Raw genomic sequence first — 86,971 nt, 5'->3', positions numbered from 1 at the left:
GCGCGCAGCTGCCTGGCCGTGGCGGCGCCGATGCCCGTTCCGCCGCCCGTGACGATGACAACACGGCTCTCTGTCATGCCTGTTCAGCCTCCGAACGCAGTCGTGAGCACATGGCCGCGATCATACGTAGGCCGCTCACGACCGCGTTCGGACGGGCTGCCGGACGGCCCGTCGCGGGCCGTCGGCGGCTACTCGTCGATCGCCGCGCCGAACGCCGCGCCCTTGCCGGGCGCGCCCAGCGATTCCGCGCCGTACGTCCAGGAGCCCGACGCGGTGACGCCGCCGGTTCCCGCGGACAGGACCCACACCACTCCGTCACCGAGGTTCTCGCCGGGCGCGGCGGCCAGGAGACCGAAGCGGCCGTCGCGGTTCGGGTCCGTCAGGCGCACCTGGGCGCCCCACTTGTCGCCCTTCTCGGCCACGCCGGGGATGTCCGCGGAGTTCTGGTCCCAGGACTTGGCGCCGCTCGCCGTGAGGCCGGCGTCCGAGCCGCGCAGCACCCAGGCCGCTCCGGCGTCCGCGACCGTGCCGATGTCCTCGCCCGGTGCGCCGATCGCGACGTCCGCGTAGCCGTCGCCGTCCGTGTCCGCCACGGACAGATCGGCGCCCCAGCCGTCGCCGCGCTCGGCGGTGCCGGGTACGCCCGCGGTGTCCTGCGTCCACCACTTGACGTCCTGCGAGGGTCCGTCCTCGCCGCCGTAGCGGACGCCCACCAGGCCGCCGGTCTGCGTCTCGCCCCCGTCGTCGGGGGAGTTGGGCTCGCCGGTCACCAGGTCGTCGTAGCCGTCGTGGTTGATGTCGCCGGACGCCGCCGCGGGCCCGCCGCGCAGATCGCGCTCGTACGCGAGGCCGTCGGCGTTCCCCGAGAAGTACGCGGACCAGCCGTGCCCCGGCTCGTCGCCCACAGACACGCCGGACACGACGAGATCGGCGTATCCGTTGTCGTCGTAGTCGCCGGTGGTCAGCGACTTCGGCAGGATGTCGCGCCCCTCGGCCGCCGCGGAGAGCCGCTCGGTCGCCTGCCGCCGCAGCGGGGCCTGCCCGTCTGCCTGCGGTGCGGCGTCGTACGCGAAGAGCTCCAGGTCGTCACGGTCCAGTACGGCGAGCACGTCGCCCGGCGTCTCGCCGGTCAGGTGCGCCGCGGCCAGGCTCAGGCCGAACTGCTCGCCCTTGGTGGGTTCCTGGGTCTCGAGCCAGTCGCTGGCCGCGCCGCTGAGGCCCTCCTTCGAGCCCCACAGGATCGCGACACCACCGGCGTCCGCCGTGTCGCCGATGTCCTCGCCGGGGATGCCGACGATCGCGTCGTCGTAGCCGTCCCCGTCCAGGTCACCGGTGGCGACGGCCGTCCCGAAGCCGTCTCCCGCCTCCGCGGCGCCGGCGACCCCGGCCGTCGACTGGCTGAACCGGTCGACGGAGGTGGTGCCCATGCCTCTGGAGGAGCCGTACTGGGCGGTGACGAGACCGGCGCCCTTCTGGCCGCTGACCGTCGCCCCGGGGGCTCCGACCAGTACGTCCTCGTATCCGTCGCCGTTGAAGTCACTGTTGCGGTCGTTGGCGTGCGTACCCCCGGGGGTGCCTGCCACAGCGGAGGGGGCAGCGGCGATGCAGGCCCCGGTGAGAAGGAGGAATGAGGCCGCGGTGAGGGCGGCCGAACGGTTCTTGCGCACGAGCGGCTCCTGTTAAGGAAGTGGCCGGGCAGGTGCGAGGGTGTCCGGAAAGGGCCCGTTCCTTGTCCGGCGCCCTGTTCGACACCGGATGGGGCACAAGGGTTGTACGCGGCCTTCGGTTCCATGGTTTCGCCCCCGCGGCGCCGATCGGCACGCAACAGCTCCGTGGGTCACCGGCCGGACGGTGCCAGGTGGGCGCGCTGCCCCTGCGCGCCGAACAGGGCGAGCAGCTCCGCGGGCCGGCTGTCGGCGCTGCCGATCCAGTGCGGTGTGCCCGTGTCGAACTCCGCGGCCTCGCCGACGCCGAGCCGGAACTCCCGCTCGCCGAGCAGGAACCTGACGCTTCCGTCGAGGACGTAGAACCACTCGTATCCCTCGTGGGTCTGCAGGTTCAAGGTGGATGCCCGGCCGGCGGGCGGATAGATCACCTTGTAGGCCTGGATGCCGCCCGCCCGTGTGGTCAGGGGCACCATCACCAGGCCGGCTCGCCGCACCGGCCGCAGGTGGACGCGCGGGTCGCCGGTGGGCGGCGCCGCGACGAGATCGTCGAGCGGGACTCCGTGCGCGCGGGCCAGCGGCAGCAACTGCTCCAGTGTCGGGCGGAGCTTGCCGTTCTCAAGGCGGGACAGGGTACTCGCCGTGAGGCCGGTCTCGTCTGCCAGCGCCGCAAGCGTGGCGCTCCGCGCCCGGCGCAGGGCACGCAGACGCGGCCCGACTCCGGCCAAGACGTCTTCTGCGGGGTTGTCCATGGCCCGATGATGCGGATCCGCAACTTTTCTTGCAAGGGTGAAACGTCGGTGCCGATGCTGTCGGTACATCACCGGCGCCGAAGGTGCGTATCGGATTTCGGGTCACACTCGGCGCGAGTGCGTACCGGATTTCGGATCACGCTCGGCGCGCCGGCCGACGAAGGGCACCTCAGATGGATTCCACCCGACGCCGACGACCCACCACCGACGCCACGAACCATCAGGTCGCGGCGGACGCGGATGCCGAGCAGTTCTGGGAGCGGCACTACCGCACCCGGCCCACCGGAGGCGCACGCGTCAACCCGCTGCTCGCCGAGACCGCCGCGCCGCTGCGCCCCGGCACCGCCCTTGACCTGGGCTGCGGCGCGGGCGGCGACACGATCTGGCTCGCCGGGCAGGGCTGGCACATCACCGCCGTGGACATCTCCACGACCGCCGTCGAACGAGTGCGGGCACGTGCCCGCGAGCTCGGCGTCGCGGACCGCGTCGCCACCGAACAGCACGATCTGGCCGGAAGCTTCCCGGCAGGCCGGTTCGATCTCGTCTCCACCCAGTACTTCCAGACCCCGCTCCCCTTGCCCCGCGGCCGAGTCCTGCGCACCGCCGCACGGGCCCTGCGACCCGGCGGACTGCTGCTGATCGTCGACCACGGCTCCACCGCGCCCTGGTCGTGGGACCAGGACCCCGACATCCACTACCCCACACCCACCGAGATCGCCGCCGAACTCGATCTCGACCCCGCGTACTGGTCCGTCCTGCGCGCCGACATGCCCCGTCGCTCGGCCACCGGGCCATCCGGCGAGACCGCCACCGTCATCGACAACGTCCTGCTCTTCCAACTCACCGCGGACAAAGGCCGGATGAGCACCGATGACTGACCGACCGGACCACACCGACGAGAAGGCCACGCTGCGGGGCTTCCTCGACCAGCTGCGGAACTCGGTCGCGGGCAAGGTCGTGGGCGTGCCGGAACCACAGGTCCGCACGGGCCAAGTGCCCTCGGGTACCAGCCTTCTCGGGCTGCTCAGGCATCTGGCGTACGTCGAACGGTTCTACTTCCTCGGTGAGGATGCCGACGACTGGCCCGCGACCATGCGGCCGTCCGCGGAGGACACCGTCGACGGCGTGCTCACCGACTACCGGAAGACCGTCGAGCGAGCGAACCAGGTCATCGACGCCTGCCCGGATCTGGCACTTCCCGCCCCGCGGCCCCCGCGCCGAGGAGCGGCGCCCTCGATGCGATGGGTCCTGGTGCACATGATCGAAGAGACCGGTCGGCACGCGGGCCACGCCGACATCCTCCGCGAGCAGATCGACGGATCCACCGGCCGCTGACGGCGCCACGGTCACCAGCCGGTGTGCCGGAGGTCAGCTAGGTCAGCCCAGGGGCCCCGGGGCCGGGAGCGAGGACGCCGCCCGCTGCTTGCCGGGGGCCGCCTGGCACGTCACGTCGGCAGCCGGGAGTTTGCCGGTGGCCAGATAGGAGTTGGCAGCGGAGTCCGCGCACGGGTTCGTGGTGTAGACGCCGTGGCCCTCACCCTCGTCGACCGTCACCATCCGCGAGCCCTTCATCTGCCGGTGCAGGGCGCGTGCGGTGACCAGTGGGGTCTGCGAGTCCCACTCGTTCTGCACGATCAGCGCCGGGACCTTGTTGTTGACCTCGGTGGTGGCCTCAACGGGCCTGTCCCAGAAGGCACACGGCATGACGCCGGCGGCGAAGTCCCCGTACAGCGGGTAGCGGTCCGCGTCACGGATCGAGTCCCTGCGGTACGTCTCGGGGTCGCGCGGCCAGGAAGAATCGCCGCACACCACGGTCACGGTGGCCGAGATGTCGGGCTCCGGCGGGGGCTCACGAAGATCCAGGCCCTGCGCCGCCCTCCCCCCGGCGGCCTCCTTCAGCTTCACGACCCGCTCGGCCGCGTCGCGGACGGTGAAGAACTCCCTTCGCACCAGCTCCCGCACCCCGGCGCCGTCGAGCGGGGCCCCGTCGACGACGATGGGATCGCGGTCGGCCCTCGCGACCACATCCCAGAAGCTCTTGCCGACCGCGGCCGGTGTGGCACCGAGTCGGTACGTCGCGTCACGCGCGGCGGTCCACTTCGTCCACCGCTGGAACGCCCGCTCGGCCTCCGGGGCCCAGATCCGGAACATCCCGCGCCACATCCGCTTCGGGTCGACGGCGCTGTCGAGGACGAACCGGTCGGCGCGCCGGGGGAACATCTGCGTGTAGACGGCGCCGAGGGCGGTGCCGTACGACACCCCGTAGTACGAGATCTTCCGCTCGCCCAGGACCGCCCGCAGGACGTCCATGTCGCGTGCCGTGTTGCGGGTGTTGATGTGGACAAGCGTGTCCCCCGCCTTCGTACGGCACTTGTCGGCCACCGACTTGGCCCAGGCGACGTTCTTGTCGAACGTCCTCAGCGGTCGCAGCAGCGTGTTCTCCTCGGGGCTGAGCCCGCACTGGACGGGTGTGCTCCGGCCGACTCCGCGCGGGTCGAACCCGATGAGGTCGTACCGGTCCTTCACCTGCTGGGGCAGCTGGGCGTCCAGCTCGAGCGGCATCTCGAGACCGGGGCCGCCCGGGCCGCCCGGGTTCGAGAGCAGCACGCCGTGGCGTTTGCCGGGGGCGCTGGTCTTGAGCCGGGATATCGCGATGTCGATCTTCTTGCCGCCGGGGTGCCGGTAGTCCAGCGGAACCTTCAGCGTCGCGCACCGCAGGGCGGCGGGAGTATCGGCACCGCACCGCTTCCAGACCGGCTTCTGCTGGGTGTACGGGCGCAGCGCATCCGCTGAGGCCACGTCAGGTGACGAGCGTGTCAAGGGACTTGCTGTGGCGGAGGTAGCGGCAAGGCCAGGAGCCAGAGCCGCCATCACGCTCACCGCGAGCAGCGGGACGAGCGGGCGTCTTTGCATGTGGACGGTCCTTCCGATCGGCATCAACGGGCAAGAAGGATCATTCCTTGCCGAGCGGGCCGTGCGACTCATCCCACGAGCCGGAGTTTCTCCAACTCACGTGTCATACACAGGAGTTGGGCGTACTCCCGTGGGAGGAGCCGACACACGGTGACCCCGGACCGGGGTCCGGGTGCACCTTCGCGCCAGTCACCCCCGTGGTGCGACGACTCAGAACTCGTCGGCGCCGTTGCGCAGTTCGGGCGTCCAGTAGCCGGTCTTCGCGACCGCGTCGTCAACCGCGATGCCGCCCTTGGGCGCGGTGACGGCCTTGCTGCCCTCGGCGGGGCCGTCGGCGGCGAAGAGGTTCACGTGGAAAGAGGTGACGGCGCGATTCGTCTCGTCGACGCCGCCGTTGTTGATCCGCACGGCCGCGTAGGCCGGGGCGCCTGCGTTCAGCACGACCGGGGTGCTCGGCTTGCTCTTGGCCACGGCCGGAACGTCCTTGGCGGTCTGGATGTCGCCGAAGGCGATCAGCGGGTACTGCAGCAGCGTGCAGGCGTGGCCCGAGACGTTCGTGGCGGTGAGTGTGATGTGCGTGGTGGGTGCGCCGTCCTGCTTGGCCGCGGAGATCTTCACGTCGTCGGCGGCACAGACCGGAGCCTTGGTACCGGGCTTCTTCTTGGCGCCGGTCTGCGCGGCGGAGCCTGCTGTGTCCGAACCGGCTATGTCCGCACCGGCCGCATCCGTGCCCGCGCCTCCCTTCGTGTCCTCGCCGCCGTCGGCCGCGTCCTCCTTGCCGGAGCCGGAGCCGGAGCCGGTGCCCGTTCCGGTACCGGTGGACTGCGAGGCCGAGGCGGCTCCCTCGTCCTTCACGCCGTCGCCGCCGCCACAGGCGGTGAGCGTCAGACCGAGCGCGGCGAAGGCGGTTGCGGCGAGTACGGCAGGGCGGCGGGTGGAGGTACGCATGTGGGGGCTCCCCGGATGATGTGGTCGATGCCATGTGCAGCAACTGGTCTGCTCACAGCTTCGGTCCCCGCGCTGGCGTCCCGCTCACGTCTCACTGATGCCTCGCTGACGCTCTTCGACGCAACGCGATCACGGCCGCCGCCGCACGCCGTCCACGCCCAAAACCGCCTCCCGGAACGGCATGCTCCCAACCGCTCGAGAAGCCTCCGCGGGCAGTTGATATGCAGCTGATATGCAGCGCGGCGCCTGGCTGTTACCGCGTTCGGGTGTCTTGGCCCGCCCGGTGCAACCAGATGGCCGCCCGCCCGCTTCCTGTCCGACACAGGCATTGCCCGCCCGTCGTGAGGAAGCCGCCATGACTTCACCTGCCACCATCCTGCCGACCGTCAACTGGGACGCGGAGGCCGACTTCCTGCTGCCTCCGCCCGACCCGACGCAGCGTCTGGACATGGCGCCCCCGGCCGTGCTGACGCCCCGTGACCGGCACCGCCTGAGCCTGCACGCCACGCTCACCAGGGCCGGGATCCCTCCCCACCCCGACGACGCCAAGGCCATCGACGAGCTCAGCACACTCGACGACACGGTCGCCCTCGCGATCTGCCGTTGGCTCAGCACCCACGCCCATCCCACGACCCCGCTCACGTGACGCCACGCGGATGCTCACCGAGCACTCGCCCGCCGCGGCACTCGCAGCCGGTCAGCCTCAGCCTCTCCTCAGCCTCTGTGGAACAGGTCCTGCGGATCGACGCGCTCCCAGCGCGAGCGCGGTGCGGGCGCCCGCGGCACTTCCCGGCCCTCGGCACGCCACTCACGCACCAGCGCGTCGTAGATGGGGGATTGCGAAGGAGCTTCCCCGCCACCGGCCCTTGTCCCGGCGCGGGGCGGCCGCGGCGAAGGAACCCTGTTCCCCGCATCGCTCATGCCCGGTACAACGATCCTTTCCGCTCCCGGCAACGCCGCCCTCGCGCCGGTCGTTTCCGTCGAGAGACAGTCGAGCAATGGGCTCGCTCTTGAAACCGTGACGCTCAGGTGCCGACGTACGCCGAGAGGTGTTCGCCGGTGAGAGTGGAGCGGTCGGCGATGAGATCGGCGGGTGTGCCCTCGAAGACGATCTTGCCGCCGTCGTGGCCGGCGCCGGGGCCGAGGTCGATGATCCAGTCGGCGTGCGCCATGACCGCCTGGTGGTGCTCGATGACAATGACCGACTTGCCGGACTCGACGAGCCGGTCGAGCAGTCCGAGCAACTGCTCGACGTCGGCGAGGTGCAGTCCTGTGGTCGGCTCGTCGAGGATGTAGACGCCGCCCTTCTCTGCCATGTGGGTGGCCAGCTTGAGCCGCTGCCGCTCGCCGCCGGACAGCGTGGTGAGGGGCTGGCCGAGGCTGATGTAGCCGAGCCCGACATCGGCGAGCCGGTCGAGGATCTTGTGCGCGGTCGGCGTGTGCGCCTCGCCCGCGCCGAAGAACTGCTCGGCTTCGGTCACCGACATCGCGAGCACCTCGCTGATGTCACGGCCGCCGAAGGTGTATTCGAGGACCGACGGCTGGAACCGCTTCCCCTCGCAGTCCTCACAGATGGATTCGACGCCGGCCATCATCCCCAGGTCGGTGTAGATGACACCGGCGCCGTTGCAATTGGGGCAGGCGCCCTCGGAGTTGGCGCTGAACAGCGCCGGCTTCACGTCGTTGGCCTTGGCGAACGCCTTGCGGATCGGTTCGAGCAGTCCGGTGTACGTCGCCGGGTTGCTGCGCCGTGAACCCTTGATCGGCGACTGGTCGACCGAGACCACGCCCGCGGAGGCAGGGACGGAGCCGTGGATCAGTGAGCTCTTGCCGGAGCCGGCGACACCGGTGACGACGCACAGCACGCCCAGCGGAATGTCGACGTCGACCCCCCGCAGGTTGTGGCGGGTGGCGCCGCGGATCTCCAGCGTGCCGGTGGGCTCGCGCACCGTCTCCTTGAGCGTGGCCCGGTCGTCGAGGTGGCGGCCGGTGACGGTGTCGCTGGCCCGCAGCCCGTCGACGGTGCCCTCGAAACAGACGGCGCCACCCGCCGTACCGGCGCCGGGCCCCAGGTCGACGACGTGGTCGGCGATCGCGATGGCCTCGGGCTTGTGCTCGACGACAAGGACCGTGTTGCCCTTGTCCCGCAGCCGCAGCAGCAGGTTGTTCATCCGCTCGATGTCGTGGGGGTGCAGGCCGATGGTGGGCTCGTCGAAGACGTACGTGACGTCGGTGAGCGAGGAGCCGAGGTGGCGGATCATCTTGACGCGCTGTGCCTCGCCGCCCGACAGCGTGCCCGCAGGACGGTCGAGCGAGAGGTAGCCGAGACCGATCTCCACGAAAGAGTCGAGGGTCTGCTGCAGGGCGGTGAGCAGCGGCGCCACCGACGGTTCCTTGAGGCCGCGCACCCATTCGGCCAGGTCACGGATCTCCATCCTGCAGGCGTCGGCGATGCTGATCCGCTTGATCTTCGAGGAGCGGGCGCCCTCGGTGAGCCTGGTGCCGTCGCATTCGGGGCAGACCGTGAAGGTGACCGCACGCTCCACGAACGCGCGGATGTGCGGCTGCATCGCCTCCTTGTCCTTGGACAGGAGCGTCTTCTGGATCTTGGGGATGACCCCCTCATAGGTGAGGTTGACGCCGTTGACCTTGACCTTGAACGGCTCCCCGTAGAGGAAGTCCTGCAATTCCTTCTTGGTGTATTTGCGGATCGGCTTGTCCGGGTCGACGAGGCCGGACTGGGCATAGACCTGCACGGTCCATTGGCTGTCCGACTTCCAGCCGGGGATGGTGAACGCGCCCTCGGCGAGCGACTTCGAGTCGTCGTAGAGCTGGGTGAGATCGATGTCGGAGACCGAGCCCCGGCCCTCGCAGCGTGTGCACATGCCGCCGGTGCGGTTGAAGGTCGCCTTCTGCGCCTTGGTCTTGTTGCCGCGCTCGACGGTGATCGCGCCGCTCGCCCGGACCGACGCGGTGTTGAAGGAGTACGCGCTCGGCGGGCCGATGTGCGGCTTGCCGAGCCGGCTGAAGAGGATGCGCAGCATCGCGTTGGCGTCGGTGGCGGTGCCGACCGTGGAGCGGGGGTCGGCGCCCATCCGCTGCTGGTCGACGATGATCGCGGTCGTGAGCCCGTCGAGTACGTCGACTTCGGGGCGCGCAAGGGTCGGCATGAAGCCCTGCAGGAAGGCGCTGTAGGTTTCGTTGATCATCCGCTGCGACTCCGCGGCGATCGTGCTGAACACCAGCGAGCTCTTGCCCGAGCCGGAGACTCCGGTGAACACCGTCAGGCGGCGCTTGGGGATCTCGATGGTGACGTCCTTGAGATTGTTCACGCGCGCGCCGTGCACACGGATCAAGTCGTGACTGTCGGCGGCGTGGAGCGCAGGCGACTGCGTGTTCCTTCTCTTGGCGGGGCTCATGGTGCGTGTCTCCATCTGTCGGGCGGAGCCGCCTGCGCGGTCTCCGTCGTGCCGCCTGGCTCGATCTGATCATCGTCGAGCAGTACGTCAGGTTCTACGTCGTCGGCGTGCTTGCGGCAATGGTTCGCCGTCTGTCTGATCTACGGTGCCGAAAGTGGGGGGCGCCCGTCCGGATCAGCGCAGCTCCTGGATGCGGAGCATGTTGCCCGCGGGATCGCGGACGGCGCAGTCACGGACGCCGTAGGGCTGCTCGGTCGGCTTCTGGACAATCTCGGCGCCCTTGGCCCGCAGCCGCGCGAAGGCGCCGTCGAGGTCGGCCGTGGCCAGGAGGATGCCCGCGTAGGTGCCCTTGGCCATCATCTCGGCGATGGTGCGGCGCTCGGGATCGGTGATGCCCGGGTCGGTGGCAGGCGGCTGCAGGACGATGGATGTGCCGGGCTGGTCGGTGGGGCCGACGGTGATCCAGCGCATCCCGTCGTACCCGACGTCGTGGCGGATCTCGAAGCCGAGGGCGTCGCGGTAGAAGGCCAGGGAGGCGTCCGGGTCGTTGTGCGGGAGGAAGCTCGCGTGAATGGTGACGTCCATGGCCATCACGCTAGATCTGGCTCAGGGGCGGCGCTTCTCGATTCCTGACCGGTTCGGTCCGCGCGGTGCGGTGCTCCCGGGAAATGCCTCGGGGGCGGCACCACAAGGTGCCGCCCCCGATCGCCGCGCCCGCCGTCAGGACTGGGGGCGGCTGCCGTGGTTCGCGCCGTTCTTGCGGCGGGCCTTCTTCTTGCGACGTCGCTTCGAGGACATGGATACCTCCGTGGTTCCCGTGGTGCTTCCCGGGCTCGAGCCCAGGCGATCACGCCGCTCCTACCCAGGTCGACGCCTCGTCATTACGTGGCCTACGTCACCACGCCCGGGCTCAGGCAGGGATCGCGTCGACGGTGGGGACGACGGTGCCGAACAGGTCGGTGATGGTGGTCAGGGCGGCGGTCTGGAGCGCGGCGGCGGGCAGGACGGTGCCGTCAGGGGCGGTGAGGGCGCGGGTGGCCGTGGCTTCGGCGATCACGGTGGGGCGGTAGCCGAGGTTGAAGGCGCCCTGGGCGGTGTAGTTGACGCACATGTGCGTCATGAAGCCGGCGAGCACCAGATCCTTGCCGCTGCCCGGGGCGATGCCCAGGTCGCTCAGCGTCTTCTCCAGCTCGGTGGCGTGGAAGGAGTTGGGGAACTGCTTGACCACGACCGCCTCGCCGTCCACCGGGGCGACCTCGTCGCTGATGGCCCCGATGTGGGCGCGGATGTCGTACGGGGTGTCCTCGCCGCCGTCGTTGAGGATGTGGACGACCGGGATCCCCGCGGCGCGGGCGCGCTCCAGGAGGCGGGCGCCCGCCGCGAGCGCCGTCTCGGCGCCGTCCAGGGCCATGACGCCGGTGCGGTAGGTGTTCTGGAAGTCGATCATGATCAGGGCGGATTCGCTCAGCAGGGGCGGCTGGTCGTCCAGGCCGATCACGCCGCGCAGGGTCGTGGAGGGCTGGTTCGTGTGCGTGCTCATGGAGTGCCTTTCGGGTTCGTTGTTTCGCTGTTTCGTTGTTTCGTTGTTTCGTGGTGAATCACGGCATGCGGCATGGCGAAGCCGCAGGGGTCGCCGCATGCCAAAGGGGCGTTGACGGGCGGCTGTTGACGGGTGAAGAGGGTGGGTCAGGCGGTCTGGACGCGGAAGCGGCGCCGGTAGGCCGCCGGGGTGGTGGCGAGCTGCCGGTTGAACGCCCGGTGCAGCGTCTCCACCGAACCGAGACCGGCAGCGGTCGCGACCTGGTCGAGCGGACTGTCGGTGGTCTCCAGCAGACGGCGCGCCACCTCTACGCGGGCGGCTTCGACGTAATCGGCCGGGCTGGTGCCCGTCTCCTGTTTGAACACCCGGGCGAAGTGCCGCTCGCTCAGGCACATCCGGGCCGCGAGCGCCGCCGCCGACAGGTCCTCGTCGAGGTGCTCGGCGATCCACAGGCGCAGTTCGTCGATGTCGCGGCGGGCGGAGGCGGGACGACTGAGCGGCACCGAGAACTGGCTCTGACCGCCCTGCCGCTTGAGGTACATCACCAGCTGCCGGGCGACCGACAGGGCCACGTCCTCCCCCTGGTCCTCGGCCACGAGCGCCAGAGCGAGATCCAGGCAGGCGCTGATCCCGGCCCCGGTCCACAACCGGCCTCGGTCGGTGCGTACGAAGATGGGGTCCGGGTCGACCGTGATCGCCGGATGCTCGGCGGCCAGCTGGGCGGCGGTCGACCAGTGGGTGGTCGCCGTCTTCCCGTCGAGGAGTCCGGCCGCGGCCAGCACGTGCGCCCCCACGCACACCGACGCCACTCGGCGGGCCTGCGGGGCGGTCGCCTTCACCCACTCCACGACGTCCGCGTCGATACGGGCGACGGGTCCTTCCTCGGTGATGTCGACCGCTCCGGGCACCAGCAGGGTGTCCACCTGCCCGCGGACCTCCTCGAAGCCCAGATCGGCCACGAGCCGCACCCCCGCCGACGTACGGACCTCACCGGCGACCGGCCCGGCGAGGCGGACCCGGTAGTCGGCGCGGCCCGCTGTCTCCCGGTTGGCCAGCGCGAAGACCTCGGCCGGGCCGGTGACGTCGAGGAGATCGACATCGGGGAAGACCGCGATGACGACACGGTGCGGAGTGGACATGACCCCATCCTCACGTCCGCCATCGATGGCCGCAATGACGATTCCCTGTCACATACGGACATCCGGACATCCGCCCGGACGGCTTGATGGCGTCTCGGCGCGCGGCTCCACCGGCGGGGAACATTCGTCCAAGACGCTCGCCGCCGACCTCGGCAGAGTCGAGGGCACAGGCCGATGGCAGCCGAAGGGGAGCAGAGATGATGACGCGCAACACCACGACCAACGACGCAGACAACAACGACGCAGACAGCACAGAAGACGTCCGTGAGGTCGTCGCACAGCTGGTGTTCGGGAGCCTGGCCGCGCAGACCGTCCGCGCGGCCGTCCGGCTGAGGTTGGTGGAGCTGATCGGCGACAAGGAACGGTCGGCCGCCGAAGTGGCCGCCGAAGCCGGAGCGCTTCCCCAGCCCATGACGAGGCTGCTGCGCGCCCTGGCAAGCCTGGGCCTGCTGCGCGAACACACCGCGGGCTCCTTCTCGGTGACACCCGCAGGCGCCACCTTGGACCCCGGGCGGCCCGACTCGCTCACCTCGCTGGTACGGATGTTCACTGAGCCGACGATGCTGCGCGCCTGGGAGCACTTGGACGACAGTGTCAGGACCGGGGACGTCGCCTTCGACGCGATCTTCGGGAAGGACTTCTTCAGCCACCTCAAGGAATTCCCCGACCTGTCCGCGGAGTTCAACACGGCCATGAGCCAGGCCGCGAGGGCGACGGCCGCCGTCCTGCCGCGCGCCTTCGACTTCGGACGCTTCACCATGGTGACCGACGTCGGTGGCGGTGACGGCACGTTGCTGAGCGCGATACTGCGCGAACATCCGGGACTGACGGGCGTCATCCATGACACCGGGGAGGGCCTGGCCCAGGCACCGGCGTCACTGGAGCGCCAGGGGCTCACGACGCGATGCTCCCTGGTGGCCGGGGACTTCTTCCGCTCGGTTCCCGAAGGCGCCGACGTCTACCTGATGAAGAGCATCCTGCACGACTGGTCGGACGAACAGGCAGTCACCATCCTGACCCATTGCCGCGAGGTGCTGCCGCCCGCAGGACGCGTCCTGATCGTGGAGCCCGTCCTGCCCGAGGTCGTCAACTCCGAAGCCGCCGACCTCACTTACCTCACCGACCTCAACATGATGGTGAACGTGGGCGGCAGGGAGCGGACGCGGGCCGACTTCGAGGACGTGTGCCGCAGGGCAGGCCTGTCCCTCATGTCGGTGACCCCGCTGGCGCAGGCGGATCCCTTCTGCCTCATCGAGGCGACGGCCGCATGACAGACAGACAACTGCTCACAGGCTCGTGAGCAGGTCGTCGAGCGGCGCCGGTGTCTGCTCAGGGGCGAGGGCCTCCACGAGGAGGCGGCCGTAGCGGATCTTGCGGCCCTTCTTCGTGCCGAGGAAGCGCCGCAACTGCTGCTGCCGGGGGCGGGCGTGCTGTGCGGGCTGGCGCAGGAAGGTCTGCCAGGCCCGCAGGTCGCCCGCCGCCCGGACGATCTCCTCGACCCGTGCCGTGCCCAGCGCACGGATGAGCTCGTCCTCCAGGTCCGACACGCACACGAAGAAGTCCTCGCGCGGCGCCCGTGCCCGCTCCAGACCACGGTCGTAGAAGCGCTGCTCGGCCACGTCGCACAGCCCCGCCAGGCGCAGGTCGAGGCCGGGTGGCCCGAGGAGCTCGGTGTAGCGGCCGATGCTCATCGCCCCGCCCATCGACACGACGCACACCCCCTCGGCGGCCAGGTCCCGGCCGCGCCGTGCGGCCAGCGCCTCGACGGCCTCGCGGTCGCTCGGCCCTTCCACCAGCACCGCCGTCCGCACCCCCACCCGCACGGCGAGATCACTCGCCGGTCCGCCGGGCCCGCCGGCCGCCCAGCCACTGACCGCGTCCCGGAACGCCCGCATGTCCACCATGCAGGGAGTCTGCACCCTCACCGACGGCACGGCACGGAATATTCGACGGCCACGCCCGCCACGCCCGGAGCACTCACCACTCACCACTCAACACTCAGCGCTCAGCGCTCTCAGCACTCAGTCCCGGTAGGCGGCTGTCGCGGTCTGCGCGAACGAGCGGATCAGTGGATTCGTGTCGCGCTCATTCCATGCCACCACCACGCGGCTCGGAGGCATGTCGATCAACGGCACGACAGTGAGCCCGTCCGCCGTCTGTTCGTGGCCCAGGAGAGTCATGCCGACGGTGCCGTTCCAGAGAACGGCTTGCCTGCACTCCACCACGGCGCGCACGACCGGCCCCTCACGAGGTTCTCCGCCGCTCCAGAACGACTGCCAGAGGGGGTCGGTGCCCTCCGGGAAGACGAACCAGCGACGGTCAGCCAGATCGGCGAGGATCAGGCTGTCCCGGCGCGCCAGCGGATCGTCGGCGCGCAGCAGCGCACCCACCGGGTCGGCGCGCAGTTCACGTACGGTCAGGCCGGTCTCGTCGAACGGCCCCCGGGTCAGGGCGACATCGACCAGTCCGGCGCGCAGCCCGCACGTCGGGTCGGTCAGGTCGGTCTCGCGGATGCGCACCTCGACCCGCGGATGCCGGCGGCGGTAGGCGTCGGCCAGGCGCGTTACGCCCGCATCAGTGCTGTCGCCCAGGATGCCGACGGTGACGGTCGCGGCGCCTGCCGCGGCGGCCACGCGTACGCGTACCCGGTCGGCCTGGTCGAGCAGAGCGCGCGCCTCCTCGAACAACACCGCGCCCACCGCGGTGAGAGCGACCCCGACGGACGATCGGTCGAACAGCGCGGCGCCAACCTCGGTCTCCAACTGCTTGATCGCCCGGCTCAGCGGCGGCTGACTCATGTGCAGCCGGGCCGCGGCCCGGCCGAAGTGGAGTTCCTCGGCGACCGCCACGAAATAGCGCAGCGTTCGTAGCTCCATGCTGCGACGATACCCGCGCGGTATCGGCGCGACGGAACAGGTCTTGGACGGTCACGGCGCACTGGCAGTGAAATCGAGACATGACCGACGAACCCAAGACCAGTGAGCCGATGAGTACGCCGATGACAGCCCCTGCCCTTTCGGTGGTCGGTCCGGGCGACGGCGAGACGATCGTCCTCGGCACCACGCGACTGCGCGTCCTCGAGGACGGCAGCAACACCGGGCACCGCATCGGCCTCGCCGAATCCGTCCTCGCGCCGCACACGCCCGGACCGCCGCAACACCGCCACGCCCAGCATGACGAGGGTTTCTACATCGTCTCCGGATCGGTGCGGTTCACGGTCGGCGAGCAGAACTACGACGCGTCCGCGGGCACGCTGGTGATGAGCCGTTACGCCACCGAGCCTGCCACCGACTTCAGCTGACGGCCGAGGGGAATCATGAACGTCGCCTATTGGACCCTTGCCGGACTGCTGTCTCTCTTCTACCTCTACGGGGGCGGGGTGAAGCTGTTCCAGAGCCGGGAGCGGCTTCGGCCCATGATGGCCTGGGTGGACACCACCCCGATGGCGGCCGTCAGGGCCATCGGGCTGGCCGAAGTGCTCGGCGCGATCGGGCTGGTCCTCCCGCCGCTGACCGGCGTCGCCCCCTGGCTGGCCCTGGCCGCGGCCATCGGGTTCGTGGTCCTGCAGATCGGGGCGACCAGGGTTCACCTGAACCGCGGAGACCGTCGGATCGCCCTCAACATCACGCTCCTCCTCGCCGCGGCCGTGACCATCTGGCCGGCGACGACATGGCTTTGAGCCCGCTCCCCCCCAGGAGACAACCGGCGAAGGCTCATCCGCCGCCCGCGTAGTCCTGCCAGGACCAGTCCCGCACCTCCGGCAGGTCGACACCGTACTCACGCACGTAAGCGTGGTGGCGCAGCCGGATGTCCTCCATCCGCTGGCGCACCTCGACGGCGCGGACGCCCAGACCCGGCACCCGGTCGATCACGTCGATGACCAATCGGTAGCGGTCGAGGTCGTTGGCGACCACCATGTCGAAGGGCGTGGTGGTCGTGCCCCGTTCCTTGTATCCGCGGACATGCAGGTGCGGGTGGACCGCGCGCCGGTACGCGAGGCGGTGCACCAGCCACGGGTAGCCGTGGAAGCCGAAGATCACCGGCTTGTCGCGGGTGAACAGCGCGTCGAACTCCGCGTCCGGCATGCCGTGCGGATGCTCCCCCTCCGGCATGAGCCGCGCGATGTCCACCACGTTGACCACGCGCACCGCGAGGTCCGGCAGGTGGGTGCGCAGCAGGCCCGCGGCCGCAAGCACCTCCAGCGTGGGCACGTCCCCCGCGCAGGCCAGTACGACGTCCGGCTCCCGCTCGGGAGGCTCGTTCCCGGCCCAGGTCCACACCCCGGCACCCCGCGCGCAGTGCGCCCGTGCCTCGTCCAGGCTCAGCCAGTCGAAGCCGGGCTGTTTGCCGGCCACGATCACGTTCACGTAGTCGCGTGAGGCCAGGCAGTGCTCAGCGGTGGACAGCAGCGTGTTGGTGTCCGGCGGCAGGTAGACCCGCACTGCCTCCGGGCTCTTGTTGAGTACGTGCCCGATGAATCCGGGATCCTGATGCGAGAAGCCGTTGTGGTCCTGGCGCCACACATGGGAGGTCAACAGGTAGTTCAGCGAGGCGATCGGTGCTCGCCAGGGCAACTCGCGGGTGGTGCGCAGCCACTTGATGTGCTGGTTGACCATCGAGTCGACGATGTGCACGAAGGCCTCGTAGCAGGAGAACAGCCCGTGACGTCCCGTCAGGAGGTAGCCCTCGAGCCACCCCTGGCAGGTGTGCTCGGAGAGGATCTCCATCACCCGCCCGTGCCGTGAGAGGTGTTCGTCGACGTCGTGGATCTCCTCCTGCCAGGCCTTGCCGGAGGCCCCGTAGACCTCGTCGAGCCGGTTGGAGGCGGTCTCGTCCGGGCCGACGAGCCGGAAGTCGCGCCGTTCGGCGGTGTCGGCCATCACCTGCCGCAGGTAGCCGCCGAGCACCCGAGTCGGTTCGTTCAGGGTGGCGCCCGGCTTGTCCACGTCGACCGCGAACTCCTCGAGCGGCTTCAGCGGCAGTGAGCGCAGCAGCAGCCCGCCGTTCGCGTGGGGGTTGGCGCCGAGGCGCAGGGCGCCCTGCGGGGCGATGTCGACGAGCCCGGGGGCCGGGCTCCCCTCGGCGTCGAACAGTTCCTCCGGCCGGTAGGAGTGCAGCCACTCCTCCAGCTGGTGGCGGTGCTCGGCGCTCTCGCGGACGTTGGACAGCGGTACCTGGTGGGCGCGCCAGGTGCCCTCCACCGGCTTGCCGTCCACCGTCTTGGGGCCGGTCCAGCCCTTCGGCGTACGGAGCACGATCATGGGCCAGCGGGGAGCGGAGGTGTCCTTGGGGCGCTCGGCGTCTCCGTCGGCCCTGGCCTCGCGCTGGATCGCGGCGATGCGGTCGAGGCAGCGGTCGAGGGCGGCAGCGAAGTCGCGGTGGACCGTCATGGGGTCGTCGCCGGTGACGTGTACGGGCTCGTATCCGTAGCCGCGCATCAGGTCGTCGAGCTGGCTCTCGGGCAGCCGGGCCGGGATCGTCGGGTTGGCGATCTTGTAGCCGTTCAGGTGCAGGATGGGCAGAACCGCGCCGTCGTGCACCGGGTCCAGGAAGGTGTTGGAGTGCCAGGAGGCGGCCAGCGGCCCGGTCTCGGACTCTCCGTCGCCGATGACGCACACCGACAGCAGGTCAGGGTTGTCGAACGCGGCGCCATAGGCGTGCGAGAGGGAGTAGCCCAGCTCGCCGCCCTCGTGGATGGATCCGGGTGTCTCGGGGGCGACATGGCTCGGCACTCCGCCGGGGAACGAGAACTGGCGGAACAGCCTGGCCATTCCCTCTCCGTCGCGGGTGACGTCGGGGTAGGTCTCGGTGTATGTGCCGTCCAGCCAGGAGTTGGCGAGTACTGCTGGCCCGCCGTGCCCGGGGCCCCAGATGCAGACGGTGTCCAGTTGCCGCGCCTTGATGACCCGGTTGAGGTGAACGTGCACGAGGTTGAGCCCGGGTGAGGTGCCGAAGTGGCCGAGGAGGCGCGGTTTGATGTCCTCGGCCGCCAGGGGGCGCCGCAGCAGGGCGTTGTCCATCAGATAGATCTGCCCCACCGAGAGGTAGTTGGCGGCCCTCCAATACCGTTCCATCGCCTGCAGTTCGGCATCGGAGGCCGGTTCGGCGGGTGCGGGCGGGTTCACCGCGGGGTCGCCCATGGCTGCTCCTTCACAGGTTGACGGCCGGCCGGACGTCACGGCGGTGTGGACCGGCACGGCGGCGTGTGCCCTCCTCACGATATGGACGAAGGGCGCGGGGCGTCAGCGGTTGAGTGACCGGTCACGCTCAACGTAACCGCGCGCCTGATCACACGCCTCCCGGAGTCGGCCGGACGCATGGCCCGGAGGGCCCTCCCGGCCCCCGAGTTATCTTGCTCGGGCGAAGGCCGTTCCTCAGAACGGTCCGGCGCCGTCTCGTCAGCCCGACAGGGCGTCACAGCAAGGAGCTGAACGTGGGGGAACAGGACGCGCAAGAGACTGCCAAGAGGCTGCGGGCGATCTGCGCCGAGCTGTCGGACCGTTTCTATGAGCGGGCTGACGTGGTGCGGACGCTGGTGGTGACGCTGCTGGCCGGACAGCACTCGTTGGTGCTCGGCCCGCCCGGAACGGCGAAGTCCGAGATGGCCCGGGAGCTCACGGGCAGGATCGAGGGGGCGTCCTACTGGGAGATACTCCTGTCGAAGTTCACCGCGCCGACGCGGATGTTCGGTCCCGTCGACGTCGCCGCGCTGGCCCGGGGCGAGTACCGCCAGGTCTACGAAGGCCGTGCCACCACCGCGCATGTCGCGTTCATCGACGAGATCTTCAAGTGCTCCACGGCGGCGCTGAACGAGACGTTGGGCTACCTCAACGAGCGGATCTACCACCCCGAGAGCGGCGGCGAGCCGATCCGCTGCCCCCTGATCGGGGCCATCACGGCGAGCAACGAACTGCCCAGCGGCGAGGATTCGGCCGCGATCTACGACCGGATCCTCGTACGGATCGAGGTCGGGTACCTGGCAGACCCCTCGAACTTCGCCGCGCTGGTCCGCTCCGCCGTCGGCCGCCCGGTGGCTCCGGAAAGGACCACCGTCGAGCTGGCCGCGTTGCAGCAGGCCGTGACCGGAGCCGTCCCGGCCGTGGATGTCCCGGACGCGATCGTGGACGCGGTGTGCACGCTGCGGGCCGCCCTGCGCCGCAAGGAACTCGTCGCCTCCGACCGCCGCTGGCGCCAGGCGGTGGGCCTGCTCCAGGCGTCCGCCTACCTCGACGACCGCCCGGCGGTCTCCGAGACCGACCTGTCGGTGCTGACCCATGTGCTGTGGGACTCCCCCGCCGAGCGCCCGACCGTCGAGCGCGAGGTGCTGCAACTGGTCAACCCCGATGCCAAGGAGGCGCTCGACCTGGCCGACGCCATCGAGGAGCTTGAGGCCCAGCTCGACGCCATGGCCGGGCAGTCCCGCGAGGCGCTGAGCGACTGGGTCATCAAGAAGGCCCACAACAAGCTCGCCATGGCGGGCAAGCGCCTGGAGAAGCTGCGCGCGGAGGCGGCGGGCGCCGGCCGCTCCACTGCCGCCATCGACCGGGTCACCGGGCGCCAGCGCGCCGTCCGTGCCCGCGTTCTCACCGAGGCCCTCGGCATGGACGCGAGCATGGTGCAGGCCCAGCTCTGAACACCGGGGGATCAGGGGGGATCAGGACCATGGCCGAGGCACCGAGCGGACTCGACGACCTGGGGAGCCGGGCCGGGAGGTGGCTGGGTCTGTCCCCTGCCGCTTCCGAGCGGCACACCACGGCCGTGATCGCTGACCGGTTCGAACGGATCGCATGGCGCGACACCTACGAGCAGTCGGCCGGACTGCGGGAGCTGGCCGAGGAGCTGAGCGAGCACCACGCCTGCGCCACCGACCTCCTGACCGACGCGTTCCTGGCCGCCTACAAGGTCGTCCCGCGGTTGCGCGAGCGCGCGGAGATGGCCCCGTCCCGGCTGGTCAACCACCAGGTCATCAGCTCGCTCGTGGAGTCACTCGACTTCGCCGAGCTGCACCGTGAGACGGCCGGCGACCCCTACGCCGCCGCCATGGCCGTGCTCGCCCAGGCAGCCGCGCTGCGCCGGCTGCTCGAGCGCTCCCGGGATGTCCAGGAACGGGCCGAGCAGGCGACGCAGGCCCGGCAGGACGCCGAAGGAGCGGCGGCCGCCGTGGGCGAGGCGCTCCAGCAGGCCGCCGACGGAGCTGACTGTTCCGATGGCGACGGCACCGTGCCTCCCCCGGCCGCCGACGCCGTCCAGCAGGCGATCGAGGCCGCCGAGACCACCGAGACCGCCGCCCGGCAGGCCGCCCAAGATGCCGCGCAAGCCCTCGCGGCGCAGGCTCCCGGTATCCGTGCCGGCGCCCGGAACGCGGCGGCGAAGGCCGCCGATGCCGTACGGCAGGAGGCCGCGCTGATGCGGGCATGGGGCGTCGGTCCCGGCGAGCTCGAGCGGATGCCGTTCGACCAGCGCGCCCGGCTCGCCGAGCGGCTGCGCACCGGCCGTCTGGCGCGGTGGGCCGAACTGATCGGCCGCTTCCGGCAGATGGCCTACGGTGAGCGCGCCCGCAAGGTGGAGAACGCCGCCGGGGAGCTGGTCGGCGTCACGCTCGGCGACGACCTCTCCCGCGTCATCCCCTCCGAGCTGGCCAACCTGGGCCTGCCCGAGCTGCGTGCCGTGTTCGCCGCGCGATACGCCGCCGGGGAACTGATGCTCTACGAAAGCCAGGGAGAGCAGGCCACGGGCAAGGGCGCGGTCATCGCGTGCGTGGACACCTCGCACTCCATGTACGTGGAGGGGCCCGGCGGAGTCACCCGGGAGGCGTGGGCCAAGGCGTGCGCCCTGGCGCTCCTCGATCAGGCCCGCCATGCCAAACGTGACTTCGTCGGCATCCTGTTCGCCGCCGCCGACAAGCTCCAGGTCTTCCGCTTCCCGGCCGACGAGGCCGCCGACATCGCGCAGGTGCTCGACTTCGCGGAGACCTTCCTCGGCGGCGGCACCAGCTACGAGCGGCCGCTGACGGCGGCCGCCGAACTGCTGGAGCAGGAGTTCGACGACGCGGCCCGTATGCGCGGCGACATCGTGATGCTCACCGACGACGAATGCGACGTCACCGAGGAATGGACGCGCGGCTGGAACGACGCCAAGCACCTGTTGGGCTTCCGGGTCTTCGGCGTGGCCATCGGCGCACCGCCCGCCGCCGAGGCGGGCTCGGTCCTGGACGCCCTGTGCGACAACCTCCGCTCCATCGAGGACCTCACGGACGTGCACGCCGCGGCCGACCTCTTCCGCGTGATCTGACGCCAGTCACGTGCGAGCGGTGCGCCCAGCTGAGCTCCCTCTAGGTGCTCTCGCTCAGTGATTCCCGCCGGTGCTGCGCGCGCGGGGCCACCACGCCCGCGCTCGCCGCGCCCACGCACGCCAGGGCCGCCCACTGCGCGATGCCCAGGTCCTCGCCCAGGACCAGTACGCCCGCAAGGCCCGCGCTCGCGGGTTCCAGACTGGTCAGGACGCTCACCGTCCGCACCGGCAGCCGCCTCAGGGCCGCCAGTTCCAGGGAGTACGGAATGACCGCCGAAAGGACGGCCAGCGCGGTCCCGAGCAGCAGGATCCGAGGGGCGAGCAGTTCGGTCCCCGCGTCCGCCACGCCCAGCGGGAGGGTCAGCACGGCCGCCCAGGTCACCGCAAGCGCCAGCGAACCGCCTCCCGCACTCCGGGATCCCGCCTTCTTGCTCAGCAGCAGATAGGCGGCCATGGACGCCCCTGCGGCCAGGGCGAGCAGCACACCGGTGAGCGACGAGCCGGCGCCGTGGGGGACATGGAAGAGGCACACCCCGCATCCGGCCAGGACGGCACAGCCCGCGTCACGCCGGCGGCGCGAACTCAGCACGGCCAGGGCGATCGGGCCGAGGAGCTGGAGTGCGCTGGCCAGCCCCAGGGGCAGCAGGAGCAGTGCGGGGTAGATCAGGTTCATCCCGGCGATGGCCGTCCCGAAGGCGAGGACCAGGGCCACATCCGTACGGCTGCGCGGCAGCGAGGGCCGATACAGGAGCAGCAGGAGCACTGCGGCCAGACCGAGGCGCACGGCCACCGCTCCCGGCGCACCGACCGCGTCGGCGAACTGCTTGCCCAGGGCCTGCCCGAACTGGAGGCTCAGCACGCTGCCGAGCATCAGCGCGGGAGCGGGAGGTTTCATCATGCGTCCAGGATCTGCACGACGAACATGCACGTCCAGCAAATGGATACGCATGAAACCGTTTAGCCTTGCCTACATGATCGACCACCGGCTGCACGTCCTTCAGGCGCTCGCCGAGCACGGCACGGTCACCGCGACCGCCGGGGCTCTGCACCTGACTCCCTCGGCCGTCTCTCAGCAACTGCGGCTGCTGGCCCGCGATCTGGGGGTGGAGCTGCTGCGTCCCGATGGGCGACGCGTACTCCTGACACCGGCGGCGCACATCGTGCTCCGGCACGCCGGCGCGCTGCGGACGCAATGGGAGGCGGCCCAGGCGGAGTTGGCCCAGCAGGGCGCGAGCACCCAGGGCACGCTGCGGATGTGCGGGGTGTCCTCGGCGCTGGCCGCGCTCGGCGCTCCGGCCGCCGTCCGGCTGCGGGAGACACACCCGCTGGTGGAGTCGCTGATCGTCGAGGAGGAGAGCTCCGAGTGCTACCGGATGCTGCTCGGGGACGAGACGGACGTGGCCCTCGTACTGCCGGGCCCCGACGCACCGCCCGTCACGGACGCCCGCTTCGAACAGACGCTGCTGCTGACCGACCGGCAGGACCTGCTGGTCCCCGAGGGACACCGGCTCGCCAGGCCCGAGGGAGTCGAACTCGCGGAAGCCGCCGGGCAGTCGTGGATCGTGAAGAGGCCGAACAACGACACCTACCCGCTGGTGATGGCGGCGTGCACGGCGGCCGGCTTCACTCCCCGCATCACCCATCAGGTCAAGGAGTGGTACGCGGTCTCCTCACTCGTCGCCGAAGGGTTCGGCGTCTGCCTCATGCCGAGGATCGTGCCACTGCCCCAACTCGCGGTCACGCGCGTCCCGCTGCGGGGAACGCCGGTGCCCGTACGCCGGTTCCTGACCGCCGTACGGCGCGGCAGCGCGGCACACCCTCTGGTGGCGGCCGCGCTGCACGCTCTGCGCGAGGCGGCCTCGGCCCACGCAGCGGCGCCGGAGTCCTGAGCCACCCCGGCCGCGATCCGGCCAACTCCCGACGAACATCGCCCCACCACCGATTGACCTGCTCCGGCATGGGCACACAGGGCAAAGCGAAGGTCGCACCGCAAGCTCTGGAAAGGATTCTCATGCTGCTCGCACACCCCGCGGTCCTGCGGGACCTGGTGGAACGCTACAAGGCCCTGGCCGTACTGCGGGCCGACCAGGGAAGCGCCACAAGCCGTCAGGAGTACGAGGACGTCGCGTACAGCCTGTGCCTGGCCACCGGAACCAGCGACGTCGACGCCGCCGTAGTGGCCGCGAGCCACCATCTGCCCGGCGCCCGCCCCTCGGACGACTCACTGCTGGACGACTCACCGCCGGACGACTCACCGCTGGACGACTCACCGCTGTCGGGTGAAGCCCTCCGGTGACCCGCCCGCCGGGCCCGCGCTCCGCGCCGAGGAGGCCGTCGATCGGCCGCACCCCAATGCGGCCGATCGACGAAGCCAAGCGTCCGAGGCCGTTCCGACGCTTCGCACCCCGCGTCACGGGTGCCCCATCTGTTGCTCGGCATGCACCCGCGTCCGGTGAACGATGTCAGCGGCCGAGAGCCTGCTTGAGTTCCTTCTTGTTCATGGACGAGCGGCCCTCGACGTTCTTCTTCTTGGCCTCCGCGTACAGTTGATCCTTCGTCGGGCCCTGCGCGCCGCTGTGCGAGCGCTGCCCACCTCGCTCGGACGCCGACTTCTTGTCCTGCGTGGACGTCTTGCTGGCCGTCTTCGACTCTCCCGAACGTGCCCGTTCCTTGTTGACCGTCCGGGCGGCGATCTCCTTCGCGCGCTTGGTCGAGGCCCCGCGGTCCTCGGCGCTGTCCTTGACGTGTTCGTACTGGCGTTCACGCTTCTTGCTCGATCCAGCAGGCATGTGATGCCCCTTCCTCAACCGTGTTCCTCAACCGTGGTCCGGTCGCGGCGATTGGTTCTCATGATTCGTGGTGGCGGTGCGGTCCGCACATCGGCGAGCCGGGCCACGGGCCACCTGGCGGTGCGTGCGATCAGGTACCCCACAAGCGCCGGGTGATACATCGTCGACCTGGTGGTTGTTTCCCCTCGGAGTCGAGGGGCAGGCGGACTTCGTGCTTCGGACCGGAGGCGCATGCGCGGGGAGCGGTATGCCCACTCCCGCCGGATGCCCGGCTCCGGGCCGTCCCGTTTCTCGCGGTCACTTGCTGGCCCACCGCTGAGGAGCGATTTCTGATGCTCACCGATCTCACCGCACCCTCTTCCCGCCGCCGTACGGGCAGCCGGCACCTCCACGAGGACGCTCCCGACACCAAGGCGGCTGCCGAACACCTCGCCGCACTCGAAGGCGGACCCGAGTACGACCTGCTGTGCGAGGAGATCGTGACGGCATGGCTGCCCATGGCGCACCGGCTGGCCGGCAGGTTCCGCAACAAGGGCGAGACCCTCGACGATCTACGACAGGTCGCCGCGATGGGCCTGATCAAGGCGGTCAACCGCTACGAGCCCGAGCGCGGGCCCTTTGAGAGCTATGCGGTGCCCACCATCACCGGCGAGCTGCGGCGGCACTTCCGCGATCGCATGTGGGACGTACGGGTGCCCCGGCGCGTCCAGGAGCTGCGCAACAAGGTCCGGGTCGCGCGCCGCGAACTCCTGGACCAGCCGGGGAGCGCCGCCGAGCCCGGCATCGCGGACATCGCCGAGCAGGCCGGTCTGACCGAGGACGAGGTCCGTGACGGGTGGGAGGCCATGACGAGCTACAGCGCCCTGTCGCTGGACGCCGAGATCTCCTCCGACCCCGATGGATTCAGCCTGGCCGACACCCTCGGGGCACCCGACCCCGCGTACGACTTCATCACCGACCGCGAGGCCGCCAAGGCAGGTCTGCGGCGGCTGCCGGAGCGTGAACGGACCATCTTGTACCTGCGCTTCTTCGAGGACATGACGCAGAGCAGGATCGCGGAGGAGCTCGGCATCTCGCAGATGCACGTCTCCCGCCTCATCACCACCAGCTGTGCCCGTGTGCGCTCGGAGGCCGTTCGCGCAGACGTCGGCGCCGGGCACGCTCAGGCGGCGTGACGACGGGGCGAGTGCGCTTGCCGCGCACGGCGATTGATCTGCCCCTGGGGCGCCAGGGCCGCCCCAGGGGCTCTGCGGCGGCGGCCGGACACACTCTCCTTACCGCCGAGTAGTATCGCGAGCCACCCTGCCTTGTGATGCCGAGCCGTGAGGAGACCTCGTGTCTGCCCATCCCCCTCGTCCGCCTCTTGCCTCGCCTGCCCGCCCGCACCCCGGCCAAGGAGCACAGCGATGACGCGGATCCAAGTCGGCTCCCTCGTCGAGGACTTCACGCTGCCCGACGAGACGGACACGCCCACGACCCTCTCCTCGCTCCTGTCCGAGGGCCCGGTGGTGGTGTTCTTCTACCCGGCGGCGATGACGCCCGGCTGCACCGCCCAGGCATGTCACTTCAGGGACCTGGCGGCCGAGTTCGCGGCGGTGGGTGCCAGGCCGGTGGGGATCAGCTCGGACGCCGTCGAGCGGCAGCGCGAATTCGCGGGGCTGCACACGTTCGGCTTCCCGCTGCTGTCCGACCCCGACGGCGTGGTGCGCGGGCGGTTCGGCGTGGCACGCGGCTTCGGCCCCCTGCCGACCAAGCGGGCCACGTTCGTCATCGGACCCGACCGGCGCGTTCTCGAGGTGGTGCGCAGCGAGTTCCGGATGGGCGCCCACGCGGATCGTGCCCTGGCGACGCTACGGTCCGCCGCGGGCTAGCGCAGGCGAAGGGGCCGGGCCGGGCCCGGCCCCTGACCCAGCCCGTTCCCCGAGCCTGCTGCCTGCTGCCTGCTGCCTGCGGTCACGGCACCGATCACCTATGAGCGGGCTGTGCCGGGCGGGTTTCTGTCACCATGTTCTCGACTGCACTCCCTGGTGCGGCGCGGACCCGAGCGTGCACCGAAGTCTGCTGCCGATACAAGCAGGCCCGCTCGAACGGATCATCGACCCGACTCGGTCAGTATGCGACGCGTCCAACAGGGTAGGTGAGCGCAGACAACGGGGATGAAGGTGGAGAGGGCATGGAGCCAGCCGGCAGTGACGGCGAGGGGCCGTCGGAATCTCACGCCATCCGCGTCACCGTCCCTCTGAACGGCGGGGACTCCTCCATAGCCGAGGCACGACACCTCGCGATCGACTTCCTCACCCGCGCCCAGGCCGACCAGAACGTGGCCGTCTCCGCCCGCGCGATGGACCTCACTCAGCTGGTGGTCAGCGAGCTGGTCACCAACGCCCGCAAGTACGCCCCCGGGCCCACGCTGATGGAGCTGTGCATCATGGACGCCACGGTGGTGGTGACCGTGCACGACAGCGTCCCCACCCGGCCCGTCGCCCGTTCCGAGGACCCGCACAGAATCGGTGGGCACGGCCTGGAGATCGTCATGGCCGTCGCCCAGACTTTCCAGGTCCACATCGAACCGGCCGGCAAGCGCGTCACCGCCCGCATCGCCCTGGCCGGCGAACCAGCCGGCACCCCCGGAGCCTAGCCCGCACGAGTGACACACGCGGGGGCCGGGTACACGAGGCACCTCGTGGGCCAGTGCGCACGCTACGTATCTGACAAAGGCGCTCACTGCACTGAGCCCGTCTGCCCCGGTCGAGAACCCCGGTCGAGAAGGAGCCCCCCATGACGGACAAGGCAACGGCAACGGACGTCGTCGAGCTGATCCTCGACGACCACCGGCGGATGGAGGAACTGTTCCATCAGATGCGCAGCATCGAGGCCGAACGAGCCGATGCCCTGCGGGAGTTCGCCGACCTGCTCATCGCGCACGCGCTCGCGGAGGAGGCCGAGGTCTACCCCGCGCTCAAACGCTACCGGGACATCGACAACGCCGAGGTCGAACACGGCGCCGAGGAGCACGAGGAGGGCAACCAGGCGCTGCTGGCCCTCCTGGAGGTGAACGAGGTCGGCTCCGACGACTGGGACGAGAAGCTGGAGAACCTCGCCGAGGCGGTGTCCCACCACACCGATGAGGAGGAGCGGACGATCCTCAACGGCGCACGCGGGAACGTGGCCATGGAGCGCCGCGAGGAACTGGGCACCGCCTTCACCAAGGAACGCGCCAAGCACCTCGAGGCGGGTTGCGGAAGCATCGAGAATGTCCGCCGCCTCGTGAAGGCCTGATCGGGGCCACACCCCCCAAGGGCGTGACCCCAACTGGCCTGAACTGACCTGAACTGGCCTACAGGGGCGCCTACTTCATCCAGTGGACAACATCACGCCGGGTCGATGCGGGAGACGCTGCCGCCTATGTCGAGCACGTACAGGTCCCCCTTGCCTCCCTGCGCGAACGCGACGACCTCGCCGCCGTTGACCCCGAGGTCGCTCACACCGGTCACCTTGCCGTTCTCCATCTGCAGAGCGCGGACGGTGCCGTCGCAGTAGTCGCTGAACACGTACTGACCCTTGAGATCCGGGATGGCCTTGCCCCGATAGACGTATCCGCCGGTCACCGAGCAGCTAAGACCGTTGCGGTCGTACTCGTGGACCGGCGGGACGTGGTTCGCGGGCTCCGTGCCGCCTCGGAACGGATGGCTGCCCTCCATCTGGGACCAGCCGTAGTTCTCGCCGCCCTCGCTGCTCGCCGGGGCCCAGTCGATCTCCTCCCACGCGCTCTGGCCGACGTCACCGATCAGCAGGTCGCCCGTGCCCGCGTCGAAGGAGAACCGCCACGGGTTGCGCAGCCCGTACGCCCAGATCTCGTCCTTCGCGTTCGGGTCGTCCACGAAGGGGTTGTCCGACGGGATCGCGTACGGCTTTCCGCCGCGCGGGTCGATCCGCAGCAGCTTGCCGAGCAGCGTGTCGAGGTTCTGCCCGTTGCCGTGCGGATCACCGCCCGCGCCGCCGTCGCCGAACGCGATGTAGAGGTAGCCGTCCGGGCCGAACGTGATGTCGCCGCCGTTGTGGTTCGCGTAGGGCTGCGTCTGGGTGAGGACGGTGCGCCGCGTGTCGGGCCGGATCTTGCCGTGCCGCACGGCGAACTCGTCCACGGTGCTTGTGCCTTCGAGGTTCGTGTACGAGATGTAGAAGTGCGCGAACTTCTTGTCGAACGCGATGCCCAGCAGCCCGCGTTCGCCGTCGGTGGTGGTCTCCTTGGATATGTCGAGCACGGGCTTGCCGAGCCCCTGATGGCCCAACGCCCTTACGGTGCCTGCACGTTCGGCTATCCAGACCGTGCCGCCTGGACCGGCGGTGCCCGCGGTTGGATTCTGGGCCGTGGCCACCTTCGTGAGTGCGACCTTCGGGGCCTGACGTGGGGCGGCGGGCTCGTCGGCGAACGCCGTGGTCAAGGCGAGGGAAGCGACGAGGCAGATGGTGGCGATGATCGCCGAGCTTCTGGTGCCAACTTTCACCGTGATCCTCCTGGAGGCGGCGAATGGGGAGGTCACCCGGCTGCTTGGGGCAGAGTTAGGTGGGCGTCGCCCGCGCCGGCACGCAACCTGGGTGGGGGGATGGTGTGCAACTGGCTGCGCATGAGGATACTGGGACATGGATGGCTGGTATAGACCAAGAGCCCATCCATATACCGCCGTTCAACCTTCGTCGCGTTCCCCGACGCGAGAGCCGCATCGCCCACGGCCGACCGGGCGGGCGCGCCGGCTCACTCCGTCAGCGCGCCGCGGTGATCCTGATCCCGGCCACTGTGCCGTCGCCCCACAGAGTCAGCGCGCCCGGACCTTCATGACGTACGCAGTCGAGACGACCGAGCGCGGTCTCCGGTCCGCCCGGTCCGCCCGATCCGCCCGATCCGCCGCCCGGTCCGTCCGGTCCGCCCGATCCGCCCGATCCGCCGCCCGGTCCGGCCGCGCCGCCGACTGCGATCCCCTCGGTGAGGGCCATGACGAGCAGGGTCTCGCCCGCGGCACACGCCAACTCCGCCCCCTGCGCGGCGGCGACGGTGACCATCCGCACTTCTGCCTTCGCCCGGCCCCTGCGGGTCATCACATTCATGTCCCGCACCGCGCCCGCCTCCAGCCGACAGTCCGTCGCCGCGTCGCCGGAGAAGGCGAAGGGGCTCAACGGCCCGACCGGGTGCGGGGTCCCGTCCACGGTCAACACCATGCCTTCGCCCTCGACCAGGGTGATCACGCGGTCGATGCCGGGAAAGGAGGAGAAGGAGCCTCCCGCGTCCACGTCCGCGACACTCACCCGCCAGTCGAAGCCGGGCGCGGGCTCCGCCGAGGAGTCCGCCGAGGAGTCCGCCGATGCCAGGGGCGCCTGCACGGCTCCGGACGCGACCTCCCGGGTCATACCGCCGCCGTTCTTCCACGGCATGCTGCGGTATTCGCTCCAGCGCAGAACATCTCCGCCCATCCGACGCCGCCTCCTTCTCCCACGTGATCACCGAGTCCGGTGCCAGCCTACGTGCCGACCAGGAGCGGCCTGCCTGAACCTCCGGGCTGGCTCTGCCCCGCCGGTACTTCCCTGGGAGTACGCCACGAACCGACAGCCGTACGACGCGCGATGAAGGCGGCCCGGGAGATGGTGAGGCCAGAGCAGCGCCTGCTCGCTACGCCCCTCCGAACAATCCGACAAGGAGACACCCAGTGCTTCCCACGTCTCTCACGCGTTTAACGGAGCAGTCCGCTCCGAATGTCCGTCGGGTCGAGACGGCGGGCCCGTACGTCCTCTCCCTCTTCCGCATTGTCGTCGGACTGCTCCTCGCCTGCCACGGTTTCGGTGCGCTCTTCGGCCTGATCGGCCCGGCTGCCGGGCCACAGGCCGAGACCGTCGACTTCGGTTCCTGGCCTCTCTGGTACGCCGCTGTCATCGAGCTCGTGGGCGGCACGCTGGTGATGCTCGGCCTGGGGTCACGTACGGCGGCCCTGCTCTGTTCCGGGGAAATGGCGTACGCGTACTTCGACACCCACGCGTCCCAGGGCCTGCTGCCCCTGGACAACGGCGGTGAAATCGCCGCGTTCTACGCCTGGGCGTTCTTGCTGCTCGTCTTCACCGGACCGGGCGCGCTGTCCCTGGACCGTCTCTTCCGCGCGTGGCGGCGCACATCCTGAACGCTCACTGCCACGTCAACACCCCATACGTACAGTGCGGGTCCCGAACTCATCCTGCCCGGCGAGACGTTCACAGTCACCGTCGTGAAGGTCCGAGCGGGCCCGAGGGCGTGGGTGCACCCCGGCACGCCCCCCGACGCACGAGGTAGGGCCACCCGAAGGCGGCCCTACCCACGACGTTTCCGTGTCGGGACGTGCGTCCCTATCCGACGCGCTCGATCCGCGCATTGCGGATCAGGAACTTCCCCGCCTCGCGCACCTCCTCGAACGCCGCGTTGTTGAGCAGCACACAGCTGCCCGACGTCGAAGTGACCTCCACCGTGGTGGACTTGGAGTTGTCCAGGTTCGTCACCGTCAACTGCGTACCGACGGGGAAGTCCTTGCTGGACGCGGCCGGCGCACCGCCCTCGCCGGACACCGTGACGGTGGAACCGGCGCAGACGACCTCGCCCTCAGCCCCCGCATCCCCGGCGTCACCGGCGTCCCCGGGCGGGGCCGTGGCTGTGGCATCGCCACCCGGCTCCTCCGCCGGCGGCTGAGCGGCGTCCCCACCGGCACCTGCTCCTTCCCCGGCCCCGGCATCCGCGCCCGCGCCAGCATCCTCACCCGCAACCGCACCCGCCCCGGCATCCGCACCCTCACCCGCGTCGCAGTCCGAGGCCGCCTGTTTCCGCCTGATCTCCTCGATCACCGCTTCCCGATTGGCGATCCGCGCCGCGGACTGCGCATCGGGGTTCGCTCGCTGACCTGCGATGAACTCCTCGTTGTTGCTCAACGCGGTGGCCAGCCCGTCACACGCGACCGAGGCCTGGCTCGTACCAGTCATCACCACCGCGGTTCCCGCCACCAGCGCGGCGGCGCCCACCATGAGGGCCACCTTTTTCTTACGGCTGAGGGTCTTCTTGCGCGACACGTGCGACTCCTGTCCCCGGCGGTGTACGCCACCGCTGGATGGGTTTCCGTGTGCCGTCACGTACGCGCAGCAAGCCCGTTCGTCTCAACCGCCCCACCAACAACTTGCGTATCAGGGAGGCGAAGACACGTCGCCGGCGACCGAAGCCGCGTAGCTCGTACTCGCGACATGCCTGTAAGGCAGGGTGACCCACGACCAGAGCGAAGTACCGTGATCGCATGGAACAACGCATCACTCTGGTCACTCTAGGAGTCTCCGATCTCGCTCGCTCCAAGGGCTTTTACGAGGCCCTTGGCTGGCGTGGGCAAGAAGTCGAGGAGACCGTGTTCTTCCAGGCGGGCGGGCTGGGGCTTGTCCTGTGGGGTCGCGACAAACTTGCGGAGGACTGCGGCCTGGAGCCCGGGCAAGCGGTCGGTTTCGGCGGGATCGCCCTGGCACACAATGTCCGCTCCGAGGCTGAGGTCGACGCTCTGCTCGCGGCAGTGGAAGAGGCCGGCGGGACCATCACGAAGCCCGCGGCCGTCAACGCCATCGGGTTCTACTCCAGTGCCTTCGTCGATCCGGACGGCCACGCTTGGGAGGTGGCACACAACCCCGGATTCCCCCTCGCCGAGGACGGCTCGATCACTCTTCCCGATTTCGGCAGCCTCTAGGGCAGAGCGGAAGACGCCTTCTGGTGGGGCCAGTTGGACGTGGCGCCTGACTGTCCAACATGCTGTGCGAGTGTTCCAACGTACACGGCGAGCCTGGCAGAACTGGTCGGCCGCACCGGCCCCGGATGTGGCGGCGTGGGTGAACGACTTCTACCGCACGCTCCCGGCGGGGGCCAGAACATCCGCCCCGGATGTCGCTCGCGAGTACGGACGGGCCCTCTATCGCCGGTACGACTCCTTCCTGCGTGGGAAGAGCGTTTCCACACGTCCCTACTACGTAGGTCTGTCCTCCCGGATGCCGGACTTCACGCACCTCACCAAGCGCGTGGCGCTGGTCGCGGACACGATGCTGCTCTCCGAGCACGGCAGCGGCCCGGTCCACGCACTCGGCGAGGACGTAGACATGCCGCTGCTTTCCGCGGATCCCAACGGGGCTTCCGACAGCGCACTCCTTCGGTGGCGGTACGGGATAGTGACCGAGGACCTCGCCGGGCTGGGCCGGTGGCTCCTGGATGCCGAGCCTCTGCTGCGCAGCGGGCTGGTCTGGTACGGGCCTGCCTACACGCAGGGAAGCTCAGGAATGCAGATGGGGACGGTGCGGGAAAGCCTGCTGGAGTCCGGTCCGCTTCCCTCGTTCCAAGACCGGTCCATCGACTTCGTGGTCGAGCACGGCCGGGCTGTCGACGTGTCTCGGACCAAGCCTCTGGCCAGCCGGGTGGTCCGGCCGGTGCTGGAGATCGACCTGCCCTTCATCGACGGGCTCAGCCTCCACGACTTCGCGCAGGCCACCAGCGAGGAGTTCGACTCCTACACCCACTACCGAGACTTCATGCGCGCCCGGCTCCTCGAACTCGACGACGCGCTCGAAGCAGTCGACTCCCAGGTGGCCCTCGAACGGATCGCGCTGTCCATCCGCGACGAGATGCACGCCGCCGTCGCTGAGATGAGCAGCGCGACCCGCACCCGCGCCTTCACCCGCAGCGGTGCCGTCCTGGGGACGACGAGCGCGGTCCTCGCCGCGGTCCGCCCGGACGCGTTGCAGGGCGCCCTCTCCTTCAGCGCGACACTCGCGGCGGGCGCAACCGGCCTGTGGCCGACCATCCAGGCGTTCGCCGACAACAAGCCCAGACACGCACAAGGCAAGTGGCACTACGTATGGGTCCTGCAGAAGAGGACCGCCCGCCGACGCCGCGCGTGATCGCCCGCGCGGCCGTCGCGTAGTACCGCTCGGTCCCCCCCCCCGCACCTTCCGCCCACCCACTCGGCGATCTGCGTGATCGTCGCGGGCTCGAAGCGGAGCACGGCCATGATCCGGTGACGCGAAGACTGGAAACGGCGCGCTCAGGGTCCAACGGCAAGGTCGTCGGAGTGCCCGGCGTCGAGCCGCGGCCACTGGGCGATGGGGCGTCCGCCCGGCTCCTCCGACACTGGCGGCCATGCGGGTGGGCCGCTGTCGGTCCTCATGGAGCAGTGTTGTGGCCAGCCGGAGGGTGAGTCCTCCCACGCCTCCTGGCGTCCGTAGACGGCGAGGTCCATGAGCGCGTAGCTGTAGTCCATCGCCTCCACACCGCGGCGGTTCGTCCAGTAGGTCTCGAAGACGCGGTCGCCGTCCCGTAGGTAGCACACGAGGTGGAACAACCCGATCTCCCGACCGACGAGGAGCGCGTCGAGGGAGGGCTGCGCCGAGTACCACGGCAAGGTCCATCCCATGAAGTCGCGGTAGCGGAGACTCTCGTCGTACGACACCTGTGGGTCGGCGGGCCCGAACGCGGTGTTGCGGCCCTGGCTGAAGACTGCGTAGGTGATGTCACGGGAGTGCAGGTAGGACAGTTCGGCGACCTGGCTGAGAAACAACGTGCAGCCTTCGCACTGCTCGGGCGCGGGCCGGGTGGGCCACCACATGAAGTAGTAGGCCACGAGCTGCCGACGGCCCTCGAACGCGTCGAGCAGGGTGAGCGGCCCGTTTGGCCCGATCAACTCGAGGTCCGGATCAACCTCGACCATGGGAAGGCGCCGACGGGCCGCGGCGATCGCGTCGCCTTCCCGGGTGTGAGCCTTCTCCCGGGCCCGCAGATTGTCGAGTTCGGCCTGGAAGGTGGCCCGGTCGACGGCCGCCGGCTTGCCGACGCTTGTTGATTCATCCTTCATGGCTTCGTTCTCTCCTTGTTCCGGTGGCAATGACTGAAGGGTCCTTTCACCTCCCGCCGAGGTCAGGTGCCTCCCCTTCGAACTCAACGATGGCCGCCGGCCCGCACGCATCGGTGCTGCAACACGGCGCGCGTGCCCCAGCCTGCGGAGAACTTGGTGTCACGCCACGGATGGTCGTCTTCTTCTGCCTGCGTGAGGACAGCGCCCGGGCGCCGGGTAAGGCTCGGAGACGCCAGTGACGTTGTGGTCGGCGATAGCCCGGCGCCTGTGACAGAACGAAGACGTCGCTGAAGATCGCCTGTAACTCGGTGTGGGATACAAATACTTCAGACCGCACGCACCGCGCTCCTTCTGGGGGAACACCGTGAAGTACACCCGCATCACTGCTCTCGCCGCCATCGGCGTCGCCGCCACCCTCTCTCTCACCGCCTGTGGCGGCGACGACTCCGGGAAGAACTCGTCCTCCAAGGGCTCCTCGTCCTCGTCTTCTTCGTCCTCGGACGGTGGCTCGAAGTCGGAGGGCGGCTCGGGCTCTGACGGCTCGAAGTCGGAGGCCGGCAACGCGAAGTCGGGCTCCGGTGAGGACACCGAGGCCACCGCCGACGCCGCCAACGGTGCGACGAAGACCGGCGGCAAGGTCACGTTCTGTAAGACGGAGGACCTGGCCATCGACGCCAGGGACGCCGCGCCCGACGAGTCATCCGGCAGGATCGACATCACCATGATCAACCGGGGTTCGACCACCTGCTCGGCGACGGGCTTCGCGGGCGTCGACATCAAGGACGTCGACAACACCTCGAACCCCATCGAGCGCGGCCAGGCCCAGCCGCGTATCACCACCCTGAAGCCCGGCGACGCCGCTGTCTTCAACCTCTCCTACGACATCGACAACACCGGCGACAGCCTCGCGCACCCGACCGACATCCAGGTGACGCCCCCGAACGAGACCCACACCGTGGACCTGAAGTGGCCCGCGGCCGCGGGGCAGATCAAGGGCGCCTACACCGACGTTCAGGTCTACCCCACGCACACGACCAAGTAGGACCCGTGCGCGCGGCCAGCCCCGGTGGCCAACCGCCTCAGACCATGGCGAGTTCCGCCCACACGGTCTTACCGGCCGGCACGCGCACGACCCCCCGGCCCATGCCCGGTCGCCGCTGCACGATGAACATCCCATGGCCTCCGGATCGGCCCGCCCAGTGCCGGGTGGTGGTCGGGGCGGGCGGCTCCCCGGTCGGAGACCTCGATGCGAAGCAGCCTCTTGTCGTCCCAGATGACCCGGAGTTCATCCCTGCCCCCGGCACACGGCGAAACCTCCAGCGTCCGAGGTACGCGGACGGGCTGCGTCCGGGGCGGACCAGCAAGAAGCTCGGCGTCGCCGTCTGACCGACCAGCTCACCTCTGGCGTGGCTCGCAGGACTCGTCCAGCCGCGCGATCAGGCGCTGCGCCTCCTTGATGAGGAGTTCACCGCTGGGCGTCAGCTGGCCGCTTGCGGTGATTGAGCACGGCGAACCCGGCGGCCTCCGCATCCCCGTCAGCCACTTGGCAGCGACCCTGCCAACGCCCGCCCCGCCAAGACTATTCGGTGAAGACTCACGCCCACTCACTCCCAGCACCGATCCAGCACGGTCGGGTCCATCCAGCACGTCACGCCGCGGGGTCGTACCCGCTGGTCTGTACCGCTGCCACCACCGGGGCCAGAACCGGACCGGGGCGCATGGCCTTGTGCGGCGCGTACTTGGGCGTTCCGTCTGCCTTTACGAGACCGGCACGCTTGAGCGCCGTCACTGCCCAGTGAGAACAGTCAGCGCACAGCTCGTATTCATGCGGCTTCTGCCGCGGTCGCGCCCTCCTGTGATGGTGTCGGGGCCACCTGGCGCTTCCGCCTTCGCAGGAATGCGATCAGGAGCAATACGGCCGCGATACCGAGCAGCACGAGAGGCGTTACGTCTGCGAGTAGGGTCAGCAGCAGGCCTGCGGATGCGGCCTTGTCCGCCAAGTCCTTCTGGCTTTCCGGAGTGATCGAGAAGGCGAAGGCGGACAGCGGGAGCAGCGCAGTCTCCTTACCGCCCGCGGCAGTGGTGGCCACCACCTTCCGGTCCACCGACTGATCGATGGCGATCCCGGTCTGCTGATCGACGTAGGCGACGAGTGTCGATTCGCCCCGGTAGGCCAGCGGTACAGGGTCCGGCAGCGCCTTGGCGTCGATCCCGGGCGCGAGGCTTGTGACCAGGTTCTTCGGCAGTGCGGGCGGCAGCGGCTTGAGCACCGCTGGGTCCTTCACCGGAGCCGCGACCGTGATCTTGTAGACGTTCACTGCACGGCCCTTCCGTTCGGCGGTGCCGGTGTAGCGGACGGGCACGATCGACTGGGTCGTCGAGTCGTAGTACGTGTAGGAGTTGTTTTGTTCGGCATCTGGCGGGAACGCCGAACTGAGCGCGCCCTGCGAAGGTTCGACAGCGGCAGACGTCGGCGGGGTGGTTCCCTTTCTGCTGTCCCGGTCGATGGAGTATGTCTTGGAACTGGGCAGAGACCGGTCGCCGACGTGCATGGTCAGCGCGTCCTTGAGTACGACTGTGTCGCCGTGCGTGGACGTGACGTGGACGCGCCGGTCCACGGTGATCGGGATGTCGGACTTGATCGCGTTGGCGGTGTCTCCGGACTGCAGGGCCTTGCCGTCCAGCATCGTGGCCTTGCCCGCGTAGTGCACCGTCTGGTCGGTGTCGTCGGGCAGCTTGGTTGCGTTCGGGGCGACGACGAAGCGTACGACTCCCGAAAGCGCGGCCAGGACGACGGCAGCGACGACGAGTATGAGCGATGTACGACGAACGGACACGAGTCCTTCTCTCTGTCTCGTCACATGTTCGCGGCGCCGGTCCTGATGGCTTCGCGGATACGGACGTATGTGCCGCAGCGGCAGATGTTGCGGATGCCGTCCAGGTCGGCCTCGGTGATCGACCGGCCTTCCCCGTCGACCCGGCGGACCAGGGCGACGGCGGCCATGATCTGGCCCGGCTGGCAGTAGCCGCACTGGGCCACGTCCCGCTCGAGCCAGGCCTGTTGCATCGGGTGGAGGTCCGCGCCCACGGTGGCGGGGAGGCCTTCGATGGTGGTGACCTCGTCGGTTGGGCGCAGGTCCTTCACGGGGATGGCGCAGGGATTGGCGGCCTTGCCGTTGAGATGGCTGGTGCACGCCTTGCAGACGTTGATGCCGCAGCCGTACTTCGGTCCGGTGACACCGAGGACGTCGCGCAGGACCCACAGCAGACGCTCGTCGTCCGGGACATCGACGGTGACCTGCTCACCGTTCAGTCGGAAGGTGTGTTCAGGCACGGGAACTCCCAGCTGTTTCAGCGCACATCAGCGGACGTGGTCCAGGCCGTCGGTGGGGGACGGAGGGATGGGCGGGACGGTCGATTTGGGGGTGAAGGAGAGGGTGCCGTGGTTGATCGGGAAGCTGGTCGGCATGGTCCCTGTGGCGCGGCCGTAAGCACAGGCGACCGCGGCCATCGACGCCGCGACACCCAGCTCTCCGGCCCCGCCCGGCTTGTCGGACGTGCTGGGCATGACGATGATCTGCAGCTCCGGCGGGGTGTTCCACTGGCGCGTGTAGAAGTAGTTGTCCCAACTGGCCTCGAGGAAATAGCCGTCCCGCAGATGCAGGCTCGAGGTCAGGGTCAGAGCGATGCCGTCCATGACGCAGCCCATCATCTGGGCCTCCAGACCCCGGGGGTTGACGGTGAGGCCGACATCCACGGCGAATACGGCCTTCGTGACCCGGGGGCCCGCCACGCCGTCGCGGATGGGGCGGTTCACGGTCTTTGGCCGACAGTCGATCTCCACGAGAACCGCGCTGACCGAGCTGTACTCGGAGTGGAACGCGATGCCCTGCGCAGTGCCCGCCGGCATCGGGCGTCCCCAGTCGGCGGCTTCGGCGACCTTGTCGAGTACTGCCCGCGCGCGTTCGTCGCGCAGAAAGTCGCGGCGGAAGCGGAAGGGGTCCTTGCCCATTTTCGCGGCGAGCTGATCGACGATCAGCTCGCGGGCGCAGGTGACGTCAGGAGAGTAGACATTGCGCATGCTGCCGGTGTTGAAGCTCTTGTCGGTCTCACTCAGGAGGCGACTGTTCGCACCGAAGTTGTACGGCATCGACTGCGACAGCTGGAAGAACGTCTCCGAGAACCCGATGTCGCCGACCGGCAGTTTCGCCGCCAGGGCGGTGAAGATCTCGCCGAGTCCATGACTCAGATCGGTCGCCACGCTGGTGTGCCGCTGCTTGTAGCTGAGCACGGTGTTGCCGAGATAGGCAGCCCGTACGCGCGAGGTCGCCATGGGGTGGGCCCGGCCTTGGCGGGAGTCGTCGGCCCGGTGCCACATCAGTCGTACGGGTTTGCCGAACTTCTGGGAGGCCTCCGCGGCTTCGAGTGCGGCATCGAAGAACAGCCGCCGCCCGAAAGAACCCCCGCTTTCGGTGACGTGCACAGTCACCGCACTCTGTGGAAGTCCGAGCTTGGCGGCGATGGCCTGCTTGGCGACGATGGGCGCCTTGAGGCCGGACCATATCTCCGCGCGGTCCGCACGGACATCGGCTAGGGCGCAGTTGGGTTCGAGCGCGCTGTTGCTGCGGAAGGCGAAGGTGAAGGTGGCCTCCACCGACGGCGTCAGCGGGGGTATTCCCAGGGGGAGTTCGGCGGCGCGCAGCGCTTCGCGTACGGAGGCGTCGGACTTGCCTGCCGCGCTGCCGGGTTTCCAGGACACCCGCAGTGCGCGTACGGCTTCGATGCACTGCCCGAAGGTGTTCGCTCGCACCGCGACGCCGGTGGAGATCACCGCGACATCGGTGATCCCCGGCATGGCGCGGACCTCGGCGAGATTGGCTACGGAGCCGACCTTGCCGTTGATCGTCGGCGGACGGCACACCATCGTCGGCTTGGCGTCCGGCACGTTCAGATCCATGGCGAACTGCTTGCGCCCGGTCACGGCGGCGAGCGCATCGATACGGTTGTGCGGTCGCCCGATGACGCTGAACTGTTCGCGTTCCTTGAGCTGCACGGAGACCTGTTGCGGGGTGTCGCTCGCCGCTCTCTTCGCAAGGTCGCCGATCCCGATGCTCCGGCCCCGACGAGCGGAGATGACACCGGCTTTGAAGGTGAGGTCGCCGGCCGGCGTGTTGAGTTCGGCCGCTGCCGCGTGCAGGAGCCTGTTGCGGGCGATGGCGGCGGCGACCCGGATCGGGATGTACGTCGAGATGGTGGTGTTGGAACCCCCGGTGAGCTGGTTGAACAGCAATTCCGGGCGTGCGTCGGCCAGTGTGACGCGCACTCGGTCCACCGGTACGTCCAGTTCTTCGGCGATCAGCATGGCCGTCGACGTGGTGATGCCCTGACCGACCTCGGCCCGCGGCAGCGCGAAGGACACGGTGCCGTCCGGGTGCACGCGGACTGTGATCAGGTTTGAGGTCGGAAGGGCCGCCAGGGTCATCACGTCGTTGAGGTCGACCACTTCGGTGATCTCTGGTGACGGAAGCTCGGCTCCGGCCGATTCCGGAACGTCGGCCGCGGCCTCGGGTGCCACACCGAGGTCGGCCGCGACCATCAAGGTCGGCGCGGCAAGGACGTAGCCGAGGAAGCGACGCCGGCCGAAGTCGGCTCTGCCAGGCTCCGGCCCGGGGTCGGACGGAGGGGTGGGTCGGGTCAGCGCCATGGTCGACCCCGTGCGGTGTGCGTCATCATCGTCCCATCGATCACGGCGGGTGGTTGGTGAGTGCGCGGAAGGTGCTCCTGCTCAGCCAGGCCGGTTGGTGTCAGGGATCTCGAGGTGGATGGGTTTGCCCTCGGACAGGAAGACGAGGATGAACTTCCGCAGGGCCTCTTCGATCGTCCAGGCCGCTTCTGGTACGAGCGGCAGCGGGATCACGCCCTCGCGGAACGCCACGAGCAGAGGCCAGGCGGTCGCGATCGCTGCTTCCCAGAGCGGCTCGTCGGAAAGACCGATCATGTCGCCGATCCGGTCGCCAAGGGTGTACCTGGAGAACGCGCTGACCAGGGGCCGGCTCAGGCCGCCGTCGATCTCGGCGACGATGTCGAGCAGGACCTCGGTCAGCTTGACGCCCTCGGGGGTCCGGCCGAGCACCGGGTCCAGGAGCTGTTTCGACTGGGCGTCAGCCGCGTCCCAGGTGGCGGGGATGAAGTCGTCGCGCACGCCGAGCATGTGGGCGGTCACCTGCCACACATGCAGGTAGGCCTCGGACTCGGCCGGGGAGATCCGCACCTTCCACTCACGCATCTTGCGCATGACGAATGTGGGGAGGCTGTGCCAGGTGACCAGCACATCCGCCTGGCTGATGGGGATCTTCTGCCCGCCGCTGGTCTCGGCCCAGCCAGGCGACTTGGGCAGCAGATTACGCACGGCGGCGTGGATCATGCGGGTCTTGACCGCGGTCACGATCATCTCGCCCCGCGGCTGGAACGCGTCCAAGTCACCGACGTCGTACCCGAGCTTGGCGGTCTTGGAGATGCGGTCCTTCATGTCCGCACCGCCCTTGGAGTAGTACACGGCGCGCGCCTCGCGGGGGATGGCAGTGCTCATCAGGCCGCTGCCGAGGCCGTACAGGGCGCCGACATAGATGCCCTTGGTGCGATTGAACTTGGCGGCGGTGCCGAGCTTCGCCTGGTCGGCCCAGGAGGGCAGTTGACGGGCCTTCTCCATGAACTGCCGCAGGTCTTCGGGCAGTCCGGCCGGCAGCGGCTGGTCATTGCGGGTCCAGGTGCGCAGCAGCTCGTTCACCCTTGGTACTTCACCGCGCTCGATGACCGCGCCCAGCACCTGGTCGGCTTCGTCGTCCCACACCCACTGCGGGTCGCTGGGCGCGCCCGCCCCGGCCACCGAGCCGCTGGCCGCCCAGTTCCAGGCGGAGCGTGCGCTGGCCGGCGTGGCCGAGCCGAGCGCCCCGAGCGCTCCCAGCGCCCCGCCCGCGAGCAGCATCTTGCGTCTGCTGAGTTCGTCCATGATCCCCACTCCTCTGTGCGGTCAGGCAGGTCAGCCGGGCCGGTTGGTGTCCGGTATGTCGAGGTGGATCTCGCGTCCCTTGGACAGGTAGAAGAGGATGTACTTACGGGCCGCCTCGTCGATGGTCCAGGCGATCTGCGGTACGAGCGGCAGTTTGATCAAGCCCTCGCGGAAGGCCACAAGCGGCGGCCAGGCGGTCTTGATCGCCGTCTCCCAGAACGGCTCACGGGGAATGCCGTCCCAGTCGGCGATCTGGTTGCCCACGAGGTAGCGGGCGAAGGCGTTGACGAGCGGACGGTCGACGCTGCCGGGGCTCGTCTGCTCGGCGAGCTGGCCGAGCAGGATGTCGGTGAGAAGGACGCCTTCGCGCGTCGGGCCGAGCACCGGGTCCAGGAGCTGCTTCGACTGGGATTCGGCGGCAGCCCAGGAGCCGGGGATGAAGTCGTCACGAATCCCCAGCAGGTGAGCGGTCACCTGCCACACGTGCAGATAGGCCTCGGACTGGGCGTCGGTGATCGGCACTTTCCACTCGCGCATCTTGCGCATGGCGTAGGTGGGCAGCGTGTGCCAGGTGACCAGCATGTCGGCGAGGCTGATGGGTATCTTCTGCCCGCCGCTGGTGCCGGTCCAGCCGGGCGACTGCGGCAACAGGTTGCGAACTGCCGCATGCACAAGGCGGGTCTTCACCGCTTCGACGATGCAGGTGCCCTCGGGCCGGTACGCGTCGAGGGCACCGACGGCGAAACCGAGCTTGCTGGTCTTGGCGACCCGGTCCTCCATATCGGCGCCGCCCTTGGAGTAGTACACGGCGCGCGCCTCGCGAGGGATGGCGGTGCTCAGCATGCCGCCGCCGATGCCGTTGAGGATGTTGAGGTAGAGGCCCCGGCCTTCGTTGAACTTGGCTGCGGTTTCCAGCTTCGCCTGGTCGGCCCATGCGGGCAGCTTGCGGGACTTCTCCATGAACTGCCGCAGGTCTTCGGGCAGTCCGGCCGGCAAAGGCTGATCATTGCGGGTCCAGGTGCGCAGCAGCTCGTTCACCCTTGGTACGTCGCCGCGCCTGAGAATGGCACCCAGGAGCTGGTCGGCTTCGTCGTCCCATACCCACTGTGGGTCGCTGCCCGCGCCTGACCCGGCCACCGAGCCGCTGGCCGCCCAGGTCCAGGTGGTGCGCGCACTCGCCGGCGAGGCGGCGCCGAGAACCCCGATCGTTCCCAGGGCTCCCCCGGCCAGCAGCATCTTCCGCCTGCTGAGATCGTCCATCTCGGAACTCCTCCTTGAGGTGCCTCAATGACTGATTGATACTCTGATACGGAAGTTGTAGCTATGTATCATGAGGGAAGCACAGCCCGCGCTGGAGCACCAGACTCCGGGGCCGACTTCTTCGGCTCGCGGATAATGCGGGGAACGTCCGATCCCTCCGGTCCCGGCCGCAGGCCGGAATGGCGCACCAGGAAAGGTCACCGTGGAGTCTGCGTTTCCCTTTCTGACCACGCCCAAGGACGAGGATTCCGTCCTGGAGCGTGCGTTTGTCGAGGCCGCCGATCAGGTCGACGACTCCGACGCGATGACCACGCGGGTGCTCGACGCCGCGTTCGAGCAGTTCCGCCGTATGGGAATTCGACGGTCCTCGATGGAGGACGTCGCGCGTCGTGCGGGGGTCTCCCGCGTCACGGTCTACCGCCGCTTCTCCTCCAAGGACGCACTGGTCGAGCAGGTCGTGCGGCGCGAATTCCGGCGCTACTTCGGCCAGTTCATCGTTGACGTCCAGGAGGCCGGGACGGTGGCGGACCGCGTGGTGCTCGGGTTTGTGAGCTCGTTGCGGGCGTTCCGTCGCAACCCCCTCATCGGCGGCCTGATGGAGGCCGAGCCGGATGTGGTGGTGCCGTCGATGACCAGTGACGGGGGTCGCACCCTGTCCGTCGTGCAGCAGTTCGTAGCCGGCCGGCTACGTCGTGAGCAGCAAGCGGGCCTGATCGCCGACGGTGTGGACGTGGACGTCGTGGCGGAGATGATGGTCCGGATCTCGGCATCCTTCCTGGTCATCCCCAGCCACGTCATCGATCTCGACGACGATGAGCAAATACGGGCGGTGGCGCGGCGGTTCCTGGTGCCGATGCTTGAGCCGCCGCCCGCCGCTCACTCGTAGCGTTCGTTGTTCTCGGCCTTGGCCACCAGCGAGGCCGGCGGCTCGAACCGCAGAAAGTGAGGATCACTCCTGCGATCCGGTCCCACTCGGCTTCGAGCCGCGTGACGGTCGCCTCCATGGATGCCACGTACGCCTGGTTCATCGTGTTGACCGGCTGGTCGGGGTCGTTCATGGTCAGCACGACTATCCCGTCGGGTCCCTGCTCCCAGCGGATCATGTGTTCCTCCTGCATCGGTACGGCGTTGCTTCCGGGTGGATACGGGCCGAATGCGGGCGCTATACGCGCTCGATGACGGTGGCGATGCCGATGCCGCCGCCGGCGCACAGGCTGACCACGGCACGCCGGGCGGAGCCTCGTTCGAGCTCGTCGAGTACCGTGCCGACGAGCATCGCGCCGGTGGCGCCGAGCGGGTGACCGAGCGCGATCGCACCGCCGTTGACGTTGACCTTGTCCCAGGGCAGCTGAAGGTCCTTGACGTACTTGAGCACCACCGAGGCGAACGCTTCGTTGATCTCGAACAGGTCAATGTCGTTCACTGTCAGACCGGCCAGGTCCAGGGCCTTACGGGTGGCAGGAGCAGGGCCCGTGAGCATGATGGTCGGATCGGCGCCGCTTACCGCGGCGGAAACAACGCGCGCCCGGGGCGTCAGGCCCAGCTCGGCGCCCGCCTGTTCGGAACCGACCAGGACCAGCGCCGCGCCGTCGACGATGCCCGAGGAGTTGCCCGGCGTGTGAACGTGGTCGATGCGCTCGACCCAGTGGTACTTCTGCAGCGCCGCCGCATCGAAACCGCCAAGGTCACCGATGCCCGCGAATGAGGGCTCCAGCCGGCCGAGCGTATCCAGCGAGGTTTCCGGGCGCGGGTGCTCGTCCTGCTCGAGCAGAATGACCCTGTTGCGGTCCCGGACCGGCACTACGGACTTCGCGAAGCGACCGCCGGACCAAGCCGCCGCGGCCCGCATCTGGGAGCGCAGTGCGAAGGTGTCGACGTCCTCCCGCGAGAAACCCTCGATCGTCGCGATCAGGTCGGCGCTGATGCCCTGCGGGACGAAGTACGTGTCGTACGCGGTCTCCGGGTCGGTTGCCATCGGGCCGCCGTCACTGCCCATCGGTACGCGGGACATCGACTCCACACCACCTGCGATCACGAGCTGGTCCCACCCCGAACGGACCTTCTGCGCGGCCATATTGACCGCCTCCAGGCCGGAGGCGCAGAACCGGTTGAGCTGCACACCTGCCACCTGGTCGGGCAGGCCGGCGGCCAGCGCAGCGGTCTTGGCGAGATTCATGCCCTGGTCGCCCACAGGGGAGACCACGCCGAGCAGGACGTCGTCGATGCGGTCGGTATCCAGCTCTGGATGCCGTCGGGTGAGTTCGCCGATCAGTCCCGTCATCAGGGACACCGGCTTGACGTGGTGCAGCGCACCGTTCCTGCCTCTGCCGCGTGGGGTGCGGATCGCGTCGAAGATGAAGGCCTCGGTCACTGTCCTCTGCTCTCTGTGCGCCGTAGATGTCTCCTGCCCGAGCCGTCGTTCAAGGCAGCGCATGCGGCTCGCCGGGCCGCGATGCGGCTCTCGGAGCGTCTGACGGGAAGGTAGCGCCAGTTATTGGCAGCCTGTCAATAGTGCTGTAGCGAGATTCGTGAGATCTGGCGGCCAATCGGCGTGGGGCCTTAAGTTAGGGCGGGCCGACCTCGCCATCGCTATTGACGTGACGCCAATAATCCATTCAATGTGAGGTCGCCCAGTGATTTCCGCTCGCCGAGTCCGCGTGATGACTCCGCTCGACGGTTCGCGACGAAGGGAGCCCACCGTGGTCACCGCACAGCAACTGCACGAGTCCGTAGAGGGGTTGACCATCCCCCGCCTGCTGCGCCGCAATGCCCAGGAGTTCGCCGAGCGTCCAGCCCTGACCAGCGGCATCGGGCCCGAGGCGACGACGCTGACCTGGTCTCGACTCCGCAGCGAGGTAGCCGCGTTCACGCACGGCCTGGCTTCGCTCGGGCTGCGCGAAGGCGATCGGATGCTGATCGTCATGTCCAAGCGACCGGAGCACTGGATAGCCGACCTGGCCGCCATTCACCTCGGGGTTCTGGCGTGCAGCCTCTACGACACGTTGAGCTCCGAGCTACCCAAGCTGCGCACGGTCGTCACCCTCGGCACGGACGGGTCGTCGCGGGACCGTGGACTCCGGAAACCGGCGAACTCACCCCGAAGCTGAGCCTGCGCCGCAAGGTCATCGATCAGCTGCACGCCGAGACCATCGAGTCGATGTACGAGTAGCCACCCGAGCCGCGCCAGGTACACATAAGGCCGGTGATGGCATCCAGCAGCAGGATGCCGCCGCCGGCGATCAGCACGACGACAGGCAAGGACGACTCAATGGGCGATCAGCGCCAGACCCCCCAGCGACGCAGGATGGAGCCGGACGCCCGGCGCGCCGAGATCCTCGTCGTCGCCCGCCGGCTGTTCGGAGCGAACGGCTACACCGCGGTGTCCACCTCGGACATCGCCGCCGAAGCCGGCGTCGCACGGGCGCTGATCAACCACTATTTCGGAGGGAAGCGGCAGCTCTACCTCGAAGTGGTGCGGCAGATGATGGTGGTGCCGGCCTCTGTGTCCGAGAGCCTGCCACGGACCACCCCGGAGGAACGCCTGTCGATCTGCGTCGACCGGTGGCTCGAAGTCGTGGAGCGCAACCGGGAGATGTGGCTTTCCGCGATCGGCCTGGAAGCCCTGGGCAACGATCCCGAGATCGACCGGATCATGCTCGAGGCGGACGAGATCGCGACGGACCGCATTCTCGAGGCCGCGATGATGACCGACGTCACCGAAGGACGCGTCAAGCTCCGCGCGATCATCCGCTCCCACAGCGCCATGCTCAAGGCTGCTTCCCGTGAGTGGCTGGTGCGCGGCACCCTCAGCCGCGGCGACCTGCACGTCATCCTCACTCGCACGGTGCTCCACCTGCTGAACACGGTTTACCCCGCCCTGCTGGACGACGAGTAGCCCGGTCGCCGACGCGGTTCACATACAGATCCTTTCCAGCTAAACGCCACTCACGTTTGAAGCTGCTCAAGGAGGAATACGCACCATGCCCCGAGTTCTCACCGACGAGCGACGCGACCTGGTCAAGGCGGTAGCCGACTTCTGCCGTCGCGAGTGCGGCACCAAGGAGCAGCGGGACAAGCTGACTGAGGGCGGCCAGGAGCCGCACAACCAGAAGCTGTACGAGAAGATGGCGGGCCTGGGCTGGCTCGGCATCGTCATTCCCGAGGAATACGGTGGTGCGGGTCAAGGCATGACCGACCTGTGCCTGTTCCTGGAGGAGACCGCATACGGGCTCGCCCCGATCAGCGGCTTCGGGACCACGGTGATCACCGCTGCGGCGTACGAGAAGTTCGGCACCGCGGAGCAGAAGCGACGCATTCTCGAAGGGGTGACGGCCGGCCGGGTCGAGGCCATCTCGATGTCCGAGCCCGGTGCTGGTTCGGACGTGGGTGCGCTGACCTGCAGCGCGGCCCACGTCGACGGCGGCTACGTGATCAATGGGCAGAAGACTTGGTGCTCCAACGCGCATATCGCCGACCACATCCTGCTCATCGCCCGTACCTCGCTGGATGGCTCGAAGCACGACGGGCTCACCCAGTTCATGGTGCCCACGGACGCAGTCGGCCTGGAGATTCGCGGCATCGAGACGATGGGCGGCAAGGAGGTCAACGACCTCTACTTCACCGACTGCTTCGTCCCGGACTCGGCGGTCGTCGGCTCGGTGGGGAAGGCCTGGCCGCAGCTGATGACCGGACTGAACCTGGAGCGGATGATTCTTGCCGCGCTGATGCTCGGCACCGCCCGACGGGCATTCGACGACACCCTCGTATACGTGCGCCAGCGCGAGCAGTTCGGGCAGCCGATCGGCTCGTTCCAGGCACTCAAGCACCGGATCGCCGACATGGCCACCGAACTCGCATGCGCCGGCCTCCTCGTGTACGACGTAGCCGCCGCAATCGACGCGGAGCCCAACCGCGTCTTCGCCCGCGAGGCATCCATGGCCAAGCTCAAGTGCACGGAACTCGCCAAGCACGTGACCTTGGAGGGCATGCAGATGCTCGGCGGCTACGGCTACGCAACCGAGTACGGCATGGAAGCCCTGTTGCGCTCGACCGTCGTCTCCACGGTGTACGGCGGCACGAGCGAGATCCAGCGGGACATCATCGGCAAGACGTACGGGTTGTAGGGGGGGCGTTGCCGAGGACACGGTTCTGCGAGACGTTGGGGGTCGAGCAGCCCATCGTCCAGGGCGGGATGATGCGGTATGGCCCAGGGACTCATCGACGACATCCCGACCGTCGCCGACCTGGTGGACCGCATCGTGACGGAATCCGGTGAGCTGATCACGGGACGGCTGGCCGCGGCGGTCCGGAGCTGACCTGAACTCAGCCCCCGAACAGGACGAGTGTCCCTTCCTGTTCCCCTCCGGGGCCGCCCGGCCGGATGAGCCCCAGCCCTGGCCGGGCGGTGCTGCGGGCTCGGGACCGCCCACGTCAGACAGCCAATCGGGGTCGCACCCCGGAGGGCACGACCCCAACTGACCTGCGTGTTTGCCATATCCGGCACACTACGCTAAAGCAGCCGCTTCACGTTGTCGCCGAACGTCCAGCCCTTCGAGCCGTCCCAGTTGATGGACCAGGTCATCAGGCCTTTCAACGCGCCGTTGTAGTGGTTCCACGCCTGCGTCACCAGGCTCGGGGTCATGTAGCCGCCGCCCGCGCCCGGTTGTGCGGGCAGGCCCGGGACCTGCTTTTCGTAGGGGACCTTGATCGTGGTGCCCTGGATGACGAGGCCCTTGTTCAGGCAGTCCGTCTGCGCGATGAAGCCCTGGACGGTTCCGGCGGAGTACGAGTCGCCGGAGCAGCCGTACATGCTGCCGTTGTAGTACTGCATGTTCAGCCACCAGAGGCGGCCGTTGTCCGCGTACTTCTTCACGATGGGGAGGTACGCGCCCCAGATCGAGCCGTACGCCACGCTTCCTCCGGTGACGTACGCCGTCTCGGGCGCCATCGTCAGGCCGAAGTTGGAGGGCATCCTGGCCAGGACGCCGTCGATGATGCGGACGAGGTTGGCCTGCGAGGCGGAGAGCTGGTTGATGTTGCCGCTGCCGACGAGGCCGGTCTCGATGTCGATGTCTATGCCGTCGAAGTTGTACTTCTTCAGGATCGGCACCACTGTCTCGACGAAGCGGTCGGCGACCGTGCTCGAGCTGAGGTCGATACCCGCCGTCGCGCCGCCGATCGACATCAGGATCGTCGCGCCGTCCGCCTTGGCCTGACACATCTCGGCCGGTGTGGCGACCTTCACCGTCGAGTCCATCCCGTCCTCCCACAGGACGGTGCCGTCGGAACGGATGACGGGGAACGCCGCGTTGATCACGTTGTAGCCGTGGTCGCGCATACGGGTGTCGGTGATCGGGGTCCAACCGAACGGCGGGTGAACGCCGTTGGCTGCTCCGTCCCAGTTCTCCCAGTAGCCCTGGAGCACCTTCCCCGTGGGCTTCGACTTGACCGCGCACGTTTCGTCCTGGGCGCCCGGGGCGGCCTGGGTGATGTCCTGGCGGTCCTGCGGCGCCGCGCCGCCCGGAGCGCCGCTCGGCGCGGCGCCGACGAGCAGCGGCACAGCGAAGGCCATCGCGAGACCGACCGCCAGGAGGCGGGACGGCGCGCGGCGCGGGGTGAGGCCGTGGGGAGGGATTCGGGATGACACGCTTACCTCCTGGACTGTGGTGCCTGGAGACGTAAGTGGTGCGACGCGCCACACCGTAAAGTGGTCCAGACCTGCCGTCAATAGGTCTGGACCAGCCCGATCGAGCAGGAGGCCTCCCGCGCATGGACACCCTCAACTCCCAGGACCCGCTGGCCATTTCGGTGACCGAGGCGATCCGGAAGGGTGACGTCCCCGCCCTGCGTCAGCTCCTGGCCGACCACCCCTCTCTGGCCACCAGCCGCATCAGCCAGGACGGTCCCGCCGCGGGCCGCCGGAGCCTCCTGCACATCGCCACCGACTGGCCCGGCCACCACCCCCACGCCGAGGCGGTCATCACCACCCTGGCCGCGGCGGGCGCCGACCCCGACGCCCGCTTCGTCGGCGCCCACACCGAGACGCCTCTTCACTGGGCCGCCAGCAATGACGACGTCACCGCGCTGGACGCCCTCATCGCCGCGGGCGCCGACATCGAGGCCTCCGGCGCCATCATCGGCGGCGGCACACCGCTCGCCGACGCGCGCGGCTTCGGCCAGTGGCGGGCTGCCCGCCGACTTCTGGAGCACGGAGCCCGTGCGGACCTTCAGGACGCGGCCACCCTCGGCCTGCTCGGCCAGGTAGAGGCCTTCCTCACCGCCCCGGACTCCCCCACCGAGTCCGCGATCACCAGCGCCTTCTGGGGCGCCTGCCACGGAGGCCAACTCCCCACCGCGCAGCTCCTGTTGCAGCAGGGAGCAGACGTGAACTGGATCGGCTACGACGACATGACACCCCTGGACATCGCCCGCGCGCAGGTCGCCGACGACATAGTTCAGTGGCTGCTCGCTCAAGGTGCCAAGGCGCGCGCGGACTTCAGCTGAGTCACCCGCGCGACGGCGCGGACGCCGCTGCGAGGAACAACGGAAGGGCGACGAAGAGGCGATCCGCGCGCGACCGGGCCCGCTGGTCGGCGATCCAGGCGTCGGCCTGCTCGCACCCGATCGCACCCGCCTCGCAGGCGCCTTCGGCGAGCCCGGTGAGCAGGGGCAGGGCCATGCCGTCGGTGAGGACCATGGTGTGCGCCTCGACCGTGACGTCCCGGAATCCGGCGTCGAGCAGCAGGTTCCGGTGGCGGCGCGCGGCGCGCCTCGCCCAAGGCCCTTGCAGGGGCGGCGAGTTCATGGAAGACCTTGTCCGCGCGGTAGCCGTGGACCGTACCGGCACCGAAGGGCAGCTCGTACGCGCCCGCGCATCGGAAGTCCGCCGCGGGCCAGCGCTGACGGGCGACGGCGAGCATCCGCGGATCCGGGTCCACGCCGGTGGCCCTCGCGCCGAGCCCGCCAAGACCGGCGACCGCACGGCCCGCGCCGCAGCCGACGTCCACGACGGCCGAGCCGCGGATTGCCCCGCCCATCAACTCGTAGCTGCGAGCCCTCAGTTCGGCGGCTCCGGGGGCATGCTCGGCCGCGTCGAGGCGCGTGACGAACGGGTCGGCCGCCCGTCCCGGCACCGCATCCGGCACGGGATGCAGCCGGCCGCCGCCGCTACGGTCCGGCCGACCTCACCCGCGTCGCCGCCCCGATGCTCATGGGTCCTGTCTCGCAGGACGTGGGCTGCCAGGCCGCATCGTTCCGCGAGGGGTCATCCTGCGGGCCAAGGACGCGGGCCTCGGCCTCGCGAGCATCCGCGCGCTGGTGACGGCCGCCGATCCCGCCGCGCGGCAGGACATCCTCCGACGGGAGGCCGAGGCCTTGCGCGCGCGGGTCGCCGCCGCCCAGGCGTCACTTGAGCTCATCCAGTGCGCGGTCGACTGCGGCCAGGAGGACATCACGCGGTGCGGACACTTCCGGCAGTCGGTCGCGGAGCGGACCGGCGGCTAGGGGGTCGAACCAGTCGAACGCGGTGTCAGGCGCCTCGGCCCGCGAAGGCGCCGTCGGCCGTGAAGGCCAGTTCGGCGAAGCGTTCGCCCATGCGGCGGTGAGTGGCGGCGTCCGGGTGGATCTGGTCGGGCAGGGGCAGCTCGGCCGAGTCGTCCTCCCCGTACAGGTCACGGCCGTCGAGGTAGTAGAGGTTGGGGTCCTCGGCCACTCGCTGCTTCACGATCCGGGCCAGCTCGTCACGGATGACGCCGAGGGTCAGCTTCCCGCTCGCGGTCTCCTCCGGTTCGCCCATGGCGACGAAACCCAGCCGCCCCTCGCCGAGGGCGGAGAAGTCCGGCGCGCTGGGGCCGGGCGTGTCCTCGTGGATGGGACACAGCACGGGCGAGACGACCAGCAGCGGCGCGGTGGGGTGGCCTTCGCGGATGGTGTCGAGGAAGCCGTGGACGGCGGGGCCGAAGGCGCGCAGGCGCATCAGGTCGGCATTGACCACGTTGATGCCCATCTTGACGCTGATCAGGTCGGCGGGGGTGTCCCGCAGGGTGCGCGCGGTGAACGGGTCGAGCAGGGCGCTGCCGGCCAGACCGAGGTTGATCAGTTCCACACCACCGAGGGAGGCGGCGAGTGCGGGCCAGGTGGTGGTGGGGCTCGCGGCGTCGGAGCCGTGGCTGATCGAACTGCCGTGGTGCAGCCACACCTTACGGCCCCGGTCCGGTACCGGCTCGATGGGCGCGTCGGTGCGCAGCGCGACGAGTTCGGTGGTCTCGTTGTGCGGCAGCCAGATCTCGATGTCCTTGGCGCCGTCGGGCAGTTCGGTGAAGCGCAGGGTGCCGGCCGGGCCTGGCCTGTGCTCGGCGGATCCGGTGGTCATGTCGATGGTCAGGGTGTTGCCGCCGCTCACGGAGGCCTGACCGGCCGGGCGGCCGTCGACGAGCAGGTCGTACAGGCCCTCTGGGCGTGGCGGGGCTCCCACGTAAACGCGCTTGGTGGGCAGTGCGTCCAGCTCGACGGCGGTGGCCCGGGTGCGGAAGGCAAGGCGTACGCCGGAGGGCTGGGCCTCCGCCATGGCCAGTTGCCCGTCGGTGGACTGGGCGCGGGCCCATGCGGGCAGCCGGTGCGGCAGGACGCCGTGCGCGGTGTGCTCCAGGTCGAGGGCGCCGCGCAGGATGTCCGCGGTGATGGGTGTGCTGATCCAGTCGTGCTCGGTATGCATGGTCATCTCCGCCTGCTGATCAAGGTGTACGGGTTGTCGGGAGGCGCCGGTGCGGCTGTACGCGGCCGCTCCCACCGGTGCCGGCACGCGCGGGGCCCGTCAGGGCGCGGGCCAGTTCCGCAGCAGGGCGTCGAGGGCGTCCATGATGCGTGACCACGTTTCCTGCGAGTCCGGTTCGCTGTGGCTGAAGCCCCCCGCCAGCTCCAGGCTGACGTAGCCGTGGAAGACGCTGCCCAGCATCCGGACCGCGTGGGTCTGGTCGGGCTCCGTCAGGTCGTAACCACGCAGGATCGCCCGCGTCATGTGTGCGTGCCTGCCGCCGGCACTGGCGGCCGCCGTCTGCGGGTCGAGCCTCAGCTGGGCCGCGGCGTAACGCCCCGGGTGCTCTCGCGCGTAGTCGCGGTAGACGTTGGCGAGCGCGGTCAGGGCGTCCTTCCCGGCCCGCCCGGCCAGGGCGGCGGCGCCCCGGTCGGCGAGCTCTTCCAGGGAGAGGAGGGCGATCCTCGTCTTGAGGTCCTGAGAGTTCTTCAGGTGCGAGTACAGACTCGCGACCTTGACGTCGAACCGCCTGGCGAGCGCCGAGACGGTCACCTGCTCGAAGCCGACCTCGTCGGCCAGCTCCGCCCCGGCCCGGGCCAGGCGCTCCGTGGTCAGTCCTGCGCGAACCATGCCCTTCCCCTCCTTCAACCTAACCGATTATGCATTTGCCTAATACCTTTAGGCAAATCGGCTAGCCCTGTAGGGCAAGGATGGCACCATCAGACCGTCTTGACCGTGCCTCCGTCGATCACGTAATCCGCACCGGTGACGTTGCCCGCCACGCCCGAGAGCAGGAACGTGATCAGTGACGCCACCTCCCGAGGCTCGGTGATGCGCCCGCTGGTGATGTTGAACGCGGCCGGGATCTGCTCGAGGAACGCCCCGTGCTCGGCCCCGGCACTGGCCGCGACCTTGCCACCGAAGCCGTCGGGGTCCTCCCAGATGGCGGTGCGCACCACGCCGGGCGAGACGGTGTTGACCCGCACGCCCCGCGGCCCGAACTCCTCGGCCAGCGACTTGCCAAGCGAGGTGAGCGCCGCCTTGGCCGCGCTGTACGCGACGGGACCGGCCGCGGGCAGACGCGAGTTGATGGACGAGACGTTGACGATCGCGCCGCCGCGCTCGATCAGACTGGGCAGCGCGGCGCGGCTGACGCGGACCGCGCTGAGCAGGTTGAGGTCGAAGACGCCCTGCCACTGCGCGTCGTCGGTGTCGAGGAAGCCGACCGGCTCCACGGCATCACCGGCGCCGACGTTGTTCACAAGGAGGTCGATGCCGCCCAGTTCGGCGAAGGCGCCGTCCATGAGCACGGCCACCCCCTCCGGGGTACTGAGGTCGGCCGATACGGCGAAAGCTCCCGCTTCCTTGAGCTCGGGGGTGATGGTGCGGGCCGCGCCCACGACACGTACGCCCTCGTCGATCAGCGCCCTGACGGTGGCCAGGCCGATCCCGCGGCTGGCACCGGTGACGACGGCGGTCTTGCCCGTGAGGTCGAGCTTCATGATTCTCCAGCTCCTTCAGACAAACACTTCTTGAACTACAGGTACAAAACATGGGTACACGTCAACAGCCAAGGCATCGCTGAACGCCAAATGCCGAATTCCGAATGCCGAGCCGCGAACGGCGAGCGGCAAGCCGCTTACGGCGGAAAAGTCAGAGGGAGTCGACCGTCGCGTCGATCACCCTGGAAAGCCGCTCCGGCCCTTCCACGACCCGCGCCATCAGCCGCAAGCCGACGACCGTGGTCAGCAGCAGGCTTCCGACGGCGCGAGCGTCACGGCCGGGGGCAATCTCCCCCGCCCGCTGCCCCTTCTCCACCAGCGCGGAGAAGGCCTCCTCGGTGCGGTCGAACATGCGCCGGACAAGCTCGGTCGCCATCTCGTCCGTCCCGGCCAGCTCCGCCGCGGCGTTCACCGCCATACAGCCGCGCCGGTCCGGGTCGGCGAGGTCCATCTCGACGAGCAGCCACAGCGCCGCGCGCAACCGTTCCTTCACGGGCCCCGACTCCTCGAGCATCTCGATGAGAGCCACGGCCTGACTGTCGCGGTAGCGGCGCAGCGCCCGCTCGAACAGAGCGTGCTTGCTGCCGAAGGTGTTGTAGAGACTGCCCTTGCCGATGCCGAGCGCGTCGACGAGGTCCTGGGGCGTGGTGGCTGCGTACCCCTTGCGCCAGAACACGTCCATGGCCTGCTCGACGGCGGCGTCCGGATCGAACTGCTTCGGCCTTCCCATGATCAGGAGTCTAGGCCATTCTTGACCCGGAGGTCAATAACTTCGCTCAGGCAGCGCGACGCACCCGTGCGGCCTTACGGGCCTCAGCCATCTCGCGGGACTCGGCGGTCCGGCGGGAGCCGCCGCCGGAGCGGCCGGGCTGCCCGGGACGCGCGCCCATACCCCGGAAGGGGGCGCCGCCGCGCTGCTTGGGGCGCTCAGTGGGCTCGTTGCCACCGATCGGTACGCCCGAGGGGGCCTTCGCGCCGGTGATGCGGCTCAACGCAGCCTCGCCGGAACGGACTTGGGTGATCTGCGGCCGGATACCGGCAGCGGACATCAGACGGTTCATGTCACGGCGCTGATTGGGCGTCACCAGGGTGACCACGCTGCCGGACTCACCGGCGCGGGCCGTACGGCCGCCGCGGTGCAGGTAGTCCTTGTGATCGATGGGCGGGTCGACGTTCACGACGAGGTCGAGGTTGTCGACGTGAATCCCGCGGGCCGCGACGTTCGTGGCCACCAGGACCGTCACGGCGCCGGTCTTGAACTGGGCAAGGGTGCGGGTGCGCTGGGGCTGGGACTTGCCACCGTGCAGCGCCGCGGCGCGGACGCCGCTGCCCATCAGGTGCTTGGTGAACTGGTCGACGGCGTGCTTGGTGTCCAGGAACATGATCACCCGGCCCTCGCGAGCCGCGATCTCGGTGGCGGTCGCCATCTTGTCGGCGCCGTGCACGTGCAGTTCGTGGTGCTCCATCGTGGTGACCGCACCCTTGGAGGGGTCGACCGAGTGGACGACGGGGTCGTGGAGGTAGCTGCGCACCAGCAGGTCGACGTTGCGGTCCAGCGTGGCGGAGAACAGCATCCGCTGACCGTCGGGGCGCACCTGGTCGAGCAGTTCGGTGACCTGGGGCATGAAGCCCATGTCGGCCATCTGGTCGGCCTCGTCCAGGACGGTGATGCTCACCCGGTCAAGGCGGCAGTCCTTGCGCTCGATGAGGTCCTTGAGGCGGCCGGGCGTGGCGACGAGCACCTCGGCCCCGGACCGCAGCGCACCGGCCTGCCGGCCGATCGACATGCCGCCGACCACCGTGGCGATCTTCAGCTTCAGGGCGCGGGCGTACGGAGTGAGCGCCTCGGTGACCTGCTGTGCCAGCTCCCGGGTGGGCACGAGGACCAGGGCGAGGGGCCGCTTCGACTCGGCGCGCTGACCAGCGGTGCGCACGAGGAGCGGGAGCCCGAAGGCGAGGGTCTTGCCGGATCCGGTGCGGCCACGGCCCAGAACGTCACGGCCCGCGAGGGCGTTCGGCAACGTGGCGGCCTGGATCGGGAACGGCTCGGTCACGCCGAGACCGGTGAGGGTCTTCAACAGCGGGGCCGGCATGTCGAGTTCAGCGAAGGTCTCCGCCGCCGGGAGGCCCGGGGTGATGGTGACCGGCAGGGCGAACTCACCCTGTGGGGCGGCGGGACGGCGTCCCTGGCCGCCGGAGCGGTTGCCGGGGCCGCCGCCCTTGCGGGCGTTGGCGCCGCGGGGGCCGCCGCTGTTGCGGGGATTGGAATAGCGGTCGTTCGGGCGAGCTGAACGGTTCACGGAGAACCTTCCTCGATATGGCACGCATCGAGGAATTCTCGGTGAATTACAACCGAACGAATTGCAAGCACGAGCCGAATAAAAGACAAACTTCTCTAAACAGCAACGAGCTGGTGCCCGCACCGTGAGGTGCGGGCACCAGCGTCGTCTTACGCTTCAGCGTCAGGCAGGAACGATGTTCTCGGCCTGCGGGCCCTTCTGGCCCTGAGTGACATCGAAGTTCACCTTCTGGCCTTCCTGAAGCTCACGGAAGCCCTGGGTGGCGATGTTCGAGTAGTGGGCGAAGACGTCGGGGCCGCCACCCTCCTGCTCGATGAAGCCGAAGCCCTTTTCCGAGTTGAACCACTTCACGGTGCCAGTAGCCATACTAAATATCTCCTTCGGGGCAAGCCCGGGACCCGCACTGTGCGAACCCCGGCGTCGCCACGTTGATTGCCCCGTCCGGAAAACTTCTTCCGGAAATACAAAAGTGCCCGGCGGATATCGATCCACCAAAGGCACTTGAAGTCTTATGGGAACCACAACTGCAACTACGATCAACAGTAGCACGAGATGGCCTTCACGGCACGGGCAAGCTCTACATATTTCGCCCGACTGGCCGCGAGCCCGCACCACATTGCGGAAGTTTTCGGACCTCCCGTGTCAGCGGGGGCGAGAAATGGCCTGCTGGAGCAGGCCACGCAGGGCGTCCTGCTCCTTTTGCGTGAGGGCGGCGAGGGGCGAATCCTCGGCCAGCAGCCCCAAGAGCCGCTCCCGCAGCGCGCCGCCCTCCGTCGTGAGGACCAGCTGCTTGGCGCGTCGGTCGGAAGGGTGCGGGCGGCGCTCGATCAGCTCCTGCTTCTCGAGCTTGTCCACGACGAAGGTCGCGTTGGAGGGCTCGCAGCTCATGCGCTCGGCCAGCTCGCGCATGGTCATGGGCCCCGCCAGCTCCCGCAGCGCGGTCGCCTGCGGCGCGGTGAGCCCCAGCCGGGCGGCCCGTCCGCGGAGGTGCTCCGCGATCTGGTCGGCCATCCCGTTCACCAGGCCGCACAGCTGCCGCTCGGCGATGGCCTGCGATTCGGGGTTCGTCATGCGGTCCAGCCTAGCAAGTACATCCAGTCTGTATATTGTGAGCTTGAATGATTCAAGCTTGATGCATATGGTTGCCCCATGACCACTGTGACCACTGCCTCCCAGCACGAAGCCGCGACCGCACGCCTGCGTCGGCCCTCGGGCATCCGTTCCCTGCAACTCGGCGAGACGAAGGTGACGTACGTACCGGATGGAGCCGTCCAGCTCACGCCGCGGGGCTGGCTGCCGGACACCACCGACGAGGACTGGGCCGCCCGTCCCGAGTATCTGGACGACACCGGCCACCTCGCGGCGGGCATCGGCGGTCTCCTGGTCGAACACGGCGACCGTGCCCTTCTGATCGACACCGGCTTCGGACCGCAGTCCTTCCCGGCCGAGCCGGGCCACGCAATAGGCGCCATCCGGGGCGGCGAACTCCTGGACAACCTCGCCGCACTCGGCCGCGGGCCCGAGGAGATCGAAGCGGTCGCCTTCACCCACCTGCACATCGACCACATCGGCTGGGCCTGGCACCCCGCCCCGGGCAGCGATCAGCCGGCCTTCACCCGGGCCGACTACTTGGTGGCCGAACCCGAATGGTCACAACGCCACCTCCTGGAGGCGCACGGCACGGACAAGGAGACGCTCGCCGCGCTGGCACCGAAGGTGCGGACCGTGGCGGACGGACAGGAGATCTTCCCCGGCGTACGCGTCCGGTTCGTCCCCGGCCACACCCCTGGCCACGCCGCCTACGTCATCACGTCCAGCGGGCCGGGCGGACGGGGCGGACCGGGCTCGGGCGGACAACGCCTCATCGCCTTCGGCGACGCGCTCCACTCCCCCGTACAGATCGGCCGCCCCGAGTGGTCCGCGGCCCCCGACCACGACTCCGTCCAGTCCACGGACTTCCGCCACCGCCTCGTGCGCGAACTCCAGGAGCCCGACACCATCGGCTTCGGCATCCACTTCGCCGATGTGGTGTTCGGGCGGGTCCGCGCGGAAGCGGGCCGAGCCGTGTGGCACCCCCTGGACGACGACGGCGCGTGAGGCACCGGCCATCTCTCGCACTCCGGGGTGCTACCCGGGCACTCGCACACAACTCAACGGTGCGGACGTGGGCCCGGGCGTGCCCGTGCGGGCGAAGGTGATCCAGGCGGTGCGCAGGGCCGATCCGAGTGAGTCCACGTCCTCCCAGGCGACGTCCCCGAGCATCGGCGACGCTCGCCATGCCTTGCGAGAGCCGAAGAGGAGGGGGAGTTCGACGCAGTGGGTGGCGCCGAGGGGCGATCCGGCCGGGCGCCAGTCCAGGCGGTACCGGTGCACCTGGGCGCCCGCCCGCGCCGAACGCGCCCCGAAGAGGGAGAGGGGCTCCTCGTAGACGCGGCGGGTCAGCTCCGCCGTATCGTCGCCCTCGCCGGGGAACGCGGTCATGTCGTCGAGGTTCCAGCCGTACAGGATGTCGAGGCCGCGTACGTTCTCCTCCGACTCCTCCCGTTCCTCCAACTCCTTCGACTCCTTCGACTCCTTCGACTCCTCCAGGGGCCGGAAAGAGGGGGCGGTGGCCTCGACGGGAGTGAACGCGGGTTCCATCGTGTTGCCGGAGCGGCTCAGGTTGGCCAGGGCGGTCTCGCGCTGGGCCGCCAGGATCGCGGGTACGTCAGCGGTGCGCGGGTCCGTGGCGAGGAAGTCGGCGAAGAGACGGCCCAGCACCTGAGCGTCCTCGCGGGGGCGCGCCGCGAGCCCGAGCGGGGCGCTCTGCAGGATGGCGCGGCGAAACAGCCCCTTGGCCTCCGGCATGCCGAGAAGGAGGCGGATGGACAGACCGCCGGCCGACTGGCCCATCACCGTGACGTTGCCGGGGTCTCCCCCGTACGCGGCGATGTGCGCGCTGACCCAGCGCAGCGCCTCCAACTGGTCGTAGAGGCCGAGGTTGCCCTCGCTGGCCCCGTCGAGGCAGAGGTAACCGAGCGCTCCGAGGCGGTAGTTGACGCTGACGACCACCACATCGCCCTGGGCGGCGAGCGCGCCTCCGTCGTACCAGTCCATCAGCCCCGCGCCACTGCTGAACCCGCCGCCGTGCAACCACACGAGCACCGGCCGGGCCCCGGAGTCACGGGCCGGTGTCGTGACCGCCAGGTTCAGACAGTCCTCGCCCTGCGGGTGGCGATCGAGGGGCGGGCCCATCACCGCGTCGAGCCTGGAGGGCAGCTGCGGGCAGATCTCGCCGCTCGACGGGCGGGTGTCCGGGTCCGTCACGGGCTTCGGAGGGGCGAAGCGCTCCGCGGTGGCATAGCGAATCGGCCCGGTCCGGATCGTCGTTGATTCGGTCATCCTTCTTTCTACGCCCTCTGTGACGAGTAGGGCTGCCCCGGGCGCGACTTCCCTCGCCCAGGCCTGTGAGCTCGACTGATGGCACGTGTAAATGTCGGACAGTTCAATACTGAAACGCACATTCCATTGCAATCTCGTTATGCATTGACTCCTTGACGCCGGGAACGCTCCGGGGTTGGCTTTCAGCCATCTCGGATCACAACGAAGCGGTCCGATCGAGGAAGTGGGCGAATGAGAACCCGTACGCGTGAAGCCACCGTCGCCGTATCTGTGAGCGCTCTGGCACTCTCGCTCACCGCATGCGGGAGCCTTCTGGGCTCCGACGACGACGGAGAGTCACAGACCGAGAGGAAGGGTGACGCGGTCACCGTCGGTCTGCTCCTGCCCGAGGCGGAGACGGCTCGCTACGAGAAGTTCGACCACCCCATCATCGAGAAACAGGTCAAGCAGCTCACCAACGGCAAGGGCAAGCTCGTCTACGCCAACGCCGACGAGGACGCCGCCAAGCAGAGCAACCAGCTCGATCAGATGGTCGCCGACAAGGTCGACGCGATCCTGGTGAGCGCGGTGGACGCGAAGAAGATCGCGCCGTCGGTCAAGAAGGCGAAGGAAGCGGACATTCCCGTCATCGCCTACGACCGGCTCGCCGAGGGCCCCGTCTCCGGGTACGTGGCCTTCGACAACGAACTGGTCGGCCAGGTCCAGGGCCAGGCGATCCTGAAGGCGCTCGGCAGCGGCAACCGCCAGAACAGCAAGATCGTCATGATCAACGGTTCACCGACCGACCCGAACGCCGCCGTCTTCAAGGAAGGCGCGCTCTCCCAGCTCCAGAACCAGGTGGACATCGCCAAGTCGTACGACACCGAGGGCTGGAAGCCGAAGGCCGCGGGCAGCCACATGACCGAGGCGATCACCGAGATCGGCAAGGACAACATCGCCGCTGTCTACTCCGCCAACGACGGTATGGCGGGCGGCGCCATCAAGGCCCTCAAGGCCGCCGGGCTCACCGACCTCCCGCCGGTCACCGGCCAGGACGCGGAGCTGCCGGCCGTGCAGCGCATCGTCACGGGCGAGCAGTACATGAGCGTCTACAAGCCCTACCCCGAAGAGGCAGTCGGCGCCGCGGAGATGGCGGTCCGGATCGCCCAGGGCCGCATGGTCGAGTACGACGCCCTGGCCGGGGACAGCTCCGACAACGCCACCACGAAGAACATCCCCTCCCTCCTGGTCTCCGTGCGACCTCTGACCCGGGACACCATCAAGTCCACGGTCATCAAGGACGGCATCTACAACACCAAGGAGATCTGCACGGCCGAGTTCAAGGCGGCGTGCGCGACGGTCGGCCTCAAGGGCTAGTGAGGGATCAATGCACGCTCAGTGCCAGTAGTCGCGCTGAGGCAGCTTGAGCCATATGTCGGGCGGCCCGGTGACGGCGCGGGCGTCGGTCAGGCGTAGGCCGACGTGGGCGCAGGCGTAGGCGACGGCGCTGTGGCGGTAGAGGTAGGAGGCGAGGACTTCTTCTGAGGAGTCGTCCTCGCCCGGCCCGCCTCCTGGGTGCAGGTCCCAGCCTTCTACGGCGCCGTCTCGCACGATGCTGCCCTGATTGCCGCTCTTGGGGTTGGCATAGAGGCCGTAGCAGACGGTTCCCGCGGAGAGCAGGGTCTGCACGCCGGGCATCTGCGGTGCGTAGCCCCAGGGTTGGGTGATGACGCAGCCGCCCGGCACATCGGTGGCGCCGATGATCCGCAGGGACTCGTCCATGTCGTACGTCCAGAGGTCCTCCAGGAGGGAGTCCAGCTCAGGGTCTTCGTACGGCTCGGTCCCCAGTCTGCGCGCGGCCTCGGCCGCGTCGATCCCGGCCACGCACGCGAGACCCGTGCCCTCGTAGTGAAGATCGCCGAGGGCCGCGGTCAGCCGTCTGCCCTCCGTCGCGGCGGCGGACTCCGCCGGGGTCAGGCCGCGCTCGCCAGCCGGAACCATGAAGAGGTCCGGGGTCGGCCCCGCCAGGCTGAGCCGCCCAGGGGACCAGTCCGCCAGCGCGGTGCGCCACGGGTCGGCCCCGGCGGCGGTCAGGACACGGGCGTTGTCCGCGCGGTCGGACAGGACCGCGGCCCAGAGAGCGGTGCAGCCCTCCTCCTCCGCGTCGACGTCGTCGACACGGCGGGACAGTTCGGCGACCACTTCCGGTGAGCCGAACACGGCCGCCCGGTGCAGGGGGCGGCCACCGCTCCACGCATTCGGGTCGGCCCCGCGCTCGAGCCGATCCCGCACCCGCGCGTGGTCCCGCCAGCCGTCCCAGCCGAGCCCCGCCCAGCCGTCACCTTCGCCAACAGCCATGACACTCCCCCCTCATGGTGGCCGCAGCACCTGCCCACCTGCGTCGTGTCGTCGTCGGCCACTCACTGAACGCTACAGACGCCTACTGACAATCTCCCCCGGCAGCTGCTGAGGGACGCGTGCGCCCGGGCAGTTGTGGCTGACCGTTTCGGCGAAGGCCTTGGCCAAGGGGGACAGCGCGTCCCAGCGGCGTACCGCCCAGCCGGTCCACAGCGTGGGCAGTTCCGGGATCGGGATCAGGTGCAGGTCGGGGTGGCCAGGGCCGCGCCAGCCCGGCAGGTCGGGGACGATCGCGTGGCCGAGGCCGAGTTCGGCGAGCAGCAGGGCGGTGTCCCAGTCGGCGACGCTGGTGTCGGAGGCCGGGCTGATGCCGCGCTCGGTGAACCAGGCGTCCAGGCGCGCCCGGGAAGTCGTGCTCTCCGGGAGCCCGATGAGCCGGATGCCGGCCAGGTCGGCGGTGGTGACCAGCGGCTTCGCGGCGAGAGGGTCGTCACAGTGAACGGCGAGCACCCAGGGAAGTTCGATCACGGGACGCTGCTCGATGCCCTTCACCGGTGCGCCCAGGGTGATCCAGGCCAGGTCGAGGCCGCCCGCGATGAGGGCGTCGAAGCAGCTGCGGCTGGAGTGCGCGGTCTCGAACTCCAGGCTCACCTCGGGATGGCGCCGACGGAAGGCCACGATCGCGTCGGACATGAAGTGCCGCACCGTGGTCGCGCCGGTGGTGATCCGCACCGATCCGCCCTCGCCCTGCACCAGGTCGCTCAGCCGGCGCAGGGCGTGGTCGATGTCGCCGAGGCCGCCTGCCGCCGCGTTCTGCAGGAGCAGTCCGGCCGGGGTGGGGACGACCCCGCGCGGGTGGCGTTCGAGCAGGCTGAGCCCCAGCTCACGCTCCAGGCGCTTGATGTGCTGGCTGACCGCCGGCTGCGTACAGGAAAGGTCGCGGGCGACGGCGCTGAGGCTGCCCGTTCGGCAGACGGCGACGAAGACGCGCAGGTCGTCGAGTGTCATGGAGAGTGAAGCTACAGCTTGGGGGTCTGCAAGGAAACCCGAGTATTGACTTGGGTGTTGGCCGAGCGGGACGATCTTCCAGGGCCCAGGGCGGCAACCCGGCCCGGTCCGCACGTCATCCGGAGGACGTGCGGACCGGGCCGGGTGCCGACCCGCCTCCGCACCAGACTTCTCCGTCCCGGGCTGCCCGCGCTCCGGTACGCCGACCGTCCCAGGAAGGGCGATCCATGCACGCACTCGAGACAGTGGCCATCGCGGCTGCGGCCGTCGCGGCCGGCGGCATCAACGCGGTGGTCGGCTCAGGCACCCTGATCACCTTCCCCACGCTGCTCGCCTTCGGATACCCGCCCGTGCTGGCCAACGTCTCCAACACCGTCGGGCTCGTCCCCGGCGTCATCAGTGCGGCGTACGGATATCGCGCCGAGCTCAAGGGCCAGCGGACCCGCCTCATCAGGCTCGGCCTCGCGTCGCTCCTGGGCGGTGTCGCGGGAGCGGTGCTGCTCCTGAAGCTGTCCGCCGACACGTTCCGCGCCGCGGTGCCGGTGCTGATCCTGCTCGCCTGCGTGCTGGTGCTGTTGCAGCCCCACCTGCAGAAGTGGCTCGCGCGGCGCGACGGCGGCGGCCGTGCGGACGGCGGCGTCCCCCTGTGGACCGGCGTCATGGTCACCGGTGTCTACGGCGGCTACTTCGGAGCGGCCCAAGGGGTGCTGCTCATGGGCCTGCTCGGGTCGCTCCTCCGTGACGACCTACAGCGCCTGAACGCCGTCAAGAACGTCCTCGCGGGCCTCGTGAACGGCGTCGCCGCGGTCATCTTCGTCGCGGTGACGACCGTCGACTGGTCGGTGGCCGGCGTGATCGCCCTCGGCTCGACCCTGGGCGGTCTGATAGGCGCACGGGTGGGCCGCCGCCTGTCGCCCGCCGTGCTCCGCGGGGTCATTGTCGCCGTCGGTGTGACGGCGGCTGTCGCCGTGGCCGTGTAGAGGGGGTGAGCGTGTGGGCGTGTGGGCGTGCGGGCGTGCGGGGGTGTGGGCGTGTGAACGAGACCGCCTAGGCCGCCCTGCTCTGGCGCCGGTAGCCCCCCGGCGCCAGGCCGTACTCCCGCTTGAAGGCCTTGGCGAAGGCGAACTCCGAGCCGTATCCGGTGCGGGCGGCGACCGTGGTCAGCGGGGCGTCGGACTCCCGCAGCATGCGGGCGGCGGTCGTCATGCGCCAGCGGGTCAGATAGGCCATCGGCGGTTCGCCGACCAGCGTGGCGAACCGCCGGGCGAACGCGGCGCGGGACAGCCCGGCCCGCTCCGCGAGGGACTCGACCGTCCACGCCGCGGCGGGATTGTCGTGCATGGCCGTCAGGGCGGGCGCGACCGCGGCGTCACCGAGGGCCGCCGCCCAGCCCTGCGCGGCGGCCGACGGCTGGTCGTCCAGCCACGCCCGCAGGATGTAGAGGAGCAGCGAGTCGATCAGACTGGGCACGATGCCGTCGGAGCCGATGCGCGGGTTCTCCAGCTCGGACCCGAGGAGCTGGACGGCGGCGCTCAGCTCCGGATGGCGGCCGTGCCGCGTCGGCAGATGGATCACCTCGGGCAACTGGCGTACCAGAGGGTGCGGCCGCCCCTGGTCCAGGTGGTAGCTGCCGCACAGCAGCCGGGTCTCGGCGCCATCGCCGCCGAGCGTGACCGAGCCGATCGGTGAACTCCCGTGGAACTGCTCGTTCTTGAACTCCTCGGCCGGGGTGGAGGGATGGTCGGCGAGGACATGGCCCCGCCCACCGCGCAGGAAGATCACATCACCGGGGCTCAGCGGAATCGGCGCCAGGTGCGGCGGCGCGTCCGGGAGAGGCACCAGCCAGCAGGTGCCGTACAGCACCACGTGGAAGCCGGCGCCCGCGACGGGTGGCAGGTGCAGGCCCCAGGGGGCGCGGCCGTTGGTCCGTACGGACGCCGGGTGCCCCGTGCGCATCGAGGCCAGCGCCTCGGTGAGGATGTCCATCCGGCCTCGCCCTTCCTGGTGCCGCCACCCACTGCCCGTCGCGGTCGGCCTGTTCAGACCGTCAGGACAATCTTGCCCTGTACGTGTCCCGTTGCGACAAGATCGTGTGCCTTGCCGGCCTCCGCCAGCGGGAACGTCTTCTCTACGTAGGGACGGATCCGGCCCGCGTCGATCAGCTCGGCGATGGCTTCGAGCCCGGCGGAGTCCGGTTCGACCAGGACTCCGGCAAAGCGCCGCCCGGCGGCCTCGACACGCGTGGCGAGCTCCCGGTCGCCGTGTTCCAGGATGCTGATGAGTACGCCGCCGGGGCGCACCACGCCGAGCGAGCGATCGCCCTGGGCCGTGGAGTCGAGGAACACGTCCACGTCCTTGGCGACCTCGGTGAAGTCGGTGGTGCGGTAGTCGATGATCTCGTCGGCGCCGAGGCCGCGCAGGAAGTCGTGTCGGGCCGCGCCGGCTATCGCGGTCACATGGGCGCCCCGCGCCTTCGCGATCTGCACCGCGAAGTGGCCGACGCCACCGGCCGCCCGCTGGATCAGTACCCGGTCGCCCTCCTTGATGTCCGCCGCCCGCACCAGGCCCTGCCAGGCGGTGAGCGCCGCGAGGGGGACGGCTGCGGCGTGCACGTGGTCGAGCGAGGCGGGCTTGCGGGCCAACTGGCGTGACGGTGCGGTGACGTACTCGGCGTACCCGGTGGCGGCGCGGGGGAAGAGCGGCATCCCGTACACCTCGTCGCCCACCGCGAACACGGCGCCGGGTCCCGCCTCTTCGACCACTCCGGAGATGTCCCAGCCCACGCCGAACGGCGGCTCGCCGAGCAGCGGAAAGGCGCCGGACCTCACGGCCACGTCCGCCGGGTTGACGGCGCTGGCGTGGACCTTGACGAGGACCTCGCCGACCAGCGGCTTCGGTCGTTCGGCCTCGACGACCTCGAGGACCTCGGGCCCGCCGAAGGACTTCTGGATCACTGCACGCACGGTGACTCTCCCTGGGTTTCATGTCCTGCTCGGCTGCCGAGACGGGCTGCTCCGCTTGATGTCCTCGACCCTAGGGAGATCGAATGAGCCGCAGAATGGTTTTCTGTCTCGACTACATGTCCCATCGTCTTGCCGACAGGCATTCTCGGCCATGAGTACCCCAGGCCACACCGCAAGCGGCGTCCGCCGGTCACATTCCCGCGTCGCGGTCCGTCAGAGCAGTGACGCACTCAAGACGCCCGGCCGGAGCAAGTCCGCCCAGGCATCCGCCCGATGGGAGCACTTCTGATGTCCACCGCCTACGTTGTCGTCACCGTCCTGGCCGCCGTCATGGTGGGCTTCTCGGCCGTCTCCGTCTTCCTCCGCGCCAAGTGGGTCGTGGAGCCCATGGCCGACTACGGCGTCCCCCTCTCATGGCTGCCCTTGCTCGGCGCGGCCAAGGCCGCGGGGGCGGCGGGCCTGCTGGTCGGACTGCTCGTACCGGCCATCGGCGTCGCCGCCGGGATCGGCCTGGCGCTGTACTTCACGGGCGCCGTCGTCACCGTGATCCGGGCCCGCTGGTACGCACACATCCCGTTCCCGCTGCTGTACGCGGCGCCCGTGGTCGGCGCACTGGCCCTGGGTTTTACCGCCTAGCCCCAGCCGCGGTCTCCGCACCACGAGGACCAACTCGGGCACAACTTCCGCACCACGTGCACTACTTGAAGGGTTGACTGATCCCTGACAACCAGTATGGTCTAGGCCAATGAGTCGACCGAGGCGCCCGGTTGTCTCTCGCCCCTCATCCCCCCACTCAGAGGGAACAGAGATGAACAAGAAGCAGAAGCTGGCAGCCGCTCTGGGCGCGGGATTCGCGCCCGTGCTCGTCCTGGCCTCCGTCACCCCGGCCAGTGCGCACGGCTATGTCTCCTCGCCCCCGAGCCGTCAGGCCCAGTGCGCGGCAGGCACCGTGTCCTGCGGCGAGATCACCCACGAACCGCAGAGCGTCGAAGGCCCCAAGGGGCAGACGACGTGCAGCGGCGGCAACTCCCGGTTCGCCGAACTGGACGACGACAGCAAGGGCTGGAAGGCCACTGATGTCGGCTCGTCACAGGAGTTCAGCTGGAAGCTGACGGCACGTCACAGCACCAGCACCTGGCAGTACTTCGTCGGCGGCAACAAGATCGCCGAGGTCGACGACGGAGGGGCCCAGCCGGGCGAGACCGTCACGCACAAGGTCGACTTCGGCGGCCTCAGCGGCAAGCAGAAGGTGCTGGCGGTGTGGAACATCGCCGACACCGCCAACGCCTTCTACGCCTGCATCGACGTGAACATCGGGGGCTGAGCCCCCGCTGGGGTGGCTCCCCCAAACCACCCCACCCCACCCGGCCTGCCGGGCCGCGGCGCCATCACGCCGCCGGCCCGGCAGGCCGGGCCTTTTGCGTACGCACCTGCTGCCGCGAGGCGCAGCGGACAGGAGCCGCAGAGCAGAGGGGGAAATGATGCTCGCGGTCGACGTGGACTGAGATGGTGGGCGCATGGCCGATCTGCGAAACACTCTGGAGCGACACGTCAGCAACGGCTCCGTGGCGGGAGTCGTGGGCCTGGTGGCCCACGGCGACCGGAGCGAGGAGGCCGCCGCCGTCGGGTCCGTCGACGCCGACGGCACCGCCCCGATGGCCAGGGATTCCATCTTCCGTATCGCGTCACTGACCAAACCCGTCGTCGCCGCGGCCGTCATGATGCTGATCGAGGACGGCCGGATCGCGCTGGACGACCCGGTCGGGGAGTGGCTCCCGGAGCTGGCGTCGCCGAGCGTCGTCCGCACTCCGGACTCACCGGTGGACGACGTGGTCCCGGCGGTCCGGCCCATCACCGTCTTCCACCTGCTCGCCTCCCGTGCCGGGTACGGATTCGCCTCCGACTTCTCGCTGCCCGCACTCGCGCCGCTCTTCAATGAACTGAAGCAAGGGCCTCCGCAGCCGCAGGCCGTCCCCGCGCCGGACGCCTGGATGGCCGCGCTGTCCCGCATCCCGCTCCTTCACCAGCCCGGCGACGGCTGGCTGTACAACCTCAGCTCCGACCTTCAGGGCGTACTGATCTCCCGGGTCACAGGAGTGCCGCTGCCCGAGTTCCTCGCGGAGCGCCTCTTCGAGCCGCTCGGGATGACCGACACCGCCTTCTCCGTGCCGCCCGGCAAGATCGACCGGTTCACCAGCTACTACGCGGCCGGCGCCGAGGCCGGTCCCGAACGCGATCCCGAGAGCGGGCTCGAGCTGCTCGACGCCCCCGACGGCCAGTGGAGCAGCCCGCCGCCGTTCCCGTCCGGCGCCGGTGGTCTCGTCGGGACCGTCGACGACTGGCTCGCCTTCGGGCGCATGCTGCTCGCCGGTGGGACGGCAGACGGGCGGCGGCTGCTCACGCCCGAGTCGGTCCGTCAGATGACCACCAATCACCTCACCACGCCCGAGCGGGAGTCCGCCGGACTGTTCCTCGAAGGGATGGGCTGGGGATTCGGCGGTGCGGTGGACATCGAGGCCGTCGAACCGTGGAGCGTGCCGGGACGCTACGGCTGGGTCGGCGGCACCGGCACGACGGCGCACATCACACCGTCCACCGGCGCGGTCACACTCATGTTCAGCCAGTTGCAGATGGGCGGGCCCAGCTTCCCCGAACTGATGCGGGACTTCTGGCGGTACGCGGCCGGGGCGTGACCCAACAGGCGGCTCGGCCCGGCGGACGCGGGCCCCCGGCAGGTCCTGCGCGAGAAGTTCGTCAAAGAGGCCTATCCCAACGCCTGAGTTGCTGATGAGTGATTTCGCGGCCTTCTTGGCCGCCTACGGAAAAAGGCTTGGCGGACCGCGGAAAGTGGCCCATGCCGCTGCGCCAATGTGCGTCACCCGGAGCGAGCACTGACGCGCACCCCGAACCGTACTGGCTCGGGGCTTGGCGCGGAGCGCAGGCAAGAGGATCCTGCCTGCTATCCAACTCAACGGGGGACATCATGACGGAACTTCCTTTTGAACCACCTGACCCACCGCCTCCTGCACCGGACCTGCCCGAGCCCGATCTGCCCGAGGTATTGCCTGAGCCGGTGAACAACCCGGCGCTCGACGGATGGGATCTTCCGGAGAACTGGCAGGCGCCGGACCCCGTCAGGGCAGCGCAAGAGCAAGAGCTGGCCATTGAGCGGGAATTGGGTCCCGCGGCGGCGCACGGGGCTACCGCGGCGAATGAACTTGCCGCGGCCGTAGAGGCGGACAAGCAGGTCAGCGAGAATGCCGCGATAGCGAACGATCTGCAGCAGCAGCTGGACGACCAAGCCGCGGACGCGTCGCGCCGACAGGGCTGACCGGCGAGGCAGCGGTCGAGGACCGCATCGCCATGCGCACGCCCCTGCCCGGCCGTCGAGCGGGAGATGTCCGCTCGACGGCCGGGAACTCTTGCCTCAACATGCCTCCAGACGACTGGACGGGCGCTGCCTTGAGGTCGCATGAGCCTGACAGTGATTCAGGCGCCGGCTCAGGCCGGGAAGCGAGGAACGATGGGAAAGAAGAAGAACTCCCTGGGTGCGGTTTGGCGCGAGACACGCAAACGGACGAGTGATGCCGCATCGGCCGGTGTCTCCCGCGCAGAGGCCGCCAATCCGGAATACGTGGAACGCATGAGGGACACGAGCGCAAAGGCCGCTCGACGCGCCAAAGGACTCGGCAGCACGGCGACGCGCAAACGCAATGAGCTGACCCTTCGGTTCGCCGCCACATCGGCAGGGTCAGCGACTGGGCGCGGCGTGGCAAAGCTGGCTTCCAGGATGAGCACATTACCCGTGCTTTCGCTGCCCTCTGATGTCTTCAACGAGCGAAATGGCATCAATGACCTCACCAAGCGATTGCAGGAGACTCCTGAAGACCCATTCATCAACCTGGTCCTCGCGGAGTCGATCGCTCGCATGCAGCGAGAATTGCTGGCATTCTTCGCCGCACGCACCGCGGTGACGCAGAACCCGCTCGCCCTGCTCATGCGAGAGAGCATGAAGACCGCGGGCGCCCTGGACAGGGCCGGCGAACTGCCCTTGGTCGAACGGCTCCTCAAGAGGGCCTACGGCATGGCGATGACCCGCCTGCGCACGAATCCCGGCGAACCGTCGTCGCTGCACGTCATCTCCCGTGTCTACCTCGCGAAGCGCAATCCGCGGGGGTGCCTGAAGCCCGCCCTGTTGGGGGTCACCGGAGACGACCCGGGAGAGTCAGGGCCGATCTTCTACACGCTGAGCAGGGCCTACAAGGCGTTGGGCGAGAAGGGGAACGCGCGGTCGTCGGCCCAGGCCGCGATCGATGACAACTGCTCTCTTGGTTGGCTGACCCTCGGTGACCTCATCTTCGAGGACGACCTGGCGACCACGACCACCACGGCCCGCCACAAGGCGTATCTGGAGACACTGTCCAACGTCACGCGGGACGATCTGGCCTCGTACGCGGGTATCTCTCCGCAGACCACGGACATCGTCAAGAGTGTCTACGCACTGCAGAAAGCCAAAGCCATCTCCTCCTACGCCGGCGTGAGCCAGTCCATGAAGCGTGTCCAGGACAACGTGACCCGGCGCATTGCGGCTGCCGGGCGGGAGGGGGTGTCCGATGGATGACGCCTTCACCATGCTCGGCGAGCTGCTCCTTGAGCTGGACGACGCGGAATCGATGCCGACAGACATCGATTTCGGCGATGAGACGCACTGGGCACCCGTACAGGAACCCGCCCAGCTCGCCGACGGGCCGGCCAGTCTCCTGGATCTGAGGGGGGCGCCGCCCACGGGGGACGCTGACGCTGTTGACGGGATCAAGTGGGCGGAGTTCCCCAACCCGTTCTTCGATTCCTGACTTCCGCCGCACCGACTGATGCGTTCGTGCGGCGGCACGACTCTCACTGCATCTGCCGCCGCACCAGCTCGTGCAACCGCCCACCCGTGTCCGCCAACAACTGTGCGGGCGGCCCCTGTTGGACGACGCGGCCCTCCGACATGACGATCACGCGGTCGGCGTCCATCACCGTGGAGAGGCGGTGGGCGATGACGATGCGGGTGGCGTTCAGGGCGCGGGTGCTGTCGATGACCGTGCGTTGCGTCTCGTTGTCCAGGGCGCTCGTCGCCTCGTCGAAGAAGAGCACGCGGGGGCGGCGGATCAGGGCCTGGGCGATCATCAGGCGCTGGCGTTGGCCGCCGGAGACCGCGCCGCCGCCGGAGATCATCGTGTGCAGGCCCATCGGCATGCGCTTGATGTCCTCGGCGAGGCCTGCCATCGCCGCGGCCTCCCACGCCTCCTCCTGCGTGAACGTCTCGGCGCCGCAGATGCAGTCCAGGATCGAGCCGGTGAGCGGCTGGGCGTTCTGCAGGACGACGCCGCACTGGCGGCGGACGGCCGCCTGGTCCAGGGCCGAGAGGTCCTGACCGTCGTAGAGGACGCTGCCCGAGACGGGCTTGTCGAAGCCGATCAGAAGGCGGAGCAGTGTCGACTTGCCGCAGCCGCTGGGGCCCACGACCGCCACGAACTCGCCCGGCCGGATGGCCAGGGACACATCGTCAAGGACCAAGGGGCCGTCGTCCGCGTAGCGGAACGAGAGTGCGCGGGCCTCGATCTCGCCCTGCAGCTCGCCCGGCTGCGTGCTCGCGCCCCGCACCTCGGGCGCCTCGTCGAGCACCGGCTTGATCTGCTCGAACATCGGAAGGACCGCGGCGGCGGAGAGCAGCGCGCCGGTGAGCTGTGTGACTGACGTCAGGAGCATCGTCACCGCCGTGCTGAAGGTGAGGAACTCCCCCGCGGTGAGACTGCCGCGGGCCGGGCCCGCGAGGAGGATGAACATGATGAGCGTGCAGAGCGGGAGGTAGACCGAGTTGAGGACCGTCGTGACGTTCTTGATGCGGCCCGCGCGCTGTTGCAGCTCCCGGCTGCGTGCGAACTCGCCCGCCCACGCCGCGTACGCGAAGCTCTCCGCGCCTGCGACGCGGAGTTTGGGCAGGCCGCGCAGTGTCTGGAAGGCTTGGTTGTTGAGCTTGTTGCTCAGCTCCACCAGGCGGCGCTGCCAGCGCAGTTCCCACAGGCCGAGTGTGAGGAACACCGCCGCGATGACGGCCAGCATCGCCAGCGCGGCAAGCGCCAGGGGGACGCTGTAGAGCAGCAGCAGGACCAGGTTCATCGCGCCGATCGAGCCCGCCTGCAGCGCGACGGGGCCGATGCCCGAAAGGACCCGGCGGATCGCGCTGACGCCCATCGCCGCGCTCGCCAGTTCACCGGTGGAGCGCGAGGCGAAGAAGCGCGTGGGCAGGCGCAACAGCCGGTCCCAGACCGCCGGTTGGAGGGCGCTCTCCATGCGGCCTTCCATCCTGAGGATGGTGAGGTTCTGGAGCAGCATGAAGGCCGCCGAGACGATGCTCGTGATCATCACGGCCAGGGACACCTGGACGATGAGGCTCTTCTCGCCGTTCGGGACGAACACGCCGAGGACTTGGCCTGTCGCGATCGGCACGAGCGCCCCGATCGCGACCGTCACCACACCGGCGATCGCCAGATTGCGTACGTCGACGCCGGTGCCCTTCATGCTGAAGCGGAAAAGGCTCCACGGCGTCAACGTCCCCTCGGGCAAGGGGCGGTAGAACATCACCGCCTGCGGTTCGAACTCGTCCGCGTTGCTCTGGTCGATCCGCATGCGCCGCCCGGATGTGGGGTGCACGGACTCGTAGCCGCCCCGCCGCCACAGCAGCGCGACCGGCGCCCCGCTGGCCGCGCGATGCCCGACCAGCGGGCCGGTGTTCTCCCGCCACCAGCGCCCGTCGAGCCGTACGGCGCGGGTGCGGATGCGCGAGGCCACCGCGACCTGCTCCACCGGGTCGATCCGGTCGCTGACCGCACCACCCTCCGCCGCGCCGGACAGTGTGATGCCCGCCGCCTCTGCGACAAGACGGCAGGCCGCGTACGTCGCGTCGTCACCGCCCCGGGATTCGCTGCGGCGTGCACCGCCCCTGCCGGAGCGGCCGATGGAGTCGATCAGGGTGCGGTCGGCCTGCGCGCGGACCGTCTCGCCCGCCTTGATGCCGGCCGCCGTGCGGTCCTCGTGGGCCCGCTCCAGGCGCTCGATCCAGCGGTCGAGGGTCGAGAGCAGCCGGTACTGCTGGTTGACCATGCGCTGCCACATGGCGGCGTCGACAAGCAGATCGCCCGCGGCCTCGGCGCTGTAGGCGGAGCCGTACTGCACGCTCCCTGGCGCGACCGGCATCCAGAGGATGTCGTCGTCGGTCACCACGTCGTCGCCCATGGTGCGGCCGTCGAGCGGCGCCTCGAAGAGGACCCGGTGGCTGCGTCCGATGCCGAGCGCGAAGGCGTGCTCCAGGAGACTCAGGGCCTGGTCCTGGGTGTCGTACTGACTCGGGTACTGCTGCTCGTACGCCCAGGTGTCGCCGTAGTCGGGGCGGTAGAGCTCGCGCAGCGGGATCCGGCGCAGTTCGCAGCCCTGGAGGGGGCGTCCGACGAGGGTGTGCTGCGGGCCCTCGACGGGGCCGAGGAGCAGGGTGCCCGGTTCGAGGCGGCCGAGGAAGTGCCAGTGGCCCTGCTGCACGGCGTCGACCGCGAACAGGTCGAGCGCGCCGGCCACGACGAGCCAGAGCACCTGCGGGCCTTCGAGATGCACGCTGCGCAGGCCCGTGCAGTCGGCCGGTGTGCCGAGCGCGCCGAAGGCGGCGGCGACCGCGTCGTCGTTGTACGCGGCCTGGGTGTACTGCTCCGGTACCGAGGTCACCTCAGTGCTCCTTGACCAGGTCGGCGTAGGGTCCGCCGGCGGCGACGAGGTGTTCGTGGCGTCCGCGTTCCACGATCGAGCCGTGGTCCAGGACGACGATCTCGTCGCTGTCGCGCACGGTGCTCAGGCGGTGCGCGATGACGACGCAGGCGCAGCCGCGGCGGCGCAGGTTGTCGATGATGACCTGCTCGGTCTCCGCGTCCAGGGCGCTTGTCACCTCGTCGAGGACGAGGATGCTGGGGCGGCGGACCAGGGCCCTGGCGATCTCCAGGCGCTGGCGCTGGCCGCCGGAGAAGTTGCGGCCGTCCTGCTCGACGCGGCCGTGGATGCCGCCGGGCCTGCGGGCCACGACCTCGTACAGGCAGGCGTCCTTGAGGGCGGCGACGACGGCGTCGTCCGGGATGGAGGGGTCCCACAGTGCGACGTTGTCGCGGATGGTGCCCTCGAAGAGGAAGACGTCCTGGTCGACGAAGGAGACGGAGGCGGCGAGCGCACCGCGCGGGATGTCCTCCAGACGCTGCCCGTCGATACGGATGGTCCCCTCCCAGGGGCTGTAGAGCCCCGAGATCAGCCGGGAGACGGTCGACTTGCCGCTGCCGGAGCCGCCGACGAGCGCGACCTGCTGGCCGGGTCCGACCGAGAGGGAGAAGCCGGTCAGGAGCGGCTTGTCTAGGGGGCTGTAGCCGAAGGTGATGTCGTCGAGCGTGACGTGGCCCTTGAGGCGTCGGGTGCTCGCCTCCGGCTCGGGGCGGGAGTAGAGCGTGTCGACGGGGAAGTTCTCAACGTCCTTGAGGCGGGCGACGTCGGCGCCGAAGTCCTGGATCCGGCCCGCGACGCCGTTCAGGCGGGTGATCGGCGCGGTGAAGCGCGTGACGAGCGCCTGGAACGCGACGAGCAGACCGATGGACAGATGCCCTTCCACCGCGCGCAGGCCGCCGATCCACAGGATCAGCGCGCTGTTGAGCGTGGCGAGGGTCGGCGCGACGACGCCGAGCCAGGCGCTCGGCACACCGAGGCGCTGCTGCTCCTCCAGGGTGGTGGCGTGCTGGCCCGCCCACCGCCGGAAGTAGCCGTTCTCGCCTCCGGTGGCCTTCATCGTCTCGATCAACTGCAGGCCGGTGTACGAGGTGTTGGTGAGCTTGGCGCTGTCGGCGCGCAGCTTCTGGGTGCCGGTGGCCCGCAGCCGGATGACGATGCGCATCGCGACGATGTTCAGGAGGGCGATGCCGACGCCGACGAGGGTGAGCTGGGGGTCGTACGTCCACAGCAGGGCCGCGTAGAGGAGTACGACAATGCCGTCGACCCCGGCGGCCGTGAGGTCCCGGGCCAGGGTCTCGGCGACCGCGTCGTTGGACGCGAGCCGCTGGACGAGGTCGGCCGGGCTGCGCTGGGCGTAGAACGTGACGGGCAGGCGCAGCAGATGGCGCAGGAAGCGGGCGCTGCTCAGCGTGGAGGAGATGATGCGGCCGCGCAGCAGGTTCGCCTGTTGCAGCCAGGTCAGGACCACGGTGAGCCCGACCATCGCGCCCATCGACGCGAACAGCGCGCCGAGCAGGGAGGTCTGATTGCCGATCAGGAACAGGTCGATGTACGTACGGCTGAGCGCGGGCAGCGCCGCGCCGACCGCGACGAGCAGCAGGCTGGCGAAGAGCGCGGCGAGCATGGTGCCGGTGGTGCCGCGCAGCCGCGCGGGCATCGCCCGCATGACGCCGGGCTTGCGGCCTCCCGTACGGAAGTTCTCGCCCGGTTCGAGGACCAGGACGACACCGGTGAAGCTGGTGTCGAAGTCCTCCGAGGGGACGAAGCGCCGCCCCTTGTCCGGGTCGTTGATGTGCACGCCGCGGCGGCCGAGGCGGCGCCCCATGCCGTCGTAGACGACGTAGTGGTTGAACTCCCAGAAGAGGATCGCGGGCGCCTTCACCTCGGCGAGGGCGGCCGGTTCCATCTGCATGCCCTTGGCCGTGAGGCCGTAACTGCGCGCCGCCTTCAGGAGGTTGCTGGCCCGCGAGCCGTCGCGGGAGACGCCGCACGCGATGCGCAGCTCCTCCAGCGGGACGTGCCGTCCGAAGTGGGCCAGGACCATGGCGAGGGCGGCGGCGCCGCACTCCACGGCTTCCATCTGCAGGACGGTGGGGGTACGGACGGTCTTCTGCCGCTTGCCCTTCGACGCGGGGCGCGGCGCTGCCCGGCGGCGGTTGCGCTGCGGGGGCTCGGGGCGGTGCCTTCGACGGCCGCCGGGGGGCGGCAACTGCTGCTGGTGCGCCGGGGAGGGGTGCGGTGCGGTCACGGAAGCAGCCAATCGATCGGGCGCTGCTCGGCGAGGTGGAAGGCGCCGGTGGCCAGGGTCATGGAGTCGAGTGCGAAGGGCGGGCCGCCGGCGGATGACCACTTGTAGCCGGACTTGGTGCCGGAGGAGGCTTCCAGGCTCACGAGGACGGCCACGGGCGGCCCGTCCTTGGTGAACTGCCCGGCCAGTTCCTTGTCGCCGAGGAACCCGCTGATCTTCTGTTGGCTCTGGGCGGCCCGGCCGATCGCCTTCACGCGGCCGCGCAGTTTGCCGTACTCCTCCGTGGACACGGACTGGACGGTGAGGTCCACCGAGGCGCCGACGGGCACAGTGGCCGCGCTGTCCGCGGGTACGTAGAGCATCGCGAGGAGCGGGTCGTCGCCGCCCGAGACACGCTCGACGGTCGCGACGTCGGCGCCGGTGGTGACGACGGTGCCGATCCTGGCGACCAGCGTGGTCACCCGGCCCGCGGCGATGGAGCGCACGACCTTGTCGCCTTGGTCCGTACGGACTTTGAGCACCGGAGCGCCCGCGGCGACCCGTTTGCCCTCGTCGGCCAGGACGCGGGTCACCTGTCCGGTGACGGGGCTCTGCAGGACGTAACTGCCCTGGCCGTGGGTGAGGATGCCGGGCGCCCTGAGCGTGGAGGAGATCGAGCCCGTCACGGCCCAGACGCTCGCGGCGGCCATGACGACGACGGTGACGGCGAGCACGAGCAGGCCCTGGGGTCGGGCGTAGCGCACCGGCAGGTCGAGTTCCTCGGGCGACTGCAGCTTGGACAGGGCCTGTTGACGGAACTGCACGGAACGCTTCCTCTATCTTGCCTAGGGCGTCCGTGAGCCCCGGAACTGGGTGTTCCGGGGCTCACGAATCATGGTGCGTCAGTGAGCGAGATGCTCAGAGACCGGCGACCGTGCTGGTGGCCAGGCCCGCGAGGGGGGCCGTGTTCAGGCCGGTGGTGCCCTCGACGATGCCGACGGCCGTGCCGACGGTGGAGGAGACGGGGGCGATCGAGTCGACGGCGCCGGTCACGGTGCCGACGGCGTTGGCGGAGAGGCCACCCGAGACGTTGTCGAGGTCGGCGTCGGAAATCTCGAGGGTCTCGACCTGGGGGGTGTAGTTCATGGTGTGAGCTGCCCTTCTCATGAATGTTGCAAAAGTGTTTCCAAACACTGCGGAACCTGATGTGCGAATTCCGCGGTGGCCAGGATCAAAGCACGTTCGCACGTCGTACATCCAATCGACGAGGTGACGTCCTGGGGTGCGTGCGGCATCGAATCACCGCTGCGTGCAGGCATGTTCACCGCGTGGGGGCAGCACCTTCACAAGATTCACAGAAGGAAATCTCGTGAGCGGAAGGACTCCGTCCACCAAAGCGGACACTCTCGCATCAAAGCGCAAGTCCTGTGGTCAATGCACGAGACTTCTTGTGGAGTGTTCGCCGAATAGCGTGACTGGGCTGCGTATTCGATGTGCAGGTTTATTGAAGGCGTGCCGAATCGTGGCCGAAGGGGACACCGCCGTCGGTTCAGGCCTCCGCGACCGTTCCGTCGGTGGATGCGCCGGATGCGATTCCGTGGCCTGGCTCCGGCACCGCCTCCGGGGCAAGGAGCACCGATCGGCGGCCGTCGACACCGACCGGCACGTCGCCGTCGATGGTGACGCGGCGCAGCGTGCGCTCGTGGTCGTCGGAGTCGTCGACTCCGTAGTGCTGCGTGGCGCGGTTGTCCCAGATGGCGACGTCGCCCGCGCGCCACTGCCAGCGCACCGTGTTCTCCGGCCGCTCCACGTGCGACTGGAGTACGCCGATCAGGGCGCGGGAGTCCGCGGCCCTGAACCCGCTGAGCTTCTGCAGGAAGTTGCCCAGGATCAGGGTGCGTTCACGGGTCTCGGGGTGGACGCGGACCACGGGGTGCTCCGTCTGGAACTTGACCGCGGTGAACACCTTGCGGTGCTGGTCGAGCGCCGCGGACGAGGCGCCGGGGCGGGTGGCCGCGTAGTCGTAGTCATTGGTGTGCACGCCGCGCACGCTGTCGGCGAGGATCCGCAGCGGCTCGGGCAGGTCCCGGTACGCGGCGGCGGTGTTGGACCACAGGGTGTTGCCGCCGTACGGCGGGATGACCTCGGCGCGGAGGATGGAGAACGCCGGGTAGGCGGGGACGAACGTGACGTCGGTGTGCCACTGGTTGGCGCGGCCGCCGTGGTCGTTGTCGATGCCGAGGGCGTAACGGCCGTCCACCGAGGGCACGGTGGGATGGGCGACAGGGGTGCCGAGCAGCCGGGCGAAGGCCTCGTGGCTCTCCCCGTCGAGGTGCTGCTGGTCGCGGAAGAAGACGACCTTGTGCTTGAGGAGCGCGGCGCGCACGGCGGTCACGGTCTCCTCGTCCAGGTCACCGCCGAGGCGGACCCCGGCTATCACCGCGCCGATCCGGCCGCCTACTTTCTGGACGGTGTGGGTGGGGGTCTCGGGGGTTTCCACTACGGGTGCAGAGGTCATGGGGTTGAAATCCCTTCGGTGGGGCGGGTGTTGGGTGTTGGGTGTGCTCGGAGCGGAGGGAGGTCAGCGCACGCATACGGCGTTGATGTCCACCCGAGTTGAGGCGTGAGGACGCGAGGAAAGAGAGAAGCCGCAGAAGCAGCAGAAGCCGAAGCCGAAGCAAGGGAAGGCGGCGGTTCAGGCCACGTGCAGACGACACGCCTCGGAGGCGAGGCGGCCCAGGTCCACGTGGAGCCGCGGGACGAGAGGGGTCATCGCGGTCATGTCCTGGAGCATGGGCGCCCGCCGGAAGCGTGGTCAAGGCCTCCCCCGCCCGCTTCACGACCCTGCAATGAGCCCGGCATCGGGGTCGCTCCTGCCCGCCCCGGAGAATCCGGACGAGATCCGCACGGTCATGACCGGCCATGACCAGGGGCGATACGTGCCGTTCAGGGCGGTGCAGCATAATGCGGCCATGCGGATCTCAGCCAGGGCGGACTACGCGGTACGTGCCGCGCTGCAACTCGCCGCGTGCCAGGACGACGGGCCGCTGAAGGCCGAGGCCATCGCGGACGCCCAGGAGATCCCGCACAAGTTCCTCGAAGGCATCCTCAACGACATGAGGCGCGGTGGTCTCGTCCTCAGCCAGCGCGGCGGCAACGGCGGCTACCGCCTGGCCAGGCCTGCGGACCGCATCAGCATCGCCGACGTCATCCGCGTCGTGGAGGGCCCCTTGGTCTCGGTACGCGGAGTGCGCCCGCCGGAGCTGGCTTACAGCGGGCCCGCGGAATCGCTGCTGCCGCTGTGGATCGCCCTGCGGGCGAATGTCCGCCAGATCCTGGAGGGCGTGTCCCTGGCCGACGTCGCGGGCGCCGAACTCCCCACCACGGTCACGGCGCTCGCCTCGGATCCCGCGGCCTGGACGAACCCTTAGGCCCACAACCCCTCAGCCCTTCAGGCCGGAGCGGGCCCGGCGAGGTCGAGGGCCAGTTGGTTTCCCCAGTCGTTGGTGAAGACGGCCCTCGCTCCTTCAAGGCGTACGCCCACGAACGGGTTGGAGCAGAACATGACGGCGACCCACAGCAAGGAGCGGTCGGCGTCGAGACGGGCGAGGTAGCCGATGTTGCCCATTCCGCTGCCCCCGCCGGACATCCAGCCCGCTCCGTCCGGCAGCGGACTCTCGAAGCAGGGGTGTGCCTCGGTGACACCGTCCTCCTCGACGGCCCGGGCCACGTCGACCGGCTCCCCCAGACAGAAGGGGATCGGCTGCCGCGCGTCCGGGTGATACGCACCGGGACCGTCCACGTAGACCTCAAGGCCGGTGTCGTCCGACCGGTACAGCCCGTCGCGGAAGGGCATCTCCCCCGCTGCCCACAGCCGCTCGATCAGCCCCATAGCCCCCACGCCTCCCATCCCACCCCTCTGAAGCCCTAGCCCCGGTTGCGCGGGTGGTTGCGCGCGGTGCGTTCGTTGCCGTGCTTGTACGCGCCCGTCCAGCGGGCCATCACCAGCTGGGCATCGCCCGACTCGACCTCGGCGAGGAACTTCTCGGCGCGCGCACCACGCAGCGTGCCTGCCGCACGGCCGTGATGAGTGATCGTCACACTGGCGTCGGAATGCTGCTCATAGGTGAACCCGGAAGGTCTTGGCATGGTCGGATGCTAGGCACCCGGACCGTGGTTCCGTAACCGAATTTCGCTCCGGCCGCGGGACGGTCCGCAGGACAAGAGGCAGGAAGGGCCACCGTCCGGCCGACCCTCGCGATCCCACACACCGAGACACCGCGGTCCGCCCCTTGAACACCCCCTTGTCGCGGCAGGAGTTCGCGCCCACTATTCCTATCAATCAGGTAGGGAAACTAGGAATCTGTGAGGCGTCCCCGTGACAACGCTGATCCCCTCCGCCTCGCCGCGCGTCATCCGGGAACTCGCCGACGACCTCGCCGTCGACGCGGACCTGCGCGACCGGGCGGGCAAGCCCCCGTTCGACGAGGTCTCGCGGCTGCGCGAGGCGGGCCTTCCCGCGCTCCTGACGCCGGCAGGCCAGGACGGTCCGGACGGCCGGGGCAGCGACTGGCGCACGGCGTGTACGGCGGTCAGGGACATCGCGGCGGCGGACAGCTCCATCGCGGAACTCCTCGCGCACCACCACGCCCTGTCGTGGAGTCCGCGCCTCTTCGGTACGCCCGAGGACGCCGACGCACTCGAACTGCGCGCCGTACAGGAGCAGTGGCTCTGGGGCGGCGACATCGAACTGCCGGACGCGCAGACGGACACCGACCTCGCGCTCGCCCCGGCCGCCGACGGCGCCGACGGGTACGTCCTGCACGGTCGGCGGTCCCTGACCGCGGGCGTCGCCGTCGCGGACCGGCTCGTCCACACGGCGCGGCGCACGGACAGCGGCGCATGGGTGGTCGTCCATGTGGACCCTGCCCATCCCGGCGTCCAGGCCGAACCGGCGCACGACCTGCTCGGCCAGCGTCTGAGCGGCGCGGGCGGAGTCAGCTACGACGGCGTACCGGTGGCCGCGCACCAGGTGCTCGGCACGGTCCCCGTCGACGAGCACGAGATCTCACCGTTCACCGCGCTCGCCCCACTCGCCCGCCGTCTCCTGCTCGTCCAGGTCGGTCTGGGCAACGCGGAGGGCGCCCTGGCCGAGGCGCGGGACATCAGCCGTGCCCTGCCGCGCCCCGGCCCGTTGGCCGCTCTCGACAACGGAGGAGACTGCGGGCTGCCGCCCACCGACCCCTATCTGCTGCTTGCCTACGGCGAGTTGGCGACGGCAGCGCACAGCGCCGCTGCGGTGGCGGAACGCGCGACGGAGGCGTTGGCCCAGGGCCTGGCGACGGGGCCCGCGCTCGGCGCCGACGAGCGTGCCGACATCGCGTTCCTCGTGGGCGCGGCGGAAGCGGTCACGACGCGGGCCGCCCTGCACATCACCACCCGCGTCCTCGAACTCACCGCCGACGCGCCCTCCCCTTCGACCGATCCCGGCCTCGACAGGTTCTGGCGCAACGCCCGCGCCCTGACGGCGCACAGCTCCGCCGCGCACCGCCTCCGTGACATCGGGGAGCACTACCTCAACGGCCTTCAGTAGCCGTCAGCCTCGCTCTCCTTCCGGCACGTACGATCTTCGGACACCGGGACCCGTACAGCCCGACGCCCTGCGGCCGTCCCGTTCCGCGTCCGCAAAGGCCGAGAGGGAAGCACCCGTTGAACACCGGCAGCTACTACGAGCCCATCGACGAGCACCGCTACAAGCCCACGCCCCACGTCGGCGGCGCCTGGGCCTCCGACGAACAGCACTTCAGCCCGCTCGGCGGCCTCATCGTCCACGCCATCGACCGGCACCTGGCGGCCAGGCCGGACAGCGGCCTTGTCCTGTCCCGGATCAGCTTCGACATCCTCGGGCGCCCCGCTCTCGACGAGTGCGAGATCCGGGTGGAGACGATCCGGCCAGGCCGCACCATCGAACTGCTCGAAGCCGTCGTGCTCATGGCCGACCGTCCGGTGGTACGCGCCCGGGCCTGGCTCCTCGCCTCGATCGACACCGGCGCCGTCGCCGGCGGCGGCGGCGCCGAAAGGCTCACCCCGCCCGAGGCACTCGAGCCTTGGCCCATGGCTTCCTTGTGGCCCGGCGGGTACATCGCCTCGCTGGACGTCCGCCCCCTCGCGCCCCCGCAGCCGGGCCGTACGACGGCGTGGATCTCCACCGACCTCGACCTCGTCGCCGGGCAGACCGCGAGCACGCTCGCGTCCTACATCGCGCTGGTCGACACGGCCAACGGCATCGCCGTACGCGAGCAGCCCACCGCCTGGATGTTCCCCAACGTCGACCTCACCGTCCACCTGCACCGTCAGCCCGAAGGCGATTGGACCGGACTCGACACCACGGTGGCCTTCGGACCCACCGGCCAGGGCATCACCAGCACCGTGCTGCACGACATCACCGGCCCCGTCGGACACGCGCAGCAGATGCTCACCGTCCGTCCCCTGTAGACCACGGACCACCGGGTCACCAGAAGTGGCTCGACGGCGTGCACAAGCCATGAGATCGTCCGGTTCGCCCCGCATGTCGCGTCCATGACATCGTCACACGGTCGACCCACAACGTTCATACAGTGACGCACTCACCCGTGCCACTCTCCCGTTGGCCCACTTGTCAACTCGCGTAGAACGCAGGCCCTGTTGGAGGGATCCGCGGTGCGCGAGCCTCCGGGAGAGGACACCCCCACATGCCCGTCCCTCACATACGTCGCTGGAAACCGCTTGCCATGACGGCCGCCGCGGTCCTCGTCGGGATCACCCTCCCGGCCGCCGCCGACGCCGCGACCACGGCCCCCACGCCGACCGCGGCATCCGCAGGCGCCTATGACGACACGTACTACCAGGACGCGCTCGGCAAGACCGGTCCGGAGCTGAAGAGCGCCCTGCACACGATCATCAGCGACCAGACCAAGCTCTCGTACGACCAGGTCTGGGACGCACTGAAGGTCACCGACGAGGACCCGGCCAACAGCGGCAACGTGATCCTCCTCTACACCGGCCGCTCGCAGAGCAAGGACAGCAACGGCGGCGACCCGGACCAGTGGAACCGTGAGCACGTCTGGGCCAAGTCCCACGGCGACTTCGGCACCGCGACCGGCCCGGGGACCGACATCCACCACCTCCGCCCGGAGGACGTGTCGGTCAACAGCACCCGCGGCAACAAGGACTTCGACAACGGCGGCAGCGCGGTCGGCGAGGCGCCGGGCAACAACACCGACGCCGACTCCTTCGAGCCCCGTGACGCCGTCAAGGGCGACGTGGCCCGGATGATCCTCTACATGGCCGTGCGCTACGACGGCGAGGACGGCTTCGCCGACCTCGAGCCCAACGACAAGGTCGACAACGGTAGCGCCCCCGCCATCGGACGCCTGTCCGTGCTGAAGCAGTGGAGCGACGAGGACCCGCCGGACACGTTCGAGAAGAACCGCAACCAGGCGATCTACGACCAGTTCCAGCACAACCGCAACCCGTTCGTCGACCACCCCGAGTGGGTCGGGGCGATCTGGTAGATCACGGCCCGCTGTTGTGGCAGCGGCCTCTGGTGCGCTGCCACAACAGGTGATTGACGGGACGTCAGGAAACGGACGTCAGGAAACGACGTCTCCCAACGGCTTGCCGTCCAAGTGGCCGACGACGTTCTGGATCGCGGCCAGGCCGATGCGGACGAGTGTCTCGCGTGTGACGCCCGCGACGTGCGGGGACAGCACCACGTTCGGTGCCTTCAGGAGGCGCAGGGCGGCCGTGGGCGGCTCGGGGTCGAAGACGTCGATGCCCGCCCCGGCCAGCGTGCCGGCCGTGAGCGCGTCGGCGAGGGCGTCCTGGTCGATGAGCGCGCCCCGGGAGGTGTTGATGACGAAGGCCGTCGGCTTCAGGAGGGCGAGCCGCTCGGCGTCCAGGAGGTGACGGGTGTCCTTCGTGAGCGGGGCGTGCAGGGTGACGTAGTCGGACGTACGGAGCAGCTCGTCGAGTTCGACGTGGCGCGCGCCGCCGAGCCGGGCCTCCTTCTCCGCTGCCACCGGCCTGGGTCCCGCGTAGACGATGCCCATGTCGAACACGACCGCGCGGCGGGCGACTTCCTCGCCGATGTTGCCGAGGCCGATGATTCCGAGCGTCTTGCCGGAGAGTTCCGTGATGGACCGCTGGAGACGGGGCAGCGCCCAGTCGGCCTCGACGAGAGCGGTGTGCGCCGGGATCAGCTGCTTGGCGAGGGCCAGCATGAGGGCGAAGGTCTGCTCGGCCACGTTCTGCTTCTCGGCGCCGCTGGAGCCGATCGAGCAGACGGAGACGGAGCGTGCGCGGGCGGCGTCCACGTCGACGTAGTCGAAGCCGTGGCTCGCGCACTGGACGACCTCAAGGTCCGGGGCCGCGGCGATGTGCTCGGCGGTGACGGGCGCGAGGCCGGTGATGATGACGTGCGCCTCGTGCAGGGCCGCGGGGTCCTCGTCGGCCGACTCCACGACGGTGACGTGCGCCGACGCGGGAAGCAGCCCGGCGAGGGCGCCTCCGGCCGCGCGGCCGCCCACGTGGGGCGAGACGATGGCGAGGACGTTCTTCACGGCGGTCATGCGGTCTCCTCGATCAGGTCGTCGGGGGTGAGCGTGCCGGGCCCGGCGTGTCCGGACAGGGCAAGGGTGAGGTCGAGTTCGGCGAGCAGACAGCGGATCACGTGGTCGACGCCCGCCTGGCCGTCCAGGCCGAGCCCATAGGCGTAAGGACGGCCCACGAGCACGGCCTCCGCGCCGAGCGCGAGTGCCTTGAAGATGTCGTCGCCGGTGCGGATGCCGCTGTCGAACAGGACAGTGAGCCGGTCGCCGACCGCCTCCACGACGCGGGGCAGCGCGTCGGCCGCCGCGACGGAGCCCGCGACCTGGCGCCCGCCGTGGTTGGAGACCACCACCCCGTCCATGCCGGCGTCGGCGGCGCGGCGCGCGTCGTCCGGGTGCAGGATGCCCTTGAGGACGATCGGGCCGTCCCAGTTCTCGCGCAGGAACGCCAGGTCCGGCCAGGTCTTCGCGGGGTCGGCGAACATGCCGACGAAGTGCATCACGGCCGCGTTCGGGTCCTCGTGCACCGGCTTGGCGAGGCCCGCCAGGAACGCCGGGTCGCTGAAGTAGTTCGCGGTGCCCACGCCGTGCAGGAAGGGCAGATACGCCTGGTCGAGGTCGCGCGGTCGCCAGGCAAGGAGCGGGGTGTCGAGCGTGACGACCAGCGCGGTGAAGCCCGAGGCCTTCGCCCGGTCGAGGAAGCTCTTGGTGACGTCACGGTCCTTGGCCCAGTACAGCTGGAACCACCGCTGCCCGTCCCCCATCTCCTTGGCCACCTGCTCCATGGGGGTGCTGGAGGCGGAGGACAGGATGTACGGGACGCCGCGGGCCGCTGCCGCGCGTGCGGCGGCGGACTCGCCCTCCGGGTGCATGATCGACAGGACGCCGACGGGCGCGAGGGCGAGCGGCGCGGGCAGCCGGTGGCCGAGCACCTCCACGGACAGATCGCGTTCGTGTACGTCGCGCAGCATGCGCGGCACGATCCGGCGCCGGTCGAGCGCCTCGCGGTTGGCGCGGGCGGTGCTGCCGTTGCCCGCGCTTCCCGCGACATAGCCGACGGGGCCCGGCCCGAGCCGCTGCTCGGTCAGCTCTTCGAGGCGGGTCAGATCGGTGGGCAGGCGGGGTACGGCGCCTGTCATGCCGTTGAGATAGATCTCGTACTGGAAGTCGGCCCAGTTCGGCGAGGTCGTCATGTGGTGGGTCCCGTCCCGTCTCCGTGAGACTGCGCTGTCTACCCGACGATCCTTGCCACTGTGACAAGCCCCGTCCATGGTCGTACGCACCCTTTTCCGATGGGACTATCACCCTGTGACAAACAAGCGGGAACGCGTCCGGCAGGAACTCCTGGCCGATCCCCGCCTCGTCGAGGCGGTCGTCGACGCGGTGCACGAGCAGGTTCCGGCGTACACGGCGCTCGACGGCAGCAGGTTTCCCGAGGCGACGGACCTCCTCCTCGACCACTGGGTCACGGACGGTGCGATCGGCGACGCCGAGCTGCGGCGCTTCCGCGGGATCGCGGCGGCGCGGGCGGCTGACGGCCGCCCCTTGCAGGCCGTCCTTCGCGCCTACCGGGTGGCGGCCGCGGTGCTCGCGGACGAGGTCGCCGCCCGCGCGCCGCAGCTGTCCGCGAAGGACGCCTTCGCCCTCACCCAACTGCTGCTCACCGCCATGGACACCATTTCCGAGGAGATGACGACGGCGTACGCGGCCACCAGCGAACGCCTCACGGGTGACCGCGACAGGTCGCTGCAGCTGCTGCTCGACGACCTGATCGCGGGCCGGCACGCGTCGTTGGGCGCGCTCAGCGCGAGGGCGTCACGCCTTGGCGTTCAACTCCCCGAGCGCTACTGCCTGTTGGTGGCGGAACCGGTGGACCATGGCGTCCTGGACGGCGGTTCCTCCGACATCTCCCTCACCGCGTCGACCGCCCTGCTCGCCGCCCTCGGTGGCGGCGGGGCGCGGGGCACGTCCCTCGCGGCGACCCACGGTTCGCGGGCCGTCCTGCTCCTTCCTGCCGCGTCCGCCGGCGCCGTACCCGACGTGCTGCGCCGGTACGCCTGGCGCGGCTGCGTGATCTCGGGCGAGAGCCTGGACCGTGTCGCGGTCGCCCACCGGCTCGCCGCGGGCGCCCTGGACACCGCTCCCCCGCACGCCCACCACACCGACCGGGTCCTCGCCGACGCCGACGCGCACGTCCTCGCACTGCTCGCGGGGCACCCCGTGGTGAGCCCCGACCAGATCGGCCGCATCGTCCTCGGCCCCCTCGTGGACCGCGCCCAACGTCACCTCCTGGAAGCCCTCACCGCGTACATCGACACCGGCTCCGCCAACGCAGCGGCCCGCGAGCTGCACCTGCACCCCCAGTCCGTGCGCTACCGCCTGCGCCGCGTCCGCGACATCACGTCCCGCGACCCCCAGGACCCCTGGCAGCGCCTCACCCTGGACATCGCCCGCACGATCGTGCTCGGGGGCCGGAACGGATAGCCGTCCGCCGGGCGCTGTGGCACCC

General features: G+C 69.6%; 84 protein-coding genes and 4 pseudogenes. 38 read left to right on the top strand and 50 right to left on the bottom strand.

Annotated elements, in window-relative coordinates; translation table 11 throughout:
* Positions 1 to 188: 188 nt before the first annotated feature.
* Positions 189 to 1,667 (bottom strand): esterase, encoded by a 1,479-nt coding sequence (locus ABD378_RS06620; protein WP_344519486.1) that lies wholly within the window; start codon positions 1,665 to 1,667, stop codon positions 189 to 191.
* Positions 1,668 to 1,837: 170 nt separating this feature from the next.
* On the bottom strand, positions 1,838 to 2,416 hold the full coding sequence (locus ABD378_RS06615) for a helix-turn-helix domain-containing protein (protein WP_344519485.1): 579 nt from the start codon (positions 2,414 to 2,416) through the stop codon (positions 1,838 to 1,840).
* Positions 2,417 to 2,589: 173 nt separating this feature from the next.
* Between ABD378_RS06615 and ABD378_RS06610 the strand changes: the two genes are divergently transcribed.
* Complete coding sequence (locus ABD378_RS06610; RefSeq protein WP_344519484.1) at positions 2,590 to 3,294, top strand: SAM-dependent methyltransferase; 705 nt, start codon at positions 2,590 to 2,592, stop codon at positions 3,292 to 3,294.
* Positions 3,287 to 3,751 carry a DinB family protein gene (locus ABD378_RS06605; RefSeq protein ID WP_344519483.1) on the top strand — a complete coding sequence of 155 codons (465 nt, stop codon included), beginning with the start codon at positions 3,287 to 3,289 and terminating at the stop codon, positions 3,749 to 3,751. The genes ABD378_RS06610 and ABD378_RS06605 overlap by 8 nt, the downstream gene beginning before the upstream one ends.
* Positions 3,752 to 3,793: 42 nt before the next feature.
* Here the strand turns inward: ABD378_RS06605 and ABD378_RS06600 are convergent, their stop codons facing one another.
* Positions 3,794 to 5,329 (bottom strand): alpha/beta hydrolase, encoded by a 1,536-nt coding sequence (locus ABD378_RS06600; protein WP_344519482.1) that lies wholly within the window; start codon positions 5,327 to 5,329, stop codon positions 3,794 to 3,796.
* Between the two features lie 210 nt (positions 5,330 to 5,539).
* The gene (locus ABD378_RS06595; RefSeq protein WP_344519481.1) at positions 5,540 to 6,277 is read right to left on the bottom strand and encodes a DUF4232 domain-containing protein; all 738 of its coding nucleotides are present in this window, start codon (positions 6,275 to 6,277) and stop codon (positions 5,540 to 5,542) included.
* 355 nt (positions 6,278 to 6,632) lie between these two features.
* On the opposite strand from ABD378_RS06595, the gene ABD378_RS06590 reads away from it, so the two are divergent.
* Positions 6,633 to 6,923 carry a hypothetical protein gene (locus tag ABD378_RS06590; protein WP_344519480.1) on the top strand — a complete coding sequence of 97 codons (291 nt, stop codon included), beginning with the start codon at positions 6,633 to 6,635 and terminating at the stop codon, positions 6,921 to 6,923.
* A gap of 379 nt (positions 6,924 to 7,302) precedes the next feature.
* Here ABD378_RS06590 and ABD378_RS06585 read toward each other — a convergent pair whose 3' ends face one another.
* The 5 genes from ABD378_RS06585 to ABD378_RS06570 form a co-directional block, all read right to left on the bottom strand.
* Positions 7,303 to 9,696, bottom strand: coding sequence for an ATP-binding cassette domain-containing protein (locus tag ABD378_RS06585; RefSeq protein ID WP_344519479.1), 2,394 nt, complete (start codon positions 9,694 to 9,696; stop codon positions 7,303 to 7,305).
* A 174-nt stretch (positions 9,697 to 9,870) separates the two neighbouring features.
* A complete protein-coding gene (locus ABD378_RS06580; RefSeq protein WP_344519478.1) occupies positions 9,871 to 10,281 on the bottom strand; it encodes a VOC family protein in 411 nt (136 codons plus the stop codon).
* Between the two features lie 135 nt (positions 10,282 to 10,416).
* Positions 10,417 to 10,494, bottom strand: a complete 78-nt coding sequence (locus ABD378_RS44140; protein WP_370443954.1) for a 50S ribosomal protein bL37 — start codon at positions 10,492 to 10,494, stop codon at positions 10,417 to 10,419.
* 112 nt (positions 10,495 to 10,606) lie between these two features.
* On the bottom strand, positions 10,607 to 11,236 hold the full coding sequence (locus ABD378_RS06575; protein WP_344519477.1) for a cysteine hydrolase family protein: 630 nt from the start codon (positions 11,234 to 11,236) through the stop codon (positions 10,607 to 10,609).
* 146 nt (positions 11,237 to 11,382) lie between these two features.
* Positions 11,383 to 12,375, bottom strand: a complete 993-nt coding sequence (locus tag ABD378_RS06570) for a GlxA family transcriptional regulator (RefSeq protein WP_344519476.1) — start codon at positions 12,373 to 12,375, stop codon at positions 11,383 to 11,385.
* 197 nt (positions 12,376 to 12,572) lie between these two features.
* Here ABD378_RS06570 and ABD378_RS06565 point away from each other — a divergent pair, with 197 nt between their 5' ends.
* Positions 12,573 to 13,646 carry a methyltransferase gene (locus tag ABD378_RS06565; RefSeq protein WP_386542923.1) on the top strand — a complete coding sequence of 358 codons (1,074 nt, stop codon included), beginning with the start codon at positions 12,573 to 12,575 and terminating at the stop codon, positions 13,644 to 13,646.
* A 15-nt stretch (positions 13,647 to 13,661) separates the two neighbouring features.
* On the opposite strand, the gene ABD378_RS06560 is transcribed toward ABD378_RS06565, so the two are convergent.
* Together ABD378_RS06560 and ABD378_RS06555 are read right to left on the bottom strand one after the other, a co-directional pair.
* On the bottom strand, positions 13,662 to 14,279 hold the full coding sequence (locus ABD378_RS06560; RefSeq protein ID WP_344519475.1) for a TOPRIM nucleotidyl transferase/hydrolase domain-containing protein: 618 nt from the start codon (positions 14,277 to 14,279) through the stop codon (positions 13,662 to 13,664).
* Positions 14,280 to 14,396: 117 nt separating this feature from the next.
* Entirely contained in the window at positions 14,397 to 15,251 is an 855-nt protein-coding gene (locus ABD378_RS06555; RefSeq protein ID WP_344519474.1) for a LysR family transcriptional regulator, read from the bottom strand.
* A gap of 80 nt (positions 15,252 to 15,331) precedes the next feature.
* Between ABD378_RS06555 and ABD378_RS06550 the strand changes: the two are divergent.
* A pseudogene (locus tag ABD378_RS06550) lies at positions 15,332 to 15,637 on the top strand (cupin domain-containing protein); the annotation flags it as partial.
* 54 nt (positions 15,638 to 15,691) lie between these two features.
* Positions 15,692 to 16,054, top strand: coding sequence for a DoxX family protein (locus tag ABD378_RS06545; RefSeq protein ID WP_344519473.1), 363 nt, complete (start codon positions 15,692 to 15,694; stop codon positions 16,052 to 16,054).
* Positions 16,055 to 16,088: 34 nt separating this feature from the next.
* On the opposite strand, the gene ABD378_RS06540 is transcribed toward ABD378_RS06545, so the two are convergent.
* Positions 16,089 to 18,515, bottom strand: a complete 2,427-nt coding sequence (locus tag ABD378_RS06540) for a phosphoketolase family protein (RefSeq protein WP_344519471.1) — start codon at positions 18,513 to 18,515, stop codon at positions 16,089 to 16,091.
* Between the two features lie 293 nt (positions 18,516 to 18,808).
* Here ABD378_RS06540 and ABD378_RS06535 point away from each other — a divergent pair, with 293 nt between their 5' ends.
* Both ABD378_RS06535 and ABD378_RS06530 read left to right on the top strand, forming a co-directional pair.
* Positions 18,809 to 20,008 carry an AAA family ATPase gene (locus ABD378_RS06535; RefSeq protein WP_344519470.1) on the top strand — a complete coding sequence of 400 codons (1,200 nt, stop codon included), beginning with the start codon at positions 18,809 to 18,811 and terminating at the stop codon, positions 20,006 to 20,008.
* Positions 20,009 to 20,037: 29 nt separating this feature from the next.
* Positions 20,038 to 21,666, top strand: coding sequence for a VWA domain-containing protein (locus ABD378_RS06530; protein WP_344519468.1), 1,629 nt, complete (start codon positions 20,038 to 20,040; stop codon positions 21,664 to 21,666).
* 40 nt (positions 21,667 to 21,706) lie between these two features.
* Here the strand turns inward: ABD378_RS06530 and ABD378_RS06525 are convergent, their stop codons facing one another.
* Positions 21,707 to 22,564, bottom strand: a complete 858-nt coding sequence (locus ABD378_RS06525) for an EamA family transporter (protein ID WP_344519467.1) — start codon at positions 22,562 to 22,564, stop codon at positions 21,707 to 21,709.
* Between the two features lie 73 nt (positions 22,565 to 22,637).
* Between ABD378_RS06525 and ABD378_RS06520 the strand changes: the two genes are divergently transcribed.
* Both ABD378_RS06520 and ABD378_RS06515 read left to right on the top strand, forming a co-directional pair.
* Positions 22,638 to 23,555, top strand: a complete 918-nt coding sequence (locus tag ABD378_RS06520) for a LysR family transcriptional regulator (protein ID WP_344519466.1) — start codon at positions 22,638 to 22,640, stop codon at positions 23,553 to 23,555.
* Between the two features lie 122 nt (positions 23,556 to 23,677).
* Positions 23,678 to 23,962, top strand: coding sequence for a DUF5133 domain-containing protein (locus tag ABD378_RS06515; protein ID WP_344519465.1), 285 nt, complete (start codon positions 23,678 to 23,680; stop codon positions 23,960 to 23,962).
* Between the two features lie 166 nt (positions 23,963 to 24,128).
* On the opposite strand, the gene ABD378_RS06510 is transcribed toward ABD378_RS06515, so the two are convergent.
* Positions 24,129 to 24,455 (bottom strand): plasmid stabilization protein, encoded by a 327-nt coding sequence (locus tag ABD378_RS06510; protein ID WP_344519464.1) that lies wholly within the window; start codon positions 24,453 to 24,455, stop codon positions 24,129 to 24,131.
* Between the two features lie 332 nt (positions 24,456 to 24,787).
* Between ABD378_RS06510 and ABD378_RS06505 the strand changes: the two genes are divergently transcribed.
* The 4 genes from ABD378_RS06505 (at position 24,788) to ABD378_RS06490 (ending at position 27,734) form a co-directional block, all read left to right on the top strand.
* On the top strand, positions 24,788 to 25,630 hold the full coding sequence (locus tag ABD378_RS06505; RefSeq protein WP_344519463.1) for a SigB/SigF/SigG family RNA polymerase sigma factor: 843 nt from the start codon (positions 24,788 to 24,790) through the stop codon (positions 25,628 to 25,630).
* Between the two features lie 231 nt (positions 25,631 to 25,861).
* A complete protein-coding gene (locus ABD378_RS06500) occupies positions 25,862 to 26,326 on the top strand; it encodes a peroxiredoxin (RefSeq protein WP_344519462.1) in 465 nt (154 codons plus the stop codon).
* A gap of 302 nt (positions 26,327 to 26,628) precedes the next feature.
* Positions 26,629 to 27,093 carry an ATP-binding protein gene (locus ABD378_RS06495; protein WP_344519461.1) on the top strand — a complete coding sequence of 155 codons (465 nt, stop codon included), beginning with the start codon at positions 26,629 to 26,631 and terminating at the stop codon, positions 27,091 to 27,093.
* Positions 27,094 to 27,233: 140 nt separating this feature from the next.
* Positions 27,234 to 27,734 (top strand): hemerythrin domain-containing protein, encoded by a 501-nt coding sequence (locus ABD378_RS06490; protein ID WP_344519460.1) that lies wholly within the window; start codon positions 27,234 to 27,236, stop codon positions 27,732 to 27,734.
* A gap of 92 nt (positions 27,735 to 27,826) precedes the next feature.
* Here ABD378_RS06490 and ABD378_RS06485 read toward each other — a convergent pair whose 3' ends face one another.
* Together ABD378_RS06485 and ABD378_RS06480 are read right to left on the bottom strand one after the other, a co-directional pair.
* Entirely contained in the window at positions 27,827 to 28,963 is a 1,137-nt protein-coding gene (locus ABD378_RS06485; protein WP_344519459.1) for a PQQ-dependent sugar dehydrogenase, read from the bottom strand.
* A gap of 256 nt (positions 28,964 to 29,219) precedes the next feature.
* Complete coding sequence (locus ABD378_RS06480) at positions 29,220 to 29,924, bottom strand: HutD/Ves family protein (RefSeq protein ID WP_344519458.1); 705 nt, start codon at positions 29,922 to 29,924, stop codon at positions 29,220 to 29,222.
* A gap of 233 nt (positions 29,925 to 30,157) precedes the next feature.
* Between ABD378_RS06480 and ABD378_RS06475 the strand changes: the two genes are divergently transcribed.
* On the top strand, positions 30,158 to 30,622 hold the full coding sequence (locus ABD378_RS06475) for a DoxX family protein (protein WP_344519457.1): 465 nt from the start codon (positions 30,158 to 30,160) through the stop codon (positions 30,620 to 30,622).
* A gap of 202 nt (positions 30,623 to 30,824) precedes the next feature.
* Here the strand turns inward: ABD378_RS06475 and ABD378_RS06470 are convergent, their stop codons facing one another.
* A complete protein-coding gene (locus ABD378_RS06470; protein ID WP_344519456.1) occupies positions 30,825 to 31,535 on the bottom strand; it encodes an RlpA-like double-psi beta-barrel domain-containing protein in 711 nt (236 codons plus the stop codon).
* Between the two features lie 218 nt (positions 31,536 to 31,753).
* On the opposite strand from ABD378_RS06470, the gene ABD378_RS06465 reads away from it, so the two are divergent.
* Together ABD378_RS06465 and ABD378_RS06460 are read left to right on the top strand one after the other, a co-directional pair.
* Positions 31,754 to 32,188 carry a VOC family protein gene (locus ABD378_RS06465; RefSeq protein ID WP_344519454.1) on the top strand — a complete coding sequence of 145 codons (435 nt, stop codon included), beginning with the start codon at positions 31,754 to 31,756 and terminating at the stop codon, positions 32,186 to 32,188.
* Positions 32,189 to 32,258: 70 nt separating this feature from the next.
* Entirely contained in the window at positions 32,259 to 33,386 is a 1,128-nt protein-coding gene (locus ABD378_RS06460; RefSeq protein ID WP_344519453.1) for a hypothetical protein, read from the top strand.
* 2 nt (positions 33,387 to 33,388) lie between these two features.
* Here the strand turns inward: ABD378_RS06460 and ABD378_RS06455 are convergent.
* A pseudogene (locus ABD378_RS06455) lies at positions 33,389 to 33,511 on the bottom strand (transcriptional regulator); the annotation flags it as partial.
* A gap of 18 nt (positions 33,512 to 33,529) precedes the next feature.
* Positions 33,530 to 34,336: a DUF899 family protein gene (locus ABD378_RS06450; RefSeq protein WP_344519452.1), complete on the bottom strand. Its 807-nt coding sequence runs from the start codon at positions 34,334 to 34,336 to the stop codon at positions 33,530 to 33,532.
* A gap of 364 nt (positions 34,337 to 34,700) precedes the next feature.
* Here ABD378_RS06450 and ABD378_RS06445 point away from each other — a divergent pair, with 364 nt between their 5' ends.
* Positions 34,701 to 35,378, top strand: coding sequence for a DUF4232 domain-containing protein (locus ABD378_RS06445; RefSeq protein WP_344519451.1), 678 nt, complete (start codon positions 34,701 to 34,703; stop codon positions 35,376 to 35,378).
* Positions 35,379 to 35,415: 37 nt separating this feature from the next.
* On the opposite strand, the pseudogene ABD378_RS06440 reads toward ABD378_RS06445, so the two are convergent.
* The 6 genes and pseudogenes from ABD378_RS06440 to ABD378_RS06415 all read right to left on the bottom strand — a co-directional run.
* Positions 35,416 to 35,638 (bottom strand): annotated as a pseudogene (locus ABD378_RS06440) (ATP-binding protein); the annotation flags it as partial.
* Between the two features lie 521 nt (positions 35,639 to 36,159).
* A complete protein-coding gene (locus tag ABD378_RS06435; protein ID WP_344519450.1) occupies positions 36,160 to 37,173 on the bottom strand; it encodes a porin PorA family protein in 1,014 nt (337 codons plus the stop codon).
* A 20-nt stretch (positions 37,174 to 37,193) separates the two neighbouring features.
* Positions 37,194 to 37,670: a (2Fe-2S)-binding protein gene (locus tag ABD378_RS06430; protein ID WP_344519449.1), complete on the bottom strand. Its 477-nt coding sequence runs from the start codon at positions 37,668 to 37,670 to the stop codon at positions 37,194 to 37,196.
* 27 nt (positions 37,671 to 37,697) lie between these two features.
* The gene (locus ABD378_RS06425; RefSeq protein WP_386542932.1) at positions 37,698 to 40,040 is read right to left on the bottom strand and encodes a molybdopterin cofactor-binding domain-containing protein; all 2,343 of its coding nucleotides are present in this window, start codon (positions 40,038 to 40,040) and stop codon (positions 37,698 to 37,700) included.
* Between the two features lie 81 nt (positions 40,041 to 40,121).
* On the bottom strand, positions 40,122 to 41,345 hold the full coding sequence (locus ABD378_RS06420; protein WP_344519448.1) for an oxygenase MpaB family protein: 1,224 nt from the start codon (positions 41,343 to 41,345) through the stop codon (positions 40,122 to 40,124).
* A gap of 30 nt (positions 41,346 to 41,375) precedes the next feature.
* Complete coding sequence (locus tag ABD378_RS06415) at positions 41,376 to 42,605, bottom strand: oxygenase MpaB family protein (protein WP_344519447.1); 1,230 nt, start codon at positions 42,603 to 42,605, stop codon at positions 41,376 to 41,378.
* Between the two features lie 202 nt (positions 42,606 to 42,807).
* On the opposite strand from ABD378_RS06415, the gene ABD378_RS06410 reads away from it, so the two are divergent.
* Positions 42,808 to 43,491, top strand: coding sequence for a TetR/AcrR family transcriptional regulator (locus ABD378_RS06410; RefSeq protein ID WP_344519446.1), 684 nt, complete (start codon positions 42,808 to 42,810; stop codon positions 43,489 to 43,491).
* Between the two features lie 276 nt (positions 43,492 to 43,767).
* Here ABD378_RS06410 and ABD378_RS06405 read toward each other — a convergent pair whose 3' ends face one another.
* Entirely contained in the window at positions 43,768 to 44,976 is a 1,209-nt protein-coding gene (locus ABD378_RS06405) for an acetyl-CoA C-acetyltransferase (protein WP_344519444.1), read from the bottom strand.
* Between the two features lie 328 nt (positions 44,977 to 45,304).
* Here ABD378_RS06405 and ABD378_RS06400 point away from each other — a divergent pair, with 328 nt between their 5' ends.
* The 3 genes from ABD378_RS06400 (at position 45,305) to ABD378_RS06390 (ending at position 47,728) form a co-directional block, all read left to right on the top strand.
* Entirely contained in the window at positions 45,305 to 45,712 is a 408-nt protein-coding gene (locus ABD378_RS06400; protein ID WP_344519442.1) for an AMP-binding protein, read from the top strand.
* A gap of 98 nt (positions 45,713 to 45,810) precedes the next feature.
* Positions 45,811 to 46,500 (top strand): TetR/AcrR family transcriptional regulator, encoded by a 690-nt coding sequence (locus ABD378_RS06395; RefSeq protein WP_344519441.1) that lies wholly within the window; start codon positions 45,811 to 45,813, stop codon positions 46,498 to 46,500.
* Between the two features lie 85 nt (positions 46,501 to 46,585).
* Positions 46,586 to 47,728, top strand: coding sequence for an acyl-CoA dehydrogenase family protein (locus tag ABD378_RS06390; protein WP_344519440.1), 1,143 nt, complete (start codon positions 46,586 to 46,588; stop codon positions 47,726 to 47,728).
* A gap of 386 nt (positions 47,729 to 48,114) precedes the next feature.
* Here the strand turns inward: ABD378_RS06390 and ABD378_RS06385 are convergent, their stop codons facing one another.
* Positions 48,115 to 49,176, bottom strand: coding sequence for a chitinase (locus ABD378_RS06385; RefSeq protein ID WP_344519752.1), 1,062 nt, complete (start codon positions 49,174 to 49,176; stop codon positions 48,115 to 48,117).
* Positions 49,177 to 49,373: 197 nt separating this feature from the next.
* Here ABD378_RS06385 and ABD378_RS06380 point away from each other — a divergent pair, with 197 nt between their 5' ends.
* A complete protein-coding gene (locus tag ABD378_RS06380) occupies positions 49,374 to 50,108 on the top strand; it encodes an ankyrin repeat domain-containing protein (RefSeq protein ID WP_344519439.1) in 735 nt (244 codons plus the stop codon).
* 1 nt (position 50,109) lies between these two features.
* Here ABD378_RS06380 and ABD378_RS06375 read toward each other — a convergent pair whose 3' ends face one another.
* Both ABD378_RS06375 and ABD378_RS06370 read right to left on the bottom strand, forming a co-directional pair.
* Entirely contained in the window at positions 50,110 to 50,409 is a 300-nt protein-coding gene (locus tag ABD378_RS06375; RefSeq protein ID WP_344519777.1) for a methyltransferase domain-containing protein, read from the bottom strand.
* A gap of 13 nt (positions 50,410 to 50,422) precedes the next feature.
* A pseudogene (locus ABD378_RS06370) lies at positions 50,423 to 50,641 on the bottom strand (class I SAM-dependent methyltransferase); the annotation flags it as partial.
* 280 nt (positions 50,642 to 50,921) lie between these two features.
* On the opposite strand from ABD378_RS06370, the gene ABD378_RS06365 reads away from it, so the two are divergent.
* On the top strand, positions 50,922 to 51,107 hold the full coding sequence (locus tag ABD378_RS06365) for a hypothetical protein (protein ID WP_344519438.1): 186 nt from the start codon (positions 50,922 to 50,924) through the stop codon (positions 51,105 to 51,107).
* A 25-nt stretch (positions 51,108 to 51,132) separates the two neighbouring features.
* On the opposite strand, the gene ABD378_RS06360 is transcribed toward ABD378_RS06365, so the two are convergent.
* From ABD378_RS06360 to ABD378_RS06330, 7 genes are all read right to left on the bottom strand, one after another.
* On the bottom strand, positions 51,133 to 52,317 hold the full coding sequence (locus ABD378_RS06360; RefSeq protein ID WP_344519437.1) for a GDSL-type esterase/lipase family protein: 1,185 nt from the start codon (positions 52,315 to 52,317) through the stop codon (positions 51,133 to 51,135).
* Between the two features lie 99 nt (positions 52,318 to 52,416).
* Entirely contained in the window at positions 52,417 to 52,986 is a 570-nt protein-coding gene (locus ABD378_RS06355; RefSeq protein WP_344519436.1) for a TetR/AcrR family transcriptional regulator, read from the bottom strand.
* Positions 52,987 to 53,075: 89 nt separating this feature from the next.
* On the bottom strand, positions 53,076 to 53,858 hold the full coding sequence (locus ABD378_RS06350; RefSeq protein ID WP_344519435.1) for an oxidoreductase: 783 nt from the start codon (positions 53,856 to 53,858) through the stop codon (positions 53,076 to 53,078).
* A gap of 151 nt (positions 53,859 to 54,009) precedes the next feature.
* Complete coding sequence (locus ABD378_RS06345) at positions 54,010 to 54,588, bottom strand: TetR/AcrR family transcriptional regulator (RefSeq protein WP_344519434.1); 579 nt, start codon at positions 54,586 to 54,588, stop codon at positions 54,010 to 54,012.
* A gap of 46 nt (positions 54,589 to 54,634) precedes the next feature.
* Positions 54,635 to 56,158 (bottom strand): DEAD/DEAH box helicase, encoded by a 1,524-nt coding sequence (locus ABD378_RS06340; RefSeq protein WP_344519433.1) that lies wholly within the window; start codon positions 56,156 to 56,158, stop codon positions 54,635 to 54,637.
* A 162-nt stretch (positions 56,159 to 56,320) separates the two neighbouring features.
* Positions 56,321 to 56,524: a cold-shock protein gene (locus ABD378_RS06335; RefSeq protein WP_100598391.1), complete on the bottom strand. Its 204-nt coding sequence runs from the start codon at positions 56,522 to 56,524 to the stop codon at positions 56,321 to 56,323.
* 276 nt (positions 56,525 to 56,800) lie between these two features.
* On the bottom strand, positions 56,801 to 57,229 hold the full coding sequence (locus ABD378_RS06330; RefSeq protein ID WP_344519432.1) for a MarR family winged helix-turn-helix transcriptional regulator: 429 nt from the start codon (positions 57,227 to 57,229) through the stop codon (positions 56,801 to 56,803).
* A 78-nt stretch (positions 57,230 to 57,307) separates the two neighbouring features.
* On the opposite strand from ABD378_RS06330, the gene ABD378_RS06325 reads away from it, so the two are divergent.
* Positions 57,308 to 58,255: an MBL fold metallo-hydrolase gene (locus tag ABD378_RS06325; RefSeq protein ID WP_344519431.1), complete on the top strand. Its 948-nt coding sequence runs from the start codon at positions 57,308 to 57,310 to the stop codon at positions 58,253 to 58,255.
* Positions 58,256 to 58,285: 30 nt separating this feature from the next.
* Here the strand turns inward: ABD378_RS06325 and ABD378_RS06320 are convergent, their stop codons facing one another.
* On the bottom strand, positions 58,286 to 59,539 hold the full coding sequence (locus ABD378_RS06320) for a carboxylesterase family protein (protein ID WP_344519429.1): 1,254 nt from the start codon (positions 59,537 to 59,539) through the stop codon (positions 58,286 to 58,288).
* Positions 59,540 to 59,770: 231 nt separating this feature from the next.
* Here ABD378_RS06320 and ABD378_RS06315 point away from each other — a divergent pair, with 231 nt between their 5' ends.
* Positions 59,771 to 60,895: a sugar ABC transporter substrate-binding protein gene (locus ABD378_RS06315; protein WP_344519428.1), complete on the top strand. Its 1,125-nt coding sequence runs from the start codon at positions 59,771 to 59,773 to the stop codon at positions 60,893 to 60,895.
* An 18-nt stretch (positions 60,896 to 60,913) separates the two neighbouring features.
* On the opposite strand, the gene ABD378_RS06310 is transcribed toward ABD378_RS06315, so the two are convergent.
* Together ABD378_RS06310 and ABD378_RS06305 are read right to left on the bottom strand one after the other, a co-directional pair.
* Complete coding sequence (locus ABD378_RS06310) at positions 60,914 to 61,876, bottom strand: ankyrin repeat domain-containing protein (protein WP_344519427.1); 963 nt, start codon at positions 61,874 to 61,876, stop codon at positions 60,914 to 60,916.
* 72 nt (positions 61,877 to 61,948) lie between these two features.
* Complete coding sequence (locus tag ABD378_RS06305) at positions 61,949 to 62,884, bottom strand: LysR family transcriptional regulator (RefSeq protein WP_344519426.1); 936 nt, start codon at positions 62,882 to 62,884, stop codon at positions 61,949 to 61,951.
* 227 nt (positions 62,885 to 63,111) lie between these two features.
* Here ABD378_RS06305 and ABD378_RS06300 point away from each other — a divergent pair, with 227 nt between their 5' ends.
* The gene (locus ABD378_RS06300; protein ID WP_344519424.1) at positions 63,112 to 63,864 is read left to right on the top strand and encodes a sulfite exporter TauE/SafE family protein; all 753 of its coding nucleotides are present in this window, start codon (positions 63,112 to 63,114) and stop codon (positions 63,862 to 63,864) included.
* 67 nt (positions 63,865 to 63,931) lie between these two features.
* Here ABD378_RS06300 and ABD378_RS06295 read toward each other — a convergent pair whose 3' ends face one another.
* Positions 63,932 to 64,870: an AraC family transcriptional regulator gene (locus ABD378_RS06295; protein WP_344519423.1), complete on the bottom strand. Its 939-nt coding sequence runs from the start codon at positions 64,868 to 64,870 to the stop codon at positions 63,932 to 63,934.
* Positions 64,871 to 64,923: 53 nt separating this feature from the next.
* A complete protein-coding gene (locus ABD378_RS06290) occupies positions 64,924 to 65,847 on the bottom strand; it encodes an NADP-dependent oxidoreductase (RefSeq protein WP_344519422.1) in 924 nt (307 codons plus the stop codon).
* Positions 65,848 to 66,135: 288 nt separating this feature from the next.
* On the opposite strand from ABD378_RS06290, the gene ABD378_RS06285 reads away from it, so the two are divergent.
* The 6 genes from ABD378_RS06285 (at position 66,136) to ABD378_RS06260 (ending at position 70,700) form a co-directional block, all read left to right on the top strand.
* Positions 66,136 to 66,483 carry a DoxX family protein gene (locus tag ABD378_RS06285; RefSeq protein WP_344519421.1) on the top strand — a complete coding sequence of 116 codons (348 nt, stop codon included), beginning with the start codon at positions 66,136 to 66,138 and terminating at the stop codon, positions 66,481 to 66,483.
* A 172-nt stretch (positions 66,484 to 66,655) separates the two neighbouring features.
* Entirely contained in the window at positions 66,656 to 67,171 is a 516-nt protein-coding gene (locus ABD378_RS06280; protein ID WP_344519419.1) for a lytic polysaccharide monooxygenase auxiliary activity family 9 protein, read from the top strand.
* 193 nt (positions 67,172 to 67,364) lie between these two features.
* Positions 67,365 to 68,540, top strand: a complete 1,176-nt coding sequence (locus ABD378_RS06275) for a serine hydrolase domain-containing protein (RefSeq protein ID WP_344519418.1) — start codon at positions 67,365 to 67,367, stop codon at positions 68,538 to 68,540.
* A 290-nt stretch (positions 68,541 to 68,830) separates the two neighbouring features.
* Positions 68,831 to 69,178 (top strand): hypothetical protein, encoded by a 348-nt coding sequence (locus ABD378_RS06270; protein WP_344519417.1) that lies wholly within the window; start codon positions 68,831 to 68,833, stop codon positions 69,176 to 69,178.
* Between the two features lie 192 nt (positions 69,179 to 69,370).
* A complete protein-coding gene (locus ABD378_RS06265; protein ID WP_344519416.1) occupies positions 69,371 to 70,468 on the top strand; it encodes a hypothetical protein in 1,098 nt (365 codons plus the stop codon).
* Positions 70,461 to 70,700, top strand: coding sequence for a hypothetical protein (locus ABD378_RS06260; protein WP_344519415.1), 240 nt, complete (start codon positions 70,461 to 70,463; stop codon positions 70,698 to 70,700). The genes ABD378_RS06265 and ABD378_RS06260 overlap by 8 nt, the downstream gene beginning before the upstream one ends.
* Before the next feature lie 43 nt (positions 70,701 to 70,743).
* On the opposite strand, the gene ABD378_RS06255 is transcribed toward ABD378_RS06260, so the two are convergent.
* The 5 genes from ABD378_RS06255 to ABD378_RS06235 form a co-directional block, all read right to left on the bottom strand.
* The gene (locus ABD378_RS06255; protein ID WP_344519413.1) at positions 70,744 to 73,608 is read right to left on the bottom strand and encodes an NHLP bacteriocin export ABC transporter permease/ATPase subunit; all 2,865 of its coding nucleotides are present in this window, start codon (positions 73,606 to 73,608) and stop codon (positions 70,744 to 70,746) included.
* Between the two features lies 1 nt (position 73,609).
* Positions 73,610 to 75,895, bottom strand: coding sequence for an NHLP family bacteriocin export ABC transporter peptidase/permease/ATPase subunit (locus ABD378_RS06250; RefSeq protein WP_344519411.1), 2,286 nt, complete (start codon positions 75,893 to 75,895; stop codon positions 73,610 to 73,612).
* The gene (locus ABD378_RS06245) at positions 75,892 to 76,698 is read right to left on the bottom strand and encodes a biotin/lipoyl-containing protein (RefSeq protein ID WP_344519410.1); all 807 of its coding nucleotides are present in this window, start codon (positions 76,696 to 76,698) and stop codon (positions 75,892 to 75,894) included. The genes ABD378_RS06250 and ABD378_RS06245 overlap by 4 nt, the downstream gene beginning before the upstream one ends.
* 94 nt (positions 76,699 to 76,792) lie before the next feature.
* Entirely contained in the window at positions 76,793 to 77,020 is a 228-nt protein-coding gene (locus ABD378_RS06240) for a type A2 lantipeptide (protein ID WP_344519408.1), read from the bottom strand.
* Between the two features lie 403 nt (positions 77,021 to 77,423).
* On the bottom strand, positions 77,424 to 78,392 hold the full coding sequence (locus tag ABD378_RS06235; RefSeq protein WP_344519407.1) for a TauD/TfdA dioxygenase family protein: 969 nt from the start codon (positions 78,390 to 78,392) through the stop codon (positions 77,424 to 77,426).
* Between the two features lie 454 nt (positions 78,393 to 78,846).
* On the opposite strand from ABD378_RS06235, the gene ABD378_RS06230 reads away from it, so the two are divergent.
* On the top strand, positions 78,847 to 79,305 hold the full coding sequence (locus tag ABD378_RS06230) for an RrF2 family transcriptional regulator (protein ID WP_344519406.1): 459 nt from the start codon (positions 78,847 to 78,849) through the stop codon (positions 79,303 to 79,305).
* 20 nt (positions 79,306 to 79,325) lie between these two features.
* On the opposite strand, the gene ABD378_RS06225 is transcribed toward ABD378_RS06230, so the two are convergent.
* Entirely contained in the window at positions 79,326 to 79,766 is a 441-nt protein-coding gene (locus ABD378_RS06225; RefSeq protein ID WP_344519404.1) for a hypothetical protein, read from the bottom strand.
* Positions 79,767 to 79,801: 35 nt separating this feature from the next.
* Positions 79,802 to 80,023 carry a hypothetical protein gene (locus ABD378_RS06220; RefSeq protein WP_344519403.1) on the bottom strand — a complete coding sequence of 74 codons (222 nt, stop codon included), beginning with the start codon at positions 80,021 to 80,023 and terminating at the stop codon, positions 79,802 to 79,804.
* 229 nt (positions 80,024 to 80,252) lie between these two features.
* Between ABD378_RS06220 and ABD378_RS06215 the strand changes: the two genes are divergently transcribed.
* From ABD378_RS06215 to ABD378_RS06205, 3 genes are all read left to right on the top strand, one after another.
* Positions 80,253 to 81,467 (top strand): acyl-CoA dehydrogenase family protein, encoded by a 1,215-nt coding sequence (locus ABD378_RS06215; protein WP_344519402.1) that lies wholly within the window; start codon positions 80,253 to 80,255, stop codon positions 81,465 to 81,467.
* A 116-nt stretch (positions 81,468 to 81,583) separates the two neighbouring features.
* Positions 81,584 to 82,369: a thioesterase family protein gene (locus ABD378_RS06210; protein ID WP_344519401.1), complete on the top strand. Its 786-nt coding sequence runs from the start codon at positions 81,584 to 81,586 to the stop codon at positions 82,367 to 82,369.
* Between the two features lie 236 nt (positions 82,370 to 82,605).
* Positions 82,606 to 83,427, top strand: coding sequence for an endonuclease I family protein (locus ABD378_RS06205; protein WP_344519400.1), 822 nt, complete (start codon positions 82,606 to 82,608; stop codon positions 83,425 to 83,427).
* Between the two features lie 78 nt (positions 83,428 to 83,505).
* Here the strand turns inward: ABD378_RS06205 and ABD378_RS06200 are convergent, their stop codons facing one another.
* On the bottom strand, positions 83,506 to 84,483 hold the full coding sequence (locus tag ABD378_RS06200; protein ID WP_344519399.1) for a 2-hydroxyacid dehydrogenase: 978 nt from the start codon (positions 84,481 to 84,483) through the stop codon (positions 83,506 to 83,508).
* A complete protein-coding gene (locus tag ABD378_RS06195) occupies positions 84,480 to 85,655 on the bottom strand; it encodes a lactate 2-monooxygenase (RefSeq protein ID WP_344519398.1) in 1,176 nt (391 codons plus the stop codon). The genes ABD378_RS06200 and ABD378_RS06195 overlap by 4 nt, the downstream gene beginning before the upstream one ends.
* A 115-nt stretch (positions 85,656 to 85,770) precedes the next feature.
* On the opposite strand from ABD378_RS06195, the gene ABD378_RS06190 reads away from it, so the two are divergent.
* A complete protein-coding gene (locus tag ABD378_RS06190; RefSeq protein WP_344519397.1) occupies positions 85,771 to 86,946 on the top strand; it encodes a PucR family transcriptional regulator in 1,176 nt (391 codons plus the stop codon).
* The last annotated feature ends 25 nt before the right edge of the window (positions 86,947 to 86,971 follow it).

The organism is Streptomyces rectiviolaceus, assembly GCF_039533825.1.
GTDB classification, from domain to species: domain Bacteria; phylum Actinomycetota; class Actinomycetes; order Streptomycetales; family Streptomycetaceae; genus Streptomyces; species Streptomyces rectiviolaceus.
The sequence above is the reverse complement of the archived record's forward strand: the minus strand, read 5'-3'. Positions and strand labels throughout refer to the sequence as shown.

Coding starts and splice junctions, on each gene's coding strand:
- ABD378_RS06595 (WP_344519481.1), bottom strand. CDS start 6,277: ATGCGTACCTCCACCCGCCGCCCTGCCGTACTCGCCGCAACCGCCTTC.
- ABD378_RS06500 (WP_344519462.1), top strand. CDS start 25,862: ATGACGCGGATCCAAGTCGGCTCCCTCGTCGAGGACTTCACGCTGCCC.
- ABD378_RS06330 (WP_344519432.1), bottom strand. CDS start 57,229: ATGACGAACCCCGAATCGCAGGCCATCGCCGAGCGGCAGCTGTGCGGC.
- ABD378_RS06205 (WP_344519400.1), top strand. CDS start 82,606: ATGCCCGTCCCTCACATACGTCGCTGGAAACCGCTTGCCATGACGGCC.
- ABD378_RS06360 (WP_344519437.1), bottom strand. CDS start 52,317: ATGCATACCGAGCACGACTGGATCAGCACACCCATCACCGCGGACATC.
- ABD378_RS06490 (WP_344519460.1), top strand. CDS start 27,234: ATGACGGACAAGGCAACGGCAACGGACGTCGTCGAGCTGATCCTCGAC.
- ABD378_RS06385 (WP_344519752.1), bottom strand. CDS start 49,176: ATGGCCTTCGCTGTGCCGCTGCTCGTCGGCGCCGCGCCGAGCGGCGCT.
- ABD378_RS06235 (WP_344519407.1), bottom strand. CDS start 78,392: ATGACCTCTGCACCCGTAGTGGAAACCCCCGAGACCCCCACCCACACC.
- ABD378_RS06200 (WP_344519399.1), bottom strand. CDS start 84,483: ATGACCGCCGTGAAGAACGTCCTCGCCATCGTCTCGCCCCACGTGGGC.
- ABD378_RS06390 (WP_344519440.1), top strand. CDS start 46,586: ATGCCCCGAGTTCTCACCGACGAGCGACGCGACCTGGTCAAGGCGGTA.
- ABD378_RS06420 (WP_344519448.1), bottom strand. CDS start 41,345: ATGGACGAACTCAGCAGACGCAAGATGCTGCTCGCGGGCGGGGCGCTG.
- ABD378_RS06450 (WP_344519452.1), bottom strand. CDS start 34,336: ATGAAGGATGAATCAACAAGCGTCGGCAAGCCGGCGGCCGTCGACCGG.
- ABD378_RS06580 (WP_344519478.1), bottom strand. CDS start 10,281: ATGGACGTCACCATTCACGCGAGCTTCCTCCCGCACAACGACCCGGAC.
- ABD378_RS06590 (WP_344519480.1), top strand. CDS start 6,633: ATGACTTCACCTGCCACCATCCTGCCGACCGTCAACTGGGACGCGGAG.
- ABD378_RS06510 (WP_344519464.1), bottom strand. CDS start 24,455: ATGCCTGCTGGATCGAGCAAGAAGCGTGAACGCCAGTACGAACACGTC.
- ABD378_RS06605 (WP_344519483.1), top strand. CDS start 3,287: ATGACTGACCGACCGGACCACACCGACGAGAAGGCCACGCTGCGGGGC.
- ABD378_RS06375 (WP_344519777.1), bottom strand. CDS start 50,409: ATGAACTCGCCGCCCCTGCAAGGGCCTTGGGCGAGGCGCGCCGCGCGC.
- ABD378_RS06570 (WP_344519476.1), bottom strand. CDS start 12,375: ATGTCCACTCCGCACCGTGTCGTCATCGCGGTCTTCCCCGATGTCGAT.
- ABD378_RS06345 (WP_344519434.1), bottom strand. CDS start 54,588: ATGGGAAGGCCGAAGCAGTTCGATCCGGACGCCGCCGTCGAGCAGGCC.
- ABD378_RS06325 (WP_344519431.1), top strand. CDS start 57,308: ATGACCACTGTGACCACTGCCTCCCAGCACGAAGCCGCGACCGCACGC.
- ABD378_RS06505 (WP_344519463.1), top strand. CDS start 24,788: ATGCTCACCGATCTCACCGCACCCTCTTCCCGCCGCCGTACGGGCAGC.
- ABD378_RS06555 (WP_344519474.1), bottom strand. CDS start 15,251: ATGGAGCTACGAACGCTGCGCTATTTCGTGGCGGTCGCCGAGGAACTC.
- ABD378_RS06530 (WP_344519468.1), top strand. CDS start 20,038: ATGGCCGAGGCACCGAGCGGACTCGACGACCTGGGGAGCCGGGCCGGG.
- ABD378_RS06270 (WP_344519417.1), top strand. CDS start 68,831: ATGACGGAACTTCCTTTTGAACCACCTGACCCACCGCCTCCTGCACCG.
- ABD378_RS06565 (WP_386542923.1), top strand. CDS start 12,573: ATGATGACGCGCAACACCACGACCAACGACGCAGACAACAACGACGCA.
- ABD378_RS06320 (WP_344519429.1), bottom strand. CDS start 59,539: ATGACCGAATCAACGACGATCCGGACCGGGCCGATTCGCTATGCCACC.
- ABD378_RS44140 (WP_370443954.1), bottom strand. CDS start 10,494: ATGTCCTCGAAGCGACGTCGCAAGAAGAAGGCCCGCCGCAAGAACGGC.
- ABD378_RS06355 (WP_344519436.1), bottom strand. CDS start 52,986: ATGGTTCGCGCAGGACTGACCACGGAGCGCCTGGCCCGGGCCGGGGCG.
- ABD378_RS06230 (WP_344519406.1), top strand. CDS start 78,847: ATGCGGATCTCAGCCAGGGCGGACTACGCGGTACGTGCCGCGCTGCAA.
- ABD378_RS06195 (WP_344519398.1), bottom strand. CDS start 85,655: ATGACGACCTCGCCGAACTGGGCCGACTTCCAGTACGAGATCTATCTC.
- ABD378_RS06615 (WP_344519485.1), bottom strand. CDS start 2,416: ATGGACAACCCCGCAGAAGACGTCTTGGCCGGAGTCGGGCCGCGTCTG.
- ABD378_RS06575 (WP_344519477.1), bottom strand. CDS start 11,236: ATGAGCACGCACACGAACCAGCCCTCCACGACCCTGCGCGGCGTGATC.
- ABD378_RS06465 (WP_344519454.1), top strand. CDS start 31,754: ATGGAACAACGCATCACTCTGGTCACTCTAGGAGTCTCCGATCTCGCT.
- ABD378_RS06275 (WP_344519418.1), top strand. CDS start 67,365: ATGGCCGATCTGCGAAACACTCTGGAGCGACACGTCAGCAACGGCTCC.
- ABD378_RS06600 (WP_344519482.1), bottom strand. CDS start 5,329: ATGCAAAGACGCCCGCTCGTCCCGCTGCTCGCGGTGAGCGTGATGGCG.
- ABD378_RS06220 (WP_344519403.1), bottom strand. CDS start 80,023: ATGCCAAGACCTTCCGGGTTCACCTATGAGCAGCATTCCGACGCCAGT.
- ABD378_RS06260 (WP_344519415.1), top strand. CDS start 70,461: ATGGATGACGCCTTCACCATGCTCGGCGAGCTGCTCCTTGAGCTGGAC.
- ABD378_RS06495 (WP_344519461.1), top strand. CDS start 26,629: ATGGAGCCAGCCGGCAGTGACGGCGAGGGGCCGTCGGAATCTCACGCC.
- ABD378_RS06515 (WP_344519465.1), top strand. CDS start 23,678: ATGCTGCTCGCACACCCCGCGGTCCTGCGGGACCTGGTGGAACGCTAC.
- ABD378_RS06285 (WP_344519421.1), top strand. CDS start 66,136: ATGTCCACCGCCTACGTTGTCGTCACCGTCCTGGCCGCCGTCATGGTG.
- ABD378_RS06585 (WP_344519479.1), bottom strand. CDS start 9,696: ATGAGCCCCGCCAAGAGAAGGAACACGCAGTCGCCTGCGCTCCACGCC.
- ABD378_RS06610 (WP_344519484.1), top strand. CDS start 2,590: ATGGATTCCACCCGACGCCGACGACCCACCACCGACGCCACGAACCAT.
- ABD378_RS06520 (WP_344519466.1), top strand. CDS start 22,638: ATGATCGACCACCGGCTGCACGTCCTTCAGGCGCTCGCCGAGCACGGC.
- ABD378_RS06380 (WP_344519439.1), top strand. CDS start 49,374: ATGGACACCCTCAACTCCCAGGACCCGCTGGCCATTTCGGTGACCGAG.
- ABD378_RS06525 (WP_344519467.1), bottom strand. CDS start 22,564: ATGATGAAACCTCCCGCTCCCGCGCTGATGCTCGGCAGCGTGCTGAGC.
- ABD378_RS06295 (WP_344519423.1), bottom strand. CDS start 64,870: ATGGACATCCTCACCGAGGCGCTGGCCTCGATGCGCACGGGGCACCCG.
- ABD378_RS06415 (WP_344519447.1), bottom strand. CDS start 42,605: ATGGACGATCTCAGCAGGCGGAAGATGCTGCTGGCCGGGGGAGCCCTG.
- ABD378_RS06560 (WP_344519475.1), bottom strand. CDS start 14,279: ATGGTGGACATGCGGGCGTTCCGGGACGCGGTCAGTGGCTGGGCGGCC.
- ABD378_RS06280 (WP_344519419.1), top strand. CDS start 66,656: ATGAACAAGAAGCAGAAGCTGGCAGCCGCTCTGGGCGCGGGATTCGCG.
- ABD378_RS06225 (WP_344519404.1), bottom strand. CDS start 79,766: ATGGGGCTGATCGAGCGGCTGTGGGCAGCGGGGGAGATGCCCTTCCGC.
- ABD378_RS06395 (WP_344519441.1), top strand. CDS start 45,811: ATGGCATCCAGCAGCAGGATGCCGCCGCCGGCGATCAGCACGACGACA.
- ABD378_RS06265 (WP_344519416.1), top strand. CDS start 69,371: ATGGGAAAGAAGAAGAACTCCCTGGGTGCGGTTTGGCGCGAGACACGC.
- ABD378_RS06350 (WP_344519435.1), bottom strand. CDS start 53,858: ATGAAGCTCGACCTCACGGGCAAGACCGCCGTCGTCACCGGTGCCAGC.
- ABD378_RS06545 (WP_344519473.1), top strand. CDS start 15,692: ATGAACGTCGCCTATTGGACCCTTGCCGGACTGCTGTCTCTCTTCTAC.
- ABD378_RS06540 (WP_344519471.1), bottom strand. CDS start 18,515: ATGGGCGACCCCGCGGTGAACCCGCCCGCACCCGCCGAACCGGCCTCC.
- ABD378_RS06305 (WP_344519426.1), bottom strand. CDS start 62,884: ATGACACTCGACGACCTGCGCGTCTTCGTCGCCGTCTGCCGAACGGGC.
- ABD378_RS06310 (WP_344519427.1), bottom strand. CDS start 61,876: ATGGCTGTTGGCGAAGGTGACGGCTGGGCGGGGCTCGGCTGGGACGGC.
- ABD378_RS06425 (WP_386542932.1), bottom strand. CDS start 40,040: ATGGCGCTGACCCGACCCACCCCTCCGTCCGACCCCGGGCCGGAGCCT.
- ABD378_RS06240 (WP_344519408.1), bottom strand. CDS start 77,020: ATGAACTACACCCCCCAGGTCGAGACCCTCGAGATTTCCGACGCCGAC.
- ABD378_RS06335 (WP_100598391.1), bottom strand. CDS start 56,524: ATGGCTACTGGCACCGTGAAGTGGTTCAACTCGGAAAAGGGCTTCGGC.
- ABD378_RS06315 (WP_344519428.1), top strand. CDS start 59,771: ATGAGAACCCGTACGCGTGAAGCCACCGTCGCCGTATCTGTGAGCGCT.
- ABD378_RS06300 (WP_344519424.1), top strand. CDS start 63,112: ATGCACGCACTCGAGACAGTGGCCATCGCGGCTGCGGCCGTCGCGGCC.
- ABD378_RS06480 (WP_344519458.1), bottom strand. CDS start 29,924: ATGGGCGGAGATGTTCTGCGCTGGAGCGAATACCGCAGCATGCCGTGG.